We start from the raw sequence: 111,203 nt of genomic DNA, 5'->3' as shown, positions 1-111,203 counted from the left end.
CATCGCCGCCAGGGCGCGGCCCGTGCGGCCCCGGCGCAGCGCCCGGGCCGCGAGAAGCGCGCACGCCAGGAGGACCAGCTCCAGGACGTAGTACTCCCGGTCGCCCTCGAAGCCCGCCGGGCGGCCCAGGGACAGTCCGGACCTGGCGTACGGCTGGTCGAAGACGAAACGGCTCACCCCGACGCCCACCGCGAACGTCGCCAGTGCCAGGGCGAGCCCCCGGCGGCCGATCGCCGGCCAGCCGGTCAGCAGGCCCAGCGGAGCGACCAGGACGACCGCCACCGCGAGCGCGGCCAGCTCCGGCAGCCGGGGCAGGCCGGGGAAGCGGCCGGCGGCCAGCAGCGCCGTGAAGAGGGCGCCCAGACCCGCGTACGCCGCCTGCCCGAGCGAGATCTGTCCGCCCCGGCCGGTGACCACCACCAGCGACAGCAGCACCACACCCAGCGCCGGCACCTGCACCGCCGTGTGCAGATCGCGCCCGGCGAAGCCCAGCGGCAGCAGGAACAGCACCCCGGCCACGATCCACGCGCCCGGCGGAGCGGGCGCCCGCGCGACGGCGGGGCGCGGGAGCGCGTCACGCGCGCCGATCCCGGGCAGCACCAGGGCGGCGACCAGCAGCGCCACGACGAAGAGGTTGGCGCCGACCGCCTGCAGCAACGGCTCGCCCCACCCGGGCGGGTGCAGCCGCGTCAGCTGACTCTGCGCCACCCCGATGCCGAGCGCGACGCCCACCGCCACCGCCGGACCGCGCATCCGCGCGGCGACCGCGACCGCCACCACCTCCATCACGAGCAGCGGCAGACCGTACGGGTCGAGCCGCACGTACGGCGCCAGCAGCACGCCGGTCAGACCGGCCGTGAACGAGCCGAACGCCCAGCCCGCCGCCGCCACCCGGTCCGCGTCCACACCGGCGAGCACGGCCAGCCGGCGGTCGTCCACGACGGCCCGCGCCTCCCGCCCGAACCGCGTCCGGCGGACCACCGCCCCCACCCCGACGGCCAGCACCGCCACCACCGCCAGCTGTCCCCACGGCTCCGCCGGGACCAGCACCGGCGCGTCGTCCCGCGCCCCCTGCCCCCACAGCAGCGCCGCCCCGCCCACCAGCAGCACGAACACCCCGATGGACGCCACCAGCGTCCGCGCCGGATCGCCGCCCCCCACGGACAGCGGCCGGAACACGAGCCGCTCCAGCGCCACCCCGATCCCCGGCGCCACCACCAGCAGCGTCAGCGCGGCGGCCCACCACAGCGGCCAGCCCCGGTCGACCACCAGGCCGCGCAGCACATAGGCGCACACCATCGCGGTCGCGCCGTGCGCGAAGTTCAGCACCCCGGTCGTCCGGTACGTCACGATCAGGCCGATCCCGGTGAGCGCCGCCGCGGCACCCACCGACAGACCGGCCAGCGTGAGGTCGTACGTCAGCGAGGACATCGGCGAGGCTTCAGCCGGTCTCTTCTGCGGGTTCGCAGACCGGACAGGGCCCCAGCTCACCGCTCGCGACCAGCCTCCCGTCCACCGGGACCGCCTCCGCCTTCCCCGCGACCAGCGGACAGTCCGCGCGGTGCCAGAGTGTCCCGCCCGGCACCATCAGCGTCTCCCCGCTGACCGCCACCGGTCCGCCGACCGGCCGGCCCGACTCGTCGGCGTCGGTCGGCTCGGCGGCGACCAGCAGGCCGTACAGCTCCTCCACGCGCGTGGCGGCGACCGTGTTCCGTCCGTGGGCGAGCAGTACCGCCCCGGCGACGATCAGCGCGGCTCCGGGGAGGCTGCAGGAGGCCAGATAGGGCAGCTGCCGTTCGGCGTGGCGCTCGCCCGAGACGCCGTACCAGCCGATGACGCACAGCACCGCGCCGGCGGCGAGCACGGCCCAGCCCGCCCGGAGGACGAGGTGCGCGATCCGCAGTCGGGCTGTCCGCATGGTTTGCACTATGCCCCCTGGGGGCCGACCCTGAAAGCACCGGGCGCGCATGGTCCGGACCGACACCCGATTGGTGAGCCAGATGGTTCTCGGCAGTGGCATCGGGCGGGGGAACACACGGACGGCGGGACGGAGCACGGCGCTGACCGCGGCGCTGTTCCTGGTCCTCGCGCCGGGGCTCGCGGCGTGCGGCGACGGCGGCGGTGGCGGCGACAGCCCGTCCCCCGCCTCGTCGGCGGACGGCACGACGAGCGCACCGGTCAGCGCGCCCGCGGACCCGGGGGCGGCCGAGCGGGAGATCCGGCAGAACTGGGAGAAGTTCTTCGACCCCGGGACCCCGGTGGACGAGAAGAAGAAGCTCCTGCAGAACGGCGAACTGCTGGGCCCGGTGCTCGAGGCGTTCAGCGGTGACAACCGCGTCGGACAGGTCCAGGCGAAGGTCACCGACGTCACGTTCACCTCGCCGACCGAGGCGGACGTGAAGTTCGCGGTCACCCTCAGGGGCGCCACCGCCCTCCCGGACGCCTCCGGAACGTCCGTCGACGACGGCGGCACCTGGAAGGTGTCGGCCAAGTCCCTGTGCGCGCTGGTGCAGCTGAGCGGCGATGGCTCGCCACCGGACGTTCCGGGCTGCTGAGGCCCTCGCCGCGGCCGCGCTCCTCGCCCTGACCGCGGCCTGCGGCAGCCGGCTGCCGGAGAGCGACTTCGAGCACGACGACCGCTCGCCCGCACCCGCCCGGAGCGCCGGCGAGCCGATCCGCGTCGGCATCGTCACCAGCGCCACCGGCCCGGTCGGAGGCAGCGCCCTCACCGGCCCGCGCGACGGCGCGAAGGCCTGGTTCGACCGGCTCAACGCGCGCGGCGGCGTCGACGGCCGGCGCGTCGAGGTACGGCTGTGCGACGACGGCGGCAGCGGCGCCGGCAACAACGAGTGCGTGCACGAGCTGATCGACGAGGAGAAGGTCGTCGCCCTGGTCGCCACCGCCGCCCTGGACTACGCGGGCGCCCCCCGCGTCTCCCGCGCGGGCGTGCCCGACGTCGGCGGCCAGCCCATCGGCGCCGCCTACGACACCTACCCGCACCTCTACGGCATCCACGGCAGCGAGGCGCCCAGGAACGGCACGCCCGGCTGGGACGGCAAGCTGTACGGCGGCACCGAGGTCTACCGCTACTTCAAGCGCGAGCACGGCGCCCGCACCGCCGCCGTCGTCTCCTACAACCAGGCCGCGTCCGCCGCCTACGCGCGGCTCGTCGAACGGGGCCTGAGGACCGAGGGCTACAAGGTGGTCACCGAGCAGGTCGACTTCGCGCTGCCCAACTTCCGCGCGGTGGCCGCTGACCTGAAGCAGCAGGGCGCCGACCTGGTCCTCGACGCCATCGACGGCCACGGCAACGCCCGCCTGTGCCGGGCCATGGACGACGTCGGCGCACAGGTCACCGCCAAGGTCACCCACGTGCAGAACTGGACGTCCACCGTCGCCGAGGAGTACAAGGAGGCCCCGCGCTGCCGCAACGCCCTGTGGGCGACCGGTTCCAGCCGCAACCACGAGGACACCGGCCATCCGGCCGTACGCGCCTTCCGGGACGCCACCGAGGGCCTGGAGACGCACTCCCAGTGGCAGCTGGAGGGCTGGGCCGCCGCCCGCTGGTTCACCGACGCGGCGGAGTCCTGCGCCCGTACCGGCATCACGCGCGCGTGCGTCGACGCCCATGTCGGCCGCGCCCGGGACTACACCGCGGGCGGGCTGCTGCTGCCCGTCTCGTTCCGGCCGTCGCCCGAGCCGCCGGCCGCCGGCCGGACCTGTCTGTCCGTGGCCCGCTGGCGGGACGGCGAGGGCTGGGTGTCGCAGGGCGACATGAACCGCACCTGCTTCACGGTGCCGCGACTGGCCTACGAGCCCTGACGCCTCCCCCTCGGGACGGCGACCGTCCGCGACGGCCGGCGGGCCCGCCCGCGCGGTGGACACCGCGGCACGCCTGCCGCGCCCGGCCGACCGACGCGGTCAGCGCGGCTCGGAGCCGGCCTGCTCGCTCTCCGGCTCGGGCTGGGACGTCACGGCCGCGTACTCCGGATGGTTCATGTCGAACGCCGGCGACTCCGAACGGATCCGGGGCAGCGTCGTGAAGTTGTGCCGGGGCGGCGGACACGAGGTCGCCCACTCCAGGGAGCGCCCGAAGCCCCAGGGGTCGTCGACCTCGACCTTCTCGCCGTACCTGGCGGTCTTCCAGACGTTGTAGAGGAACGGCAGCGTGGACATGCCGAGCAGGAAGGCGCCGACGGTGGAGACGGTGTTCAGCGCGGTGAAGCCGTCCGCCGCCAGATAGTCGGCGTACCGGCGCGGCATGCCCTCGGCGCCCAGCCAGTGCTGCACCAGGAACGTGGTGTGGAAGCCGACGAACAGCGTCCAGAACTGGATCTTGCCGAGCCGTTCGTCGAGCATCTTCCCGGTGAACTTGGGCCACCAGAAGTAGAAGCCGGCGAAGGTCGCGAAGACGACGGTGCCGAAGACCACGTAGTGGAAGTGCGCGACGACGAAGTACGAGTCCGTCACGTGGAAGTCCAGCGGCGGCGACGCCAGCAGCACCCCGGTCAGCCCGCCGAACAGGAACGACACCAGGAACCCGGTCGCCCACAGCATCGGCGTCTCGAAGGAGAGCGACCCCTTGATCATGGTGCCGGTCCAGTTGAAGAACTTCACGCCCGTCGGTACCGCGATCAGGAAGCTCATGAAGGAGAAGAACGGCAGCAGCACCGCGCCGGTGGCGAACATGTGGTGCGCCCACACCACGACGGACAGGCCCGTGATGGCCATGGTGGCGCCGACCAGCGTCAGATAGCCGAACAGCGGCTTGCGGCTGAAGACCGGGATGATCTCCGTGACGATGCCGAAGAACGGCAGCGCGATGATGTAGACCTCGGGATGACCGAAGAACCAGAACAGGTGCTGCCACAGGATCGCCCCGCCGTGGGCGGCCTCGAAGACCTGCGAGCCGAACCGCCGGTCCGCCTCCAGCACCAGCAGCGCCGCCGCGAGCACCGGGAACGCCAGCAGGATCAGGATCGACGTGAACAGCGTGTTCCAGGTGAACAGGGGCATCCGGAACATCGTCATCCCGGGGGCGCGCATCCCGACGATGGTGGCGATGAAGTTGACCGCGCCGAGGATGGTGCCGAAGCCGGACAGCGCGAGGCCCATGATCCACAGGTCCGGGCCCGGGCCGGGGGAGTACTGCATGCTGTTCAGCGGCGCGTAGGCGAACCAGCCGAAGGCCGGCGGACCCCCGGTCACCAGCAGCGAACCGAGCACGATCAGACCGCCGAAGAGGAACAGCCAGTACGAGAACATGTTCAGCCGCGGGAAGGCCACGTCGGGCGCCCCGATCTGCAGCGGCATCAGCTCGTTGGCGAACCCCGCGAAGCTGGGGGTCGCGAACAGCAGCAGCATGATCGTGCCGTGCAGGGTGAACATCTGGTTGAACTGCTGGTTGTCGACGAGCTGCAGCCCGGGCCGGGCCAGTTCGGCGCGCATCAGCAGCGCCATCACGCCGGCGATCAGGAAGAACACGAACGACGTGATCAGGTAGAGGTGGCCGATCTTCTTGTGGTCGGTGGTGGTCAGCCAGTCGATCACCAGCCGCCCGCGCCGCGGCCCGTGCGCCGGCCGCGGCGCCGCCCGGACGGTCTGCGTCCCCATCGCTCGCCCCTTCGCTTTTCGCACGCCGGGCCCGCCGGGAGCCCGCGCCACATGTTCCCCCGGGCCCACGCCATGATGCTCGCCCCTGCCGGTCCCCGACAGAGGGCGTGGCGGATCGTGTGGCGGAAACGCGTATTTTCTGTGCGCGCCGGCCCGCGTGGACGTGCGTGGCGGTGGAAGCGGAAAAGGAATGGGGCCCGGGAGCGCTTCCCCCGGAACTTTCCGCCGGAGTTAATCGAGCCTGTGGTGTGACACGCGGGAATTGAGTTCGAATACCCGCGGAAGGCGTACCCATGCGTCCGTTCGGGTGACGGCCGCCGTCACGGACGTCTGTCGTGATCCTGTGACAGAAGCGTGACAGCCGGGGGATCCGGACCGGTGTTCGGGCCTCCGGCTTCCCCGCTTCCGGGCCAGGGCATAGCGTGGCCGCATGGCACCCATTCCGACACCCTCCGCGGAACCCCACGACAGTCCGGACGCCTACGTCGGCCTCGCGGCGGACCGGGCCGAGCGCCTCGCGCGCGAGCGCGGCTGGTCGACGGTGCGGGCGCTGCCCCCCGGGGCGATCATCACCATGGAGTACCGCACGGGCCGGCTGAACTTCGAGGTGCGGGACGGTCTGGTGGCGCGCGCCTGGAAGGGCTGACACACGGCGACGGCCCCGGTTCCCTCGCCGGGACCGGGGCCGTGGCGTGACGTCCGTCAGGGACGGGTCGCCGACGTCGTACCGCGCGGGTGGCGCTCCGCGTACGGCGGGCGGCGGCTGCCCGCCGGGGTGACCGGGGAACGCTCCGCGCGGGTCGTGTGCGGCCCGGGCGCCAGATAGGCGGGCGACCGGGAGGCCGGACGGCCCGTGGGGACCGGCTCGGGGGCCGTGTCCGCGCGGTCGGTGAACGGCTTGAGCATGACGGGCCGCCCGAGCGGGCCGGCCTCCGCCGTCTCTCCCCGACGGTTCCGCCAGCGGGTGCGCAGGTCGAAGATCCGCGTCTCCGCGCGGGCGATCACCGGCTCGAACCAGGGCAGCGCCAGCAGGATCAGCAGGCCCGCGACCCAGCCCAGGAGCACATCGCTCAGCCAGTGGGTCCCGATGTAGACGGTGGACAGTCCGACACCGAGCGAGGTCACGGCCGACAGGGCGGACAGCCAGCGGCGGGCTCTCGGGGTGGAGGCCAGATAGGCCAGGATTCCCCAGGTCACCACGGCGTTGGCGGTGTGCCCGCTGGGAAATATGTCGCCGCCGAGCCACATCTCGTTCGAGCCGATCTCGGTCGCGTAGTGCGGCCCGAGGCGCCCCATGCCGTACTTCGCGGCACCCACGGTGACATTGAGCAGCAGCAGGGAGACGCCGAGGGCGAGCAGCGGGCGCAGGGTGTGCTGCCGCCAGGAGCGCCAGCCCAGCCAGGCCGCCACCATCACCGCCGTCGGGCCGCGCTGGCCGAGGACCACGTAGTAGTCGACGAAGGCGTGGATCTCGGACCACTGCTGGTAGGGGCGGAAGAACATCACCTGCCAGTCCAGCCGGACCAGCCAGGAGGTGATCAGCACGGCCCACACGATCGCCAGATAGAAGGCCAGGGCGGCGCCGAACAGCACCACCCTGTGCCGGCTCATTCGCGGCACGCCGATGTGAGCCGGTCGTTCCGGCTCACGATCCAGCCTCGCGAACACCCGGTCCAGACGGGTGGGCTTCCGTTCGGTACGCACCCAATCGACGTTACAGCGAGTGAGTGCGGAACCCCGTCGAATCAGCCTCTTTGTGATGACGATGTGATGTGGCATTCCTCTCATGGAGACGTTTATCGCCGGTGAATCCACAAACCCCGGATGCTGCGGACTTCAATTCCTTTGATCATTCCGGAGGAGGGTTTTATCGCGCTTTTGAATTCGTTCACCGGGGGCTGGCGCGGAATTTTCTCGGCGCTCATCCCCGCTCCGGGCGAGTCAGGGGGGACCGGAGCCGTTCAGCCAGAAGGCCCCGTACGCCGCCGAGGCCGCCGCGACCGCCCCCACGATCGGCGCTGACCTGGGCGTACGCAGCCGGGCCAGGGTGAGGGCGAGGGGCAGCAGCAGGGGGAAGGCGGGCAGCAGCAGCCGCGGTTTCGAGCCGAAGTAGCTCGACGCGCCCAGGGCGAGCGCGGTGACGACCCCGGCGTACACCAGCAGGGGGAGCGGCTGGCGCTGCCGCACGCAGACGACGTAGAGCCACACCACGAGGCCGACGCCGGCCACCAGTCCGAGACCCGCCAGGGCGGACGGGAACGACGTGAACATGGCGGCGACGAAGCGGGCGAAGGCGTACCCCCCGTCGAAGCCGTTCCGCCACCCGGCCTGCACGTCGAGATATCCCAGCGGACCGTCGCCGGTCCGGTGGCCGACCCACAGGACGTAACCGGCGGCTCCGAGGGGCGCGAGGAGCGCGCCGAGCACCCGGCGCAGGCGCACGCCGGAGGTGCCCACCGGGTGCGGAGCGCCCTCCGGCGCCGGGACGCGCCGGACGATCGCGGGAGCACCGGCGCGTTCCCCGGCCCGCGCGCCGTCCTCCGGCGCCGCGCTGCGATCCCGCGCGAAAGAGGTGCGGTCCCGGGCGGGGGAGGAGCGGCCTCGCGCGAAGACGTGTCCGTGCGCGCGGGCGCGTTCGCGCAGGAACGAGGAGACGCCCGCCGCCCACACCGCCGCGACCACCGCCAGGCCCACCGGGCGGGTCAGCCCCGCCAGGCCGGCCAGGACGCCCGCGGTCACCCAGCGCCCCGTGAGCACGGCGTACAGCGACCACGCGGCGAGCGCGGTGAACAGGGACTCGCTGTACGCCATCGACTGCACGATCCCGACCGGCAGCACCGCCCACAGCAGTACCGCGCACACCCCGGCCCGGCGCCCGTACACGTGGTCGGCCACCGCGAAGATCCCCCAGGCCGCCGCGAGCGAGGCGAGCAGGCTCACCACGAAGCCCCCGTCGGCGTGCGACAGCGGGGACACCGCCGCCGCCAGCCGTTCCAGCCACGGGAGCAGCGGGAAGAACGCCAGGTCGGAGTGGACGTCACCGCCCGGCAGCCGCACCTCGTAGCCGTACCCGGACTCGGCGACCCTCGTGTACCAGAGCGAGTCCCAGCGGGCGGTCAGCAGGGTGTACGCGTCCTTGCCGCGCGCCCCGCTCCACAGGGCCAGCACGACCAGCCCCAGGACACGCACGGCGGCGTACCCGAGGAGCGCCGGTGCGGCCCGGCGCAGTGCTCCGGGGCGGGCCGGGGCGATGCGGGCGTCGAGATCGTTCACGCGCCCGATTATCGACCCGGCGCGGAACCGGCCGGCTCGGCGGGGCGCGCGACCCCGGCGAGGAAAGTGGTGTATGCCACACCGATCTGCCGGAACAGTGAGAGGCCCGCCACTCGATCCCGGCTCCCACTCGCGTACTCTGACGTGTCACTCGCCGTTCGCTGCGCAGGCCGGAGACCACCGCTCCTCTCCGGCCGAGTCACGGGGGGTCCCGACCCCGTGAGCCCGCCGATCGCGAGGGAACATCTGGGAGGTACGTACATGTCCGGGACGACCACGGCCGCCGTCGCGCTGCGCCGTCGGGCGGCCGGGGCCGGGGCCAACCGCTGGGTGGTGCTCGTCGTCCTCTGCGTCAGCCTGCTGCTGGTCGCCGTCGACGCCACCGTGCTGCACGTCGCGGTCCCCGCCGTCACCGAGGACCTCCGGCCCGGCGCGACGGAGCTGCTCTGGATCGTCGACGCCTACCCCTTGGTCTGCGCCTCGCTGCTCATCCTCTTCGGCACCCTCGGCGACCGGGTCGGCCGCAGACGCGTCCTGCTGCTCGGCTACGCCCTGTTCGGCGTCGCCTCCGGCATGGCGGCCCTGGCGGACAACGCCCAGGTGCTGATCGCGGCGCGGGCGCTGCTCGGTGTCGGCGGCGCGATGATCATGCCGGCGACGCTGTCGATCCTGCGCCAGGTCTTCCCGGACCGGCGCGAGCGTGCCCTGGCCATCGGCGTCTGGAGCGCGGTCGCCGCCGTGGGCGCGGCGGTCGGCCCGCTGCTCGGCGGCTTCCTGCTGGAGCACTTCTGGTGGGGTTCGGTGTTCCTGGTCAACATCCCGCTGATGCTGGTCAGCCTCCCGGTCGGACGGCTCCTGCTGCCCGAGTCGAAGGGCGACGACGACGGCCCCTGGGACGTGGCCGGCGCGCTGACGGCCGCCGCCGGACTGTTCGCGGTGGTCCTCGGCGTGAAGCGGCTCGGCGGCGGTGACCCCGGTGTGTGGACCGTGCTGCCGCTGCTCGCGGGCGCCGGACTGCTCACCGTCTTCGTGCGCCGGCAGCGGCGCCGCGCGCATCCGCTGGTCGACCTGCGGATGTTCGCCCGGCCGGCGTTCAGTACGTCGGTGGGCTGCATCGTGCTGGCGATGCTCGCCCTGGTGGGCCTGGAGCTGATCGCGGCCCAGTACCTCCAGCTCGTGCTCGGGCTCTCCCCGCTGGAGACCGGGCTGCGCCTGCTGCCGCTGACGATCGCGGCGATGGCGGCGGGCCTGGCGGGCGCGCGGATGCTGCGCCGCTTCGGCCCGCGCCGCATGGTCTGCTCCGGCTTCTGCCTGACGGCCGCCGCGGTGGTGCTCCTGACCGCGATGGGCGGGCAGGACGACTGGCCGCTGCTGCTGACCGGTTTCGTGCTGCTCGGCTTCGGCCTGGAGACCACCCTGTTCGGGGCCTACGAGTCGATGCTCAGCGAGGCGCCGCCGGACCGGGCCGGCGGAGCGGCCGCGATCGGCGAGACCTCCTACCAACTGGGCGCGGGCCTGGGCATCGCGCTCCTCGGCAGCGTGATGAACGCGGCCTACGCCCCCGGCCTCACCGGCATACCCGGGGTGCCCGCGGCGGCGTCCTCGGCCGCCTCGCACTCGCTGGGGGAGGCATACGAGATGGCCGACCGGCTCGGCGGACCCGCCGGGAGCGCCCTGCGCCACGCGGCGCGCCACTCCTTCGTGCACGGACTGCACGTGACCCTGCTGGTGAGCGCGGGCCTGCTGCTGCTCGGCGCGGTGATGGCGTCGCGCCTGCCGCGGGGGATGCAGTGCGAGCCGCCGGCCGTTGGGGTGCCCGCGCCGCGGGAGGCCGCGGAGCACCGGGTCTCCGGGCTGAAGGTGTGATCCGTACCCCGCCCCGGCCGGGTGGACGTGCGGGAGACCGCGTCGTAACGTCACCCCGAGCCGTGACCGGCAGCGCTAGTTGATGTCCCGGACCAGCCCCGGAGGATGCCTCATGTCCGCGTCCGTGAAGCCGCCCCCCTTCGACCCCGCCGACCCCCTCGGCCTCGACGACCTGCTGGAGCCGGAGGACCTGGCCGTCCGGGACACCGTGCGCGCCTGGGCCGCCGACCGCGTGCTCCCGTACGTCGCCGACTGGTACGAGAAGGGTGAGCTGCCCGGCATCCGGGAGCTGGCCCGGGAGCTCGGCGGGATCGGCGCGCTCGGCATGTCCCTGGACGGCTACGGCTGCGCGGGCGCGAGCGCCGTCCAGTACGGACTCGCCTGCCTGGAGCTGGAAGCGGCCGACTCCGGGATCAGGTCGCTGGTCTCCGTGCAGGGGTCCCTCGCGATGTACGCCCTCCACCGCTTCGGCAGCGAGGAGCAGAAGCGGCGGTGGCTGCCCCGGATGGCGTCCGGCGAGGTCATCGGCTGCTTCGGGCTCACCGAACCCGACGTCGGCTCCGACCCCGGCTCGATGCGTACGCACGCCAAGAAGGACGGCGCCGACTGGGTGCTCAACGGGCGCAAGATGTGGATCACCAACGGGTCCGTGGCCGGTGTCGCCGTGGTGTGGGCGCGGACCGACGACGGAATCCGCGGCTTCGTGGTGCCCACCGACAGCGCCGGGTTCTCGGCGCCCGAGATCAAGCACAAGTGGTCGCTGCGCGCCTCCGTCACCAGCGAGCTGGTCCTCGACGACGTGCGGCTGCCCGCCGACGCCGTGCTGCCCGGGGCGACCGGCCTGAAGGGCCCGCTCAGCTGTCTGTCGCACGCCCGGTACGGGATCGTCTGGGGCGCGATGGGCGCCGCGCGGAGCTGCTTCGAGGCGGCGGTCGACCACGCGAAGTCGCGGGAGCAGTTCGGGCGGCCCATCGGCGGGTTCCAGCTCACCCAGGCCAAGCTCGCCGACATGGCGGTCGAACTGCACAAGGGGATTCTGCTCGCCCACCACCTGGGGCGGCGCATGGACGCCGGCCGCCTGCGTCCGGAGCAGGTCAGCTTCGGCAAGCTCAACAACGTCCGTGAGGCCATCGACATCTGCCGCACGGCGCGGACGGTCCTCGGCGCCAACGGGATCTCGCTCGAGTACCCGGTGATGCGGCACGCGACCAACCTGGAATCGGTGCTCACCTACGAGGGCACCGTCGAGATGCACCAGCTCGTGCTGGGCAAGGCGCTCACCGGGATCGACGCCTTCCGGTGAGCCTCCGGGGAGGCAGGGCCGGTGTGCGGCCCCGCCTCAGCTCTGGTTGAAGAAGCCGTCCGAACGGTGCGCGGCCGGCTCACCGCTGACGACCTCGGTGTCGGCCGGGCTGAGCAGGAACACCCGGCTGGACACCCGCTCGATGGAACCGCGCAGACCGAAGATCAGGCCCGCGGCGAAGTCGACGACGCGCTTGGCGTCACCGGCGTCCATGGCCGTGAGGTTCATGATGACGGGAACACCCTCGCGGAACAGCTCGCCGATGGCGCGGGCGTCCCGGAAGCTGTCCGGGGTGACCGTGCCGATCCGGCGGCCCCTCTCCTCGGCGACGTCCGCGGCCACCTTGACCCGCGGATCGGTGACCCAGGCCTCGCCGGGCTCGGTCCCGTCGGAGTAGTCGTCGTCGTAGTAACGCTCGTCTTCGTTGTCGTCGACGAGGCCAAGCCAGGCACTCGCCTTGCGTACCGATCCCATGGACGCCTCCTCTCACAGCGGTCTTTCTTGTCTTTCCGCATCCCTATGGTCGTCCATGATGCGGACGTCGCGCCAAGTGGATAGACGCCGCGCGGGGGGTTTGTGACGGTACTGGTGCACAGCTGATCCGTCGAGAGTCCGGGTTTCCCAAGGGTCTTGGCGTAAACGGATGCTGACTGTGAGTGAAATATGATTCTTCCCGGCGTACGGGTGAGGACGGGTGCGTACGGGTGAACAACCGGGTCGATACGATGCCGCCGCTCGACTTCGTACAACTGCACGGGGGAATGTCGTGTTCGGAATGGTCAGGCCGTGTCGGCACCGGCTCGGGGAGAAGCTCACCGCCCAGTGGATGGCCCATCTGTGCGGGCTGTGCCTCGCGTTGCGCGGGGACCACGGGCAGCTCGCGCGGATCGTCACCAACTACGACGGGCTCCTCATATCCGTCCTGACGGAGGCTCAGGCGGAACGCCCGGCCGCGGGACGGCGCACCGCGGGGCCGTGTCCGCTGCGCGGCATGCGCACCGCGTCCGTCGCGCACGGTGAGGGCGCGCGGCTCGCGGCGGCCGTCTCCCTCGTCCTCGCCTCCGCCAAGGTGCGCGACCATGTCGCCGACGGCGACGGGATGCTGGCGCGCAGGCCGGTCGCGCTCGCCGCGCGCCGGATCGCGGCGAGCTGGGACCGGGCGGGGGCGCGGAGCGGTTCGGCCGTCGGGTTCGACACCGCCGTCCTCGTCGACGCCGTGGACCGGCAGACCGGCATCGAGACCCTCGCCGGGCCCGGCACCCCGATCCTCACCGTCACCGAGCCGACCGAGACCGCGACGGCCGCGGCCTTCGCGCACACCGCGGTGCTGGCCGGCCGACCGCACAACGCCGTACCGCTCGCGGAGGCCGGACGCCTCTTCGGGCGCCTCGCGCACCTCCTGGACGCCGTGGAGGACCGGGAGGCCGACGCCGCCTCGGGTGCCTGGAACCCGCTCACGGCCACCGGAACCCCGCTCGAGGAGGCCCGCCGGCTCGCCGACGACGCGGTGCACGGCATCCGGCTCGCCCTGCGCGAGGTGGAGTTCGAGGACGGCGGTCTCGCGCACCGGCTGCTCGTCCATGAATTGCCCAACTCCGTCCGTCGTGCCTTCGGTACGGTCTCCTGTGCCCACGGAACCGGCCCCTACGCGCCGCCCGGTGCTCCCGGTGGCCCGCTGCCTCCCCAGCCGCCGCGCCGCGACCGGCGCGGGCTGCTGGCCGGCTGCGCCGTGTGGCTGGGACTCGCCTGCACCTGCCAGCTGTGCTGCGGCACCTACGAGGACCCCTGGACCCGCGAGTCCAAGCAGGGGCCCTGCGCCAACTGCGACTGCAGCGGGTGCGGCGACTGCTGCAACTGCTGTGAGTGCTGCAACTGCTGCGGTGAGGACGGCTGCTGCGACGGCTGCGACTGCGGCTGCGACTGCTGACGGGGGGGGGGCCGATTATCCGGAGGGGCGAATTCCGGACACCGTGCGGCTGTTCGACCGGTCGTGCTGTGGGTGTGACCACTGGTAACGCGGTCTCGCATCCGGACCAAATCTCCTAGACGGTTCAAAGGTTGACGTCCAAAAGACACCCTTGCGCCGAACGGTCGGTCGGCCGAATACTCGCCCACAGCGCTTGTCAGGGGCACGGCGTGTTCGGAATCCGGGCACCCGGCTCCCTGGCTGCGCCTCACCGGGCCCGCAACCCCACGAGGGCCCCCTACTTCCTTTGTGGAGGAACGAGAAGTGAGGATCAAGCGCACCACCCCCCGCAGCGGCATCTCGAGACGGACTCGGCTGATCGCCATATCCGCCGGACTCGTGGCCGCTGCCGCGATCGTGGTCCCCAGCGCGAACGCGGCCGAGACCCCCACCACCTTCAGCTCCGCCGAGCTCAAGAGCGTCAGCGGCTCGGTGCTGAAGGCCGACGTCCCGGGCACCGCCTGGGCCGTCGACAGCAAGACCAACCGGGTGCTCCTCACCGTCGACAGCACCGTCTCCCAGGCCGAGATCAACAAGATCAAGCAGCAGGCCGGGGACGACGCCGACGCGATCACCGTCAAGCGCACCCCGGGTACGTTCAGCAAGCTCATCCAGGGCGGCGACGCGATCTACTCGAGCAGCGGCCGCTGCTCCCTCGGCTTCAACGTCCGCTCCAGCAGTGGAGTCGACTACTTCCTGACCGCCGGTCACTGCACCGAGGGCGCGGGTACCTGGTACGGCAACTCCAGCCGCACCACGGTGCTCGGTTCGACCGCCGGCACCAGCTTCCCGGGCAACGACTACGGCATCGTCCGGTACACCGGGTCCGTCAGCCGGCCCGGCACCGCGAACGGCGTGGACATCACCCGTGCGGCCACCCCGAGCGTGGGCACCACCGTCATCCGCGACGGTTCCACCACCGGCACCCACAGCGGCCGGGTCACCGCCCTGAACGCCACCGTCAACTACGGCGGCGGTGACGTCGTCTCCGGCCTCATCCAGACCACGGTCTGCGCCGAGCCCGGCGACTCCGGCGGCTCGCTCTACGGCAGCAACGGCACCGCGTACGGTCTGACCTCCGGAGGCAGCGGCAACTGCCGCACCGGCGGCACGACCTTCTTCCAGCCGGTGACGGAGGCCCTGAGCGCCTACGGCGTCACCCTCACCTAGGAACGGACCCCGGGACCGGCCGGCACCACCGGTCCCACGGGTCCACCTCGCAGCCGGCAGCACGACGAGCCCCCGCACGCGACCGCGTGCGGGGGCTCGTCCGCGTCCGGCAGCCCGCACCGCCGGTCCCGGAACCGGTGCAGGAGCAGCGTCCGCCCGTCGCGCCGCTCCGGGAGCAGAGCCATGGGGGGTCGAATTCAAGCCAGGGACGGCTCCCGTGCACCGTGCCGCCGGTTACTCCCTCGTAGTGTTTGCAGTCCGAACCGTCCTGCGTGTCCATGACCTGTCAGGACATAGAGGGCGTCGGGTCGTTGCCGTGCGCGCGTCCTGAAGTCGACCTTGTGTGCCCCCCGCGGGATTCGGAAGAGTGGGCGCCGTTCGACCGGCACGGGCGTGGCTTCTTTCGTGTTCTGCCCCCGTAGCCGTACGCCTTCCGGCCCGGAGAGGTCCCCACAACCTTCCGGGCCGTCCCCCCACAGGAGGACGTGAGTTGAAGCACCGACGCATACCCGGGCGACGTGCGGTCATGGCGGGTGCGGGCATCGCCGCACTGACCGCCGGCGCGGTCACCTTCCAGACTGCGAACGCCAGCGAGGTCCCGGCGGACTCCGCGCCCCGGACCCTCTCGGCCGGAGCGGCCGGAAAGCTCGCCTCGACGCTCGCCCGGGACCTGGGCGCCGACGCGGCGGGAACGTACTACGACGCGAAGAGCAAGTCCCTCGTGGTGAACGTGCTCGACGAGGCGGCGGCCGAGACCGTCGAGTCGGCCGGCGCCAGGGCGAGGGTCGTGGCGAACTCCCTCGCCGAACTGAGGAGCGCGCGCACCACCCTCGAGCGGGACGCCGCCGTCCCGGGCACCGCCTGGGTGACAGACCCGGCCGCCAACAAGGTCGTCGTCACCGCGGACCGCACGGTCTCCGAGGCCGAGTGGGCCGAGCTGGCGAAGGTCGTCGACGGGCTGGGCGCCAAGGCCGAACTGCGGCGCACCAAGGGCGAGTACAAACCCTTCGTGGCGGGCGGCGACGCCATCACCGGCAACGGCGGACGCTGCTCGCTCGGCTTCAACGTGACCAAGGGCGGCGAGCCGCACTTCCTCACCGCCGGGCACTGCACCGAGGGGGTCTCCACCTGGTCGGACTCCTCGGGCGACGTGATCGGCGAGAACGCGGCGTCCAGCTTCCCCGGCGACGACTACGGCCTGGTCAAGTACACCGCCGACGTCGCCCACCCGAGCGAGGTGAACCTCTACGACGGCTCCACGCAGGCGATCTCCGGCGCCGCCGAGGCCACCGTCGGCATGCGGGTCACCCGCAGCGGCTCCACGACCCAGGTGCACTCGGGCACGGTCACCGGTCTGGACGCCACCGTGAACTACGGCAACGGCGACATCGTCAACGGTCTGATCCAGACCACGGTCTGCGCCGAGCCCGGCGACAGCGGCGGCTCGCTCTTCTCGGGCAGCAGCGCGGTCGGCCTCACCTCCGGCGGCAGCGGCGACTGCACCTCGGGCGGTACGACCTTCTTCCAGCCGGTGACGGAGGCCCTCTCGGCCACCGGCACCCGGATCGGCTGAACCCCGCCCCTGCGACGGCCCGCCCCTCCGCACGGAGGGGCGGGCCGTTCTCAGCCGGCCCACGGCGGCACCACGCGCGTGCCGTCGGCCAGGGTCGCCTCCAGGCCGTGGGACGTGGTGACCCAGGAGACGGCGACCTCGGCGGTCGGGTTCTCGACGGCGAGGGTCGCGCCGGGGTTGACGATCACCGTGTCGCCGGCGGTGACCCGGTGAGCGGTGCCGTCGAGGGTGATCAGCAGTTCTCCGGCGAGCAGATGGAAGATCTCCTCCCGGCTGACGGTGTGCGCGGGCGCCCTGGTCCCGGCGGGGATCTCGCCCCGCCAGGCGCACAGCTCCCTGCTGCCGCTCGAGGGGCCGGCGTACGAGAGGAAACGGGTGCCGTGCATCTCGTGGACGACGGCGTCGGACGGGCGGACGACGGGCATGACGGTCTCCTTAAGTGGTCAAGTGACTTGACCATATGGTCAAGCCACTTGATTGTTTCGTCAAGGTGCTTGAATCTCCTCGTGCAGAACTCCGAGGCCGCCGCCCTGTCCGCCGCCCTGCTCGCCGCCGCCGGCGAGCTCACCCGGCGCATCCATGACGGGGTGGTCGCCCGCGGCTTCGAGGGGGTGCGGCCCGCGCACGGTTTCGCCTTCGCCCGGCTCGCCCCGGACGGCGCGACGGTCACCGACCTCGCGGTCCACCTCGGGGTGACCAAGCAGGCCGCGAGCCAGCTCGTCGACGAGCTGGTGCGCAAGGGGTACGCCGAGCGGCGCCCGCACCCGGGGGACGCGCGGGCCCGGCTGGTCGTGCTGACCGAGGCGGGGTGGGCCTGCACCCGGGCGGCCGACGAGGCGGCGGCGGAGGCCGTACGGGCCTGGGGTGAGGTGCTGGGGGAGGCGGAGGTGCGCGAGCTGGCGCGAAAGCTGCTGCGCGTCGCGCCCGACGGGCCGGTCCGTCCCGTCTGGTGACGTCCCGTCAGGTGCGGGCGCGGTGCTGCCGGGTGGCGCCGGAAGTTCTTGCCGGCGCGTAACTTCCCGGCTTTTCTACTCGCCCGTGACTTGACGGGTGAACAGCATTCTCGTGATCCGGATCGCGGGGCGCAAGGACCCCGCCCTTCCCCCCGTACCGCAAGGAGATCACGCGATGCTGCCCCGGAAACGAGTGATTCGACCGGGGCGTCTTCCATGAGGTGGCCAACGCCCTCGACCCGGCCCGCGCCACGCCCACGACCTGTGCCTCCGCGTTCGGCCGACACGTGTCCACGCGGGTGCGCGCAGCGGGGCCCCGTCCGGCCTGAGCCGCCGGACAGGGCCCCGGGTCACCTTCAGCGGCCGTGCCGCCCGGTCGCCGTGCGCCGCCGCGCGGAGGCGAACAGCGCCGCCGAGCCGAGTGCCAGCGCCGCGGCGCCGCCGATCATCAGGTACGGGGTGTTGCCGTCGCCGCCGGTCTCCGCGAGGTCCTGCGACGACCCCGCCGCCTTCACCTGGTTGCCGGTGGTGCCGTCGTCGGCGGCCTCCGGGGCGGTGCCGTCGTCCGCCGCGGCCGGCTCCGCCGAGGTGCGGGGGTCGTCGTCGCCGTGCCCGTGGTTCTCGATGGTCGACTTGTCGGCACCGGCCTCGATCTGCTCCTCGGAGGGGGCGGAGGCGGTCGGCGCCGGGGCGGCCTCCTCCGGGGTGTCGCCCGGTCCGGCGGCCTCATCGCCGCTGCCGGCCCCGTTCCCGCCCGTCTGGTCCCCGCCCGTCCGGTCCCCGCCCGTCTGGGACCCGCCGAACGTGACGTCCGAGCAGGAGTAGAACGCCTCCGGGCTGTCCGACCGCTGCCAGACCGCGTACAGCAGCTGTGCGCCGGAGCGCTCGGGGAGGGTGCCGGCGAAGGTGTAGAAGCCGCCCGAGGCGGCCGGGTCGGTGGAGGTCGCCACCGGATTCGCCAGGTCCAGGTCGTCCCAGGCCAGCGGCTGCGACGGGTCGTAGCCGGGCTTGGTGATGTACACCTTGAAGGTCCCCTTGTGCGGGGCGGTCACGCGGTACTTGAAGGTGTGCGGGCCGCTGCTCACGCTCGTCGCCGGCCAGTCGGCGCGGGCCAGGTCGAGCCCCTTGAACGCCTCGTTGCCGGCGCTGCACAGCTTGCCGTCGGGGATGAGCTCCTGGTGGCGTCCGCCGGCGTCGCCGATGCGGATGCCGTTCCAGTCGTACAGCGCCTGGGTGCCGCCGGCCGCGACCGCCGCCTTGCACGCCGCCGACGTCGGGCTCTCCGGGCCCTCGGCGTAGCACTGCGAGACCCGGCTGACCGGGTCGCCCATCGAGCCGTGCGCGGACGCCGGCGCGGCGGACAGCCCGGTCAGGGCGAGCGGAACGAGACCGACGGCGGTGGCGACAGCGGCCTTGCGGCGTGCGGGCATGGGGCAGCAACTCCTCGACAGCGATCACTGGATCGGGCAGGGGTGGTGAATCCCGTGGGGGTGGCTCAGAAACTAGCCCCTTGAACCGGCGAAATCGCCTGTCGAAGGCCGCGGGGAGGGATCCTTATGGCCGCGTTAAGGGAGTGCTCAGGCTGGGATCAGGTAGGTGCCCGGATCGGGCGGGTGCCCGGACGGTCAGCCGTCGGGCCACCAGGTGCGGGCGATGTCCTCGCGGACCTCGGGCCGTCCCGCGGGACGCTCGTCGGCCTCCTCGCGGATCCGGCGGACGTCCGTCTTCCCCGGGGGCTTCCGCACGGTGACACGGCGCATGGCTGCCTCCTTCGGGGTCCACCGGGTTCCGTGCTCCCACGGAGGCGGACCTTTCGGGGGAGAGTTCCTCACCGGTCCCGTTCTGTCTGTGGCCGCTGTCACGGATCGGTGGTCAGTGGTGGGTGTCACCCCGGGGCCGTGACGACCCACGAAGGCGACGGCACGGACACGGACGGTGCCGACCGGGACGCGCGGGCCGCCGCGTTCGACGAGGAGCCGGACCACGGGCGGCGCGGCTGCGGCGCCGGCAGCCTGCCCCTCCTCGCGGCCGGGCGGGGACACCGGGTGACCGGCGTCGGCCGGTCCCCGGCGATGGCGGCGCTCGCCCGGGAGAAGCCCGCCGGGCGCGACGCCGTGTTCCTCCTCGGCGACGCGACGGCACCGCCGGCCGGCGTGGAGCGCTACGACGCCGTCCTGGTCAGGAGCGGGCGCCGCGGCACCGGTGGGACCTGCCGCGTCCGGGAGGCCGCCTCGTGCCGGCCGAGGGAGGGCGTGTGGAGCCCGGCCGGCCCACCGCCCTCCTGGCCCCGCCCGGCGGGCGGGTGGACGTGGACGGCGAGCGGTACGCGGTGGTCCCGGACCGATCCGGCGCCCTCAGGCGAGCAGCGCGCCGAACCCGCCCTCGCGGGCCCGGGCGTCCAGCTCGTCGAGGGCGGCCACCGCGGCGGCCGCCGCCTCGGGATCCGTGGTGAGCAGGCCGCTCGCCGCGAACTCGTCCTCGTCCAGCCGCCGTACGTCCGTGCCGTCCGCGGAGACCCACAGGTCCAGGTCGAGGTCCTCGACCACCAGCCGGCCGCCGGAGAGCTCGGCCGGCCGGGTGATGTCGCAGTAATGGCCCTTGAGGGCGCCGCCGGCGGTGCGGACCTCCTTCACCGAGTACCACCGGTCGCGCCAGTAGTGCTCCGTGAACACGTCACCGGGTTCGAAGCGGACGAAGCCGAAGTCGCGCACGCCGTCACCCGCCCAGGGGGCGCGCACGGTGACGCGGGTGCCGTCGTCGGCGAGCAGTTCGGCCTGATAGCGGATCTTCATCCGTCCCGCCTTGACGAGGACGACCTCCACCCGCGTCGGCCCGTCAGCCGAGTGCGCGGACATACCGCACCTCCGTTCCGCAGATCTCGTACCCGAACCACGTGTTGATCGCGATCATCGGTCCGTTCCCGGTGTCGTTGCCCGTGAACGCCTCCGTGTACCCGGCCGCGCGGGCGCGGTGCAGGGAGTCGTTCTTGGCGAGCTTGGCCAGCCCCCGGCCCCGGTGGGCGCGGGCGGTGCCGGTCATGACCGTGGCGTACCGGGTGCCGCCGTCCGTGCGGGCCGCGGAGAACGCGGCGGGACGGCCGTCGACCAGCGCCACCGTGGTCAGCCCGGGACTGAACAGGGGGTGCCGCCAGGTCTCCTCGAGCCAGGCCTCGTAGTCCGTGAACTCGGTGTCCACGTCGCTCGGTTCGTCCGCCGTGGTCTCCGCGTCCAGCTCGAACAACGGGCGCGGGTCGCCGGCGAAGTCCGAGCCCGGGCGCAGCTCCACGCCCGGCGGCGGGTCCTGCGGCGGGGGGAGGGCGCCGTTCGCCAGGTCCAGGCGGAGGAAGTGGGCGGAGCGGCTCGCCCGGTAACCGTGCGCCTCCGCGAAGGCGCGGTTGCCCGGCTCGTCCAGCACCCAGGCGAACAGCCTGGTCGCCCCGTGCGCGGCCAGGTGCTCCTCGGCCGCGCGCACGAGCAGCGACCCGGCGCCCCGGCGGGTGTGCCCGGGGTGCACGTACACGTTGACGTTGCCCTGGCCGGGCTCGGGGCTCTCGTGGGTCAGGTGCACCTGTGCCGTGCCGATCACCTCGCCGTCGGCCACGGCGACCAGGGGACGGTAGTGGGCGTCGGGGTGCAGACGGGTCAGGTCGTGGGCCAGGGACTCCGGGGTGACGAGAATGAACGGCAGCGCGGCGTGCCGGACGCGGGCGAAACCCTCGAGGTCGGCGCGGGCGTCGGGGCGGAGATCGCGGACGGTCACTGTCATGGAGGCGCACGTTACGGGGGAGGCGCCCGGGGCGCCTCCCCTTTTCCGCCGGGGTGCGCGACAATCGGGCCGTGACCTTGAGGATCCGGATCGACGACGGCGCGCCCCCGTACGAGCAGGTGCGGGCGCAGATCTCCGAGCAGGCGCGGTCGGGGGTGCTGCCCGTGGGGTACAGGCTGCCGACGGTGCGGGGGCTGGCCGAGACGCTCGGGCTCGCCGCGAACACGGTGGCCAAGGCGTACCGGGCGCTGGAGGCGGACGGGGTGATCGAGACGCGGGGACGCAACGGGACGCTGATCGCCGCGGCGGGTGCGGCGGCGGAGCGGGAGCTGGCGTCCGCGGCGCAGGACTTCGCCGCCAGGGCGCGGCGGCTGGGGCGCGGTGAGGAGGAGGCGCTGGCCGCCGTGCGGGACGCGCTGCGTGCGGCTTACGGGGCGTGAGCGCCGTGGCGGCGGGGGTTCGACGCCGGGCGCGGGTGCGCCGCGGCCGGTCGCGCCCGTGCCCCCGGGGGGCACCGTGCCCCGTGCCTACAGGTACAGGCCCGCGTCCGCGTCGCCCCGCGGTTCCGGGAGGGACGTCGGGGAGGTGCCCCGGCGCAGGGCGTACAGCTCGGCCAGGGTCGCGCCTTCGCGGCCGACGCCCTCCTCGGTGCCCAGCCAGTTCGCCGCCTCCGCGCGGGTCAGCCGGCCCACCTCGATCCGGGCGAGACAGCGGCCGGGGCGGACCACGGCCGGGTGCAGGCGCTCCAGGTCCTCGTTGGTGGTGACGCCCACCAGGACGTTGCGGCCCTGGCCGAGCAGACCGTCCGTCAGGTTCAGCAGCCGGGACAGCGCCTGGCCTGCGGTGTGCTTGGCCTCGCCCCGGATCAGCTCGTCGCAGTCCTCCAGGAGCAGCAGCCGCCAGCGGCCCTTGCCCGTCGCGTCCTCCTCGCCGATCGCGATGTCCATCAGATAACCGACGTCACCGAAGAGCCGTTCGGGGTCCAGCACGCAGTCCACCTGGCACCAGTCCCGCCAGGACCGGGCCAGCGTGCGCAGCGCGGAGGTCTTGCCGGTGCCCGGCGGGCCGTGCAGCAGGAGCAGCCGGCCCGAGATGTCCTCGGGGGTGGTCTTCATCAGGCGGTCCATCGCGTCCGCCACCGGCGCCGTGTAGTTGGGGCGGACCTCCTCCCAGGTGCCCGCCGAGATCTGCCGGGTGGTGCGGTGCGGGCCGCGCCGCGGGGAGACGTACCAGAAGCCCATGGTGACGTTCTCCGGTTGCGGTTCGGGCTCGTCCGCCGCGCCGTCGGTGACCTCGTCCAGGACCTTCGCGGCGAGGTCGGCGCTGGTCGCGGTGACCGTGACGTCGGCCCCCCGGTTCCAGCGGGAGACCAGCAGCGTCCAGCCCTCGCCCTCGGCCAGGGTGGCGCTGCGGTCGTCGTCCCTGGCGATCCGCAGCACCCGCGCGTTCGCGGGCAGCAGGGTCGCGCCGGAGCGTACGCGGTCGATGTTGACGGCGTGCGAGTACGGCTGCTCGCCCGTCGCGAAGCGACCGAGGAACAGCGCGTCGACGACGTCGGACGGGGAGTCGCTGTCGTCGACGTTGAGCCGGATCGGCAGTGCGTCGTGCGGTTGCGCGGACATGCCGCCATGATCGGGCACACGGGCGCCGCGTGCACCCGGTTTCCGGGGTGCACGCGGATGGTCGCCCACGCTTCAGTCCGGCGGCCGGCGGATCAGCCCCCGTGCCCGCCGGGTCCGGCGCACCATCGCGTACCCCTTGGTCAGCGCGCGGTCCCGGGCGAAGGCGCGCGCGACGCCCCGCCCCTCCACCAGCCGTTCGAACTCGGCGGTGTCCGTCGACCGTCGCACCGTCACGCGCCGCAGGGCGTACGGCCCCTGGGCACGGCGGGCGAGACCGTTGCCGACGGCGAGCGCCTGGGCGTACCCCGTCTCGCGCACCGCCCGGCGCACCCGGCGACTGGAGTAGCCGTAGGGATACGCGAACGAGGCGGGTACGGAGCCCAGCTGGTCCGAGACGATCTCCTTGCACAGGACCAGCTCGGAGCGCAGCCGGTGGTCGTCGAGCTGGTCGAGCTGCGGATGGCTGTGGCTGTGCCCGCCGATCTCGACGCCGGCGCCGGCCAGTTCGCGCACCTGGTCCCAGTCGAGCATGGTGTCCGGACCGCCGCCGGTGTCGTACGGCCCCCGCAGCCAGCCGGTGGAGACGAACAGGGTGGCCGGGAAGCCGTGCTCGGCGAGCACGGGCAGCGCGTGCCGGTGCACGCCCTCGTAGCCGTCGTCGAACGTGACGAGGACCGGCCGGGCGGGCAGCGGGCGGCCCGAGCGCCAGTGCGCGGCCAGTTCCGCTGTGGTGACGGGGGTGAGGCCCCGGTCCGCGAGCACCGCCATCTGCTCGGCGAACGCCTCCGGGGACACGGACAGGGCGCGGGTCGCCTCGCCGGGGTCGTCCGCGACCGCGTGGTACATCAGGATCGGCACGCGTACGTCAGTCACGGCCGTCCTCCCCGATGCCCACCACGGAGAACGTGACCCCGCCCCGCCGGGCCCGCACGCTCCCCACCAGGTAGCCGCCGGCCGCCGTGAGCGCCCCGGCCACGATCGCCCCCGCGCGCCCCGCACCGCCCGGGCGGGCCAGCAGGGCGTCGCGCAGTCCCCGTGCCACCCCGGCCGGAAGCACCCGTGTGGTGTACCGGCGTTCGGACTCGAGCCCCTTCTCCGCCCCCACGCTGCGGGACACCAGCGCCTTGGACAGCCCCTCGGCGTAGGTCCGTGCGCGGAAGTAGCGGAAGCGCTCCCGGACTTCGGGCACCCGGTGGTGGATCACCGCGCGGTCGTCGATCAGCAGGACCGCGTCGGGGCGGGCGCGGCTGAGGCGGATGCACAGCTCCGTCTCCTCGCCGCCCAGCGGACGCCTGTTCCCGTCGCGTCCGATGCCGGTGGCGAAGCCGCCCGCCGCGTCGAAGGCCTCGCGCCGGAAGGAGGCGTTGCCGCCGAGCACGTTGCGCACCCGCACCCGCCCGCGCGGCAGGCCCCGGTAGGTGCAGCCCACCACCCAGTCGAACTCCTCGGGGAACCAGGCGGGCCGCCGGCCCGACGCCCAGACGGGCTCGGTGCGCCCGCCGACCGCCATCACGCGCGGGTCGTCGTACGCCTCGGCCAAGTGCTTCAGCCAGTCGCGCTCGGCCACCGCGTCGTCGTCGAGGAAGGCGACGACCTCCCCGCGCGAGGCGGCGATCCCGGTGTTGCGGCCGGCGGACAGGCCGCGGGGGCCCGCGTTGGCGAGCACCCGCACGACGGCGCCGCCCGGGGAATCCTCGTACTCCTTGCCCAGGCGGTCCAGGAGATCCTGGTTGTGGTCGACGACCAGCAGGGTCTCCAGGGCCGGCCGTGACTGCGCCCGTACCGAGGCGACCGCCGCGAGGACGTCCTCCCAGCGGTCCTCGGTGTAGGCGCAGATCACGACCGAGACGCCCGGGGCGCCGGGATCGCTCAAGACGCCTTCCCCCGGACCGTGTCGAGCAGCGGCGAGGGGTGCGGACGCCGGCGCAGCGCGCGCCGGTTGGAACGCTCCCCGAGGATCACTCTCAGCACGCGCAGTCCGTCGCGCACGGCCCGCAGATTGCTCGTGCCGTGGATGCGCAGGTACTCGTGGCTGGGGATCTCCTGCACCTTGAGGCCGGCCTTGACGACCCGGATGTTCATCAGGGTCTCGACCTCGAAACCGGTGCAGTCGAGGTCGATCTTGTCCAGGCAGTGCCGCCAGAAGGCGTTGTAGCCGTAGCAGAGGTCGGTGTACCGGGCGCCGAACTTGCGGTTGACGACGGCGCACAGCACCCGGTTGCCCAGCATGCGGATGAACGTCATGTCGTCGGTGCCGCCGCCGTTGGCGAAGCGGGACCCCTTGGCGAAGTCCGCGCCGGAGACCAGCGCGGAGACGTAGCTGACGATCTCGTTGCCGTCCGCCGAGCCGTCCGCGTCGACCATCACGATGATGTCGCCGGTGCAGGCCTCGAAGCCGGAGCGCAGCGCGTCCCCCTTGCCCCTGCCGCTCTGGCCGACGACCTTGACGCCGGGCCACAGGTCGCGGGCCACCTCGACGGTGTCGTCGGTGGAGTTGCCGTCGACCAGGACCACTTCGTGGATCCAGTCGGGAAGCGTCTTGAAGACGTACGGCAGGTTCTGCGCCTCGTTCATGGCCGGTATCACCACGCTCACCGGCGGCGCGATGGCCAGGTGAGAGGAGACGGGCCGGTACGTGCGGGCGGTCGGCGGATCCTGGTCCTCGGTCGCCGGCTGCAGAACGGAACTCATGAGTCTGGTCCCTCTCGTCCGGTGGACCGCCCGCCCCTCGGGCAGCCCGGCTGTTCGTCCGGTTCGAAAGGGGGGTTCTCACCCCACGGCGCGACGGACGGAACCGACGCGCACGCCAGGTGAGCTGGCACATCTGGCCGGCCGCGAAAACGGCAGCCGACCGCGCGGCACGGCCCGGTCACCGCCTGCGGTCGCCGGGCACGGCACCCCCCTACCGCGCCCCGCACCGGTTCGTCGCGGTCCTGAGCCCTCCCCTGGAACCGCTTGCTGACGGACCGGCGCGAGTGAGATGTATGACGGTATTGACGGTTGAACCCGAATGGCAAGACCTGAAGAGGTCGATCACGTTTTCGTTGGTTTGGCCGTTGCGCAAGCCTCTTGCCCGGATGCGTGGATCCGCATGGCCGACTTTGCCCCCCGAAGTGCCGGATGCCGGGCTTCAATGTGGCGCACCCCGTAAGGACCGTCAAGGCCCGAAAGTCCCTGCGGCCAGATTTCGTCCAGGATTGAACAGCAACAGTTTTGGCATGAACACTTCCGGTCAACACGCGTAATTGGTACGACGGTTGCGGCAGAGATCCTGCTAAAGGGAGGTTCCATGAGACGTTCCCGAATTGTCCTCTTCCTCGGCTTCCTCGGCTCGCTGCTCCTCGCCGTCACCACCGCCCTGACCGGGGCCGCGACGGCACAGGCGTCCCAACAGGCCGCCGTGGGCGGCTATGTGGCCCTCGGCGACTCCTACGCCTCCGGCGTCGGAGCCGGCAGTTACCTCTCCGGCAGCGGCGACTGCAAGCGCAGCACGAAGGCCCACCCCTACCTCTGGGCAGCCGCCAACTCACCCTCGTCCTTCGACTTCAAGGCCTGCTCCGGTGCCCGAACGGGTGATGTTCTCTCCGGGCAGCTCGGCACGCTCTCCACCTCGACCGGCCTGGTCTCGATCAGCGTCGGCGGCAACGACGCCGGCTTCGCCGACGTCATGACGACCTGTGTGCTCCAGTCCGACAGCACCTGCCTCTCGCGGATCGCCACCGCGAAGGCGTACGTCGACTCGACGCTGCCCGGCAAGCTCGACGGCGTCTACTCGGCGATCCGCGACCGGGCCCCCAACGCCCGCGTCGTGGTGCTCGGCTACCCCCGGTTCTACAAGCTCGGCACCTCCTGCGTCGGTCTCTCCGAGACCAAGCGGAAGGCGGTCAACGACGCCGCCGACCACCTCGACAACGCCATCGCCCGGCGCGCCGGCGCCCACGGCTTCACCTTCGGCGACGTACGCACCGCCTTCACCGGCCATGAGATCTGCTCCGGCAGCTCCTGGCTGCACAGCGTGGACTGGTTCAACATCGGCAACTCGTACCACCCGACGGCCGCCGGACAGTCCGGCGGTTATCTGCCGGTGCTCGACGCGGTGGCCTGACCCTCAGTGCCCGTCGTCCGAACCGGAAGGAGAGGCGGAGGCCCCGTCCGTCGGGGTCCCCGTCTCGCACGTCACCGAGAACGGCACCGCCGGGAACCGGCACGCGCGCGTGCGCCGCGGCTCCCGCCGTACGTCCGGGGCGCCGCGCCCCCGCCGCGCCCCCGCGAGCGGCGCCGCACTCCGCTGATCGTGCCGTTCGCGACGGCCACCGCCGCGGCGCTCGTCGTCGCCGCGCTCTTCGCCGTTCAGGCGGACGGGACCCGGGAGCGACTGGACGTCGAACGCGACCGGTCACGTGAGATCGCCCACGTTCTCGCCGCCCCGGACGCCCGTGTGAGCAGCGGCCGGGACACGCGGGGCCGCACGATCGGAGTAATCGCTTCCGCATCGACCCGCAGCGCGGTCGTCACCCTCGGCGGACACGGCGACCCCCCGAACGGACGTGTGCGCCAGCTCTGGCGCATGGGCCCGGACGCGCGACCGCGTTCCCCGGGGCTGTTCGAGGGCGGTGCGCCCTTGGCCGTCTCCGGTCTGGACACCGCCGCGGCGTCACTCGCCGTGACCGTCGAACCCGACGGCGGATCACCGCGGCCCACCTCGCGACCCATCGTCCAACTCGCCCTGGAAACGGTCGGATTCGGAGAGTAATCGACGAGTGTTCGTCAACCCCCTTATGGGGAAGGTGGATCCTGTGACCTCGATACACGGGTGCCCGGCCGGGGCGATAGGGTTACCCTGCCCGGGCCGGGTGGACTCGTACGGGTGGGGAGTGACATGGAACAGATAACGGTGCGCAGCAGGGCCAGGGTTCCTGCGATCACGTGCGGTAGCAGCGCGACCAGTTCGCGCCTCGACCGCCATCTCTCGGTTCTCGGGGGACCCGCGGTCCCGCAGCGGGAGACGGCCGAGGCGACGCTGCTGATGCGCGAGCTCATCGCGCGTGACACCGCGCACGACCGCGGCGCCAGGAGCGCGCGGGCCCGGGCGAGCCGCGTCTCGCTCTTCGCCCCGTTGCGTCGACTGCGCCGCTCCCTGTTCGGCAGCCGGTAGCGCCGGCGCCCGGACGGTCCACCACCGTCCCGGCGCGGCGCCCCGCCCCGGCCGTGCTCCCCGGCGGCGCCGGTGGCGTCCTGAGCCCGCTGTGACACCGGCGCCTCCCCGTGTCGGCGCCCCCGTTCCCACCCGGCGGTGCTCCGGGGGCGCGCCGGCCTGGTTCACCCTGGCAGGGACCTGACACGCCGCGCGGCCTCACTCCCTCCCGCGCCCGTACTGCCGTACCGCCAGGGGCACGAACACCACGAGCAGCACCGCGCACCACCCCAGTGATCCCGCGACGGGATGTGCCACCGGCCAGGCCGCCCCGTCGGGCACGGGCGCGTTGCCGAACAGGTCCCGCAGCGCCGTCGCCACCGCGCTGATCGGATTCCACTCCGCGACCGTGCGCAGCCCGTCCGGCAGTCCCGCCGTCGGGACGTACGCGCTGGACAGCAGCGGCAGCAGGAAGGCCGCCCCGCCCAGCTGGCCGGCCGCCTCCTCGTTCCGGGTGAGCAGACCGGGGTGCATCCCGATCCACACGCAGGCGAACCGGAACAGCAGCAGCAGGGCGACGGCGCCCGCGGCGGCGAGCGCGCCGCCCTCCACCCGCCAGCCCACCGCGAGCCCCACCAGCAGGAACGGCACCGTCCCGGCCGCCGTCACCAGCACGTCCGCCGCCGCCTGGCCCACCGGCACGGCCGCCCGGCTCATCGGCAGCGTGCGGAACCGGTCCGTCACCCCCCGGTGGACGTCCTGCGCCACCTCGAACACCGCCTGGTCTGCCTGGACCCGCTCCCCGGGGCCTACGGCACCGAACTGGAGCTGATCGCGATGCTGAACGGCATCGTGACGACCTACGTCGCCAACGAACTGGCCACCGCCGAACGCAGCCGCTCGCTGCCCTGGTCGCAGGAGCAGGAGAACGCGATCCGGATCGCCCATCCGGGCGGCCGGATCGCGACCGGTGAGTACCCGCGGATGGCGGCGGCCTTCGCGGAGGACGCCGGGCCGATCGATCTGGAGGCGGTGTTCGAGCGGGCGCTCGGCCGGATGCCGGACGGCTTCGAACCCCGCGGCTGACCCTCAGATCAGCGCGAGCTGGCCCTCCGGCCCCTCCTCGCGGGCGTCCAGCACCGAGGCGGGGCGGCGTGCGGAGGGGTGGACCGGGAGCACGCCCGCCGTGCGCAGTTCGGCCGACGTGATCGGGTCGGAGACGGGCGCTTTTGTCAACGCCGCCTGCTGCGGGCGCAGTTCGGCCAGCAGGGCGAGGACCGTGATCAGTTCCAGCAGCTCCGAGGTCCAGCTCTGGGGCCAGCGGGCCGGCCGGATCGCGGCCAGGGTGCCCGGCTCGGCCGGCTCCGTGCGGGCCGCGAACCACCGCTCCAGCACCCGGGCCCCGCCGGCCTCGAAGTCCCAGGCCCCGTGCGGCACCGGGGAGATGCGGCCGTCGCCGAGCAGCAGGGCCTCCTCGTCCCGGTCGTAGTCCACGGTCGCCGGCCGGGCGGGCAGCGGGGCGCGCACGTACGGGCGGCGCCCGCCGGGAAGCCGGGGGCGCTCCCCGTCGCGCCGCGCCAGCCACAGCATCCGGCGGCCCACCGCGACGCCCCGCGCCCACACGTCGGCGTCCCCGGTGAGCGGCACCGTGAGTCCGGCGGGCGTGACGCGCGCCGCCGCCATCGCCCAGGCGAGGACGTCCACCGGCGAGGTGTCCCGGCCGAGCCTGGCGGCGAGGTGTGCCGTCAGACCCGGGGCCAGGTTCGGCTCCGCGGCGCCCGGCCGGCGGTACAGCGGGCGGACGCGGCCGGTGCGCAGCAGCGGCAGCAGGGAAGTGGCCAGCAGGGGAGGGCCGGTGAGGTCCCGGACGGTGCCCGCCTCCACGGCGAAGATCTGCCGCTCGTCCGCCACCCGCCACAGCTCCGGCCGGGCCGTGTCGATCAGCCGCTGGTCGGGGATCAGCCACTGCTCGTCGAACGGGCCGTACAACACCCGTACCGGCTCCGGGCACGGGCCCGACGCGCGGGCCAGCTTCTCCGTGCCGCCGCCGCGTCCCGGCAGCTGTCCGACCGCCGTGTACGGGGTCCGGGAACGGGTCGACCCGAACAGTGCCTCGCGGTTTGGTCCCTCGGCCTTCACCAGGGCGTTCCAACGGGCCTTCAGGGACGCCGCGTCGGGGGCCGCCGGCCATCCCCGGCCGAGCCGCGGCGGTGCGACGGACCACGGCATGAGGTCCGCCAGCAGCGGAGCGTCGTCGTGCGTCACGCAGGGCATCGTACGGCTTGCGGGGGCGGCGGATCAGGTGGCGTCCAGCGTCACCGTGAAGGAGAAGCGGTCGCCCCGGTAGTGGATGACGGCCACGTCCAAGGGGCGGCCGTCGCTGTCGTAGGTGACGCCCGTGTAGTGCAGGATCGGGCTGAGCAGCGGGACGTGGAGCAGCCGTGCCGTCTCCGGGTCCGCCAGCCGCGCCTCCACCGTGTCCGTGATGCGGCTGATGTCCGACCCGACGGCGTCCCGCAGCACCTTGGTCATCGGCCACCGCACCAGGTCGTCCAGGTCGATGCGGGCGGCCAGTTCGGGACGGACCCAGTTGCGGGCGTGGTTGGTCGGCTCGCCCGTCTTCTCGTCGCTGCGCAACCGGTGGTAGGCCGCCGCCTCGGACAGGTCGGGGAAGTACTCGGCGATCTCCGTCGGCACCGGCGCCGGACCGTGCTCCAGCAGTTCGGTCGTCATGCCGGACTGCTGGGCCACGATCGCGTCCACCGAGCCCAGCAGCCGCACCGGGGCGCCCCGCCGGGCGCCGGGCTCGATGAACGTGCCGCGCCGGCGGTGGCGGGTGATCAGCCCCTCGTCCTCCAGCTCCTTCAGCGCCTGCCGCATGGTCAGCACGCTCACCCCGTAGTGCCCGGCCAGTTGTTCCTCGGTGGGCAGGCGCAGGGGGTCCTGGGGCGAGCGGCCGAGGATCGAGGCGCGCAGCGACTGCGACACCTGGTACCAGAGCGGCAACTTGCGGTTCAGGACGATCGAATCCGGAGCGAAGGAGGTCACGGGCTATCCGTACCGGTCGGGGAACGTTCAGTGCAACGGCTGGAAGTGACGCTCGAGCCCCTGCCACACGTCGTCGTAGCCCTGTTGCAGGTGGTCCGCCCGCGCCGCGTGGGGGGTCAGCGACACCGGCCAGCGGGTCTCGAACATGAAGGCCAGGCCGTCGTCGATCTTCTGCGGGCGCAGCTCCGCGGCGCTCGCCCGGTCGAACGTCTCCCGGTCGGGGCCGTGCGCCGACATCATGTTGTGCAGCGAGCCCCCGCCCGGCACGAAACCCTCCGCCTTCGCGTCGTAGGCGCCCTCGATCAGGCCCATGTACTCGCTCATCACGTTCCGGTGGAAGTACGGCGGCCGGAAGGTGTCCTCGCCCACCAGCCAACGCGGCGCGAAGACCACGAAGTCCACCCCGGCCAGACCCGGGGTGTCGCTCGGAGACGTCAGCACCGTGAAGATCGACGGGTCCGGGTGGTCGTACGAGATGGTGCCCATCACATTGAAGCGGCGCAGATCGTAGGCGTAGGGCACATGGTTGCCGTGCCAGGCGACGACATCCAGCGGGGAGTGGTCGTAGGTGGCCGACCACAGGTTGCCGCAGAACTTGTTCACCACCTCCACCGGTCCCTCGACGTCCTCGTACGCGGCGACGGGCGCCCGGAAGTCCCGGGCGTTGGCCAGCCCGTTGGCGCCGATCGGGCCGAGGTCGGGGAGCCGGAACGCCGCCCCGTAGTTCTCGCACACGTAACCGCGGGCGGATTCCTCGAGGAGGTCCACACGGAACCGCACCCCACGAGGGATCAACGCGATGTGTCCCGGCTCCACGTGCAGCAGTCCGAACTCCGTGCGCAGCAGCAGTCCGCCGCGCTCGGGGACGATCAGCAGCTCGCCGTCGGCGTCACTGAAGACGCGGTCCATCGAGGCGGTGGCGTGGTACAGGTGCACGGCCATGCCGGTGCGCTGGGCGGCGTCGCCGTTGCCGCCCAGGGTCCACAGTCCGGCCAGGAAGTCGGTGCCCCCGGCGGGCTCCGGCAGCGGGTCCCAGCGCAGCCGGTTGGGGTCGGGCACGGTCTGGGTGAAGGGCGCGGTGCGCAGCGAGCCGTTGCCCGTGCGGGTGAACGCCGGGTGGGCGGCCGACGGGCGGATCCGGTACAGCCAGGAGCGGCGGTTCTCCGCGCGGGGCTCGGTGAACGCCGTACCGCTCAGCTGTTCCGCGTACAGCCCGAGCGGTGCGCGCTGCGGCGCGTTGCGGCCCTCGGGCAGGGCGCCCGGGACCGCCTCGGAGCTGTGCTCGTTGCCGAAACCGGAGAGGTGTTCCAGCCCTTCGGCGATCTTGCGTGCTTCCCCACGCTCGAATGCGCTCGCGCGGGTGGTACCCCCATCGCTCATGCCCGGTGCTCCCTTGCGGTCGGATTCCTATGCGACACCGTAGGATTGCGATTTCCGCAGCGCAAGGGGGCGCGCGGTCCCCGCCCCCCACCGCCCTCCTCCTCTCGACGGAGGACGTGGAACCCGACTTCAGGTGGATCCGCCGGGTCGCACCCGTGTTCTACGCTCCCGGTCATGTCGTGGACGCGGAGACTGATCACCGCGCTCGCGGTCTGTGTCGCACTCCTGGCCGGATCCGCGGGCTGCGCCCCGGGCGACGCCCGGGAGCGGGACGGAAGGCCGCCCTCGCCGGCCGGTGAGCTCCTGGACGAGCGGGACGAGGAGGGCCGCCCCTACCGCGAGGTGGGCGAGGAGGACGCGCCCGCCGTCGGTGTCGAGGTCACCCCCGACAGCGACGGCGGCTGGGGCGTGCGGCTGGCCGTGCGCAACTTCCGCTTCTCGCCGGACGGCGCCGGCGGGCGCGCGGTGGCCGGCCGCGGCCTGGCGCACCTCGAACTGAACGGCCGCCGCGTCGCCCTGCTGCGCACCCCCGAGTACCACCTCCCCGGCCACTCCGTCCCGCGCGGCACGCACCGCGTCACCGTCCGCCTGTACGCCGACGACGGCTCGGTGTGGGCCGTGAACGGCGAGCCCGTGGAGGGCACGGCCGACATCACGGTCTCGGACCGGGAGCCGGACGGCGGGCCGAGCGCGGCGGCGCCCCCGGGACAGGCGCGCGGAACGGACGGGCGGGAGCGCGGCGGAGGGCGAGGTTCACCGGGCGGGGGCGAGCGGGCATGATGAGCCCCGTGCCCCACGCGACATCGCTCCGTCGAGCGCCGGTGCAGCGGCGCAGCGCCGAGCGGCTGGCCAGGATCCTCGACGCCTGCGCCGCGCTCCTCGACGAGGTCGGCTACGACGACCTCAGCACCCGTGCCGTCGCCCAGCGCGCCGGCGTGCCCATCGGCTCCGTCTACCGCTTCTTCGGCAACAAGCGCCAGATGGCCGACGCGCTGGCCCAGCGCAATCTGGAGCGCTTCACGGAGCGGGTCACCGAACGCCTCGGGGTCACCGGGGACCGGGGCTGGCGGCACGCCGTGGACGTGGTGCTCGACGAGTACCTCGACATGAAGCGCACCGCTCCCGGCTTCTCCCTCGTCGACTTCGGCAACCAGATACCCGTCGGCGCCCGCCGCGCCGAGCCCAACCACCGCGTCGCCGACCGCCTCGCCGACCTGCTCTCCGGCTACCTCGGCCGCGAGGCCGACGACGACCTGCGCCGCACCGTCCTCGTCGCCGTCGAGACCGCCGACGCCCTCGTCCACCTGGCGTTCCGGATGACGCCCGAGGGGGACGAGAAGGTCATCGGCCAGTTGCGGGAGATGCTGCGCGCCCATCTGGCCCGGACGCTGGACTGAGCCGCCCCCGGCGACCCCTCCCCTCCGGGCATACCGGTCGGTATGCTCGGCCCGTCCGCGCGTCACCGCAGTCGCCGTACCCGGGAGGCCCCGTGCCCCGCACCGCCCTTCGTGTCTGTCCCTTGTGCGAGGCCACCTGCGGCCTGACGCTCACCATCGAGGGCGGCCGGGTCACCGGCGCCCGCGGTGACCGGGACGACGTGTTCAGCAAGGGCTTTCTCTGCCCCAAGGGCGCCGCCTTCGGAGCCGTCGACTCCGACCCCGACCGGCTGCGCACCCCGCTCGTCCGCGTCGACGGGGAGCTGCGCGAGGCCACCTGGACGGAGGCGTTCGACGCCGTGGCCGCCGGGATACGGCCCGTCGTCGAGCGGTACGGACCGCACGCCGTCGGCATCGTCCTGGGCAACCCCAACGTCCACACCGTGGCCGGCGCCCTCTATCCGCCCGTCCTCATCGCCGGGCTCGGCACCCGCAGCCTGTTCACCGCCTCCACGGTCGACCAGATGCCCAAGCACGTCTCCAGCGGGCTGCTCTTCGGCGACGCGAACGCCATCCCCGTGCCCGACCTCGACCGCACCGACCACCTGCTGCTGATCGGCGCCAACCCCCTGGAGTCCAACGGCAGCCTGTGCACCGCCCCCGACTTCCCCGGCCGGCTCAAGGCCCTCAGGGCCCGCGGCGGCACCCTCACCGTCATCGACCCGCGCCGCACCCGCACCGCCCGCCTCGCCGACCGGCACCTCGCCGTCCGCCCCGGCACCGACGCGCTGCTCCTCGCGGCGATGGCGCACACCCTGTTCGACGAGGGCCTCGTCGACCTCGGCGAGCGGGCGCCGCACGTCCAAGGGCTCGACGAACTCGCCGCCGCGCTGCGGGACTTCACGCCCGAAGCGGTCTCCGGCGCCTGCGACGTCGACGCGGAGACCCTCCGCACCCTCGCCCGGGAACTCGCCGCCGCCCCCACCGCCGCCGTCTACGGCCGCATCGGCAGCTGCACCGTCCCGCACGGCACCCTCGCCAGCTGGCTCGTCGACGTCCTCAACACCCTCACCGGCAACCTCGACCGGCCCGGCGGCGTCCTCTTCCCGCAGGCCGCCACCGACAAGACCCCGCGCCCCGCCGGACCCGGCCGCGGCTTCGTCCTCGGACGCTGGCACTCCCGGGTGAGCCGGCACCCCGAGGCCAAGGGCGAACTGCCGCTGTCCGCCCTCGCCGAGGAGATCGACACCCCCGCCGGCGAGGGCGAGCCGGTACGGGCCCTCATCGCCGTCGCCGCCAACCCGGTGCTCTCCGCCCCGGACGGCGACCGGCTCGACAAGGCGCTCGGCTCGCTCGACTTCATGGTGAGCGTCGATCCGTACCTCAACGAGACCTCACTCCACGCCGACGTCGTCCTGCCGCCGCCCCCGCCCGCGCAGAGCCCGCACCACGACTTCGCCTTCAACACCCTCGCCGTGCGCAACCAGGTCCGTTACACCCGCCCCGCCGTCCCCCTGGAGCCCGGCCGCATGGCCGAGACCGAGATCCTGGCCCGGCTCGTCCTCGCCGTGACCGGCATGCACGGCGCCGACCCCGGCGCCGTGGACGCCATGGTGATCGACCGGACCCTCGCCAAGGCGGTCCGGGAACCGCACTCCCCGGTCCACGGCCGCGACCCGGAGGAGCTGGCCGGCCTGCTCACCGGTGAGAACGGCCCCGAGCGGCGCCTCGACATGATGCTGCGCCTCGGCCCCTACGGCGACGGCTTCGGCTCCGACCCGGACGGGCTCACCCTGGAGAAGCTGCTCGCCCACCCGCACGGCATCGACCTCGGTCCCCTGCGCCCCAGGCTGCCCCAGCCGCTGAAGACCCGCAGCGGCAAGGTCGAACTGCTGCCGGACCCGATCGCCGCCGACCTCCCGCGCCTGCGCGCCGCCCTGGACGAACGCCCCGCCGGACTCGTCCTCGTCGGCCGTCGCCACCTGCGCTCCAACAACAGCTGGATGCACAACGTGCCCGCCCTCACCGGCGGTTCCAACCGCTGCACCCTGCACCTCCACCCCGAGGACGCCGAACGCCTCGGCGTACGGGACGGACAGCCGGTGCGGATCAAGGGCGCCGGGGGAGAGGTGACCGCCCCCGCCGAGGTCACCGACGGCGTGCGCCCGGGGGTCGTGAGCCTGCCGCACGGCTGGGGCCACGACCGGCCCGGCACCCGCATCCGGCACGCCGCCGCCGACCCCGGCGCCAACGTCAACCAGCTCCTCGACGGCAGCCTCCTCGACCCGCTGTCGGGCAACGCCGTCCTCAACGGCGTCCCCGTCGAGGTGGCCCCGTCGGCCGCCGTGACCAAAACGTTCGGCGCTCTGACCTGAGCAAAGCCGTGACCTGGGGTTTCGCGCTTATTGCTCGCGGGTGGACGTCTTGTTAACGGCGCTTCACGGAACCTAACGTCGACGCACCGCCGGCCCTGGTGGGAGTTCAAGGGCGAACGTTAGGTGTCCACTCATGCTGACCATCCTCGGCTTCACCATGATCGCGACCTTCCTGGTCCTGATCATGCTGAAGAAGATGTCGCCGATCGCGGCGCTCGTGCTGATCCCCGCGCTGTTCTGCGTGTTCGTCGGCAAGGGGGCCCACCTCGGCGACTACGTCATCGACGGCGTGTCCAGCCTCGCGCCCACCGCGGCGATGCTCATGTTCGCGATCGTCTACTTCGGCGTGATGATCGACGTCGGACTCTTCGACCCGATCGTCCGCGGCATCCTCCGGTTCTGCAAGGCGGACCCGATGCGGATCGTCGTCGGCACCGCGCTGCTCGCCGCGATCGTGTCGCTGGACGGCGACGGCTCCACCACCTTCATGATCACCGTCTCGGCGATGTACCCGCTGTACAAGCGCCTGAAGATGAGCCTGGTCGTGATGACCGGTGTCGCCGCCATGGCCAACGGCGTGATGAACACCCTCCCCTGGGGCGGCCCGACGGCCCGCGCGGCGACCGCGCTCAAGCTCGACGCCAGCGACATCTTCGTCCCGATGATCCCCGCGCTGCTGGTCGGCCTGCTGGGCGTCGTCGTCCTCGCGTACGTGCTCGGGCTGCGCGAGCGCAGGCGGCTGGGCGTGCTGACGCTGGACGAGGCGCTGGTGAAGGAGGAGGCCGAGGAGACGGCGACCGTGCTGGTCGGCGCGGGTTCCGCCGGCGGATCCGGCAAGGGCGCCCGGCCCGCCGGCGGCTTTGGTGCCGGTCCGGACACCGACGAGCGGGACGACGACTTCCAGGGCCTCGACCCGAACCGCTCCACCCTGCGCCCCAGGCTGTACTGGTTCAACGCGCTGCTCACGGTCGGCCTGCTCACCGCCATGATCATGGAGCTGCTGCCGATCCCGGTGCTGTTCCTGCTCGGCGCCGCCCTCGCGCTCTCCGTCAACTTCCCGCACATCCCCGACCAGAAGGCCCGCCTCGCGGCCCACGCCGACAACGTCCTCAACGTCTCCGGCATGGTCTTCGCCGCCGCGGTCTTCACCGGCGTCCTCCAGGGCACCGGCATGGTCGACCACATGGCCGAGTGGATGGTGGACGTCATCCCCGAGGGCATGGGCCCGCACATGGCGCTGGTCACCGGCCTGCTGAGCCTTCCGCTGACCTACTTCATGTCCAACGACGGCTTCTACTTCGGCGTCCTGCCCGTCCTCGCCGAAGCCGGCGCCGCGCACGGCGTCTCCCCGCTGGAGATGGCCCGCGCCTCCCTCGTCGGCCAGCCGCTGCACATGTCCAGCCCGCTCGTCCCCGCGGTGTACGTCCTGGTCGGCATGGCCAGGGTCGAGTTCGGCGACCACACCCGGTTCGTGGTGAAGTGGGCGGCCATGATCTGCCTGCTGATCCTCGCGGCCGGAATCCTGTTCGGCACCATCTGAGCCGGACACCCGGATCACCCTCAGGAAGGACCCGATCATGGCGCCCGGTGGGAACCGCGGCTGGCTGCTCCGCCTCGTCATCGCCTTCGGCTTCGCGCAGGGGGCGGTGTCGATGGCCCGGCCCGCCGTCTCCTACCGGGCGCTGGCACTGGGCGCGGACGAGCGGGCGGTCGGTGTGATCGCGGGCGTGTACGCGCTGCTGCCGCTGTTCGCCGCCGTACCGCTCGGCCGGCGCACCGACCACGGCCGCTGCGCGCCCCTGCTCCCGGTCGGCGTGGTGCTCATCTCCGGCGGCTGCGCGCTGAGCGGCCTGGCCGGCTCACTGTGGACGATGGCCCTGTGGAGCGGGGTGATGGGCCTCGGTCACCTCTGCTTCGTCATCGGCGCGCAGTCCCTCGTCGCCCGCCAGTCCGCGCCGCACGAACAGGACCGCAACTTCGGCCACTTCACCATCGGCGCCTCGCTCGGCCAGCTGGTCGGTCCCATCGCGGCGGGCGCGCTGATCGGCGCGGACATGGCCCGGACCAGCGCGCTCGCCCTGCTGGTGGCGGGAGCGGGCGGAGCCGTCGCGCTCACCTCGCTGTGGCGCATCGAGCGGCCCGGGGATCCGAAGTCCCGTGCGCGACAGGGCGCACGGGTGCCGGTACGGGGCATCCTGCGGGCCCGGGGCGTCCCCGCGGGCATCCTCATCAGCCTGGCCGTGCTGTCCGCGACCGACATCCTCACGGCCTACCTCCCGGTGGTCGGCGAGCACCGGGGCATCGACCCGGCCGTCATCGGCCTGCTGCTCAGCCTCCGCGCGGCGGCCACCATCGCCTGCCGGCTGGTCCTCACCCCGCTGCTGCGCCTGCTCGGCCGAACGGCGCTGCTGACGGTGACCTGCCTGCTGGCGGCGCTGCTGTGCGCGGGCGTCGCGCTGCCGCTGCCGGTCTGGGCGCTGGCCCTGGTCCTGGCGGTCCTCGGCTTCTGCCTGGGCGTCGGTCAGCCGCTGTCCATGACGACGGTCGTCCAGGCCGCCCCCGCCGAGGCCCGCTCCACCGCCCTCGCCCTGCGCCTCACCGGCAACCGCCTGGGCCAGGTCGCCGCGCCCGCGGCGGCGGGGCTGATCGCGGGGGTCGCGGGGGTGGCGGCGCCGTTCGTGATGCTGGGCGCGCTGCTGTTCCTGTCCTCGGGGGTCGCCCTGCGGACCCCGGCCGGGCCGGAGGAGGGGGACGGCGCCCGGAGGGGGCCGCGGGAGGGGGGCGGGGGGAGGGTGCGGGCGCGTCGGCAGGTGAAGTGAGCGGTGCGGGTGCTGGGCGGGGGTGGGCCGCGCGGCCCGGCGTTTGCGGGGTGCCCCCACCGCCCTGGGGCGTCTCCCTGGCCCTTGAGGCACTGGGGGTGGCACGACTGCCCGCGGTCGGCGTGGTGGTGCGTGCGTAGTGGGAGGATGGCGTGCTCACGTACGAAGTACGGGCCGTGCCACGGGAGTCGGGCCGTGCCCATGAGGGGGACCGCATGCTCCTGATCGTCCTGTCCGGTGTTCTCGTCCTCGCCGTCGGAGGATGCGTCTGCGTCGTCTGGGCGGCACGGGGCGGTCCGCGCTGGGCGCGCGGAGCGGCGAAGGCGACCCTGGCGGCGGGCGAGCTGCTCCGGTCGGGCCGTTCGAACGGCCGCTCGGGAAGCGGCGACGACGGGGGCGACGACTGACGGGAGCACCGGGCACCCCGGTGAATCCGGACGTCCGCTTTCTCACCTGCTGGACCGGGGCGCCCTGATCCCGCCCGGCATCTTCCCCCGGCTGCTACTTTCCGTTAGCTTCCGTGACTCACGCGCCCCGTGCGGCCCGCACGGGGCGTTCCGAACGCGGAGCACCAGCGCCCTGATCCGCCCCGGGGGCACCCTCATGACACGCGCCATCTCCCTGCACGACGTGAGCAAGGCATACACGCGAGACGTCCGCGTGGTGGACCGGCTGTCGCTGGACATCGCGCCCGGTGAGTTCCTCGTCCTGCTCGGCCCCTCCGGCTGCGGCAAGTCCACCGTGCTCCGGATGATCGCCGGACTGGAGGACATCGACGAGGGCCGGCTGTTCCTCGACGGCGAGTACGGCAACGAACTGCCGCCCTCCGAACGGGACATGGCGATGGTGTTCCAGAACTTCGCCCTGTACCCGAGCATGACCAGTCGCGACAACATCGGCTTCCCGCTGCGCATCGAGTCCCCCGGCGCCGACCCGGCCCCGCGGGTGGACGCCACCGCCCGCATGCTCGGCATCGAGGACCTCCTCGACCGCTTCCCCGCCCAGCTCTCCGGCGGTGAACGCCAGCGCGTCGCCATGGGCCGGGCCATCGCCCGCCACCCCTCCGCCTTCCTGATGGACGAGCCGCTGTCCAACCTCGACGCCAAGCTCCGCAACCGGCTGCGCGCCGAGATCTCCCAGCTCACCCGGGAGCTGGGCGTCACCACCGTCTACGTCACCCACGACCAGTCCGAGGCCATGTCACTCGGCGACCGCGTCGCCGTCCTGCGCGGCGGCGTCCTCCAGCAGGTCGGCACCCCGCGCACCGTGTACTCCCTGCCGGGCAACGTCTTCGTCGCCGCGTTCATCGGCACCCCGCGCATCAATCTGCTGCGCGGTCTGGTGCGCGCCCCGCTCGACGGGGCGATGACCATCAGCCTCGGCAAACAGTTCCTGCGGCTGCCCGAACCGCTCTCCCTGGACCACCAGTTGCTGCGGGTGCAGCAGGGCCGCGAGGTCATCGTGGGCCTGCGCTCGGAGGCCGTGCGGATCGCCAAGCCGTCCGCCGCGCGGACCGGCGAGGTGGCGCTCACCGGCCTGGTGGAGCACCTGGAGTTCCAGGGCCACGAGGTCCTCGTGCACTTCGACACCGGTTCCCGCCCCGCCGTCGTCCCCGACCTGGAGGCCCCGCGCCCGCGGCCCGAGCGCCCGGCCCGGCGCCGCCGCCGCGAGGGCACGGTCCTGCACCGGCTGCGGGAACGGGCCGGGGCGCTGCGCGCCGGCCCCGTGGCGACGCTCGACCGTTCCGAGCAGCCGGCCCCGGCCTCCGCCGAGCCCCGCGCCCCCGGCGACCTCATCGTCCGCACCACCCCCGACATCCGCCTCCGGCACGGCATGCAGGTACCGCTCCTGGTCGACCTCGCCCACCTCTTCGTCTTCGACCGGCAGGGCGAGCGGATCTGTCCGAATCCGGCACGGCTGCCCGATCTGGAGGAATGACACGGCCGTACGGAGACCTCTGGCGCGGGAAAACTAACACCGCTAGTTTAGGGTCTCGACGAACTGAGCGGTCGGACACCGACACCCCGCCCCGGAGGAAGCGCGATGAAGGCACACGACGGCATGTACATCGACGGCGCCTGGCGCCCCGCCGCCGGCCCGGACGTGATCGAGGTGGTGAACCCGGCCGACGAACAGGTGATCGCCACCGTCCCCGCGGGCACGGTGGAGGACGTCGACGCCGCCGTGCGCGCCGCCCGCGCCGCCCTCCCCGCCTGGGCCGCCACCCCGCCCGCCGAGCGCGCCGCCCGCCTGGCCGCGCTGAGGGACGTGCTCGTGGCCCGGCGGGACGAGATCGCCGGGACGGTGACCGCCGAACTCGGTTCGCCCCTGAAGCTCTCGCAGGCCGTCCACGCGGGCGTGCCGATCGCCGTGGCCGGCTCGTACGCCGAGCTGGCGGCGACGTACGCCTTCGAGGAGAAGGTGGGCAACTCGACGGTCCTCCACGAGCCCGTCGGCGTGGTCGGCGCGATCACCCCCTGGAACTACCCGCTCCACCAGATCGTCGCCAAGGCCGCCCCCGCCCTCGCGGCCGGCTGCACCGTCGTCGTCAAGCCCGCCGAGGACACCCCGCTGGTCGCCCGGCTGTTCGCGCAGGCCGTGCACGAGTCCGGGATCCCGGCGGGCGTGTTCAACCTCGTCACCGGCCTCGGCCCGGTGGCCGGGCAGGCCCTCGTCGAGCACCCCGGCGTCGACCTGGTCTCCTTCACCGGTTCCACCGCCGTCGGCCGCCGCATCGGCGCGATCGCGACCGGCATGGTGAAGAAGGTCGCCCTCGAACTCGGCGGCAAGTCCGCCAACGTCATCCTGCCCGGCGCCGACCTGGCCCGCGCGGTCAACGTCGGCGTCGCCAACGTCATGTCCAACTCCGGCCAGACCTGCAGCGCCTGGACCCGCATGCTGGTCCACCAGGACCATTACGACGAGGCCGTGGAACTCGCCGCGGCCGCCGCCGCGAAGTACGGCGACCGCATCGGCCCGCTCGTCAACGCCGCGCAGCGGGAACGCGTACGCGGTTACATCGAGAAGGGTGTCGCCGAGGGCGCCCGGCTGGTCGCGGGCGGCCCCGACTCCCCGCACGAGAAGGGCTACCACGTCAGCCCCACGGTCTTCGCCGACGTCACCCCGGAGATGACCATCGCCCAGGAGGAGATCTTCGGCCCCGTCCTGTCGATCCTGCGCTACACGGACGAGGAGGACGCCCTGCGCATCGCCAACGGCACCGTCTACGGCCTGGCCGGTGCGGTCTGGGCCGGTGACGAGGCGGAGGCGGTGGCCTTCGCCCGCCGCATGGAGACCGGCCAGGTCGACATCAACGGCGGGCGCTTCAACCCGCTGGCCCCCTTCGGCGGTCACAAGCAGTCCGGTGTGGGCCGCGAACTCGGCGCCCACGGCCTGACCGAGTACCTCCAGACCAAGTCCCTCCAGTTCTAGGGGAGTCGTATCCGCCATGGCCGTACGTGCCGCCGTTCTGCCCGCCGTCGGTGCTCCTCTGGAGATCACCGGGATCGACCTGCCCGAACCCGGCCCCGGCCGGGTCCGCGTCCGGCTCGCCGCCGCCGGGGTCTGCCACTCCGACCTGTCCCTGTCCGACGGCACCATGCGCCTGCCCGTCCCGGCCGTCCTCGGCCACGAGGGCGCCGGCACGGTCGTCGCCGTCGGCGAGGGAGTCACCCACGTCGCGCCCGGTGACGGCGTGGTCCTCAACTGGGCGCCCTCCTGCGGCACCTGTCCCGCCTGCGCGCGCGGCGAGGTCTGGCTGTGCGCGGGCGCCCTGGCCGGCGCCGCCGAGGTGCACGCCCGCCGCGCCGACGACGGCACCGACCTGTACCCGGGGCTGAACGTCGCCGCGTTCGCCGAGGAGACGGTGGTGCCCGCCTCCTGCGTGCTGCCCGCCCCGGACGGCGTCCCGCTCACCGACGCCGCGCTGCTGGGCTGCGCGGTGCTCACCGGCTACGGCGCCGTCCACCACTCCGCGAAGGTGCGCCGAGGGGAGACGGTCGCGGTGTTCGGCGTCGGGGGAGTGGGCCTCGCGGCGCTCCAGTCGGCCCGGATCGCGGGCGCGTCCACGATCGTCGCGGTCGACGTCTCCCCGGAGAAGGAGGAACTCGCCCGTGCCGCGGGGGCCACCGACTACCTCGTGGCCTCCGACACCACCGCCCGGCGGATCCGCGCCCTCACCGGCAAGGAGGGCGTGGACGTGGCCGTGGAGTGCGTCGGCCGCGCGACCACCATCCGCACCGCCTGGGAGTCCACCCGGCGCGGCGGACGCACCACGGTCGTCGGCATCGGCGGCAAGGACCAGCGGGTCACCTTCAACGCCCTGGAGATCTTCCACTGGGGCCGCACCCTCTCCGGCTGCGTCTACGGCGACTCCGACCCGGCCCGCGACCTCCCGGTCCTCGCCGGACACGTCCGGGCCGGCCGCCTCGACCTCGGCGCCCTGGTCACCGGGCACATCGCCCTGGACGGCATCCCGGCCGCCTTCGACAACATGCTGGCCGGCAAGGGCGGGCGGGCGCTGGTGGTGTTCTAGCGCGGTTCGCGGGCGGCCTCCTCCCGGGGAGCCGGGACCGCGGCCGCCCGCGAACGGGACCGGGACACCGCCACGCCCGCGAGGCACAGCGCGCCGCCCACCAGGGTGAGCGGGCCCGGCACCTCGCCGAGCGCCAGCCACGACATCAGCACGACCAGCGCGGGCACCGCGTACGTGGTCGCGCCCATCCGGCTCGCGGTCGTGCGGGCCAGGGCGTAGGCCCAGGTGGTGAAGGCGAGGGCGGTCGGGAAGACGCCCAGGTAGACCATGTTGAGCGTGGCGGTGACCGGCGCGTCGGTGGCCTCCCGCACGAGCTGCCCGGCGAACGGCAGACAGGCCACCGCCCCCACCAGACACCCGTACGCCGTCACCTGCAACGGGCTCGCCGCGCCCAGCGCCGGCTTCTGCGCGACCACCCCGGCCGCGTACGCCACGGCCGCCAGCAGGCACAGCACCACGCCGAGCACCGAGGACCCGCCCTCGCCGGACATCGACAGCCCCACGGTCACCGCACCGGCGAACGACACGGCCATCCCCGCCAGCAGCCTCGGCGGCACCGAGTCCCCGAGCAGGCGGGCGCCGAGCAGGGCGATGAGGACCGGCCCGATGTTCACCACCAGCGCGGCCGTGCCGGCGTCCACCTGCTGCTCGCCCCAGTTGAGGGCCACCATGTAGAACCCGAACCAGAGCACCCCCGAGAGCAGGATCCCCCGCCGGGCCGGCCGCGGCGGGAGCCCCTCCCGCCGCAGCAGGCAGAACACGCCCAGCGTCAGCGCCCCGGCCAGCAGTCGGCCGAGCGCGAGCGCCCCCGGCGAGTACGCGGTCCCCGCACTGCGGATGGACACGAAGGCGGATGCCCACAGCACGACGGTGACACCGGCGGCACAGGCCGCGAGCATCCGGTCGCAACGGGGGGTGGGGACGTGCATCATGCTCCCGGGGCCAGGAGGGACAGGGTGGGACGCTCGCGGATTTCGGACGGGGGCCCGCCGGTCAGCGGAGGGCTTCCGTGCCGATCCCCAGCAGCTCGGACAGCGCACGTTCGCCCGTCTCCGTCACCTTCACCGCCCGCTCGGAGCCGATGCGCACGCACCACCCCGTCTCCAGGGCGTGCCGGCACAGGGCGGCGCCCGCCACTCCGGCGAGATGGGGGCGGCGCTCCGTCCAGTCCAGGCAGGCGCGGGCCAGCGGGCGCCGTCCGCGGCGGTCGAGGCCGATCCCCGCCGCACCGAACCAGCGCAGTCCCGCGTCGGTGAGCGCGAACCCGGTCTCCTGGACCAGCAGGCCCCGCGCGGTGAAGGCGTCCGCGACGGCGATGCCGAGCCGCCCGGCGAGATGGTCGTAGCAGGTGCGGCCACGAGCCATGGCGGCCCCGGCGCCCGCCTGCCGCAGCGTGCGCGGGCGTTCGGCGGCACCCGGGGCCACCTGCGCGGCCAGGTCCTCCACCAGCTGCGCGACCCGCGCGTCGGCCAGCCGTACGTACCGGTGCCGCCCCTGCCGCTCCTCGGACAGCAGCCCGCCCGCGACCAGTTTGCCCAGGTGCTCGCTCAGCGTGGAGGCGGCGACGCCGGCGTGCCGGGCCAGCTCGCCCGCGGTCCAGGCCCGCCCGTCCAGCAGGGCCAGCAGACACGCGGCCCGCGTCTCGTCGGCGGCCAGCGCGGCGAGCCGCGCGAGAGCGGCCGCCCGGGGGTCCTTGGTGGTCATGCCCCCCAGCATGGGGCACGGACACTTCGGCTCCCACCGAAACGTCCGGCCCCCGGAGGGGCGCGGGACCGTGCCGCGGACGACGGACGGCACGGCGCCGCACTCCCGGCACGGCGCCGCACTCCCGGCACGGCGCCGCACTCCCCGGCACGGCGCCGTACTCCCGGCACAACGGCTCAGGCGCCGGCCCGCACCTGCCCGTACTGCAGGACCAGCCCGTCCAGGAGAGCGGCCAGTCCCGCCTCGAAGGCCCGCTCGTCGACCTTCTCCTGCTGCTCGGCGAGCAGATGGGCCTGCCCGAGGTGCGGGTAGTCGGCGGGGTCGTAGGCGCTGGCGTCGTCCACGAAGCCGCCCGCGAAGGAGCCGAGCGCGGAACCCATGATGAAGTACCGCATCAGCGCGCCGATGGAGGTGGCCTGCGCGGGCGGCCAGCCGGCCTCGACCATCGCGCCGTAGACCGCGTCGGCCAGCCGCAGCGCCGCCGGACGGCGGCCCGGACCGCGGGCCAGGACCGGGACGATGTTCGGGTGGTCGCGCAGCGCGGCCCGGTAGGAGACCGCCCAGTCGTGCAGTGCGGTCCGCCAGTCCCGGCCGTCCTCGAACATCGACAGGTCGACCAGCGCGCTCACCGAGTCGGCCACCGCCTCCAGGATCTCGTCCTTGGTGCGGAAGTGGTTGTAGAGCGAGGGGCCGCTCACCCCCAGTTCCGCGGCGAGCCGGCGCGTGGAGACGGCCGCGAGGCCCTCCGCGTCCACCAGCGCACGGGCCGCACCGACGATCCGGTCGGTGCTGAGCAAGGGCTTGCGCGGTCGGGCCATGGCGCACATAGTAGGACCGCGACAGGAAACTAGCAGTGCTAATTTAAAGGTGCACGGTCTTTCGGATGTGCACGGCAAGCGGATCCCCCATGGAGTGACTCGGTATGAACCTGGAGCTCGACGAGGAGCAGGAGGCCGTCCGCCGGCTCGCCCGGGACTTCGTGGAGCGCGAGGTCGTGCCCCACGCCACCGCCTGGGACCGTGCCGAGGAGGTCGACCGCGGCATCGTGAAGAAGCTCGGCGAGGTCGGCTTCCTGGGGCTGACGATCGACGAGGAGTACGGCGGCAGCGGCGGCGACCACCTCGCGTACTGCCTGGTCACCGAGGAACTGGGCCGCGGCGACTCGTCCGTGCGCGGCATCGTCTCCGTCTCCCTCGGCCTGGTCGCCAAGACGATCGCCGCCTGGGGGAGCGAGGAGCAGAAACGCGCCTGGCTGCCGGGCCTCACCTCCGGGGAGCGCGTCGGCTGCTTCGGCCTCACCGAGCCGGGCACCGGCTCCGACGCAGGGAACCTCACCACCCGCGCGGTGCGCGACGGCGACGTGTACGTCGTCAACGGCGCCAAGATGTTCATCACCAACGGCACCTGGGCCGACGTCGTCCTGCTCTTCGCCCGCTCCACCGACGCCCCCGGACACAAGGGCGTCTCCGCCTTCCTCGTCCCCGCCGACACCCCCGGCCTGACCCGCCGCGCCGTCCACGGCAAGCTCGGCCTGCGCGGCCAGGCCACCGCCGAACTGGTCCTCGAGGATGTGCGCGTGCCCGCCTCCGCGATGCTGGGCGAGGAGGGCAAGGGCTTCTCGGTCGCCATGTCCGCCCTCGCCAAGGGCCGGATGTCGGTCGCGGCCGGCTGCGTCGGCATAGCGCAGGCCGCCCTGGAGGCGGCCGTGCGGTACGCGGGGGAGCGGGAGCAGTTCGGGAAGGTCATCGCCCGGCATCAGCTCGTCCAGGAGCTGATCAGCGACATCGCCGTGGACGTCGACGCGGCCCGGCTGCTCACCTGGCGGGTGGCCGACCTGGTCGACCGGGGCCGGCCCTTCGCCGTCGAGTCCTCCAAGGCCAAGCTCTTCGCCTCGGAGGCGGCCGTCCGCGCCGCCAACAACGCCCTGCAGGTCTTCGGCGGCTACGGCTACATCGACGAGTACCCGGCTGGCAAACTCCTGCGCGACGCGCGCGTGATGACCCTCTACGAGGGCACCAGCCAGATCCAGAAGCTGGTCATCGGACGTGCGCTGACCGGGGTTTCGGCGTTCTGAGTACGCCCTGAGTACCTGAGCGGATGTGGCCGCGGACACACCCGCCGATGCTTGTCCCCATGAGCGACACACCGGTCAAGCAGCAGAGCACGGCCGCCTTCTACGGCCAGGCCGTCGCGTCCTTCGGAGTGGCCATGGGCGCCACCGCGGTCGGCATCTTCAACCTCGACACCGACGCCTGGGTCCGCGCCTTCCTGGGTATCGCCGTTCTGTACCTCGTCACCTCCGCCTTCACCCTGGCCAAGGTCATCCGTGACCGCCAGGAGGCCGGGCAGATCGTCAACCGGGTCGACCAGGCCCGTCTGGAGAAGCTGCTCGCCGAGCACGACCCGCTGCAGAAGCTGTGACGACGGGCACGCTAAGCGAGCGCTCACCCTTGCCGGTATGGTGTTGTCCCTGCCAGCGAATGAGGTGAGCGATGAGTACGGCGGAGGAGACGGCCGGAGCCGAGGCGCAACCGTGGGGTGAGGTCACGCCCGACGCGGCCCGGCGGCTGCTGCTCGCCGCCGTGGAGGCGTTCGCGGAGCGCGGTTACCACGCCACGACGACCCGCGACATCGCGAGCCGCGCCGGGATGAGCCCGGCCGCGCTCTACATCCACTACAAGACCAAGGAAGAGCTGCTCCACCGCATCAGCAGGATCGGCCACGAGAAGGCCGTCGCGATCCTGCGCACGGCGGCCCGCGCCGAGGGCGCCCCGAGCCGGCGGCTCGCCGAGGCGGTCAGCTCCTTCGTCCGCTGGCACGCGGGGGGCCGCACCACCGCCAGGGTCGTGCAGTACGAGCTCGACTCGCTCGGTCCCGAGGCCCGCGCCGAGATCCTCGCACTGCGCCGACAGGTCGACGCCGAGGTGCGCGGGATCATCGAGGAGGGCGTGCGTTCCGGCGAGTTCGACGTCATCGACGTCCAGGGCACCACGCTCGCCGTGCTCTCCCTGTGCATCGACGTGGCCCGCTGGTTCAACGTCGACGGCCCCCGCACCCCCGAGGAGGTCGGCGCGCTCTACGCCGACCTCGTGCTCCGGATGGTCGGGGCCGGGGAGGCCGGTCCCGCTCAGAGGTAGTAGCGGGCCACCGACTCGGCCACGCACACCGGCTTGTCGCCGCCCTCGCGCTCCACGGTGAACGTCGTGGCCACCTGGACGCCGCCCGGCACCTCGTCGACGGAGGTGATCGTCGCGGTGGCGCGCACCCGCGAGCCGACCGGGACCGGGGCGGGGAAGCGCACCTTGTCGGTGCCGTAGTTGACGCCCATCCTCACGCCCTCGACGGAGATCAGCTGCGGGCCGAACAGCGGCAGCAGCGACAGCGTCAGGTAGCCGTGCGCGATGGTCGTCCCGAACGGTCCCGCCGCGGCCTTCTCCGGGTCGACGTGGATCCACTGGTGGTCCCCGGTGGCCTCGGCGAACAGGTCGATCCGCTTCTGGTCGACCTCCAGCCAGTCGGTGTACCCCAGCTGCTCGCCCACCGCCGCCTTCAGGTCGTCGACGGACGTGAAGATCCTCGGCTCTGCCATGTCCCGGCCTCTCGCGTCACGTAGTAGCAGCGCACCGGCGTGCGCATGCCTAAGCAACTGCTTAGCATGGTGCGCGGGGCGGTCCCTGTCAACGACGGCCGTCCGCCGGACGGGTGGGTAGGGTTCGGGGGTGCCCCAGCTTCCCGAGAAGATCCACGAGCTCACGGTCGGCCAGCTCTCCGCGCGCAGCGGCGCCGCCGTCTCGGCCCTGCACTTCTACGAGTCCAAGGGCCTGATCGGCAGCCGTCGCACCTCGGGCAACCAGCGCCGCTACAGCCGTGACACCCTGCGCCGGGTCGCCTTCATACGGGCCGCCCAGCGCGTCGGCATCCCGCTCGCCACGATCCGCGGGGCGCTCGCCGAACTGCCCGAGGAACGCACGCCCACCCGCGACGACTGGGCGCGCCTGTCCGAGGCGTGGCGCTCGGAGCTGGACGAACGCATCAAGCAGCTCAACCGGCTGCGCGACCACCTCACGGACTGCATCGGCTGCGGCTGCCTCTCGCTGGAGAGCTGCGTCCTGTCCAACCCGGACGACGTCTTCGGCGACCGCCTGACGGGCTCCCGCCTGCTGGCGGAACCCGGCGGCACGCGCCGTGGCGACCGACCGGAGGGCAAGCGGTGAGTCCGGCCGCACTCCCGTGAGCGCGGGTCGTCGCGCCTCCCCCGCTCGAGCGCGGCCGGGAGCGGGAGGCGCCCTGTGGGCGCCGGCGAGCGGATCGTGCCGCCCTGGGCGCTCCCCGGAGTCAGGGGGCGCGGCATCCCCTGCGCGCCCCCTGTCCCCGTCGCTCCCCGCCTCTCAGGCCGGCACCAGCAGCCTCGCCCTGCGGGCGTCCGCCAGGGCCTGAGAGGTGAGCACGGGGCGCGGCACCAGGATTCCGCAGTCCGTGCAGACCGGGCCCGTCGACGGCTCGTGGTCCAGGTCGAAGCGCCACACGAGCCGTTCCCCCCGGCACACGGGGCAGGCCGTACCCGGCTCGCGCTCCAGCGCGGTTATCAGCCGCCGCAGCACCTCGGCCAGCGGCTCGCGCGGATGCACCCGTGGATCGTCGCACCAGGCCACGCCGAAACCGCCCCAGGTCAGCCGGTGCCAGTCGTCCACGCTGCCGGGCCTGCGCAGCCCGTCGTGCTTCTCCTTCCTGCGGCGCTCGGCGAACTCCACCTCATAGGCCAGCCAGACCGCCCGGGCCTCCTCCAGCTCCTCCAGCGCGGCCACGAGCCGCGCCGGGTCGACGGAGCGGTCCTCGGGATCGAACCCGGCCCGCGAGCACAGATGGTCCCAGGTCGCCCTGTGCCCGTAGGGAGCGAATCGCTCGAGGCACTTGCGCAGCGAATAGCGCCGCAGTGCCAGATCGCACCGCGGATCTCGGACCTGTCTCGCCAGACTCCGGAAACCGGCCATCGTCCTGCACCTCCGTCACACCTGCACCTGTAATCCGGTCACTTCGGCGTCGTCGAACGGACGTCGCCGAATAGACGTGTCGACACGCGAATCGGCTCCATCCCCTTTCGACGGCCCCCTCAGCCGGCCGCAAGGGCTCGCGGTCAACTCCCGTGATCCCTGCTTCAGTTGTGGCCATCCACGGGGGTACCGGCGGTAACCCGCTCCGTGTCCTCCCCGTGGGGAGAAGTCCCTCCTCGACAGTCTGAGAACTCCCGGCGGCTTCCACGGGTTCCTGAAGACACCGCCGGTATGCACGACCGACGCAAAACGGCGGCGGGCCGCCGCCCGCCGCCGTCCCGCACCACCCGCTCTCAGCGGTAGAGCAGGTACCCCCGCCGCGTCCTTCGGAACCTCGCCAGCTCCTCCTGCCAGCCGGCCACCACCTCGTCCGTGTCCGCGCCAGCGTCGATCATGGTGCGCACGCGTGCGGAGCCGGTGAGCTTGTCGATCCAGTGGTCCGGGCGCCAGGCGAAGCCGCTCCACGATCGCTTGGCGGTGATCAGCAGCCCGATCCCGGTCCGCACCGGATCGAACGCCTCCCGGTCGTGCACGTGCACCTGGACGCCCCCGACGGTCCTCCCCTGGAACTTGGAGAACGCCGGCGCGAAGTACGCCTCCCGGAAGCGGACGCCCGCGAGCCCCAGCGCGTTCGCCGCCTCCGCCCAGCGCCCGTCGATCCCCTCCGCACCCAGCAGCTCGAACGGCCGGGTGGTCCCGCGCCCCTCCGACAGGTTCGTCCCCTCGAACAGGCACGTCCCCGGATACGCCAGCGCCGTCTTTGGCGTCGGCATGTTCGGGCTCGGCGGCACCCACGGCAGTCCCGAGGCGTCGTAGAAGTCCGACCGCCGCCAGCCCGACATCGTCACGGTCTCCAGCGGCACCGGCGTCGTCAGGAACTCCCCGTTGAACAGCAGCGCCAGCTCCGCCACCGTCATCCCGTGCGCCTGGGAGATCGGCTGCCGGCCGACGAACGTCGCGAACTCCTCGTGCAGCACCGGGCCCAGCGCGGCCCGCCCGGTCACCGGGTTCGGCCGGTCGAGGACGACGAACCGCCTGCCCGCGAGCGCGGCCGCCTCCATGCAGTCGAACAGGGTCCAGATGTACGTGTAGAACCGCGCGCCGACGTCCTGGATGTCGAAGACGACCGTGTCCGCACCGGACGCCGTGAAGACGTCGGCGAGTGCCTGACCGCTCTTCAGGTACGTGTCGTAGACGGGCAGACCGGTCGCCGGGTCGTCGTGGCGGCCCTCCGAGCCGCCCGCCTGGGCGGTGCCCCGGAAGCCGTGCTCGGGTCCGAAGACGGCGGTCAGGTCCACCCGGTCGTCGGCGTGCATCACGTCGACGATGTGGCGTGCGTCCCGGGTGACGCCCGTCGGGTTGGTGACCACGCCCACGCGCCGGCCGTCGAGCGGGGCGTAGCCGTCCGCGGCGAGCCGTTCGAACCCGGTGCGCAGCCGTCGGCCACCCCCGTGCGCCGGTCCGGAAGCGGCGGCGGCCGGCGCGGCGGAGGCCGCGACCGCGGCCGTGGTGGCGAGCAGGCTCCGTCTGGACAGCTTCATGCGGTGACCTCCGTGATCGCGGCGGGTGTCATGCCCACGCACGCTAGCGCGCCCGGCCGTCCCGCGTGGCGAACCGGACCGGCCCCGCGCGGAACGCCCCTTCCACCGGGCATACCGACCGGTTAGTCTGACGCCGGTAGCCGCTGGGAGCCGCGTCGAAGGAGACCGATGGTGCAAGCCGGGCAGGGTGCGAAGGTGGTCGTCACGGGAGCCGGTGGCGGCATCGGGGCGGCGCTCGCCCGCCGCTTCGCCGACCGGGGGGCGCGGGTCGTCGTCAACGACCTGGACCCCGGCCGCGCGAAGGCCGTCGCCGAGGAGATCGGCGGCTTGGCCGTTCCCGGCGACGCCTCCTCGATCGTCGCCGAGGCCCGTGACGCGCTCGGCGGCACGGTCGACGTGTACTGCGCCAACGCGGGCGTCGGCCGCGACGGCGGGGAGCCCGGGGAGCCGCTCGACGAGCAGGGCTGGGCGCTCTCCTGGGACGTCAACGTCATGGCGCACGTCCGCGCGGCGCACGCGCTGCTCCCGGACTGGCTGGAGCGCGGCAGCGGACGCTTCGTCTCCACCGTCTCCGCCGCCGGACTGCTCACCATGATCGGCACCGCCCCCTACAGCGTCACCAAGCACGGCGCCTACGCCTTCGCCGAGTGGCTGTCACTGACGTACCGCCACCGCGGGGTGAAGGTCCACGCGATCTGCCCGCAGGGCGTGCGCACCGACATGCTCGACGCCAGCGGCAGCGCGGGCGACCTGGTCCTCAAGCCGACCGCGATCGAACCGGAGGACGTGGCCGACGCCCTCTTCCGCGGCATGGAGGAGGACCGCTTCCTGATCCTCCCGCACCCGGAGGTCGCCGAGTACTACCAGGCCCGCGCCGCCGACCCCGACCGCTGGATCTCCGGCATGAACCGTATCCAGCAGCACTGGGAGGCCACCCGGTGACCGCCTCCGGCCACGCCGCCGAGCCCCGGCCGGCCCTCCTCGCCGACGCCCGGCGCGCCCCCGTGGAGCCCTCCGGCCCCCTGGCGCACGCCCTGCGCCGCGCGCGGCCGGGGCGCGGCGGGGCGGACCCGGCCGCACTCGCCGCGCCCCGCGAGGAGAGACTGGCCGCCTGCGCGTGTCCGCGCCGGGTGGAGATCCTGCCGGACCCGCCGAAGACGGCCAGTGGGAAGATCCTCCGGCGGGAACCGCGTTCCCCGGCCCACGAGAACTAGCAGCGACAAGGAAGGCGGGTGGCGGCAGTGCCCAGGACGACGGACGGTGACGGAGTTCCTGTGCCTCAGCGGCTCCTGGCCGCCGCCACCCGGCTCTTCGCCGAGCGGGGCTACGACCGCACCTCGGTGCAGGAGATCGTCGAGGCGGCCGGCGTCACCAAGGGGGCGCTCTACCACTACTTCGGTTCCAAGGACGACCTGCTGCACGAGGTGTACGCGCGCGTGCTGCGCCTCCAGCAGGAACGCCTGGACCGCTTCGCGGACGCCGACGAGCCGGTCGAGAAGCGGCTGCGCGACGCGGCGGCCGACGTGGTCGTCACCACGATCGAGAACCTCGACGACGCGTCGATCTTCTTCCGTTCCATGCACCACCTCGGCCCGGAGAAGAACAAGCAGGTGCGCGCCGAGCGCCGCCGCTACCACGAACGCTTCCGCGCGCTGATCGAGGAGGGCCAGCGGGAGGGCGTCTTCTCCACGGCGACCCCGGCCGACCTGGTGGTCGACTACCACTTCGGCTCCGTGCACCACCTGTCGACCTGGTACCGCCCCGACGGCCCGCTCGGCCCGCAGGAGGTCGCCGACCACCTGGCGGACCTGCTGCTGCGGGCCCTGCGCCCCTGAGCCGCCCCGCCCCCTCCACGGTCCGCGGCCCGCCGGCGCCGGCGGGCCGCGGACCGCTGCGGGCTCACAGGTGCTTCTTCAGCTCCCGGCGCGCCAGCGACCGCTGGTGCACCTCGTCCGGGCCGTCGGCGATCATCAGCGTGCGGGCGCCGGCGTACAGCTCGGCCAGCGGGAAGTCCTGGCTGACCCCGCCCGCGCCGTACAGCTGGATCGCGCGGTCGAGGATGCCGACGACCGTGCGCGGGGTGGCGATCTTGATGGCCTGGATCTCCGTGTGGGCGCCCCGGTTGCCGACGGTGTCCATCATCCAGGCCGTCTTCAGCACCAGCAGCCGCAGCTGTTCGACCGCCACGCGCGCGTCGGCGATCCAGTTCTGCACCACGCCCTGCCGCGCCAGCGCCTTGCCGAAGGCGTCACGCGACACCGCCCGCCGGCACATCAGCTCGATGGCCCGCTCCGCCATGCCGATCAGCCGCATGCAGTGGTGGATCCGGCCCGGGCCGAGCCGGGCCTGCGCGATGGCGAAACCGCCGCCCTCCTCGCCGATCAGGTTCGACACCGGCACGCGCGCGTGGTCGAAGACCACCTCGGCGTGCCCGCCGTGGTAGTGGTCCTCGTAGCCGAACACCCGCATGGCGCGCTCGATCGTGACGCCCGGGGTGTCACGCGGGACCAGCACCATGGACTGCTGACGGCGGATGTCCGCCCCGTCCGGCTCGGTCTTGCCCATCACGATGAAGACGGCGCAGTCCGGGTGCATCGCCCCGGAGATGTACCACTTGCGGCCGGTGACGACGTACTCGTCGCCGTCCCGCTCGATGCGGGTGGTGATGTTGGTGGCGTCCGAGGAGGCCACCTCCGGCTCGGTCATCGCGAACGCCGAGCGGATCTCACCGGCCAGCAGCGGCTGGAGCCACTGCTTGCGCTGCGCCTCGTCGCCGAACTGCGCCAGCACCTCCATGTTCCCGGTGTCGGGCGCCGCGCAGTTGGTGACGGTCGGCGCGAGCTGCGGGGAGCGGCCCATGATCTCGGCGAGCGGGGCGTACTGGAGGTTCGTCAGACCGGCGCCGTACTCGGAGTCGGGCAGGAACAGGTTCCACAGCCCCTGCCGGCGGGCCTCGGCCTTCAGTTCCTCCACCACGGGGACGTTCTCCCACGGCGAGTCCAGCCCGGCACGCTGCTCGTGGACGACCGCTTCGGCCGGGTAGACGTACTCGTCCATGAAGGCGAGCAGCTTGGCGCGCAGCTCCTCGGTGCGCGCGTCGAACGCGAAGTCCATGGTTCCTCAGCCTTCCTGAAGGGTGGTCAGACCGTGCCGGACGAAGACCGGGACCAGATCGCCGATGCGGTCGAAGCCGCGGCCCACCGTCTGGCCCAGCGTGTAGCGGTAGTGGATGCCCTCCAGGATCACGGCGAGCTTGAACCAGGCGAACGCCGTGTACCAGGACACCGCGGAGACGTCGCGCCCCGACCGTGCGGCGTACCGCTCGATCAGCTCGGCGGGCAGGGGGTGCCCGGGCGCCTCGGCGGTCGTGGAGACGGGGGAGTCCGGCATGCCCAGGGGGCTGCTGTACATCACCAGCAGTCCCAGGTCCGTCAGCGGGTCGCCGAGCGTGGACATCTCCCAGTCGAGGACGGCCTTGATCGCGTCGTCCTCCCCGATCAGCACGTTGTCGAGGCGGTAGTCGCCGTGCACCACGGCGGGCGCGGGGGAGACGGGCAGTTCGCGCCCGAGCGCCGCGTGCAGCTCGTCGATGCCGGCCAGCTCCCGGTTGCGGGAGGCGTCCAGCTGCTTGCCCCAGCGCCGCAGCTGCCGGTCCAGGAACCCCTCGGGCCGGCCGAAGTCCGCGAGACCCACCTCGCCGGGTTCCACCGCGTGCAGCTCGACCAGCGTGTCCACCAGGTTCAGCACCGCGTCCCGGGTGCGCCCGGCGCCGAGCGGGGCGAGCTGGCCGGCCGTCCGGTACGGGGTGCCCTCGACGAAGTCCATGACGTAGAACGGCGCCCCGAGCACCTCCTCGTCCTCGCACAGCAGCACGGTGCGCGGCACCGGCACGGCGGTCGGGTGCAGCGCGCTGATCACCCGGTGCTCGCGCCTCATGTCGTGCGCGGTGGCCAGGACGTGGCCGAGCGGGGGACGCCGTACGACCCACCGGGAGCTGTCGTCGGAGACCATGTACGTGAGGTTCGACCTGCCGCCCTCGATCAGCCGGCCGGCGAGCGGGCCGTTCACCAGGCCGGGCCGCTCCCGTTCGAGCAGGCCGCGCAGCCGGTCGAGATCGAGTCCGGGCGGGTGGTCGGTGCTCATCGTCGCTCCTCCGGGCGGGAAACAGTACCCGCCTTATGATGCCGACCGGTCGGTATGCCGTCCAGAGCGGCGGCCGAACGTGATCGGGGCCACGGCGGGCGCGCCCTGCCCGCGAGCGTCCGGCCGCCACGCGAATGGCGCACACCAAGCCGTTCGGCTTGCACGGCGCGCACGGACACCGGAGGGTCGGACCCATGAAGGCGATCAGCTACTCCCGGTACGGCGGCCCCGAAGTGCTCGGCCTCGGAGAGGTCGACGACCCCAGGGTCGGCCCCGACTCGGTCCTGGTGAAGGTGCGGGCGGCGGCCGTCAACCCGGTCGACTGGAAGTGCCGCGAGGGCCATCTCGACCCGGTCCTCCAGCCGGTGTTCCCGGTCGTCCCCGGCTGGGACGTCTCGGGCGTGGTCGTCCAGCCGGGTCCCGCCGTACCGGAGTTCGCCGTCGGCGACGAGGTCATCGGCTACGTGCGCCAGGACGTCCTCGCGCACGGCACCTTCGCCGAGTACGTGGCCGCCCCGGTGCGCGCCCTCGCGCGCAAGCCGCGCGCCCTGTCCTTCGAGGAGGCGGCCGGTCTCCCGCTCGCGGGGCTCACCGCCCACCAGGTGCTGCACCGCGTCCTCGAGGTCAAGCGGGGCGAGACCGTCCTGGTGCACGCCGCGGCCGGCGGCGTCGGATCCATCGCCGTCCAGCTCGCCGCCCACCTCGGCGCCCGGGTCATCGGCACGGCGAGCGAGCGCAACCACGACTTCGTGCGCGGGCTGGGCGGGGAGCCGGTGAGCTACGGCGAGGGCCTGGCCGAGCGGGTGCGGGGGCTGGCGCCCGAGGGCGTGGACGCGGTGTTCGACACGGTGGGCGGCGACGCCCTCAAGGCCTCCGCCAACCTGCTGGCGCCCGAGGGCCGCCTGGCCTCGATCGTCGACCCCGAGGTGGTGAGCTACGGCGGCCGCTACTGGTTCGTCCGTCCCGACCCCCAGGACCTCCGGTACCTCTCCGACCTGGCGGACCAGGGCACGGTCACCGTCCACGTCTCGGAAACCTTCCCCCTGGAACGAGCGGCGGACGCCCACCGCCTGAACCAGGAGGGGCGCACCCGGGGCAAGATCGTGGTGACGGTGAGCTGACTCGGCCCGTCCGGCTCGACCAACCCGTCCGGCACCCCGCAGCCCGTCCGGCGTTCGAGGACAAGGGGGTCCGGGGCGCGGCCCCGGGGACGGGAAGGGAAGGGGCGGCGGGGGCGAGGAACCACTGAGCCCCCGCCCCGCCTCACCCCGACCCGACAAGCACCGCCCCGCACCCGGCCATGGCCACCGTGCAGACCACCACGACCGCCGCACACGGCGAACCAAGCGCCCCCGGCGCACCCACGACCGCCAGCCCCCGGATCCGCCGGTGGGCGATCCACAGAAACCCCAGCCAACAGGCACAGCACAGCGCGCACGCCACCACCCCGGCCCCCGACACCCCACCCGTCAGCGCCGTCCTCACGGCCAGCACGGCCGCGACCGTGGCCGACAGCGTCGTACGCCGCCACGCGAGCCGGGTCCGCTCGGGCTGCAGCCCCGGATCCCGCTCCGCGGCCCGAGCCGCCGCCCCGCTCACCCGTCCCACCCGAAGAGCACCACGGCGACCATCGCCACGGCCACCACCGCCACCACGAGGCTCAGCAGCGCCGGGAACCGCGACACCGGCAGGTCCTCCCCCCGCCGCATCGCCCGCTCGCACCGCACCCAGTGGTTGACCGCCCGCAACGCGCACAGCGCCCCCGCGGCCAGCAGCGCCAGGGCCAGCCCGACCCGCCACCCCCAGCGCAGATCCGGCAGGAACTGGTCCACGGCGAACCCGCCCCCGATCAACGCGAGCGCGGTGCGCAGCCACGCGAGGAACGTCCGCTCGTTCGCCAGCGAGAACCGGTAGTCGGGCGTGTCGCCCTCCCGCCGCACCTCGCCGGGCGCGAACCACAACCGGGCGTTCCGCACAAAGTCGATCACGCGGGCGACCCTACCGGGGCCGCCCCCGCGGCGGGCCGGCGGCCGGGGACGGAGCCCCGCTCAGCCCTCGGGCCGCCCCGACGGATCCGACCGCCCGGCCCGTCCCGACCGGTACGCCTTGAGCCGCCCGTACGCCGCCGGCCCCTCCGGGGTCCACTCCCACTGCCCGAGCCGCCGCTCCAGCTCCGCCTCCGGCAGGAAGTCCCCCAGGCCACCTCCTCCGCCTGCGGCCGTACGGGCCGGTCGCAGCGCACCTCGTACACCGCCGACCACCAGCTGTGGCCGGCCCCGTCGTCGTACAGGAACGTGAAGAGGCGCCCGGGACGCGGCAGTCCGCGCACGCCCAGTTCCTCCTCGGCCTCGCGCAGCGCGGCCTCGTCGTAGCTCTCGCCCGCGCCGACCACCCCGCCGACGAACATGTCGTACAGGGAGGGGAAGACCTGCTTGGCCGCGGTGCGGCGGTGGACGAAGACCCGCCCCCCGGCGTCCCGGAGGAGGACGAGGGCGCAGCGGTGGCGCAGCCCTCGCGCGTAGGCCTCCCCACGCGGGGACCGCCCGACCACCCGGTCGTTCCCGTCGAGGATGTCGATGATCTCCTCAGCGCTCATGCGGCCATCCGAGCAGCGGCCGGACCCGCCCGGCCGCTCGCCCCGCCAGGGCGGCCTTCCGGCCCCGGCCGCCACAAGTGGCGTGTTTGTGACCGCAGTTGACGCGAGTAACGCAGGGGACGCCCTTGACGTGATCCGTTGGCGGGCGGTTTGCTGTGCGTGACCGGCCCATGGCGTTCGGCAGCCGACCACTGCCGTACCGACCACCCGCCGCGAGCCGGCGACCACACGAAGAGCGCGTGAGGAAGTCCCGCGGTGCCCCCACCCCCGCCTCCCCTCGGCCGTGCCCGCAGACGGGCGGCACAGGCCTTCGACGAGGCCCTCGACGACGCCGAACTCGTCGCCGCGCGGACCGCGCTGGCCCAGGGCCGGTGGCAGAACACCCGCTCGCTGCTGGTCCGCACGGGGGAGGACTGGGACCGCCGGGGCCACCGCGTCACGGTGCTCGCCCGGGAGTCGTACTGCGCCGCCTGGGCCCGCGAGTGGCTGCTCGCCGAACCCGACTCCGGTGACGCGTCCGTGCTGTTCGCCCTGGCCCAGGTGCGGCGCGCGCTGCACGGCAGGGAGAAACCGGCCCGTGCCCGCGAGGCCTGCCACCGGGCGGCGGAGCTCGTGCCCGCCGACCCCACACCCTGGCTCGGACTGCTCCTGCTGGAGTGCGTCCAGGGGGCCGAGGGGGACGTGGTCCGGCTCTTCGAGCGGATCCGCACCCGGTACGCGGACCACCACCACGCCCACCACCTGCTGGTCGCCTGGCTCGCCGAGCGCCGCGTGGAGGCGGGCCCGGACCCGCTGCACGAGGTGTACGACTTCGCCAACTGGGCCGCCGAACAGGCGCCCGCCGACTCGCCGCTGGCGATCCTGCCGGTCATCGCGCACGCCGAGCGCTACCGCGCCCTGGCCGCCGCCGGACACGAACCCGCCGACCCGGTCGCCTCCGGGCACTGGGTCGGCCGTCGCGCCCGGCAGGTGATGAAGGCCGCCTTCGACTGGTGGCTGGAGTGGGAGCACGAAGGTCACCCGCGCCGCCTGGTCGACCTCAACTTCCTCGCCCACGCCAAGGTCTGCGAGGGCCGGGGCGCCGAGGCGGCCGCCCTCTTCCACCGCATCGGCGACCACGCCACGCCCGCCCCCTGGTCGTACCCCGGCCGTGACGCCCTGACCGCCTTCCGCACCGCCCGCGCCGCAGCCCTGGGCACGGCCTGACCCGAGTCCTCACCCCCGCCCGCCGCAACCACCACCGACCCAAGGACGGTTTCGAGATGACGACGGACAGCACGAGCACGAGCAGAGCGTCCGCCGAGGGCATCAGCACCTTCAAGGGGCAGGAGCGCGCCCTGCGCGCCGACCGCCTCGGTACGGGGGGCCTGCTGCTCTCCGTCCTCGCCGCGACCGCCCCCCTCATGGTGGTCGCGGGTGTCATGCCCACCACATTCGCGGTGATGGGCATCGTCGGCCAGCCGCTGCTCTTCGTGGCCCTCGGCGTCGTACTGGTCCTCTTCAGCCTCGGCTACGCCGAGATGAGCCGGCACGTCCACAACGCCGGCGCCTTCTACGCCTACATCTCCCGCGGACTCGGCGGCACCGCCGGAGCGGGCGCCGCGCTCGTCGCGCTCGTCGCCTACAACTCCCTCCAGGTCGGCATCTACGGCATCTTCGGCTTCGAGGTCTCCGGCCTCCTCGCCACCTACGCCGACCTCGAGGTCGCCTGGTGGATACCGGCGCTGGTGGCCGTGCTCGCCGTCGGCGCGCTGGGCTGGCTGAAGATCGACGTCAACGCGCGCCTGCTCGGCGTGCTGCTGGTCATCGAGGTGCTGCTGGTCGTCGTCTTCGACATAGCCGCCGTCGCCGACCCCGGAAAGGAGGGCCTGTCGCTGCACGCCTTCAACCCGGACACGCTCACCGGCGCCGGCGTCGGCACCGCCCTGTGCTTCTGCATCGCCGCCTTCCTCGGCTTCGAACAGGCCCCCGTCTACGCCGAGGAGACCAGCAGGCCGCACGAGGTCGTGCCGCGCGTGATGTTCCTCGCGGTCACCGGCGTCGCCGTCTTCTTCGCCCTCAGCAGCTGGGCGCTCACCGTCGCCACCGGCCCCTCCGGGATCGTCGGCGCCTCCCAGGAGCAGAGCGCGGGACTGCTGTTCTTCCTCACCGAGGACCGGCTCGGCTCCACCTTCACCGACGTCCTGCACGTCCTGTTCGTGACCGGCATGTTCGCGGCCATGCTCAGCTTCCACAACGTCGTCGCCCGGTACGCCTTCGCCATGGGCCGCGAGGGCCTGCTGCCCGCCGCCTTCGGCCGCACCACCGGCACCAGCGGCGCCCCCGGCACCGGCTCCCTGCTCCAGACCGTCATCGCCGCCGTGCTCGTCCTCGCCTTCGCGCTCACCGACGACAAGCCGACCGGCGACCCGACCGCACCGGTCCTGCACCTGTTCACCTGGGGCGGCAACGTCGGCGCGCTCGGCGTGATCGTGCTGATGGCCATCGCCTCCCTGTCCGTCGTCGTCTTCTTCGTCCGGCGCGGCGCCGCGGGCGCGCAGAGCCGACGGCTGGTCACCTCCGCGCTGGCGGGCGTCGCCCTGGCCGTCATCGCGGGTTACACGGTCAAGGACTTCGACGTCCTGGTCGGCGCCGGACCCGGCTCCGCGCTGAGCTGGATCCTGCCCGGCATCATCGGGCTCGCCCTGGTCGCCGGCCTGGTCCAGGGCGCCGTCCTGCGCGCCCGCGCCCCCGAGAAGCACGCCCGCATCGGACTCGGCAACGAGGCGTTCCAGCTGGAGAAGGAGGCCGAGCGCACTCCGTAGGGCGCTGTCGCGCCCCTGGGACGCGCACGGGCCCCGGCACCTCGTCGAGGTGCCGGGGCCCGTGGCCGGCGCGCCGGAAAGCGGCCGCTAGATGATCAGCGACAGCAGCAGCACCAGGGCGCCGGCGACCACCGAGATGATCGTCTCCATGATCGACCAGGTCTTGATCGTCTGCCCGACGTCCAGCCCGAAGTACTCCTTCACCAGCCAGAAACCGGCGTCGTTGACGTGGCTGAAGAACAGCGAACCGGCACCGATCGCCAGCACCAGCAGGGCCGCGTGCGTGGTCGACATGTCGGCTGCCAGCGGGGCCACCAAACCGGCCGCCGAGACGGTCGCCACCGTCGCCGAACCGGTCGCCAGCCGGATCGCCACCGCGATCAGCCAGGCCAGCAGCAGCGCCGGGATCGACCAGTCCTCGGAGATCTCCAGGATCATCCGGCCCACACCGGTGTCGATCAGCGTCTGCTTGAAACCGCCGCCCGCGCCGACGATCAGCAGGATGCCCGCGATCGGCGCGAGACTCTTCTCGACCAAGTGCTGCATCCGCTCCTTGCTGAACCCGGCGGGCATACCGAGGGTGAAGATGCCGACCAGCACGGCCGCGAGCAGGGCGATCAGCGGGGAGCCGATCACGTCGAACACGCGCTGGACGGAGTTCTCGGGGTCGTCGACGACGATGTCGACCAGTGCCTTGGCCAGCATCAGCACGACCGGCAGCAGGATCGTGGCCAGCGTCGCGCCGAAGCTCGGACGCTTCTCCAGGTCCTCGGAGGGCCGCTGCGGGATCATCCGTTCGGGGGCGGGGACGTCCACCCAGCGGGCGGCGTACTTCGAGAACAGCGGACCGGCGATGACGACCGTCGGTATCGCGACGAGCACGCCCAGCGCCAGCGTCACACCGAGGTTGGCGTCGACGGCGTCGATCGCGACCAGCGGGCCGGGGTGCGGCGGCACCAGACCGTGCATCACGGACAGACCGGCGAGCGCCGGGATGCCGATGCGCATCAGGGAGTAGTTGCCGCGCTTGGCGACCATCAGCACCACCGGGATCAGCAGCACCACGCCGACCTCGAAGAACAGCGGCAGACCGATCACCGAGGCGATCAGCACCATCGCCCACGGCATGGAACGGCCGCTCGCCTTCGCGAGGATGGTGTCGACGATCTGGTCGGCACCGCCGGAGTCGGCGAGCATCTTGCCGAGGATCGCGCCGAGGGCGATCAGCACGCCCACGCCGGCGACGGTGGAGCCGAGTCCGGCACTGAAGCTGGTGATGACCTTGTCGAGCGGCGCGCCGGCGAAGGCGCCGAGCGCCAGTGTCCCGATGGTCAGCGACAGGAAGGCGTGCAGCTTGAACTTGGTGATGAGCAGGACGATGACGGCGATGCCCAGCAGCACGGCGATGCCCAGCTGGGCGTGGCCGGCCGAGGTGATCGACTCGGGTGCGTCCGCTGCCAGCATCTCAACGCTGAGTCTGGTCACGGTGGTTCCTTGCGTGTACAGGGGAGCGGGGGAGGGACCGGGGAGGTGGGGCGCCCCGGGAACCGGGGGTCCGGCCGGGGACCTACGGGGTGGGTTCGGGAAGGGCGTCCAGGGCGGTGGCCGCCCGTCCGCTGATCTCCTCGGGGCTGCCCGTCACGTCCACGGCGACTCCGGCCTCGTCCGGTTCCAGCGGCTGGAGCGTGGCGAACTGGGAGTCGAGCAGCGCCGTGGGCATGAAGTGGCCCTGCCGGTGCGACATCCGGTCCTCGATGAGCGCGCGGTCACCGGTGAGGTGCACGAAGACCACGCCGGGCGCGGCGGCCCGCAGCCGGTCGCGGTAGGACCGCTTCAGCGCGGAGCAGCTGACCACCCCGCCGAGACCGGCCCGGCCGTGGGCCCAGTCGCCGATGGCGTCGAGCCAGGGCCACCGGTCGTCGTCGGTGAGCGGGGTACCGGCCGACATCTTGGCGATGTTGGCGGGCGGGTGGAAATCGTCGCCCTCGGCGTACGGGACGCCGAACCGGGCCGCGAGCAGGGGACCGATGGTGGTCTTCCCGGTGCCCGCGACGCCCATGACCACGACGACATGGGGGGTGTTCATCGCTGCCTCGCTGTCTGATGTCTTCGTCGACACGTGATGTCGACGCAACTGAAGCTCATTAGGTACGACGAATTCAAGAGGCTGTGACATATAAGTCTGACTTTTTGTTCCCGTGATCCGCCCCGTACTCTGAGTGCATGAGCACCACGGGCCGGGGGCTGCACGGCCGCGTACTGGACACCCTGGGCCCCGAGATCACCGCGGGCGAGTACCCGCCCGGCAGTGTTCTGCGCACCGACGAACTCGCGCAGCGTTTCGACGTGTCGCGTTCCGTGATGCGTGAGGCCGTCCGCGTCCTGGAGTCCATGCACCTGGTCGAGTCCCGGCGCCGCGTGGGCGTGACGGTCCTGCCGGCCCACGAGTGGAACGTGTACGACCCCCAGGTCATCCGCTGGCGCCTGGCCGGCACGGACCGCCCCCGCCAGCTGCGCTCCCTCACGGTGCTGCGCTCGGCGATCGAGCCGGTCGCGGCGGGCCTGGCCGCCCGCAACGCCACCCCCGAGCAGTGCGCCGAACTGACCGAGTGCGCCCTCGGCATGGTCGCCAACTCCAGCGGTCACCGGCTGGAGGGATACCTCTTCCACGACGTGGCGTTCCACCGTGTGATCCTGACCGCCTCCGGCAACGAGATGTTCGCCCGCCTCGGCGACGTCGTGGCCGAGGTGCTGTCCGGCCGTACCCACCACGAGGTGATGTTCGAGGACCCCGACCCGGCCGCCGTCACCCTGCACGTCCAGCTCGCGGAGGCGGTCCGCGAACGCGACGCCGCCCGCGCGGAGAAGCTGACCCGCGAGATCACCGAGGGCGCCCTCCAGGAACTGGACATCCTGGCGCCCTGAGCGCGCCGCCCCCGGACGGCGCGAGGCCCCGGCGCACCGGGGCGTCCGCCTCCGTCCGGCCGGCCCGTCGGCCGGGGAAGCGCCCGGCGCGAGGGTGCCGCCGCGCGCCGGTCAGGCGTCGAAACGCTCGCGTGCCCGCTCGATGTGGCCGAGGTGCTCGTGGGTCCAGCCGCATAGCGCGTCGACCGTGACGCGCAGGGCCCGGCCCGGCCCGGTGAGGGTGTACTCGACCCGCGGCGGCACGGTGGGGTGCACCTTCCGCTCGACCAGGCCGTTGCGCTCCAGCATGCGCAGGTTCTGGGTGAGCATCTTGTGGCTGACGCCCTCGACCTCGTCGCGCACCTCGCTGAAGCGCAGGGTGCGCTCGCCGAGCGCCTCGATGATCAGGAGCGCCCACTTGTTGGCGACGTCCGAGAAGATCTCCCGCGCCAGGGAGTCCGCGCGCCTGAGATCGGCGTCCTCGGGCAGGCCCTTGAGCAGATGCTTGGTCACCATCAGGTTCCTCAGTCACCGAAAAGTGCGTTCTTCCAGGTCGGCGGTCACTCTCCTACAGTTTCCGAGTAACCACAAGAGAGCGAACGGAAGGGCTATTCCCATGGCCACCAGTGATGTCTTCTCCTTCGAGGTGCCGGCCGAGAGCGACTTCGGCTACGCGCAGGCGATCAGGTCGGGCGAGCTGATCCACGTCTCCGGACAGCTCGCGTTCGACGAGGCGGGCGAGTTCCTCCACGCGGGCGACTTCGCCGCGCAGCTCGAGCGGACCCACGCCAACATGGACAGGGTCCTGGACCACTACGGCGCCACCCGGAACCAGATCGTCTCGCAGACCCTGTACGTGGTGGACCTGCGGCGCAACGCCGCGGCGGCGGCAAAGGGCAACCTCGCGTACTTCGGCGGCCACCGTCCGGCCAGCACGGTCCTGGGCGTCACCGAACTGACCCTGCCCGGCCAGGTCGTCGAGATCGGTTTCGTCATCGACACGAAGCTGCCCGCCTGAGGCACGCTCCCCACGCACCCCACCGTCCGGCCGGAGCGGGTCCACCGCCTCGCGCCCGCTCTCCCGCACCGCGGACGCGCACAGGCCGGTGGAGAGGGGGACGGCCGTCGGAACGCCGGTGGGCTTCGCCGGCACCACGCCCTGATCCCGGCGCCGGGACTGATCCCGGCGCCGGGACGACCGATTCGCCTCCGGCCTCAGCTCGGGAAGTCCCCGTCGACGTACACCCAGGCCCCGTCGACCCGCTCGAAGCGACTGCGCTCGTGCAGCGAGCCGCCGCGGTAGGAAGCCCGGAACGTCACCGTCCCGGCGGCATGGAAGGCGGACCCGCCGTCGGTGTCCAGGATCTCCAGCCCGGTCCACCGCATCCCGGGGTCGAGGTCGACCCGCTCCGGCCGCGTCCGCGGATGCCAGGTCCGCAGCAGGTACGCGCCGTCCCGCCGTACGAACGCGCAGTACCGCGACCGCATCAGCCGCTCGGCGGTCGGTGCGGCGGCTGCCCCGGTGTGGAACCGGCCGCAGCACGCCTCGTACGCCTCGGGGAGCCCGCAGGGGCAGGAAGGTGTGGTCATGGTCGGCCTCCGCGGCAACGCCCGAGGGCCGCGACCTCGTGGTCGCGGCCCTCGCGCTTCTTGTGTCCGAGGGGGGACTTGAACCCCCACGCCCGATAAAGGGCACTAGCACCTCAAGCTAGCGCGTCTGCCATTCCGCCACCCGGACAAGGTGTCTGTCGCGCGGGTTTCCCCCCGCGGCGACGTCGTAAACATTACCAGGTGTTCCGGGCGGCCGATCACACCCGCCCGGCCGCGCGTCGTGTGAACGGCGGATGACAGGCCGGACCGGGCCGGGTCTTGGGGCGCGCCCGCGGGGGAGAGAGGATGAGGACGACCCACCAGCGCGAACACCAGCAGCGGGAGGAAGCACGTGAGCGGGACGGACACGGCCAGGAGCGTCACCGGTGAGGACGAGGTCGTGGACCTCTGCCGCGAGCTGATCCGGATCGACACCAGCAACTACGGCGACCACTCGGGCCCCGGCGAGCGCAAGGCGGCGGAGTACGTCGCCGAGAAGCTCGCCGAGGTGGGCCTGGAACCGCAGATCTTCGAGTCGCACCCGGGGCGCGCCTCCACGGTGGCCCGGATCGAGGGCGAGGACCCGTCCCGGCCCGCGCTGCTCATCCACGGCCACACCGACGTCGTACCGGCCAACGCCGACGACTGGACCCACCACCCCTTCTCCGGCGAGATCGCCGACGGATGCGTGTGGGGGCGCGGGGCCGTCGACATGAAGGACATGGACGCGATGACCCTCGCGGTCGTCCGCGACCGGCTGCGCAGCGGCCGCAAGCCGCCCCGGGACGTCGTGCTGGCGTTCCTCGCCGACGAGGAGGCCGGCGGCACCTACGGCGCCCGTCACCTGGTCGACAACCACCCGGACCTCTTCGAGGGCGTCACCGAGGCGATCAGCGAGGTGGGCGGGTTCTCGTTCACCGTCAGCGAGCAGCGCCGCCTGTACCTGATCCAGACGGCCGAGAAGGGCATGCACTGGATGAAGCTGACCGTGGCCGGCACCGCCGGGCACGGGTCGATGATCCACCGCGACAACGCCATCACCGAGCTGTCGGAGGCCGTCGCGCGCCTCGGCCGGCACACGTTCCCCGTCCGCGTCACGAAGACGACCCGGGCCTTCCTCGACGAACTGGGCGACGCCCTCGGGACCGAGCTCGACCCGGAGGACATGGAGGGGACCCTCGCCAGGCTCGGCGGCATCGCCAAGCTCATCGGCGCGACGCTGAGCAACACCGCCAATCCCACCCAGCTGGGCGCGGGCTACAAGGTCAACGTCATCCCGGGCGAGGCGACCGCACACGTGGACGGCCGGTTCCTGCCCGGACACGAGGAGGAGTTCCTCGCCGACCTCGACCGGATCCTCGGTCCGAAGGTGCGGCGCGAGGACGTCCACTCCGACAAGGCCGTCGAGACGACGTTCGACGGAGCCCTCGTGGACGCGATGCAGTCCGCGCTGGTGGCCGAGGACCCGGCCGCCAAGGCCATCCCGTACATGCTCTCCGGCGGGACGGACGCCAAGTCCTTCGACGACCTCGGTATCCGGGGCTTCGGCTTCGCGCCGCTGAAGCTGCCCCCGGAGCTGGACTTCGCCGGCATGTTCCACGGGGTCGACGAGCGGGTGCCGGTGGACGGTCTGAAGTTCGGCGTGCGGGTGCTCGACCGCTTCCTCGACGCGAGCTGAGACGGCTACCCGATGACCTCAATAATCGCCCAGACGTGCGGAGTTGACTGAGAAGAGTGAATGCGACGATAAGCTCGTAGCCTCATTACTCCGTCCTCGTTAGCCGTGATGTGATCCGCGACTTTGGATCGCTTTGCCAACAAGGAGGAATAATGCTCAAGAAGGTCGTCGCCGTCGCGGCTGCCACCGGTGGTCTGGTTCTCGCGGGCGCGGGCATGGCCGCCGCCGACTCCGGTGCCCAGGGTGCCGCCGTGCACTCCCCGGGTGTCCTTTCCGGCAACGTCGTGCAGGCCCCGATCCACGTCCCCGTGAACGTCTGCGGCAACACGATCTCCGTGATCGGTCTGCTGAACCCCGCCTTCGGCAACACCTGCGTCAACGCGTGACGTTGCGTCTCGCCCTCTAGGGCACGCCCGCTGAGGGCTTGAGCCCGTCGGCCCCGGAGCGCGCGCCATGCGCTCCGGGGCCGGCCGCTCCCATCGAACGTCAAAGCACCGGGAATCCCGCGGAACGCCGATTCCCGGCACCAGGTCGAAGACAGGGATTTCAGCAATGCGACAGGTCACCCGCAAGGGCCTGATGACGATGGCGGCGGCCACGGGCGTTCTCGCCGCCGCGAGCGGGGCCGCACACGCCGACTCCGGCGCGGCGGGCCACGCCGCCGGTTCGCCCGGTGTGGGCTCCGGGAACACGGTGCAGGCGCCGGTGCACGTGCCGGTGAACGTCTGCGGCAACACGGTCGACGTCGTCGGCCTCCTCAACCCGTCCGTGGGGAACTCCTGTGCCGACCAGGGCGGCTCCTCCCCGGGCGGACACGGCGGCTCGCACGCCGACGGACACACCGAGGGCTCGCCCGGTGTGGGCTCCGGGAACACGGTGCAGGCGCCGGTGCACGTGCCGGTGAACGTCTGCGGCAACACGGTCGACGTCGGCGGCGTCCTCAATCCGTCCGTGGGGAACTCCTGTGCCGACCAGGGCGGCTCCTCCCCGGGCGGACACGGCGGCTCGAACGCCGACGGACACACCGAGGGCTCGCCCGGCGTGGGCTCCGGCAACCACATCCAGATCCCGGTCCACGTCCCGGTGAACGTCTGCGGCAACAGCGTCGACATCCTCGGCGCCGGCAACGCCACCGGGGGCGGCGACTGCGCGAACGGCGGCTCGGACCGCGACACCCCGGGACAGCCCGGCCACCCGGGCGACCCCGGCAGCCCCGAGCACCCCGGTGACGAGCCGGGCACCCCGGACCGCCCGTCGTCCGGCGACCCGCGGGGCGTCCACCCCCTCACCCAGCCCCGGCACGCCGCGCAACTCGCGCAGACCGGCAGCGAGCTGCCGATGGGCCTCGTCCTGCCCGTCGGCGCGGGCGCGCTGCTCGCCGGCGCGGTCCTCTACCGCAAGGCACGGGCCGCCGCGTGACACCGGACACACGGAGCGGACCCCGCGACCGCGGGGTCCGCTCCGTGTGTGATTCCGGTCGGGTGTCGAAGATCACCAGGTGGCGCGCACCTGGCGGATGATCCGCCTCCGCAACCGCACCCGGCGGCTGCCGTCACGCATCAGCGTCAGGCGGTACAACTCCCAGTGACCGTACTCTGCATGGTCCGTCAGCAGACGTGCCGTCTCGTTGCGGGAGACCCCGCGCGGTACGTGCACGTCGACAAATTCGTATTCCGGCATCGCATCTATTGTGCGGTGCGGGCCCCGGTACGGATAGCGTCTGCACTATGTCTGATGCTGCGCAGCCCACCGCCGCCGAGGTACGCGCCGCCGCCGAGGCGGTGAAGACCGCGCTCGACCGCCACCTGGCCGCGGTCGAACGCCGGTCGGGGGAGGACGACCCGGCAGTCTACGAGGCGTTCAACCAGCTGGCCGCGGCCGCGGAGACGTACGACGAACTGCTCTACGACCGTTACGACGAGGTCACCCCCTTCGAGATCCCCGGCACGGAGGACACGCCGCCGTACACCGGCCCCGAGGAACCGGCCGCGCTCAGCGTGCTGATCCGCCGCGACTACGCCGTCGTGGAACCCCAGCGGCTGCGTGCGCACGCCCAGCGGATCGAGGCGGCGGACGACGAGAGCGCGGAGGCGTCGGGCACCGTCCACGGCGCGCTCGGCCTGCTGTTCGGCGAGTTCGAGCCGGACGAGATCGCCTCCCGGCACAGAGAGTTCGGGCTGGAGGAAGGAGACTCCACGCTCTGGGTGACGGCGTCGGACGACCCCGCGGAACCCGGCGAGTGGCTGGAGGCGCCGTTCGAGCAGGCGGACCCGCAGCGGGTGGTGTGCCGCTTCGACGTCAGCGCGGTCTTCGACGACGAAGAGGGCCTCGAGGACGAGGACGTCCTGGAGGACGAGCTGGACCCGAGCCCGGACGCGGACGAGGACCTGGAACCCCTCGACGCGGACCGCTGACCGCACCCGCCCCGCAGGGCGGCGGCACCCCGGTGCCGCCGCCCTGCGCACGGGCTCGGCTCAGCCCTCCGCCACCGGAACCTGCGGGGCCAGCAGCACCGGCAACCGGGTGGTCCGCGGCTTCGCCGCCACCTCGGCCACGGCGCGCGGCAGCGCTTGCTCCGCACCGTGCACCACGGACAGATGCCGGTCGGCCCGGCTGAAGGCCGTGTACACCCAGGGCCGGCTCAGCGCCTGTACGGCGTCACCGGGCAGCACCACGACCACCGCGGGCCACCGGCAGCCCACCGCCTGGTGGGCGGTCAGCGCCCACCCGTGCCGCACAGACGACTCCACCCGCTCCCTGGGCACGACGACCTCCTCGCCGCCGCACTCCAGGTGCAGCCCCTCGCCGTCGGCCCGCACCACACGGCCCGGCAGCGTACGCCCCGGAACGGGTGAGTAGGCGACCCGGTCACCCGGATCGAACCCGCCGAAGCGCCCCGGCCCCGGATTCAGCCGCTCCTTCAGCGCGGCGTTCAGCACCCGCGTGCCCACCGCGCCCCCGTGCCCCGGGGTGATCACCTGGGTCTCCTCGACCGGCACCCCGATGGCGCGCGGCACCGAGTCCACCACCAGCTGCACGGTCCGGTGCACGGCCTCTCCCGCGTCCCGCACCGGCACGATCACGACCTCCTTGCCGGGCGCCGCCACCTGGTTCAGCTCGCCGGCCCCGACACCCGAGACCAGCTCGCCCAACGGGCCGGGATCCGGCCGCCGCGAAGCGATCTGCGGGCAGATCCGCGCCGCCAGCAGATCCGCGAACACCCGCCCGGGCCCCGCCGACCACAGCACTCCCGGATCACCGGCCAGTACCAGCCGCGCCCCGTCCGGCAGCGACTCCGTCACCAGCGCGGCGGTCTCGACGTCCAGCTGCGGGGCGTCGAGCACCACCAGCAGGTCCACGTCCAGCGCCCCGTCGGCGTCCCGCCCGGGCCCCTCGGCGCCGGACAGCAGTCCCGTGACGGTGGCGACCCCGGTCCCCTCGACCAGTCCCGCGAACCGGGCGCGCCCGACCGGACCGTGGGCGGCGGCCCAGACCCGCAGCCCCAGCCCCCGCGCGGCGCGCACCAGGGCCGCCGGCTCGGCCAGCGAGGCCTCCCCACCGGTGTGCAGCACCAGCCCGTGCCCGGCGACCGCCCGGATCAGCTCACCCGCGGAACCCTCCGCCGAGGCGGCCGCACGCTCCCACTCCTCACCCGCACCGACCTGCCCGGTCACGGAGTTGACCAGACGGGCCAATCCGTCGGCCAGACTCTCCTCGGCCAGCGCGCACCGCTCCAGCCCCACCAGCACCCGCACCGGCCGCTCCCCGTCCTCCCCGGCTTCGCCGACGGCGTCCTGGAAGACGAGCACGTCCCCTTCCGCGATGGCGTTCCGCACGGCCTCCTCGGCCTCGGGCACTCCCTGCCGCTCCAGCGCGGCGACCAGCGCGGCCATGTCCAGCACGGTGTGTCCGGCCAGCGCGGCCTGCTCCAGCAGCCACACGGTGACCGCCCGTCCCCGCCGCTCGTCCTCCGGCCCGGCCCCGGCGCCGAGCAACGCCCGGGCGAACCCGTCCGCCTGCTCGGGCCGCACCCCGGGGACCCGCAGCAGCTGCCAGGGATCGGCGCGCAGCACGTCGGCGCCCCCGTCCCCGAGCACGCCGGCGGCCGGTACGGCGAGCCCCTCCGGCGCACCCCCCTGGACCAGCACTCCCCGCACGTCCTCGACGGTGCCGGCGGCGGGAACCACCGGCCCCGGAGCCACGGCCGGAGCCTGGCGCACGGGCTCGGGACCGGGGCGCCGCGGCGCGGGCGCGGCCTCCGCGAAGACGGTGGCGGCCGGCTTCTCCCCGCTCTCCACGGCCCGCACGGCGGCCAGCAGATCCGCGGCCGTGCCGCTCAGTTTGCCCCCGGCCTCGACCGGCCCCCGCCGCTCCGCCTTCCGCCGCTCGATCCGCTCCCGCTCCACGCGCTGCGCGGCCAGCTCGGCCTCGGCCTCGGACACCTGCGCGCCCTCGGCCTCGGCGGACACCTGCGCGCCCTCGGCGGACGTCCCCGGCTCCTCGGCGTCCTCCGCGGTCTCGGGCGGCTCCGTGCTCACAGCGTGCTCCAGTCGTGATCGGGATAGCGGTGCACGGGCGCCGACACGTCGTCGAGAGCCCGGCAGATCTCGTCAGGAAGACTAAGGGCCTCCACTGACAACGCCGCCGTGAGCTGCTGCGCGGTGCGCGCGCCGACGATGGGGGCGGCCACACCGGGCCGGTCACGGACCCATGCGAGGGCCACCTGCAGCGCGGTCACGGCGAGCCCGTCCGCCGCCGTGGTCACGGCGTCCACGATGCGGCTCGCCGTGTCGTCGAGGTACGGCGCGACGAACGGGGCGAGGTGCTCCGAGGCGCCCCGGGAATCCGCCGGGGCGGCGTCGTTGCGGTACTTGCCGGTGAGCACGCCCCGGCCGAGAGGCGAGGACGGCAGCAGCCCGATCCCCAGGTCGAGGGCGGCGGGAAGAACCTCGCGCTCCACGCCCCGCTGGAGCAGCGAGTACTCCATCTGGGTGCTCGCCAGCCGGGTCCGCGTCCCCGGCGCGGCGAGCTGCCAGGTCGCCGCCTTGGCCAGCTGCCAGCCGCAGAAGTCGGAGACGCCGGCGTAGCGCACGCGCCCGCTGGAGACGGCGGTGTCGAGCGCGGCGAGCGTCTCGTCCAGCGGGGTGTCGGGGTCGTAGGCGTGGACGTGCCACACGTCGACGTAGTCGGTGCCGAGGCGGGCGAGCGAGGCGTCCAGGGCGGAGAGCAGATGGCCGCGCGAGCCGTCGACCCGGCGGTCCGGGTCGGCCACGCTCCCGGCCTTCGTCGAGATGACGAGGTCCCGGCGGGGCACGAGCCCGTCCATCAGCCTGCCGAGCAGGTACTCGGACTCTCCGTCGCCGTACACGTCGGCGGTGTCGACGAGGGTCCCGCCGGCTTCCCAGAAGGTCTTCAAGAGGTCCGCGGCGTCGTGCTCGTCGGTGTCCCGACCCCAGGTCAGGGTCCCGAGCCCGATCCGGGACACACGCAGGCCGGTACGGCCGAGATGCCTCTGCTCCATGAACGCCGAGATTACTGGCCGGAGCCTTGGGCGTGGGGACCTGTGGACAAGGGATTTCCGGCCGTCCCGGCGCTGACGGGATGCCTCCCCCGGGGGGTGCCCCAGCGCCCTGGGGACACCTCTCGGGCCCCTGAGGCACCGGGGGAGGCACGGACCCGCCCGCGGAGCGCGGGGACGACGACAGGTGGCCGCGTACGGCGGGAAGGGGACGGACACCCCGACGCGGCCCCGCCCCACCCGCCCACCGCAGGCGCCACCCGAGCCCCCACCGGACCGGATCCCGCGCCGCGGGCGTCCCACAGGACCGCCGGAGGTATAAGGTCTCCGCACAAACGACGTTACTCATCGGTAAGGGGAGAGCCGCCATGCAGCTAGGGATCAACCTCGGCTACTGGGGTGCCGGAATGGACGCGGACAACCTCGCCGTGGCCCAGGAGGCGGACCGCCTCGGCTACGCCGTCTGCTGGGCCGCGGAGGCCTACGGCTCCGACGCCGCCACCGTCCTCACCTGGGTCGCCGCCCAGACCCACCGCATCGACGTCGGCTCGGCCATCTTCCAGATCCCCGCCCGCCAGCCCGCCATGACGGCGATGACGGCGGCCACCCTGGACTCCCTCTCCCAGGGCCGCTTCCGCCTCGGCCTCGGCGTCTCCGGTCCCCAGGTCTCCGAGGGCTGGTACGGCGTCAAGTTCGACAAGCCCCTCGCCCGCACCCGCGAGTACGTCGAGATCGTCCGCAAGGCCATGACCCGCGAACGCCTCTCCTACGAGGGCGAGCACTGGACCCTGCCCCTCCCCGGCGGCCCCGGCAAGCCCATCAAGCTCACCGTGCACCCCCAGCGCGAGCACATCCCCCTCTACATCGCCGCCATCGGCCCGAAGAACCTCGAACAGACCGGCGAGATCGCCGACGGCGCCCTGCTGATCTTCCCCTCCGCCGACCACCTCGAGGACACCGCCGTCAAGCACCTCCGCGCCGGCCGCGAGAAGGCCGGCAGGACCCTCGACGGTTTCGACATCTGCCCCACCGTCCCCCTCGCCGTGGGCGACGACAAGGACGTCACCGCCCTCGCCGACACCTTCCGCCCCTACACCGCGCTGTACGTCGGCGGCATGGGCAGCCGCGAGCAGAACTTCTACAACCAGCTCGCCCGGCGCATGGGCTACGAGCGCGAGGCGGCCGAGATCCAGGACAAGTACCTCGCCGGCGACAAGCAGGGCGCGGCGGCGGCCGTCCCGCACGACCTGATCGACAGGACGACCCTCCTCGGCTCGGTCGACCGCATCGCCGACCGGATGAAGGCCTACGCCGCCGCCGGGGTCACCACCCTCACCCTCGCCCCGGCCGGCTTCACACTCGACGAGCGCCTCGCCTCGCTCCGCGCCGGCAGCGAGGCCCTGGAACGCGCGGGCCTCGCGTAGGTCTCACGGCCGTGGTGGGGGCTCGGGGGGCCGCCCCGCCACGGCCGTCACCCACCACAACGCCCGTCGACCCACCCGGTTACGCTCCCGTGCCCCCGACCCCGTACTCCCTTCGGCGGAGTCGCCCGGCGCACCTGTTGCCGCCCCCCGCCCCGCGCACTTGACTCGTTCTTCGCGGGACCGCGGACCTGCGGAGAGGTGGCCCACCATGCTTTCGGCCAAGAGTCTGTTCCAGGAGATCCTCGACAACGACGAGTCCTTCGCCCTGTTCTGTTCCATCGCCGCGAGCGGCGAGTCGCAGGGCGGCTGGGAGAACGCCCGTATCGCCGCGCTGGTCCCCGAGCCCCAGCGCGAACTCGCCCCCAAGATCGCCAGGCACGGCGCCGACGAGGACAAGCACGGCCGCATCTTCCACGCCCTGATGAAGAAGCGCGGCCTGAAACCCGTCCCGGTCCCCCCGGAGACCGACTACACCATGCTCCTGGAGAACAACGGCATCGGCCTGGCCCACGGCCGGCTCAGGCGCGACGAGCCGCTCACCGTCCAGGACGTCGTCACCTACCTCGCCCACAGCAGGGTCACCGAACAGCGCGCCTCCGAGCAGATGAACCAGCTCCGCAAGCACTTCGCCGACCACCCCGACCTCGGCCGCGCGGTCAGGATGATCTCCGACGACGAGGACAACCACCTCGCCTACTGCCACGAGGAACTGCTGCGCTTCGCGTACGCCGGACACGGCCGCGCCATCCAGCGCACGCTGCGCGCGTGCGCGCTCGCGGAGATCCGCGTCTACCGGGACGTCAGCCTGGCGGTGATGGCCCACATGGGCCGCATCCTCGGCTGGCCCGGGCCCAAGGCGGCGGTCCTCGCGGCGGGCATCCGCGCGGTGTACGCGTACGAGCGCCTGGGCGGTTGGCGCCGCATGGTCTCCCTCAGGACGCCCGACCGCCGCGACGCGCTCGGCGGCCCGGCGAACCCGGAACCGGAGTTCGCATGACCGCGCACGGATACCGGGCCCGGCCGCTCACATCCACCCCCGCCGCTTGAACAGGCGGAACAACAGCACCTCCAGCACACCCATCACCAGGATCACCACCGGATACGACCACTCCCAGCGCAGCTCCGGCATGTGCTCGAAGTTCATCCCGTAGATCCCCGCGAGCATCGTGGGGATCGCGGCCATGGCCGCCCACGCGGAGATCTTCCGCATGTCGTCGTTCTGCCGCACGCTGATCTGCGCCAGATGCGCCGAGAGGACGTCCGAGACCAGCCGGTCCAGCCCCTCCACGGACTCGTTCACCCGGGTGAGGTGGTCGTGCACGTCACGGAAGAAGGGCCGCGCCCTGTCCTCCACGAACGGCGCCCCCGCCCCGTACGTGCCCACCCCCGCCAGCCGCGTCATCGGCATCGCCAGCGGCCCGGTCGCCCGCCGGAACTCCAGGATCTGCCGCTTGAAGTTGTAGATCCTGGACGCGGTGTGCCGCGAACCCCCGCTGTCGGGGGTGAAGACCTCCGCCTCCAGTTCCTCCAGGTCGGTCTGCAGCTCGGTCGCCACGACCAGGTAGTGGTCGACGACGGCGTCGGCGATCGCGTACAGCACCGACGTGGGCCCCTCGCCCAGCAGTTCGGGTTCCCGCTCCAGCCGCTTGCGCACGGCTCCCAGCGGAGTCCCCTCCCCGTGCCGGACGGTCACCACGAACGCGTCCCCGAGGAAGATCATGACCTCACCGGAGGAGACGGTGTCGCTCCGCGGCTCGTACACGATCGGTTTCAGCACCACGAAGAGCGAGTCGTCGTACACCTCCAGCTTGGGCCGCTGATGGGCCTTGAGGGCGTCCTCGACCGCCAGCGGATGCAGGCTGAACTCCTGCGCGACCAGGTCGAACTCGTCCGCCGTCGGTTCGTGCAGTCCGATCCAGACGAACCCCCCGGCCGACCGGGCCTCGTCCAGCGCGTCGGAGAAGTCGTGGGGCCCCTCCGACCGCCGCCCCTCCCGGTAGATGGCACAGTCGACGATCACGAAACGTCTTCTCCCTTCCCGCGACGGACACACCACGCACGCGTACGCCTACCCTGGGCCGCATGCCCACATTGCTCCTGGTCCGGCACGGACGTTCCACCGCCAACACCGAGGGACTGCTCGCCGGCTGGACGCCCGGCGTCGCCCTCGACGACCGCGGCGCCGCCCAGGCCGCCGCACTGCCCGGACGGCTCGCCGAGCTGCCGCTGGCCGAGATCGTCAGCAGCCCGCTCCAGCGCTGCCAGGAGACCCTGCGGCCGCTGCTGGAGGCCCGCCCCGGCCTCACCCCGCACACCGACGACCGCATCGGCGAGTGCCACTACGGCGACTGGTCGGGCCGCAAACTCTCCGAGCTCAAGGGCGAGCCCCTGATGGAGGTGGTGCAGGCGCACCCGTCGGCGGCGGCCTTCCCCGGCGGGGAGTCCATGCGCGCGATGCAGACGCGCGCCGCCGAGGCGGTGCGCGAGTGGAACGCGCGCGTGGAGCGCGACCACGGCGCCGACGCCGTGTACCTCATGTGCTCGCACGGCGACATCATCAAGTCTCTCGTCGCGGACGCACTCGGACTTCATCTCGACCTCTTCCAGCGGATTTCCGTTGAACCGTGTTCCATCACCGCGATCCGCTACACACGGTTGCGGCCCTTTCTCGTCCGCCTCGGCGACACCGGCGACTTCGCGTCCCTGGCGCCGCGGGAGGAGCCGCCGGCCGGTGACGCCACGGTCGGGGGCGGCGCGGGCGCACCGTGATCGCCGGGCGCAGTAGGGTGAAGCGGTCGCAGCAGTGCGTCCCCGTTTCGACCAGCCGCCCGTTCCCCACGCCCACCACGACTCTCAATGGAGACAGGACGTGTCCCGTCAGGTGTTCCTCTACGACCAACCGGAACGTTTCGTGGCCGGTACGGTCGGGCTGCCAGGGCGCCGTACGTTCTTCCTCCAGGCCTCCGCCGGCTCCCGGGTGACCAGCGTGGCCCTGGAGAAGACCCAGGTCGCGGCGCTCGCCGAACGAATGGACGAACTGCTCGACGAGGTCGTGCGCCGCAGCGGCGGCAGCGCCGCGGTGCCCGCGATGACGCCGGCCGAGATCGCCGACAGCGCCCCGCTGGACACCCCCGTGGAGGAGGAGTTCCGCGTCGGCACCATGGCGCTCGCCTGGGACGGCGAGGAGCAGCGCATGATCGTCGAGGCGCAGGCGCTCGTCGAACTGGACGCCGACTCCGAGGAGGACCTCGCCGAGGCCGAGGAGCGGCTGCTCCAGGACGAGGAGAACGGGCCCCCGATGCTCCGCGTCCGGCTCACCGGCGCGCAGGCCCGGGCCTTCGCCAAGCGCGCCCTCGACGTCGTCAACGCCGGGCGGCCGCCGTGCCCGCTGTGCAGCCTCCCGCTCGACCCGGAAGGACACGTATGTCCGCGCCAGAACGGATACCGCCGCGGAGCGTGACGGCCGCCGACCCGGCCGCCGCGGTACTGCTCGCCGAGGGCGAGCTGACCGTGCGCGGACGCATCCGTGAGGCGTCGAACGCGGCGCTGTACTGCACCGTGACGCACGAGGGCAGGGAAGCCGCGTGCGTCTACAAGCCGGTCGCCGGGGAGCGGCCCCTGTGGGACTTCCCCGACGGCACGCTCGCCGGGCGCGAGGTCGCCGCCCACGCGGTCTCCGAGGCGACCGGCTGGGGCCTGGTCCCGCCCACCGTGCTCCGCGACGGCCCCTACGGCGAGGGCATGTGCCAGCTGTGGATCGAGACGGCGCCCGGTGCGGAGCTCCTCGCCCTGGTCGACGGCGAGGAACCGGAGCCGGGCTGGAAGGCGGTCGGCTTCGCCGAGGTCGGCGAGGGCCGCACCGCGCTGCTGGTGCACGCCGACGACGAGCGGCTGCGCCGGCTCGCGGTCCTCGACGCGGTGATCAACAACGCCGACCGCAAGGGCGGGCACCTGCTGCCCACCGCGGAGGGCCTGCTGTACGGCATCGACCACGGGGTCACCTTCAACGCCGAGAACAAGCTCCGCACCCTGCTGTGGGGCTGGGCGGGCGAGCCCCTGACCGCGGAGGCGCTGGACGTCCTCGAGGGCCTCAGAACGGCCCTCACCGACACCGGCGCCCTCACCGCCGCCCTGACCCCCCTCCTCACCCGCGCGGAGATCGACGCCACCCGCGCACGCGTCGAGACCCTCCTCACCACCGGCACCCACCCGCAGCCGGGCGGCGACTGGCCGGCCATCCCCTGGCCCCCGGTCTGACGGGACCGTGAGCACGCCGGACGGCGCGGCGCAAGAGAGCCTTCCCGGCCATCCGGCCTGCTCCCGTTCGTTTTCCGAACCGCGGTCCGGTTAGGCTCATGGCATGCATGCCTGGCCCGCTTCCGAGGTCCCCGTCCTGCCCGGCAAGGGCCGCGACCTGAGGATCCACGACACCGCGACCGGGGGCCTGGTCACCTCCGACCCCGGTCCCGTCGCCCGCATCTACGTCTGCGGCATCACCCCCTACGACGCCACCCACATCGGACACGCGGCGACCTACAACGCGTTCGACCTCGTGCAGCGGGTGTGGCTCGACACCAAGCGGCAGGTTCACTACGTCCAGAACGTCACCGACGTCGACGACCCGCTGCTGGAGCGGGCCGAGCGGGACGGCGTCGACTGGACCGCGCTCGCCGAGCGCGAGACCGCGCTGTTCCGCGAGGACATGACGGCCCTGCGGATGCTGCCCCCACGGCAGTACGTGGGCGCCGTGGAGGCGATACCCGGCATCGTCCCGCTCGTCGAACGGCTGCGCGAGCTCGGCGCGACCTACGAGATCGACGGCGACATCTACTTCTCCGTCGAGTCCGACCCGCACTTCGGCCGGGTCTCGAACCTCGACGCCGCGGCCATGCGGCTGCTGTCCGCCGAACGCGGCGGCGACCCGGACCGGCCGGGCAAGAAGAACCCCGTCGATCCGATGCTCTGGATGGCCGCACGCGAGGGCGAGCCGAGCTGGGACGGCGGCTCGCTCGGTCGGGGCCGCCCCGGCTGGCACATCGAGTGCGTGGCCATCGCCCTCGACCACCTCGGCATGGGCTTCGACGTCCAGGGCGGCGGGTCCGACCTGGTCTTCCCGCACCACGAGATGGGCGCCTCGCACGCCCAGGCGCTCACCGGCGAGTTCCCCATGGCCAAGGCGTACGTCCACGCCGGCATGGTCGCCCTGCACGGCGAGAAGATGTCCAAGTCCAAGGGCAACCTGGTCTTCGTGTCCCGGTTGCGGCGCGACGGGGTGGACCCGGCGGCGATCCGGCTGGCGCTGCTCGCCCACCACTACCGCGCCGACTGGGAGTGGACCGACCAGGTCCTCCAGGACGCCGTGACCCGCCTCGGCCACTGGCGTGCCGCGGTCTCCCGCCCCGACGGCCCGCCCGCCGAGGCACTGGTCGAGGAGATCCGCGAGGCCCTGGCCAACGACCTCGACGCCCCGGCCGCGCTGGCCGCCGTCGACCGCTGGACCGTCCTCCAGGAGGAGAGCGGCGGCACGGACACCGGCGCGCCCGGTGTCGTCTCCCGCGCGGTGGACGCGCTGCTCGGCGTGGCGCTGTAACCGGACACGACGACGAAGGGGCGCCCCGTGGCGGACGGGGCGCCCCTTCGTCAGTCCTCCGACGACTCGTCGCCGCCGGAGCCCGGCTCCGGGCCCGGATCGGAGCCCGTCTCCGGCTTCGGCGGCTTCGGCGGGCGGGTGCGCCCGCCCGGGCCCTCCCGCCGGTACGACGTCCCGTCCGAGCCGTCGGCCGTGGCGTGTCCGCCGGGCGGGCCCGACGCCCCGTCACGGCGCCGCAGATAGCGCTCGAACTCGCGGGCGATCGCCTCGCCCGACGCCTCCGGCAGCTCGGCGGTGTCCCGGGCCTCCTCCAGCGTCTGGACGTACTCGGCCACCTCGCTGTCCTCCGCGGCCAGCTGGTCCACGCCCACCTGCCAGGCGCGCGCGTCCTCGGGCAGCTCGCCCAGCGGGATCCGCACGTCGAGCAGGTCCTCCAAGCGGTTGAGGAGGGCCAGCGTGGCCTTCGGGTTGGGCGGCTGCGAGACGTAGTGCGGGACCGCCGCCCACAGCGACACCGCGGGCACACCCGCATGCGTGCACGCCTCCTGGAGGATGCCGACGATGCCCGTGGGGCCCTCGTACTTGGTCTCCTCCAGATCCATGCGGCGGGCCAGGTCCGGGTCGGACGTGGTCCCGCTGACCGGGACCGGCCGGGTGTGCGGGGTGTCACCGAGCAGCGCGCCCAGCACGACCACCAGCTCCACGCCGAGTTCGTGCGCGAACCCGAGGATCTCGTTGCAGAACGAACGCCATCGCATGGACGGCTCGATGCCGCGGACCAGCACCAGGTCGCGCGGCTTCTCGCCGCCGACCCGGACCACCGACAACCGGGTGGTCGGCCAGGTGACCTTGCGGACCCCGCCGTCCATGAACACCGTGGGGCGGTTCACCTGGAAGTCGTAGTAGTCCTCGGCGTCCAGCGCCGCGAACACCTCGCCCTTCCACTCCCGGTCCAGGTGCGCGACCGCGGTGGAGGCGGCGTCACCGGCATCGTTCCAGCCCTCGAACGCGGCCACCATGACCGGGTCGACCAGCTCGGGAACCCCCTCGAGCTCGATCACCCAGCGCCTCCTTCCGACGTGCCCTCGCGTACGCCCCAACCTTACGGCGTGCCCGGGAGAGCGCCCGCAGTCCCCTTCACAAGGGGAGTGCCCCCATCACTGCCCCGCCGCACCCCCGGGAACACCCCTCACAGCGTGGACCGCAACCACTGCTCCACGCTCGCGATGTGCACCGTCGACCAGGACCGTGCCGCCTCCGCGTCCCGGTCCCGCAGGGCGGCGAGGATGGCCCGGTGCTCGCGCAGGGTGCGGCCGACCGCGTCCTTCTGGGTGAGCCCGCGCCAGATCCGGGCCCGGGTGGTGGGACCGGACAGGCCGTCGAGCAGGGAGCACAGCACGGAGTTGCCGGAGCCGCGCACGATGCCCCGGTGGAACTCCAGGTCGGCGGCGACCAGGTCCTCCACCGACGGCTCGTCGCCGAGCCTGTCCAACTGCTCCGCCAGCGCGTCCAGTTGTTTCTCGTCGATCCGGGTGGCCGCGAGGGCCGTCGCGGCCGGCTCCAGGATGCGGCGTACCGCCAGGAACTCCAGGACCGTGTCGTCGCGGTGGAAGTCGACGACGAAGCTCAGCGCCTCCAGCAGGAGTTGAGGGTCGAGACTGGTGACGTAGGTGCCGTCGCCCTGCCGTACGTCCAGGATGCGGATCAGCGACAGGGCGCGCACCGCCTCGCGCAGCGAGTTGCGGGACAGCCCCAGCTCGGCCGCGAGCTCGCTCTCCTTGGGCAGCCGGGCGCCGGGACGCAGCGCGCCCGAGACGATCATTCCCTTGATCTTCTCGATCGCCTCGTCGGTCACTGCCATACCGCGCCTCCCTGCGGACCAGACATCCGATGTATCCAGCCCATTATGTACGGGTCAGGGGGCGACTCCGTCGGCGCGGAGTCGCCCCCTGACCCGTATCCCGGCTCCCGTGCGCGGGAGCCGGGGGAGTACCGGTCACTTCTTGTCGAGCAGCTCCTGGACGTTCGCGCGGACCTCGTCCGTGGCCAGGCCCCGGATCGTCAGGGTGGTGCGGCGGCGCAGCACGTCGTCCGCGGTCTCGGCCCACTCGTGGTCACGGGCCCAGACGACCTGTGCCCAGATCTCCGGGGCGTCCGGGTGGACGCGCCGGGCGAGGGCCGGGTCGTCGTTGGCCAGTCGGGCGATGTCGAAGGCCAGCGAACCGTAGTGGGTGGCCAGGTGCCGGGCGGTGTCCGCCGCCATGCGCGGGCCGGGCGCCGGGCTGTCGACCAGCAGCCGGTGGGCCACCGCGCGGGGGTTGGCCACGCCCGGCAGCGGCAGCTTCTTCGGCAGCGAGGCGACCGGCTCGAAGTCGTCGCCCAGCGGGTGACCGGGCAGTTCCTGGAGCTTGCGCATCACCGTACGGCCGATGTGGCGGAAGGTGGTCCACTTGCCGCCCGCGACGGACAGCATCCCGCCCCGGCCCTCGGTGACGACCGTCTCCCGCTTGGCCTTGGCCGTGTCCCCGGGACCGCCGGGCAGCACCCGCAGGCCCGCGAAGGCGTAGGTGATCAGGTCCCGGTCGAGCTGCTGGTCGCGGATGGAGAACGCGGCCTCGTCGAGTATCTGCGCGGTGTCCTTCTCGGTGACCGCGACGTCCGCCGGGTCGCCCTCGAACTCCTCGTCGGTGGTGCCGAGCAGCAGCATGTCCTCCCAGGGGAGGGCGAAGGTGATCCGGTACTTGTCGATCGGCGTGGCCAGCGCGGCCTTCCACGGGGAGGTCCGCTTCAGGACCAGGTGCGCGCCCTTCGACAGCCGGATGGACGGCGCGGCGCCCGGGTCCTCCATGCGGCGCAGGTGGTCGACCCACGGGCCGGTCGCGTTCAGCACCAGGCGGGCGTCGACGCCGAACTCTTCGCCCGAGATGCGGTCGCGCAGCTCGGCGCCGGTGACCCGGCCCCGGGTGAAGCGCAGACCCGTCACCTCGGCGTGGTTGAGGACGACCGCGCCGGACTCGGCCGCCGCGCGGACCGTCATCAGCGCCATGCGCGCGTCGTTCATCTGGTCGTCGCCGTACACGGCCACGGCCTTGAGGTTGTCGGTGCGCAGCTCCGGCACGTCCTGCGCGGCCTTGGCCGGCGAGAGCAGGTGCCCGACGCCGTCGCCGAAGGCGGACAGCGCCGAGTACGCGAAGACACCGGCGCCGAGCTTCGCCGCGCCGTGCGGCCCGCCCTTGTACACGGGGAGGTAGAACGTGAGCGGGTTCGCCAGGTGGGGGGCCACCTGACGGGAGACCGCACGGCGCTCGAAGTGGTTCTCCGCCACCAGCTTCACCGCACCGGTCTGCAGGTAGCGCAGACCGCCGTGGAGCAGCTTGGAGGAGGCGGAGGAGGTGGCGCCGGCGAAGTCACCGGCGTCCACCAGAGCCACCCTGAGGCCGGACTGCGCGGCGTGCCAGGCGGTGGAGATGCCCAGGATGCCGCCGCCGATCACGAGAAGGTCGTACGACGCCTTGGAGAGCTGCTCCCGGGTCTCGGCGCGGCTCGGGTTCGAGCCGGACGCCGGGTGCGTCCCCAGGGCAGGCACGGACTGCAGGGCGGACTGGCTGGTCATGGCGGTTCCTACTCCTCGTTCTCGAGCCAGCCCATGGTCCGCTCGACGGCCTTGAGCCAGCTCTTGTACTCACGGTCGCGGGTCTCCGCGTCCATGCGGGGGGTCCACTCGGCGGCCCGCCGCCAGTTGGCGCGCAGGTCGTCGGTGCTGTTCCAGAAGCCGACGGCGAGGCCGGCGGCGTAGGCGGCGCCGAGGCAGGTGGTCTCGGCGACCATCGGACGCACCACGGGGGCGTCCAGGAAGTCCGAGAGCGTCTGCATCAGCAGGTTGTTGGAGGTCATGCCGCCGTCGACCTTGAGGGCGGCCAGCTCCACGCCGGAGTCCTTCGTCATGGCGTCCGCGATCTCCCGCGTCTGCCAGGCGGTGGCCTCCAGCACGGCGCGCGCGAGGTGCGCCTTGGTGACGTACCGGGTGAGACCGGCGATCACACCGCGGGCGTCGGAGCGCCAGTACGGGGCGAACAGGCCGGAGAAGGCCGGCACGAAGTAGGCGCCGCCGTTGTCCTCGACGGAGAGCGCGAGGGTCTCGATCTCGGCGGCGGTTGAGATCAGGCCCATCTGGTCGCGCATCCACTGCACCAGCGAGCCGGTGACGGCGATCGAGCCCTCCAGGGCGTAGACCGGCTTCTGGTCGCCGATCCGGTAGCCGACCGTGGTCAGCAGGCCGCTGTAGGAGTTGATGATCTTGTCGCCGGTGTTCATCACCATGAAGGTGCCGGTGCCGTACGTCGACTTGGTCTCGCCCTCGGCGAAGCAGGTCTGGCCGAACAGGGCCGCCTGCTGGTCGCCCAGCGCGGAGGCGACCGGGATGCCGCCGAGCAGCTCGCCCAGCCTGCCGCCCTTGATCTCGCCGTAGACCTCGGCGGAGGAGCGGATCTCGGGCAGCATCGCGGTGGGGACGCCGATGGACTCGGCGATCCTCTCGTCCCACTGCATGGTGTGCAGGTTCATCAGCATCGTGCGGGACGCGTTGGTGACGTCGGTGACGTGGCGGCCGCCGTCCGTGCCGCCGGTCAGGTTCCAGATGACCCAGGTGTCCATGGTGCCGAAGAGGATGTCGCCCGCCTCGGCGCGCTCCTTGAGGCCGTCGACGTTGTCGAGCAGCCAGCGGGCCTTGGGGCCGGCGAAGTAGGAGGCCAGGGGAAGGCCGGTCTCACGGCGGAAGCGGTCCTGGCCGACGTTGCGGCCGAGCTCGCGGCAGAGGGCGTCGGTGCGGGTGTCCTGCCAGACGATGGCGTTGTGGACCGGCTCACCGGTGTTCCTGTCCCACAGCACGGTGGTCTCGCGCTGGTTGGTGATGCCGATGGCCTTGATGTCGTCGCGGGTGATGCCGGCCTTCTCGATCGCTCCGGCGACGACCTCCTGGACGTTGGTCCAGATCTCGGTGGCGTCGTGCTCGACCCAGCCCGGCTTGGGGAAGATCTGCTCGTGCTCCTTCTGGTCGACGGAGACGATGCGCCCGTCGCGGTCGAAGACGATGCAGCGGGAGGAGGTGGTGCCCTGGTCGATGGCGGCGATGAACGGGCCGGCGGTGTGGGCGTCGGTCACTGTGTGCTCCTGGGAGTTCCTTGGTTACGGGGCAGTACGTACAGCGCTGTCACAAGATGCGGGGCCTACGCGAAGGCGACGTTGTAGAGGCCGGCCGCGAGGGCGCCGCCGATCAGCGGACCGACCACCGGGACCCAGGCGTAGGACCAGTCGGAGCCGCCCTTGTTGGGCAGCGGCAGCAGGGCGTGCACGATGCGCGGACCGAGGTCGCGGGCCGGGTTGATGGCGTACCCGGTCGGGCCGCCCAGCGACAGGCCGATCGAGACGACGACGAGCGCCGTGATCAGACCGCCCAGCACGCCCAGGCCGTTGCCCGCGTCGTTCAGGCCCTGGGTGAGGATGGCGAGCAGCAGCACGAAGGTGCCGACGATCTCCGTGGCGAGGTTCTGCACCGTGTGCCGGATCTCCGGGCCGGTGGAGAAGACGCCGAGCACCGGGCCCGCGCCCTTCTCCTGCGCCTCGACCGCCTTGGCGGTGGTGGCCTGCGCGCCCGGACCGCCGACGATCTCCCCGTCGGTGAGGTGGGCCAGGAACTGGCCGTAGTAGGCCACCCAGACCAGGGTCGCACCGATCATCGCGCCGAGGAACTCTCCGGCGAAGTAGACGGGGACGTTGCCCCAGCCGCCGTCCTTGATGGCGAGCGCCACGGTGACGGCCGGGTTGAGGTGGGCGCCGGAGAGCGGTCCGGCGATGTACACCGCCGTCATGACGGCGAAGCCCCACCCGAAGGCGATGGCGAGCCAGCCGGCGTTGCGGGCCTTGGAGGCCTTCAGCGTCACGGCGGCACAGACGCCGCCGCCGAGCAGGATGAGTATGGCGGTACCGATGGTCTCGCCGATGAAGATGTCGGAGCTGGACACCCGCGACTCCTTTGTCCTTCGTCCAGGGAAGCCGACCCCCGGGTCCCACCGGGGATTGGCGCCCTCAGGGGTGAGAGCGATGCCGGCCCTTGGCGTTGTCACACTCTAACTCGTATTGCCGGTAGGTGTTCGACAATGCCGACCGATGGACGGGAGTCTTTCCCGACGTCTCGCGGGCGTCAAGAGTTTGGTTGTCGAAAACGCGATCGTTATGGAGCGTCCCGAGTTGTCGATCTTCGCGGCGGTTGCGTCGGCTCGCGCCCGGTATGCCCGCCCGGGGGACGACGGGGGACCGGGGCGCCGTGCGGCGTCCCGGTCGCCTCCGCGTCCCGCTCAGAACCGCCCGGCGCCCAGGTCCCGCGACACCGCGCGGGCGCAGTCCCGCACCGCCGCGATCAGTTCGGGCCGCAGCTCGCCGTTCCGGCGCAGCCGCTCCACCGCCCCCGTGATGCCCACCGCGCCCACCGGCATGCGCCGCCGGTCGTGGATGGGGGCGGCGACGGCGGCGACGCCCTCCCAGGTCTCCTCCACGTCCGCCGCGTAGCCGCGCGCGCGGGTGAGGTCGAGGATGTGCTCGAAGCCGTCCGGGTCGCACACCGTGCGGTCGGTGAAGGCCTTGCGGTCGGACTCCAGGGCCTCGCTGTGGGCCACCGGGTCGTAGGCCGACAGCACCTTGCCCAGGGCCGTGGAGTGCAGCGGCTGCATGGCCCCTATCTCCAGCACCTGCCGGCTGTCGTCCGGCCGGAAGACGTGGTGCACGATCAGCACGCCCTGCTGGTGCAGCACGCCGAGGTAGACGCTCTCGCCGCTGGAGCGGGCCAGGTCGTCCGTCCACACCAGGGCGCGCGCCCGCAGTTCGTGCACGTCGAGGTAGGTGGTGCCCAGGCGCAGCAGCTCGGCGCCCAGCTGGTAGCGCCCGGAGGCGTCGTCCTGCTCGACGAACCCCTCCTGCTGGAGCGTGCGCAGGATGCCGTGGGCGGTGCCCTTGGCGAGGCCCAGCGACGAGGCGATGTCCGAGAGGCCGAGCCGTCGCTCGCCGCCCGCGAGCAGCCGCAGCATCGCCGCCGCCCGTTCGAGCGACTGGATGTTCCGTGCCATCGCCGTACTGCCTCCGTCCCCTTCGGCCGTCCACCCGCGACGCGCCGCTGCCGCTGTTCGGCAATGCCGAACACTACCGGTCGATGCCGACCTCTCGCCAATGGTCGGTCGTGATCGGTTCCGCCACTCGTGCTCCGTGCGTCGGATCTCGGCCATCATCGTCCGCCTCGTGGACGCCCTGAACATCGGAGAACGGTCCCGGATACCCTGGCGAGGTGCGCCCAGCCGGGGACGCTCCGTGAGGGGATTCCCGGGCAGCCGCAAAGCCGACAGCCGTCGCACCCAGAGGGAGCCCCTTTCATGGCCTCGTTGCCGCAGACCCCTTCCGCCGACAGCCGGACCCGTGTGTCCGCCCTCCGCGAGGCGCTCGCCACCCGGGTGGTGGTCGCCGACGGAGCCATGGGCACCATGCTCCAGGCCCAGGACCCCACGCTCGAGGACTTCCAGAACCTCGAGGGCTGCAACGAGATCCTGAACCTGACGCGTCCGGACATCGTCCGTTCGGTCCACTCCGAGTACTTCGACGCCGGAGTCGACTGCGTGGAGACGAACACCTTCGGCGCCAACCTCACCGCCCTCGGCGAGTACGACATCCCGGAGCGCGTCGCCGAGCTGTCCGAGGCGGGCGCCCGCATCGCCCGCGAGGCCGCCGACGAGCACGCCGCGCGGGACGGCCGCACCCGCTGGGTGCTCGGCTCGATGGGCCCCGGCACCAAGCTGCCCACCCTCGGCCACACCACCTTCACCGCCATCCGGGACGCCTACCAGCAGAACGCCGAGGGCCTGCTCGCGGGCGGTGCGGACGCGCTGCTGGTGGAGACGACCCAGGACCTGCTGCAGACCAAGGCCTCCGTGATCGCCGCCCGCCGCGCGATGGAGACCGCCGGGTTCGAGGTCCCGCTGATCGTCTCGGTCACGGTCGAGACCACCGGCACCATGCTGCTCGGTTCCGAGATCGGCGCCGCGCTCACCGCGCTGGAACCGCTGGGCATCGACATGATCGGCCTGAACTGCGCCACCGGCCCGGCCGAGATGAGCGAGCACCTGCGCCACCTGGCCCGCCACTCCCGCGTCCGGCTGTCCTGCATGCCCAACGCCGGCCTGCCGGAGCTCACCAAGGACGGCGCCCGTTACCCGCTCTCCCCCGGAGAGCTGGCGGACGCCCAGGAGAACTTCGTACGCGACTACGGCCTGTCCCTGGTGGGCGGCTGCTGCGGCACCACGCCCGAGCACCTCCGGCAGCTCGTGGAGCGCGTGCGCGACCTCGCCCCGGCCGAGCGCGACCCGCGCCCGGAGCCCGGCGCGGCCTCCCTCTACCAGAGCGTCCCCTTCCGCCAGGACACCTCCTACCTGGCGATCGGCGAGCGGACGAACGCCAACGGATCGAAGAAGTTCCGCGAGGCGATGCTCGAGGGCCGCTGGGACGACTGCGTGGAGATGGCCCGCGAGCAGATCCGCGAAGGCGCGCACATGCTGGACCTGTGCGTGGACTACGTGGGCCGCGACGGCGTCGCCGACATGGAGGAACTGGCCGGACGCTTCGCCACCGCGTCCACCCTGCCCGTCGTCCTCGACTCCACCGAGGTCGACGTCATCCGGGCCGGGCTGGAGAAGCTCGGCGGCCGTGCGGTGATCAATTCGGTGAACTACGAGGACGGCGACGGGCCCGAGTCGCGGTTCGCCAAGGTCACGCGGCTGGCGCAGGAGCACGGCGCCGCGCTGATCGCGCTCACCATCGACGAGGAGGGCCAGGCCCGCACCGCCGAGAAGAAGGTGGAGATCGCCGAGCGGCTGATCGACGACCTGACCGGCAACTGGGGCATCCGCGAGGAGGACATCCTCGTCGACTGTCTGACCTTCACCATCTGCACCGGCCAGGAGGAGTCCCGCAAGGACGGCCTGGCCACCATCGAGGGCATCCGCGAGCTGAAGAAGCGCCACCCCAAGGTGCAGACCACCCTCGGCCTGTCGAACATCTCCTTCGGCCTCAACCCGGCCGCCCGCATCCTGCTGAACTCGGTCTTCCTCGACGAGTGCGTCAAGGCCGGACTGGACTCGGCGATCGTCCACGCGTCGAAGATCCTGCCCATCGCCCGCTTCAGCGAGGAAGAGGTCCAAACGGCCCTGGACCTGATCCACGACCGTCGCGCCGAGGGCTACGACCCGCTCCAGAGGCTCATGCAGCTCTTCGAGGGCGCCACCGCCAAGTCCCTCAAGGCGGGCAAGGCCGAGGAACTCGCCGCGCTGCCCCTGGAGGAGCGCCTCAAGCGCCGCATCATCGACGGCGAGCGAGGCGGCCTGGAGGCCGACCTGGACGAGGCCCTCAAGACCCGCAAGGCCCTCGACATCGTCAACGACACCCTCCTGGACGGCATGAAGGTGGTCGGTGAGCTGTTCGGCTCCGGCCAGATGCAGCTGCCGTTCGTGCTCCAGTCCGCCGAGGTGATGAAGAACGCCGTCGCGTACCTCGAGCCGCACATGGAGAAAGTCGCAGACGGTGAAGACGCTGTGGGCAAGGGCACCATCGTGCTGGCCACCGTGCGCGGCGACGTGCACGACATCGGCAAGAACCTGGTCGACATCATCCTGTCGAACAACGGCTACAACGTCGTCAACCTGGGCATCAAGCAGCCGGTCTCCGCGATCCTGGACGCCGCCGACGAACACAAGGCCGACGTCATCGGCATGTCCGGGCTGCTGGTGAAGTCGACGGTGATCATGAAGGAGAACCTGGAGGAACTCAACCAGCGCGGCCTGGCCGCCGACTACCCCGTCATCCTCGGCGGTGCCGCCCTCACCCGCGCCTACGTCGAGCAGGACCTCCACGAGATCTACCAGGGCGAGGTCCGCTACGCCCGCGACGCCTTCGAGGGCCTGCGCCTGATGGACGCCCTCATCGGCATCAAGCGCGGAGTGCCCGGCGCGCGGCTGCCGGAACTGAGGCAGCGCCGGGTCCGCGCGGCCACCGTGGAGATCGAGGAGCGGCCCGAGGAGGGGCACGTCCGCTCCGACGTCGCCACCGACAACCCGGTTCCCGCCCCGCCCTTCTGGGGCACGCGCGTGATCAAGGGCATCCAGCTCAAGGAGTACGCGAGCTGGCTCGACGAGGGCGCCCTCTTCAAGGGCCAGTGGGGCCTGAAGCAGGCCCGCACCGGCGACGGGCCGACCTACGAGGAGCTGGCCGAGACCGAGGGGCGGCCCAGGCTGCGCGGACTGCTCGACCGGCTCCAGACGGAGAACCTGCTGGAGGCGGCCGTGGTCTACGGCTACTTCCCGTGCGTCTCCAAGGACGACGACCTGATCATCCTGGACGAGCAGGGCAACGAGCGCACCCGCTTCACCTTCCCGCGCCAGCGCCGCGGCCGCCGGCTGTGCCTGGCCGACTTCTTCCGCCCGGAGGAGTCCGGCGAGACCGACGTGGTCGGCCTCCAGGTGGTCACCGTCGGATCGAGGATCGGCGAGGAGACCGCCCGGATGTTCGAGGCCAACGCCTACCGCGACTACCTGGAGCTGCACGGGCTCTCCGTGCAGCTGGCGGAGGCCCTCGCCGAGTACTGGCACGCGCGCGTGCGTTCCGAGCTCGGCTTCGCGGGCGAGGACCCGGCCGCGATGGAGGACATGTTCGCCCTGAAGTACCGGGGCGCCCGCTTCTCCCTCGGCTACGGCGCCTGCCCCGACCTGGAGGACCGCGCCAAGATCGCCGCCCTGCTCGAACCCGAGCGGATCGGCGTGCAGCTCTCCGAGGAGTTCCAGCTGCACCCCGAGCAGTCCACGGACGCCATCGTCATCCACCACCCGGAGGCCAAGTACTTCAACGCCCGCTGAGGCTCCACCGGTCACACCGGGCGTTCGCGTCCCGCACGACGTACACTTGTCGGTCCACCCCAGGCCGGTTCCCCCGTGGGAACCGGCCTGGTCGTCCCTGCGAAGGAGGTACGTGGATGACCAGTACGGTCCCCGCGCTCGGAACCCGGACGGCCGAGGGTTCGGCCCTGCAGGCCGTGTTCCTCGACATGGACGGCACCCTGGTGGACACCGAGGGTTTCTGGTGGGACGTCGAGAAGGAGGTCTTCGCCTCCCTCGGCCACACCCTCGACGAGTCCTGGCGCCATGTCGTGGTCGGCGGCCCCATGACCCGCAGCGCGGGGTTCCTCATCGAGGCCACCGGCGCCGACATCGGCCTCCCCGAGCTGACGGTGCTGCTCAACGACGGCTTCGAGGACCGTATCGACCACGCCCTGCCGCTGATGCCGGGCGCCGCGCGACTGCTCGCCGAGCTGTCCGAGCACGAGATCCCCACCGCGCTCGTCTCCGCTTCCCACCGGCGCATCATCGACCGGGTGCTGGACAGGCTGGGCCACCGGCACTTCGCGCTGTCGATCGCCGGTGACGAGGTACCGCGCACCAAGCCGCACCCCGACCCGTACCTCGCGGCCGCCGCCGGCCTCGGCGTGGACCCCGTGCGGTGCGCCGTCGTCGAGGACACCGTGACCGGTGTCGCCGCCGCCGAGGCGGCGGGCTGCCAGGTCGTCGCGGTGCCCTCGGTGGGCCCGATCGCCCCGGCCGCCCGGCGGACGGTCGTCCCCTCCCTGGAAGCCGTGGACCTGACATTCCTGCGCGGTGTGATGACGGAAATGCGCTAGGCGTTCACCCAGTGCAGCGGCGTTACCGCCGGAATTCCCGCCGCCCGGCTCCGGAGGTGCCGGGCGCATGCGTCCGGGCTAATTCGGCCCGCTTGCCGGTGGCCGAATTCCGGTTCCGTCCAGCCCGTTTTCACATGTGAGCTTCGCCACATGAAGGGGGGTCGACAACGATGTCCGCCTCTGCCTTCCGCACCATTCCGTAGGTCATCGGCGCGCCCTTGTGTCCCGATTCATGAGAAGGTGCACCAATCCTTCCCCGGGTGCCTTTACCGGTGCGTTCACACCTGGTTCCACTCCGTGATGTGCCCTCAACTCCGGCGGCCGTGAACCCTCCTGCGGGCGCGGACTAATGTCATCGCGAGAACCTCGCCCCCATCCCTGTGATCCGCTGCAACAACCCCGCATGCCGGATACACGGAGTCGACAGTCCTGGAGAAACTCGAGCATGAACCGCAAGACTTTGGTGCTGGCGGCCGCGATGGGCCTGCTCGCGCCGGTGCTCGCCGCCTGCGGCGACACCGAGGGCGGGAGCGGAGACGGCGAAGCGATCGTCGTGGGCACCACGGACCGGTTCACCGCATCCAAGGAGGACGGCCCCGCGCCCCTCGATCCGGCCTGGGCCTATGACGTCGGTACCTGGAACATCCTGCGGCAGACCGTGCAGACCCTGATGGTCCAGCCCCGGGGCGACGGCGAGCCGGTGCCCGAGGCCGCCGAGTCGTGCGGATTCACCGACGCCGGCAACGAGCGCTACAGCTGCACCCTGCGGGACGGGCTGAAGTTCTCCAACGGCGACGCGATCACCGCGGAGGACGTGAAGTTCTCCATCGAGCGCGCCATCTCCCTCGAGGGCGACAGTGGTGTGTTCGCGCTGCTGTCCACCGTCGACACCGTCGAGACGCAGGGCGACCGCGAGGTGATCTTCCACCTCAAGAGCGCCGACGCCACCTTCCCGTACAAGCTGTCCACCCCGGTCGCGGGCATCGTCAACCCGGACGACTACGACAAGGGCAAGCTGCGCGAGGGCTTCGAGATCGACGGCTCCGGTCCGTACACCTTCGAGGGCAAGGTCGAGGGCGACACGCTGGTCAGCGCCACCTTCACCAAGAACCCCTCCTACAAGGGCGCGCTGGAGGTGAACAACGACAAGGTCGAGATGCTCTCCTACGACAGTGCCGACGCCATGGGCGAGGCGCTGGAGAAGGGCGAGATCGACATGGCGACCCGCACCATGTCGCCCGAGCAGATCCAGGAGCTCAGCAACAACACCGACGACGAGATCGAGGTGGTCGAGTCGCCCGGTCTGGAGATCCGCTACCTGGCGTTCAACACCGAGGCCCCCACCGTGAAGGACAAGGCCGTCCGCAAGGCGATGGCCCAGGTCATCAACCGCGGCGAGCTGGTCGGCAACGTCTACGGCTCGCAGGCCGAGCCGCTGTTCTCGCTGGTCCCCGCGGGCGTCACCGGTCACACCAACGCGTTCTTCAACCTGTACGGCGACCCGAGCGTGGCCGAGGCCCGCAAGCTGCTGGAGGATGCCGGCGTCAGCACCCCGGTGAAGCTGACGCTGCACTACACGCACGACCACTACGGCCCCGCCGCCAAGACGGAGTTCGAGCAGCTGAGCAAGCAGCTCAACGACAGCGGTCTGTTCGAGACCGACATCAAGAGCGAGACCTGGAGCAAGTTCAAGACCGCCGCCCAGAACGAGAAGTACGACGTCTACGGCATGGGCTGGTTCCCCGACTACCCGGACGCCGACGCCTTCACCGCCCCCTTCCTCGACGAGGACAACTTCCTCAGCTCGCCCTACGCCAACTCCAAGATCATCAAGGAGCTGATCCCCGAGTCGCGCCGCCAGGCCGACCGGCTGTCCGCCTCCGACAGCCTCGCGGAGATCCAGAACATCGTCGCCGACGAGGTCCCGGTGCTCCCGCTGTGGCAGGGCAAGCAGTACGTCGCCGCCCGCGACGGCGTCACCGGCACCGCCTACGCGCTCAACTCCTCCTCGTCCCTCCAGCTGTGGGAGCTCGCGCGCGGCGTCACCGAGTGACGGAACCGCACGAACCCGGACCGGTGACACGGTCCGGGCAGCAAGAACGACAAGACACAGCACGTGAATCCGCGTGACCCGTGGCCAGTCCTGCCCATCGTGGCGGGGCTGGCCTCCGGCCTGTTGACCGGCTGTGGCACCGAGAGCGGTGACACCGGGGCCGAGGGCTCCGACATCGTGGTGGGAATGTCCGACGACGTCCTGTCCACCGACCCCGCCTCCGGCTACGACCCCGCCTCCTGGCTGTTGTTCAACAACGTCTTCCAGTCGCTGCTCAGCTTTCCCGGGGGAGCCACCGAGCCGCAGCCGGACGCCGCCGAGAGCTGCGGCTTCACGGACGCCGGAACCACCGTCTACCGCTGCACGCTGCGGGACGGACTGAAGTTCGGCAACGGGCCCCGCTCACCTCGAAGGACGTGAAGTTCTCCTTCGACCGCATGACGAGGATCAACGACCCCGACGGGCCCGCGGTCATGTTCCCCACGCTGGGAGAGGTCCGCACCCCCGACGAGAAGACGGTCGTCTTCGGGCTCAACACACCCGACGCCACCTTCCCCGGCAAGATCGCGTCCGGCGCCGGTTCCATCGTCGACCACCGCGAGTACGACGCCGACGGACTGCGCGGGGACGGCAAGGCGGTCGGCTCCGGTCCGTACCGGCTGGACTCGTTCGCCAACGACCGCGCCGTCTTCTCCGTCAACGAGCACTACGGGGGCGCCGCCGGGACCAAGAACTCCGGTGTGACCCTGGAGTTCTTCCACGGCGACCAGAACGCCCTGAAGAAGGCCGTGCAGGACGCCGAGGTCGACGTCGCCTACCGCGGCCTCACCGCCGAGGCCATCAACGACATCGAGCGGGCCGACGACGGAACCGGCGGCACCGAGGTCGTCGAGGGCGGCAGCGCCGAGGTCCAGCACCTGGTTTTCCACATGGACGGCCCGGTTGCCGGAAGGCTCGGCGTGCGCCGGGCCATCGCCCACCTGATCGACCGTGACGCCCTCGTCCGGGACGTCCACCAGGGCACGGCCAGCCCGCTGTACTCGATCGTCCCGGTCGGCATCGCCGGCCACAACACCGCCTTCTTCGACACCTACGGCGCCCGCCCCTCCAGGGCAGAGGCCGCCGCGGCGCTGGAGGAGGAGGGCATCACCGGCAAGGTGAAGCTGACCCTGTGGTCCACCCCGTCCCGCTACGGCCCGGCCACCGGCCAGGAGCTGAAGGCGATCGCCGGACAGCTCAACGCCAGCGGACTCTTCGACGCCGACGTCGAGTCCGTCCCCTTCGCCCAGTACGAGAAGGACATCGCGGCCGGCAAGTACGGCGTCCACGTCAAGGGCTGGGTGCCCGACTACCCGGACCCCGACAACTTCACCGGGCCCTTCTTCGGCGAGGGCAACGTGCTGGACAACAACTACGACGCCGGCCCGATCACCGAGTCGCTCCTCCCGCGCACGGCCGCCCGGAGCGACCGCTCCGCCACCGACGAGGACTTCGGCCGGATCCAGGACATCGTCGCCGAGGACGTCCCCGTCCTCCCGGTCCGGCAGGCCAAGCAGTACGCGGTCGTCCACGACGGCGTGTACGGCCTGGAGCACTGCCTCGACGCCTCGACCGTGTTCCGGTTCTGGGAACTGAGCAAGAGCTGACGCCCCGTCGGCACGACGGGGGCGCCCCCCCTGTCGAGGAGGGCGCCCCCGTCGTACCGCGACTGCCGCACTACTGCGCGCCGGGGCGCACCAGCCCGCTCTCGTAGGCGTACACCGCCGCCTGCACCCGGTCGCGCAGCCCCAGCTTGGTCAGGACATGGCCGACGTGCGTCTTGACGGTGGTCTCGCTGACGAACAGATCGGCGGCGATCTCCGCGTTGGACAGCCCGCGCGCCACCAGCTTCAGCACCTCGACCTCACGCTCGGTCAGCGTGTGCAGCGTGTCCGGCACCGGCTCGTCACCGGACGGCAGATGCGTGGCGTACTTGTCCAGCAGCCGGCGCGTGATGCTCGGCGCGAGCATCGCCTCCCCGGCGGCCACCACACGGATCGCCTGCACCAGCTCGCCTGCCGGGGCGTCCTTCAGCAGGAAGCCGCTGGCCCCCGCCCTCAGGGCCTCCACCACGTACTCGTCGAGATCGAACGTCGTCAGCACCAGCACCTTCGCCGGCCCGTCCCGCTCGGGCCCGGTGATCTGCCGGGTCGCCTCCACCCCGTCCATCCGCGGCATGCGGATGTCCATCAGCACCACATCGGGCTGCAGCGCCCGCACCTGGTCCAGGGCCTGGAGGCCGTCCCCGGCCTCGCCGACGACCGCGATGTCCTGCTCGGCCTCCAGGATCATCCGGAACCCGGTACGCAGCAACGGCTGGTCGTCGACCAGTAGGACGCGGATGGCCACGTAAGTCTCCTTCGCTAGTCCGGCCCCATTCTGCCCTGTTGGGCCCCGTCGGACTCGGGCGCCCTCACCGGGAGGGGGTAGGGCGGGGGGGTGCCGCCGAACTCCGGGCAGTGCGCCTGGTGGTCGCACCAGCCGCACAGCTTCGTGGGCCGCGGACGCCAGACACCCGTCTCGGTCGCCAGCCGGATCGCGTCCCACAGCGCGAGCAGCTTGCGCTCCACCCGCTCCAGATCCGCGAGCACGGGGTCGTAGGTCAGCACGTCACCGCTGCCGAGGTACACCAGCTGGAGCCGGCGCGGGATCACCTTCTTCAGCCGCCACACCACCAGGGCGTAGAACTTCATCTGGAACAGCGCGCCCTCGGCGTACTCCGGCCGTGGCGCCTTGCCCGTCTTGTAGTCGACGATCCGCACCTCGCCGGTGGGCGCGACGTCCACCCGGTCGATGATGCCGCGCAGTCTCAGCCCGGAGTCCAGCTCCGCCTCGACGAACAGCTCCCGCTCGGCGGGCTCCAGCCGGCTCGGATCCTCCAGCGAGAACCACCGCTCGACCAGTCTCTCCGCCTCCGCCAGCCAGCGAGCCAGCCGCTCGCCCTCCGGATCGTCGGCGAACAGCTCCACGACCTCCGGCCGCGTCTCGCGCAGCAGCTCCCACTGACCCGGGACCAGCGACTTCGCCCGGGGCGCGGTGCGATCGGCGGCCGGGACGTCGAAGAGGCGCTCCAGCACCGCGTGCACCAGCGTGCCCCTGGTCGCCGCCTCGCTCGGCTTCTCGGGCAACCGGTCGATGACCCGGAACCGGTACAGCAGGGGGCACTGCATGAAGTCGCTCGCACGCGAGGGGGACAGCGACGCAGGCGGTACGGCGGCCGTGTCCGCTCGTACGTCCACGGTGCCCGGGCCGCCGCCGGCCCGCTCCTCGCCCTCGGTGATGGTCTCCATGCCACAGACCTTACGGCCCGCCACCGACAGAGCGTGCGCCGCCGGCGGAACGGGGGGCCCGGGAGGGCGCCGTCGTCCACGGCGGCCGGCGCGTCCACACCCCGCACCCCTCCGGGGGCGGACCCCCGACCGGTCGTGGGCGCCGCGCGTGACGGCGGAGAGGGAAGGGGAAGGAGAGGAGGAGACAGGGTGCCGGGGCCGAACACGCGGCGCGGGACGCATACCATCGACACGAGACCCTCCCGCCCGGCAGGCGCGGGAGACGCAGCGAACGAGGGGACACCGGTGGACGCAAGCGGCGGGCGCGGACAGCCGCGACCCGGCAACGACCAGTCGCCCGACCACACGGGCCCCCAGCCCCCGACCACCCCCGCGCCCGCCCACCCCACCGACGGCCCCGCGGCCGAGCCCGCCGCCGACAGCACCCGCAGCGGCTCCCGGACACCGGACGCCGGGCCCGGCGAGCCCTCCGCCCCCGCGGGCGGGCCGGACACCGGCCACGGCACGGGACGGCCGCCGGCCCGCTCCGGCGCCGGCCGGACGTCGCCGCCGCAGCGGCCGCAGGAGAAGCAGCGGGGCGGACTGCTGATGGGGCGCCCGTTCGGAGTGCCCGTGTACGTGGCGCCCAGCTGGTTCCTCGTCGCCATCCTCATCACCTGGGTGTTCGGCGGACAGATCGACCGGGTGCTGCCCGAGCTCGGCGCCGCCAGCTACCTCGTCTCCCTGTTCTTCGCGGTCGCCTTCTACGCCTCCGTACTCGTCCACGAGCTCGCCCACACCCTCGCCGCCCTCCGCTTCAAACTCCCGGTGCGCCGCATCCAGCTCCAGTTCTTCGGCGGCGTCTCCGAGATCGAGAAGGAGGCCGAGACGCCCGGCCGCGAATTCGTGCTGGCCTTCGTCGGCCCCCTGCTCTCCCTCGTCCTGTCCGGCCTCTTCTACCTCGCGCTGCTGGCCGTCGACCCCAGCAGTGTCCCCGGCGTCCTGCTGGCCGGCCTGATGATCTCCAACCTCATCGTGGCCGTCTTCAACCTCCTGCCCGGCCTCCCCCTGGACGGCGGCCGCATGCTCCGCGCCGTCGTCTGGGCGATCAGCGGCAAACCCATGACCGGCACCGTCGCCGCCGCCTGGGTCGGCCGCGCCCTCGCCGTGGCCGTGCTGATCGGCCTCCCGCTGCTCACCCAGTCCGGCGCCCTCGGCTCCGACGCCGTGGACAACGTGGGCATGGACACCGTCCTGGACGCCCTGCTCGCCGCCATCCTCGCCGCGATCATCTGGACCGGCGCCGGCAACAGCCTGCGCATGGCCCGGCTGCGCGAACACCTCCCCGAGCTGCGCGCCCGCAACCTCACCCGCCGCGCGGTGCCCGTCGAGACCGACACGCCCCTCTCCGAGGCCCTGCGCCGCGCCAACGCCGCCGGCGCCCGCGCCCTGGTCGTCGTCGACCCCGACGGCGCCCCCCTCTCCCTGGTCCGCGAGGCCGCCATCGTCGGCGTACCCGAACACCGCCGCCCCTGGGTACCGGTCGGCACCCTCGCCCAGGACCTCACCGACGGCATGCACGTCTCCGCCGAGCTCGCCGGGGAAGACCTCCTGGACGCGCTGCGCGCCACCCCGGCCACCGAGTACCTCGTGGTCGAGGACACCGGCGAGATCTACGGCGTCCTGTCCGCGGCCGACGTCGAGCGCGCCTTCGTGAAGGCGATGGCGCGGCCCAGCTGAACCCACCCGCCCGCACCGGCGGTGGTCGGCGCCCCCTCCCGGGACGGGTAGGCTGTTCACATGTCCGAACCGACCGGTGCCGCCCGCAGGCGCGGGCCCTTCAAGGTCGGGGACCAGGTTCAGCTGACCGACCCCAAGGGCCGCCACTACACGTTCACGCTCGAGGCCGGGAAGAACTTCCACACCCACAAGGGTTCCTTCCCCCACGACGAGCTGATCGGCGCTCCCGAGGGCAGCGTTGTCCGCACCACCGGGAACGTCGCCTACCTCGCGCTGCGCCCCCTGCTCCCCGACTACGTCCTGTCCATGCCCCGCGGGGCAGCCGTCGTCTACCCGAAGGACGCGGGGCAGATCCTCGCCTTCGCCGACATCTTCCCCGGCGCGCGCGTCGTCGAGGCCGGCGTCGGCTCCGGCTCGCTCAGCAGTTTCCTGCTGCGCGCCATCGGCGACCAGGGCATGCTGCACTCCTACGAGCGCCGCGAGGACTTCGCCGACATCGCCCGGCAGAACGTCGAGCGGTACTTCGGCGGCCCGCACCCCGCCTGGCAGCTCACCGTCGGCGACCTCCAGGACAACCTCTCCGACACCGACGTCGACCGTGTCATCCTCGACATGCTCGCCCCCTGGGAGTGCCTGGAGGCCGTCTCCAAGGCACTCGTCCCCGGCGGCATCCTGTGCTGTTACGTCGCCACCACCACCCAGCTCGCCCGGACGGTCGAGTCCATCCGCGAGATCGGCTGCTTCAACGAGCCGACCTCCTGGGAGACGATGATCCGCAACTGGCACATCGAGGGCCTGGCCGTCCGCCCCGACCACCGGATGATCGGCCACACCGGCTTCCTGCTCACCGCCCGCCGCCTCGCCGACGGCGTCGAGCCGCCCATGCGCCGCCGCCGCCCCGCCAAGGGCGCCTACGGCGAGGACTACGCAGGCCCCAACGCCGACGGAGGCGCCGCCCGCTGAGGCGGCCCGCCACCCCACAACGGACAGGCGTCGTGGCGTAGTTCCCGGCAACCGCCGGGAACTACGCCACGACGCCTCCACGTTGACGCGACGACCCGGCCGACGGCACGGAGCGCGGAACCGTTTCCGCGGACTGGGCCGCAGTGGGAGTGAGTCCGCTCGGCCGCACGCCCCGAACGGCTGTGGGCGCTCCCCGCTGCCTTGAGGGCCTGGGAGGCACCCCCAGGGCCCCGGCGTACTCGACCCGGGGCGGGGGGCACGCATCCTGTCCGTGGCCCGGTCCCGGGAGGCGGCTGAGGGACACCGCCCTGCGCGACCCGGCCAGATGGGTACGGCCAGAGGCGACGGAGAGGCCCCGGGCCGTCACTCCGGTGGATCGAGGGTCCGCACCCGGCGTCCCGGATCGCACGACCACCGTAGCCCGCACGGCCCAAAACGCCGCAAGCCCGGCAGCCGGCCACCGCATGATCAAGTCGAACCGTCCCTGTGCACACCTCTCGGTGAGCAGCCCGCAACCCCTCCGGATTCCCCCGCACCGGAACCGCACGCCCCCCGCCGTTCCCCCGTCCTGTGACGTGTGGCACGATGCTGGCCACCCCCACCGGCACAGCCCTCACAGGAGACCCTCCTCGTGCAGCCTTCCGCCGTCCCGGAACTCGCCCACACGCGCACCCGGCCCATTCACTGGGTCGCCACCGCCACGGCTCTCGCCGGTGTCGTGGCCCTCTCCCCGGTCCTGGGCCCCGACGCCGCCACCGCGGCGCCGCCCCCCGGGCCGCACACGAAGAGCGCCCCGGCGCGCGTCGCCCCGCCCGATCCCGCGGCCGCCGAGTTCCCCCTCCGCTGCGGCCGGGTGAAGGCCGTGGTGAAGAAGAAGGCGTCCGGCGACCTCGACGGCGACGGACACCCGGAGACGGTGGCCGTGGTCCACTGCGACGCCCCGATGGGCACCCCGCCCGACGGCGTGTACGTCCTCACCCGGACCGCCGACAGCGCCGAACCACGTGTGGTGGCCACCCTCGTGGACCCCGGGGACCGCACCAACGTCGACGACTTCGCCGTGCGTGACGGCGAGGTCACCGCCGTACTCCTCGGCTACTCCTCCGCCGACGTGCCCAGTTGCTGCCCCGATGTGCGCGAGAGCGTGAAGTGGCGGTGGGAGAACGGCGCGTTCGTGCGGTCCGCCCCGTCCGGCGCCAGGAGCGTGTGACCCGCGCGTGGGCGTACGGCGGAGCCGGCACACCTCCGGGTGAGGAATCAGGCGGACGTGACGCGCCGTGTCGCACCGATCACCCGGCGTCCGGCCCGTACACCTCGACACCGTCCGAAACCCGACGGACGTGGATGCACTCGCCCGGACACTCCTTCGCCGAGTCGACCACGTCCGTGAGCAGCGGCAGCGGCACGGGCGTGGTCGCCCCCGCGTCCTGCAGCAACTCGTCCTGCGGACTCTTCACATAGGCCAGACCGTCGATGTCCAGCTCGAACACCTCGGGCGCGTACTGGGCGCAGATGCCGTCGCCGGTACACAGGTCCTGGTCGATCCAGACCTCCAGGGCCTCGCCACCGACTCCGGCCTCCTGCTGCACGCTCATGTCTCCTGCCGTTTCCTGCGTCGAACCGAACGGGAATCCGGCCAGCTCTGACGGGTGTTGAACACTTCGACCCTACCTTCGCCTGGGTTCCAATCATCTTCGGTGGGTATTCCCCTGGCGTGAGGGAGAGCGCAAGGGTGAAGATCGGACACACCCCGACTGTCTTTGTGATCTAGGGGTTTCAATCGACACCCGCCCAGGTAGGGTCTGGAAGCGTCCAGCTCCCCTTGGAGGAGGTGAGGACCGTGGCAGCCCACGACGACGACATGAACCGCGGCATCCGCCCAGGACGCGGGTCCGACGACCCGGCCGGGCAGATTGCCTATCTCGAGCAGGAGATCGCCGTCCTGCGACGCAAGCTCGCCGACTCTCCGCGACACACGAGGATTCTCGAAGAGCGGATCGTCGAGCTGCAGACCAATCTGGCCGGCGTGTCCGCCCAGAACGAACGACTCGCCGGCACGCTCCGCGAGGCCCGAGACCAGATCGTGGCCCTCAAGGAGGAGGTCGACCGGCTCGCACAGCCCCCGGCCGGCTTCGGCGTCTTCCTCACGGCGAACGAGGACGGCACGGCCGACATCTTCACCGGCGGCCGCAAGCTGCGGGTGAACGTCAGTCCGAGCGTCGAGCTCGACGAGCTCCGGCGCGGCCAGGAAGTGATGCTCAACGAAGCGCTCAACGTGGTCGAGGCCATGGAGTTCGAGCGCGTCGGCGACATCGTCACCCTCAAGGAGATCCTCGAGGACGGCGAGCGGGCCCTGGTGCTCGGGCACACCGACGAGGAACGGGTGGTGCGGCTCGCCGAGCCGCTGCTGGACGTCACCATCCGCCCCGGCGACGCCCTGCTCATGGAGCCCCGCTCCGGATACGTCTACGAGGTCGTCCCCAAGAGCGAGGTCGAGGAACTCGTCCTCGAGGAAGTCCCCGACATCGGCTACGAGCAGATCGGCGGCCTCGGCGGCCAGATCGAGGCCATCCGCGACGCGGTCGAGCTGCCCTATCTCTACCCGGACCTGTTCAAGGAGCACGAACTGCGTCCGCCCAAGGGCGTGCTGCTCTACGGGCCCCCCGGATGCGGCAAGACGCTCATCGCCAAGGCCGTCGCCAACTCGCTGGCCAAGAAGGTCGCCGAGGTCACCGGCCAGGCCGCAGGCAAGAGCTTCTTCCTCAACATCAAGGGCCCCGAGCTGCTGAACAAGTACGTCGGCGAGACCGAGCGGCAGATCCGCCTGGTCTTCCAGCGGGCCCGGGAGAAGGCCAGCGAGGGCACCCCCGTCATCGTCTTCTTCGACGAGATGGAATCCCTCTTCCGCACCCGCGGCTCCGGCGTCAGCTCGGACGTGGAGAACACCATCGTCCCGCAGCTGCTCGCCGAGATCGACGGCGTGGAAGGCCTGCAGAACGTGGTCGTGATCGGCGCCTCCAACCGCGAGGACATGATCGACCCCGCCATCCTGCGGCCCGGCCGGCTGGACGTGAAGATCAAGATCGAGCGTCCGGACGCCGAGGCGGCCCAGGACATCTTCGGCAAGTACCTCACCGAACGCCTTCCGCTGCACGGTGACGACCTCGCCGAGCACGGCGGCGACAAGGCCATGACGGTCCAGAGCATGATCCAGACCGCCGTGGAACAGATGTACGCCGAATCCGAGGAGAACCGCTTCCTGGAAGTCACCTACGCCAACGGCGACAAGGAAGTCCTCTACTTCAAGGACTTCAATTCCGGCGCCATGATCGAGAACATCGTGGGCCGCGCCAAGAAGATGGCGATCAAGGACTTCCTCGAGAAGAACCAGAAGGGACTCCGCGTCTCCCACCTGCTCCAGGCCTGCGTGGACGAGTTCAAGGAGAACGAGGACCTGCCCAACACCACCAACCCGGACGACTGGGCCCGCATCTCCGGGAAGAAGGGCGAGCGGATCGTCTACATCCGCACCCTCATCACCGGAAAGCAGGGCGCGGACACCGGACGCTCCATCGACACGGTGGCGAACACCGGTCAGTACCTGTAAAAGCCAGGGCGGCTGCGGGTGCCCTCGACGGGTACCCGCAGCCGACCGCTTTTCGGGCCACGGCTGGAGCACAGCAATGACGCAAATGATCTCCCCACCAGCACAAAGGCGTTCTAGGCTCTTCCGTACCGCCGAATCGCGCAGTGCGGGGACGGGCACCGCACACGCACCGGAGCGCCGGCGGTACAGCAGCGCCCCCGACCGGGGACGCCGCCGGGCAAGGAGGGCCGCATGACCGTACGGCGAGTAATGGGCATCGAGACGGAGTACGGCATCTCCGTCCCCGGCCACCCCAACGCCAATGCCATGCTCACCTCGTCCCAGATCGTGAACGCCTACGCGGCGGCGATGCACCGGGCCCGCCGGGCCCGCTGGGACTTCGAGGAGGAGAACCCGCTGCGGGACGCGCGGGGCTTCGACCTCGCCCGCGAGGCCGCCGACGCCACCCAGCTCACCGACGAGGACATCGGCCTGGCCAACGTCATCCTCACCAACGGCGCACGGCTCTACGTGGACCACGCCCATCCGGAGTACAGCGCCCCCGAGGTCACCAACCCGCGCGACGCCGTCCTCTGGGACAAGGCCGGTGAGCGGATCATGGCCGAGGCGGCGGAACGCGCCGGCCAGCTCCCCGGCGCCCAGCCGATCCACCTGTACAAGAACAACACCGACAACAAGGGCGCCTCCTACGGCACGCACGAGAACTACCTGATGAAGCGGGAGACCCCCTTCTCGGACATCGTGCGCCACCTCACCCCGTTCTTCGTCTCCCGTCAGGTCTTCACCGGCGCCGGCCGTGTCGGCATCGGCCAGGACGGCCACGAGCACGGCTTCCAGCTCAGTCAGCGGGCGGACTACTTCGAGGTCGAGGTGGGGCTGGAGACGACCCTGAAGCGCCCGATCATCAACACCCGGGACGAGCCGCACGCCGACGCGGAGAAGTACCGCCGGCTGCACGTGATCATCGGTGACGCGAACCTGTCCGAGATCTCGACGTACCTGAAACTGGGTACGACGGCGCTGGTCCTGTCCATGATCGAGGACGGGTTCATCGCGGTGGACCTGGCGGTGGACCAGCCGGTACGCACCCTGCACCAGATCTCGCACGATCCGGCCCTGAAGCGGCTCGTCACGCTGCGCAGCGGGCGCACGCTGACCGCCGTGCAGCTCCAGATGGAGTACTTCGAGCTGTCCCGCAAGTACGTCGAGGAGCGGTTCGGGGCGGACGCCGACGACCAGACCAGGGACGTCCTCGCCCGCTGGGAGGACACGCTCACACGGCTGGAGAACGACCCGATGAGCCTGGCCGGCGAGCTGGACTGGGTCGCCAAGCGGGAGCTCATGGAGGGTTACCGGCGCAGGGACGGCCTGGACTGGGACGCCGCCCGGCTGCACCTGGTGGACCTGCAGTACGCCGACGTACGCCCTGAGAAGGGCCTCTACAACCGTCTGGTGGCCCGGGGACGGATGAAGCGGCTGCTGGACGAGGGAGAGGTCGAGCGGGCCCGTACGAAGCCTCCGGAGGACACTCGCGCGTACTTCCGCGGGCGGTGTCTGGAGCAGTACGCGGACGACGTGGCGGCGGCCTCCTGGGACTCGGTGATCTTCGATCTGCCGGGCCGGGACTCGCTGCAGCGGGTCCCAACCCTGGAACCGCTTCGCGGAACGCGTAATCACGTCAAGGAGCTCCTGGACCGCTGCCGTACGGCGGAAGACCTGGTCAGGGTGCTGTCGGGAAACTGAGCGGGTACCGGGGCGCCCGGAAGGGCCGGCCGGACAGGGTGGAAAACGCCGGGTCCGGGAATCATCGAGGTGGTCCCCGTAGGTTGGAGCAACCACGGGGGCATCGTCGGACCCGGAGAGTAGGGTCTGATCTTGACCGAGCAAGCGTGTCGGGCGAACCGAGCGGGGTGAGGGTGATGGCGACCAAGGACACCGGCGGCGGACAGCAGAAGGCCACCCGGTCCACGGAGGAGGTCGAGGAGCAGGCGGCGGAAGCGCAGGCTTCGGAGGACCTCAAGGAGCGTCAGGAAAAGCTGAGCGAGGACGTGGACGACGTCCTGGACGAGATCGACGACGTGCTCGAGGCCAACGCCGAGGATTTCGTCCGAAGCTTTGTTCAAAAGGGTGGTCAGTAATCTACATACGTGAACGACGCCGAAAAGTGTTCGCGGTGCCGAGAGGAACAGCCGCGGGCGGCGTTCGCTGACGACAGGTCCATGCGCGACGGCCTTCGGGCGTACTGCCGGGAGTGCTCGGCCGAGCACTCCCGGCAGCGCCGGGAGGCGAAGGGGCGGACGGTTCGCAGGAAGGTGTTCGTTCCGCCGGGGGCAAGCATCGTCGTGGCTGCGACGAGGTGAAGCCCCGCAGTGAGCGCACCGCAGGAGCAGCGCCGCGGACGGGCCGGCGAGCCGATGCAGGGCGGCCGATGGTCCGGCAGGCCGCCTCCGTCGCAAGTGCGGTCTCACTCCAGTCGAGTTGGACGCGATGACCGCGGAGCGGCAAGGCATTCGTTGTACATGCCTTGCCGCCCCGGCCAAGCATGTGGATCACTGCCACGAGACGGGTAGGGTCCGTGGCGTACTGTGCTTCAGCCGCAACGCGGCGCTGGGGCAGTTCAAGGATCGGCCCGATGCCATAAGGCGGGCTGCCGCATACGTGGAAGGAATCGCGTGGAAGCCAACACTCGTAGCACCGGGCGTCTACCGGCTGCCTTCCTGACGCCAGGCTCTTCCTCCTTCATGGACTTCCTCTCCGAGCACCAGCCGGAGCTGTTGCCGGGCAAGAGGTCGTTGCCGCCCGTGAAGGGCGTGATCGAAGCCCCGCACGGGACGACGATCGTGGCCGTCACGTTTCCGGGCGGCGTGGTTCTCGCCGGTGACCGGCGGGCCACCATGGGGAACGTCATCGCGCAGCGGGACATCGAGAAGGTGTTCCCGGCCGATGAGTACTCGGCGGTGGGGATCGCCGGTACGGCGGGGCTGGCCGTGGAGATGGTGAAGCTGTTCCAGCTGGAGCTGGAGCACTTCGAGAAGGTCGAGGGCGCACAGCTGTCGCTGGAGGGCAAGGCGAACCGGCTGTCGACGATGATCCGTTCGAATTTGGGCATGGCCATGCAGGGACTGGCCGTGGTCCCGCTGTTCGCCGGGTACGACGTGGACCGGGAGAAGGGACGGATCTTCTCCTACGACGTCACGGGCGGGCGTTCGGAGGAGCACGGGTACGCCGCGACGGGTTCCGGGTCGATCTTCGCGCGCGGTGCGATGAAGAAGCTGTTCCGGGACGACCTGAGCGAGGCCGAGGCCACCACGCTGGTGGTGCAGGCGCTGTACGACGCGGCAGACGACGACTCGGCGACCGGTGGTCCCGATGTCGCCCGCCGGATCTATCCGATCGTCACCGTGATCACCGACGACGGCTTCCGCCGGCTCACCGAGGACGAGGCGTCCGACATCGCCCGGTCGGTGCTGGAGCGGCGGCTGGAGCAGCCGGACGGGCCGCGGGCCTCGCTGCTGTAGGCGCCGGCGGGTTTGTTCGGTTGTTTGGTGGTCCAGTGACTTCGACAGAAAGGGACGGATAACCGGTGTCGACGCCGTTCTATGTCTCACCCCAGCAGGCGATGGCGGACCGGGCGGAGTACGCCCGCAAGGGCATCGCCCGTGGCCGCAGCCTTGTCGTGCTGCAGTACGCCGACGGGATCGTGTTCGTCGGTGAGAACCCGTCCCGTGCGCTGCACAAGTTCAGCGAGATCTACGACCGGATCGGGTTCGCCGCGGCCGGCAAGTACAACGAGTACGAGAATCTGCGGATCGGGGGCGTGCGGTACGCCGATCTGCGGGGTTACACCTACGACCGGGACGACGTGACGGCCCGGGGCCTGGCGAACGTGTACGCGCAGACGCTGGGGACGATCTTCTCGAGCGTGGGGGAGAAGCCGTACGAGGTGGAGCTGGTGGTGGCCGAGGTCGGGGAGACCGCGGAGGGCGACCAGATCTACCGGCTGCCGCACGACGGGTCCATCGTGGACGAGCACGGCTCGGTGGCGGTGGGGGGCAACGCGGAGCAGATCAGCGGATACCTGGATCAGCGGCACCGGGACGGGATGACGCTGGCGGAGGCGCTGAAGCTGGCGGTGCAGTCGCTGTCCCGCGACACCAACGGCAGTGAGCGGGAGATTCCCGCGGAGCGGCTGGAGGTGGCGGTGCTGGACCGTACGCGCCCGCAGAAGCGGAAGTTCAAGCGGATCGGAGGGCGTCAGCTGTCCCGTCTGCTGGAGGCCGGTGGCGCGGAGACGGCCTCCGAGGCGGAGGCCGACTCCGGCGGAGACGTCGAGTAGCACGGCTGAGTGTGTCTGCGGCGCGGCCTTGGGTCCGGCGGGACCTGGGGCGGCGCCTGCGGCCGGTGGGTCGGACGGGGTGTCCGTCCTCGGGCCGGCGCGGATCACGTCCCTCGGGAAGGCGAGGGCGCGGACGCGCCGGCCGCTGCGGGCGGCGCCCCGCCCCGACCCCTTCCCGCCGCGCGCGGCCCCCTGCCGTCGTTCCCGCGTTCCGCGGGCAAGTCGTGCCTCCCCCAGTGCCTCGAGGGCCTGGGAGGCGCTCCCGTTCGAGCGGAGCCGGGAGTGGGGGAGGGCGGGCGCTGAGGGCACCCCCCAGGGGAGGAGCCCCGTGGGCGCCGGGCCGCGTGAACACCCCCGGCCCGCGGCGGCGGGGGCATCTCGCAAGGCGCCGGGCTGCAAAGGCGCCCTGACCCGTTCCGGCGCACCCGTCGGGCGCCGGGCCGCGAGGGGCCCACCCCCGGCCGGCCGCAAGCCGTCAGCGCGGGGATCGCGCCGGGGCCGTGGAGCCTCGTACCACCAGTTCGACCGGGATGTCGCCCGCCGAGGGCACGCGGCCTTCCAGGACCGCCAGCAGCGCCTGCATCCCCCGCTCCCCGAACAGCTCCGCGTCCAGCCGGACGGTCGTCAGTTCCGGATCGATCGCCGCCGCCAGCGCCAGGTCGTCCACCCCGGTGACGGACAGCTCCTCGGGGATCCGCAGCCCCAGTCGCCGCGCCGCCTTGTAGGTGCCGGCCGCCAGCTGGTCGTCGTCACAGATCACGGCAGTCGGACGGGGCGTCGGCGCCCCGGAGAGCGCGGCCCGGGCCGAGGCCTCCGCGCCCTTGATCGAGATGGGCGCCCGCGCCGTGCGCAACGACGTGCCCGGAACCTCCCGCAGCCGTGCCGCCAGTTCCCGCGCGCGCACCTCGAAGGTCCAGGACGCCACGTCCGCCGCCAGGTGGAGGAAGTGCCGGTGGCCCAGGCCGAGCAGGTGGTCCGTGACCTGGCGGACACCGTCGGCGATGTCGAGGTTGACCGTGGCCGCGCCCACACTGCCCCCGGGGTCGCTGTCCAGCATCACCAGCGGCAGCTGGTCGCCGCGGATCGCGGTGAGGGCCTCCGCGGCCATGGAGGAGGCGATGACGCCGTCCAGGGCGGCCTGTGCGGACGCGAAGGGGTCGCGGGCGGGGCCGATGCCCTCGGGGGAGGGGTAGAGGACCACGCCGAAGCCGTGCCGGGAGGCGACCCGGGCGGCCCCGGTGTAGACGCCGGCGAAGAACTCCGTGGTGAGGGCGGGGACGACCAGGAGGACCGTGCGGGTGCGGCCCAGGCGGAGGTTGCGGGCGGCCAGGTTGGGGCGGTAGCCCAGGGTGCGCGCGGCCTCGCGGACGCGCTCGGCCGTGGTCTCGGAGACCCGGCCGCGCCACTTGTCGCCGAGGACCAGGGAGACCGCGGCCTGCGAGACGCCGGCGGCCCGGGCGACGTCCCGGCTGGTGGGGCGGGTGCCGGCTCGGGGCATCGTCGGGCCGCTCCTTCGTCTGGACTGGTGAACAGCGGCCATGGTACGTATGGAGACCTTCGTTATACGTAAAACTTCCAGTGGAGGGGCCGGGATGACCACGGGATACCTGGAGATCCTCCGGGCGCGGCACGCCGCCCGGCTGCTCGTGGGCACGCTCGTGGGACGGCTGCCCAACGCGACCGCCGCCATCGCGATCGTGCTGTTCGTACGCGCGGAGGGCGGTACGTACAGCCTGGCCGGCGCCCTGGCGGCGGTGTACGGCGTGGCCAATGCCGTGGGGCAGCCGGTGCTGGGACGGCTGGTGGATCTGCGCGGGCAGCCGCGGGTGCAGTTGCCGGCCGCCGTGCTGTCGGCGCTGGCGATGGCGTTGTTCGCCTTCACGGGGACCGGGTCGCTCGCGGTGGCCTACGGCGCGGTGGCCGCCGCGGGGCTCTTCACCCCGCCCCTGGAGGGCGGGCTGCGTGCCCTGTGGTCGTCCGTGCTGCCCGAGGAGGGCCATGTCCACCGGGCGTACGCCATGGACGCCGTGGCCCAGGAGGTCATGTTCACCGTCGGGCCGCTGCTGGTGACGGTGTGCGCCTCGTTGTGGTCGGCGCAGGCCGCGCTGCTCGTGCTGAACGTCATCGGTGTGCTGGGCGCCCTCTCCGTGGCCGTCTCGCCGCCCTCGCGCGCCTGGCGGTCGGCGCCGCGCGAGGCGCACTGGCTGGGCGCGCTGCGCTCGCCGGGGCTGCTCGCGCTGCTGGGCGCCTTCCTGGCCGTGGGAATGGCGCTGGGGTCCATCACCGTGGCGGCCGTGACGTACGCGGACGAGCACGGCGGGGACCATGTGTACGGCTGGCTGATGGCGGGGATCGGGCTGGGCGCCCTGATCGGCGGGGCGGTGTACGGCGCGCGGCAGTGGAGCGGTGAGCCCGCGCGGCGACTGCGGGTGCTGGTGGCCCTGCTGGCGGTGTGTTACCTGCCGCTGATGCTGATGCCGGATGCGGTGGTCATGACGTTGCTCACCGTGGTCGCCGGTCTCTTCCTCGCCCCGGCCATCGCCTGTGCCTTCGTGCTGGTCGACCGGCACGCGCCGCGCGGCACGGTCACGGAGGCGTTCTCCTGGCTGGTGACCACCTTCACCGTCGGCGCGTCGGTCGGAACGGGCCTCACCGGCCCGGTCGTCGAGGCGGGCGGGGCGCTGTGGGGGTTCGCCGTGCCGGGGGCCGCGGGCGGCGTGTCGCTGCTGGTTTTGATCGCCACAGGACGGGTACTGGCAGTTCCCGCCGGGAAGGCGGTGGTCGCGGCCCGTTCGGAAAATGATCCAAATCGTGCCGTCGAACCTCGTTTCAGGTCGGGGGATCGGGCGTAATGTTCCCTCATGGACCGCCGCATTTTCGGGCTGGAGAACGAGTACGGCGTCACGTGCACGTTCAGGGGACAGCGCCGCCTGTCGCCTGACGAGGTGGCGCGGTACCTCTTCCGCCGTGTCGTGTCATGGGGCCGCAGCAGCAATGTCTTTCTGCGGAACGGCGCCCGCCTCTATCTCGACGTGGGATCACATCCGGAATACGCAACGCCGGAGTGTGACAACGTGACCGAGCTGGTCACCCACGACAAGGCCGGCGAGCGCATTCTCGAA

The 111,203-nt window shown here is 72.4% G+C and carries 104 protein-coding genes, 1 tRNA gene and 6 pseudogenes (2 of these 111 cut by a window edge); 62 read left to right on the top strand and 49 right to left on the bottom strand.

Annotated elements, in window-relative coordinates:
* Both ACZ8ZB_RS07455 and ACZ8ZB_RS07450 read right to left on the bottom strand, forming a co-directional pair.
* On the bottom strand, positions 1–1,431 hold the 5' end (the start) of the coding sequence (locus ACZ8ZB_RS07455; protein WP_470736902.1) for an ABC transporter permease subunit. It extends 1,680 nt beyond the left edge of the window; only the first 1,431 of its 3,111 coding nucleotides appear in the window; its start codon is at positions 1,429–1,431; its stop codon lies beyond the left edge, outside the window.
* A 10-nt stretch (positions 1,432–1,441) separates the two neighbouring features.
* The gene (locus ACZ8ZB_RS07450) at positions 1,442–1,918 is read right to left on the bottom strand and encodes a hypothetical protein (protein WP_470736901.1); all 477 of its coding nucleotides are present in this window, start codon (positions 1,916–1,918) and stop codon (positions 1,442–1,444) included.
* An 82-nt stretch (positions 1,919–2,000) separates the two neighbouring features.
* Here ACZ8ZB_RS07450 and ACZ8ZB_RS07445 point away from each other — a divergent pair, with 82 nt between their 5' ends.
* Together ACZ8ZB_RS07445 and ACZ8ZB_RS07440 are read left to right on the top strand one after the other, a co-directional pair.
* Entirely contained in the window at positions 2,001–2,555 is a 555-nt protein-coding gene (locus tag ACZ8ZB_RS07445) for an MTB12 C-terminal domain-containing protein (protein ID WP_470741439.1), read from the top strand.
* A complete protein-coding gene (locus tag ACZ8ZB_RS07440; RefSeq protein WP_470736900.1) occupies positions 2,524–3,822 on the top strand; it encodes an ABC transporter substrate-binding protein in 1,299 nt (432 codons plus the stop codon). The genes ACZ8ZB_RS07445 and ACZ8ZB_RS07440 overlap by 32 nt, the downstream gene beginning before the upstream one ends.
* A 99-nt stretch (positions 3,823–3,921) precedes the next feature.
* On the opposite strand, the gene ctaD is transcribed toward ACZ8ZB_RS07440, so the two are convergent.
* Positions 3,922–5,613 (bottom strand): aa3-type cytochrome oxidase subunit I, encoded by a 1,692-nt coding sequence (gene ctaD, locus ACZ8ZB_RS07435; protein WP_470736899.1) that lies wholly within the window; start codon positions 5,611–5,613, stop codon positions 3,922–3,924.
* A gap of 430 nt (positions 5,614–6,043) precedes the next feature.
* On the opposite strand from ctaD, the gene ACZ8ZB_RS07430 reads away from it, so the two are divergent.
* Entirely contained in the window at positions 6,044–6,259 is a 216-nt protein-coding gene (locus ACZ8ZB_RS07430; RefSeq protein WP_470736898.1) for an I78 family peptidase inhibitor, read from the top strand.
* A 56-nt stretch (positions 6,260–6,315) separates the two neighbouring features.
* Here the strand turns inward: ACZ8ZB_RS07430 and ACZ8ZB_RS07425 are convergent, their stop codons facing one another.
* Both ACZ8ZB_RS07425 and ACZ8ZB_RS07420 read right to left on the bottom strand, forming a co-directional pair.
* Positions 6,316–7,317 (bottom strand): phosphatase PAP2 family protein, encoded by a 1,002-nt coding sequence (locus tag ACZ8ZB_RS07425; protein WP_470736897.1) that lies wholly within the window; start codon positions 7,315–7,317, stop codon positions 6,316–6,318.
* A gap of 237 nt (positions 7,318–7,554) precedes the next feature.
* Positions 7,555–8,886, bottom strand: a complete 1,332-nt coding sequence (locus ACZ8ZB_RS07420; RefSeq protein ID WP_470736896.1) for a glycosyltransferase family 39 protein — start codon at positions 8,884–8,886, stop codon at positions 7,555–7,557.
* Positions 8,887–9,147: 261 nt separating this feature from the next.
* Between ACZ8ZB_RS07420 and ACZ8ZB_RS07415 the strand changes: the two genes are divergently transcribed.
* Both ACZ8ZB_RS07415 and ACZ8ZB_RS07410 read left to right on the top strand, forming a co-directional pair.
* On the top strand, positions 9,148–10,752 hold the full coding sequence (locus ACZ8ZB_RS07415; RefSeq protein ID WP_470736895.1) for an MFS transporter: 1,605 nt from the start codon (positions 9,148–9,150) through the stop codon (positions 10,750–10,752).
* Between the two features lie 112 nt (positions 10,753–10,864).
* Positions 10,865–12,055 (top strand): acyl-CoA dehydrogenase family protein, encoded by a 1,191-nt coding sequence (locus ACZ8ZB_RS07410; RefSeq protein ID WP_470736894.1) that lies wholly within the window; start codon positions 10,865–10,867, stop codon positions 12,053–12,055.
* A 36-nt stretch (positions 12,056–12,091) separates the two neighbouring features.
* Here ACZ8ZB_RS07410 and ACZ8ZB_RS07405 read toward each other — a convergent pair whose 3' ends face one another.
* The gene (locus tag ACZ8ZB_RS07405; RefSeq protein ID WP_470736893.1) at positions 12,092–12,529 is read right to left on the bottom strand and encodes a cell division protein SepF; all 438 of its coding nucleotides are present in this window, start codon (positions 12,527–12,529) and stop codon (positions 12,092–12,094) included.
* A gap of 301 nt (positions 12,530–12,830) precedes the next feature.
* On the opposite strand from ACZ8ZB_RS07405, the gene ACZ8ZB_RS07400 reads away from it, so the two are divergent.
* The 3 genes from ACZ8ZB_RS07400 to ACZ8ZB_RS07390 all read left to right on the top strand — a co-directional run bounded on the left by ACZ8ZB_RS07400 (position 12,831) and on the right by ACZ8ZB_RS07390 (position 16,764).
* Positions 12,831–13,982: a DUF5685 family protein gene (locus ACZ8ZB_RS07400; protein ID WP_470736892.1), complete on the top strand. Its 1,152-nt coding sequence runs from the start codon at positions 12,831–12,833 to the stop codon at positions 13,980–13,982.
* Between the two features lie 303 nt (positions 13,983–14,285).
* Positions 14,286–15,191: a S1 family peptidase gene (locus ACZ8ZB_RS07395; RefSeq protein WP_470736891.1), complete on the top strand. Its 906-nt coding sequence runs from the start codon at positions 14,286–14,288 to the stop codon at positions 15,189–15,191.
* Between the two features lie 490 nt (positions 15,192–15,681).
* The gene (locus ACZ8ZB_RS07390; protein WP_470736890.1) at positions 15,682–16,764 is read left to right on the top strand and encodes a S1 family peptidase; all 1,083 of its coding nucleotides are present in this window, start codon (positions 15,682–15,684) and stop codon (positions 16,762–16,764) included.
* 50 nt (positions 16,765–16,814) lie between these two features.
* Here ACZ8ZB_RS07390 and ACZ8ZB_RS07385 read toward each other — a convergent pair whose 3' ends face one another.
* Positions 16,815–17,189, bottom strand: coding sequence for a cupin domain-containing protein (locus ACZ8ZB_RS07385; RefSeq protein ID WP_470736889.1), 375 nt, complete (start codon positions 17,187–17,189; stop codon positions 16,815–16,817).
* A gap of 81 nt (positions 17,190–17,270) precedes the next feature.
* On the opposite strand from ACZ8ZB_RS07385, the gene ACZ8ZB_RS07380 reads away from it, so the two are divergent.
* The gene (locus ACZ8ZB_RS07380; RefSeq protein WP_470736888.1) at positions 17,271–17,717 is read left to right on the top strand and encodes a MarR family winged helix-turn-helix transcriptional regulator; all 447 of its coding nucleotides are present in this window, start codon (positions 17,271–17,273) and stop codon (positions 17,715–17,717) included.
* A 356-nt stretch (positions 17,718–18,073) separates the two neighbouring features.
* Here ACZ8ZB_RS07380 and ACZ8ZB_RS07375 read toward each other — a convergent pair whose 3' ends face one another.
* Entirely contained in the window at positions 18,074–19,147 is a 1,074-nt protein-coding gene (locus ACZ8ZB_RS07375; protein ID WP_470736887.1) for a lytic polysaccharide monooxygenase auxiliary activity family 9 protein, read from the bottom strand.
* 195 nt (positions 19,148–19,342) lie between these two features.
* The gene (locus ACZ8ZB_RS07370) at positions 19,343–19,477 is read right to left on the bottom strand and encodes a hypothetical protein (protein WP_470736886.1); all 135 of its coding nucleotides are present in this window, start codon (positions 19,475–19,477) and stop codon (positions 19,343–19,345) included.
* Positions 19,478–19,615: 138 nt separating this feature from the next.
* Here ACZ8ZB_RS07370 and ACZ8ZB_RS07365 point away from each other — a divergent pair.
* A pseudogene (locus tag ACZ8ZB_RS07365) lies at positions 19,616–20,052 on the top strand (class I SAM-dependent methyltransferase); the annotation flags it as partial.
* A 19-nt stretch (positions 20,053–20,071) separates the two neighbouring features.
* On the opposite strand, the gene ACZ8ZB_RS07360 reads toward ACZ8ZB_RS07365, so the two are convergent.
* Together ACZ8ZB_RS07360 and ACZ8ZB_RS07355 are read right to left on the bottom strand one after the other, a co-directional pair.
* Positions 20,072–20,572: a ribonuclease FAU-1 family protein gene (locus ACZ8ZB_RS07360; RefSeq protein ID WP_470736885.1), complete on the bottom strand. Its 501-nt coding sequence runs from the start codon at positions 20,570–20,572 to the stop codon at positions 20,072–20,074.
* Positions 20,553–21,482 (bottom strand): GNAT family N-acetyltransferase, encoded by a 930-nt coding sequence (locus ACZ8ZB_RS07355; protein WP_470736884.1) that lies wholly within the window; start codon positions 21,480–21,482, stop codon positions 20,553–20,555. Before ACZ8ZB_RS07355 ends, ACZ8ZB_RS07360 begins: the two co-directional genes overlap by 20 nt.
* Before the next feature lie 71 nt (positions 21,483–21,553).
* On the opposite strand from ACZ8ZB_RS07355, the gene ACZ8ZB_RS07350 reads away from it, so the two are divergent.
* A complete protein-coding gene (locus ACZ8ZB_RS07350; protein ID WP_470736883.1) occupies positions 21,554–21,922 on the top strand; it encodes a GntR family transcriptional regulator in 369 nt (122 codons plus the stop codon).
* A gap of 87 nt (positions 21,923–22,009) precedes the next feature.
* Here ACZ8ZB_RS07350 and ACZ8ZB_RS07345 read toward each other — a convergent pair whose 3' ends face one another.
* From ACZ8ZB_RS07345 to ACZ8ZB_RS07330, 4 genes are all read right to left on the bottom strand, one after another.
* Entirely contained in the window at positions 22,010–23,104 is a 1,095-nt protein-coding gene (locus tag ACZ8ZB_RS07345; protein ID WP_470736882.1) for a DUF5925 domain-containing protein, read from the bottom strand.
* A gap of 72 nt (positions 23,105–23,176) precedes the next feature.
* On the bottom strand, positions 23,177–23,977 hold the full coding sequence (locus tag ACZ8ZB_RS07340; protein WP_470736881.1) for a polysaccharide deacetylase family protein: 801 nt from the start codon (positions 23,975–23,977) through the stop codon (positions 23,177–23,179).
* Positions 23,970–24,977 carry a glycosyltransferase family 2 protein gene (locus ACZ8ZB_RS07335; RefSeq protein WP_470736880.1) on the bottom strand — a complete coding sequence of 336 codons (1,008 nt, stop codon included), beginning with the start codon at positions 24,975–24,977 and terminating at the stop codon, positions 23,970–23,972. The genes ACZ8ZB_RS07340 and ACZ8ZB_RS07335 overlap by 8 nt, the downstream gene beginning before the upstream one ends.
* On the bottom strand, positions 24,974–25,795 hold the full coding sequence (locus tag ACZ8ZB_RS07330; protein WP_470736879.1) for a glycosyltransferase family 2 protein: 822 nt from the start codon (positions 25,793–25,795) through the stop codon (positions 24,974–24,976). The genes ACZ8ZB_RS07335 and ACZ8ZB_RS07330 overlap by 4 nt, the downstream gene beginning before the upstream one ends.
* 598 nt (positions 25,796–26,393) lie before the next feature.
* On the opposite strand from ACZ8ZB_RS07330, the gene ACZ8ZB_RS07325 reads away from it, so the two are divergent.
* The 3 genes and pseudogenes from ACZ8ZB_RS07325 (at position 26,394) to ACZ8ZB_RS07315 (ending at position 28,259) form a co-directional block, all read left to right on the top strand.
* Entirely contained in the window at positions 26,394–27,209 is an 816-nt protein-coding gene (locus ACZ8ZB_RS07325) for an SGNH/GDSL hydrolase family protein (protein WP_470736878.1), read from the top strand.
* 90 nt (positions 27,210–27,299) lie between these two features.
* Positions 27,300–27,857 (top strand): annotated as a pseudogene (locus ACZ8ZB_RS07320) (anti-sigma factor); the annotation flags it as partial.
* A gap of 126 nt (positions 27,858–27,983) precedes the next feature.
* Positions 27,984–28,259: a hypothetical protein gene (locus tag ACZ8ZB_RS07315; RefSeq protein ID WP_030825701.1), complete on the top strand. Its 276-nt coding sequence runs from the start codon at positions 27,984–27,986 to the stop codon at positions 28,257–28,259.
* A gap of 198 nt (positions 28,260–28,457) precedes the next feature.
* Here ACZ8ZB_RS07315 and ACZ8ZB_RS07310 read toward each other — a convergent pair.
* Positions 28,458–29,015, bottom strand: a pseudogene (locus ACZ8ZB_RS07310) (ABC transporter permease); the annotation flags it as partial.
* Between ACZ8ZB_RS07310 and ACZ8ZB_RS07305 the strand changes: the two are divergent.
* Positions 28,923–29,324 (top strand): annotated as a pseudogene (locus ACZ8ZB_RS07305) (TetR/AcrR family transcriptional regulator); the annotation flags it as partial. The pseudogenes ACZ8ZB_RS07310 and ACZ8ZB_RS07305 overlap by 93 nt on opposite strands.
* Before the next feature lie 3 nt (positions 29,325–29,327).
* Here the strand turns inward: ACZ8ZB_RS07305 and ACZ8ZB_RS07300 are convergent.
* Genes ACZ8ZB_RS07300 through hmgA form a run of 3 tightly spaced genes read right to left on the bottom strand, consistent with a single transcriptional unit; the run spans position 29,328 to position 32,666 of the window.
* A complete protein-coding gene (locus ACZ8ZB_RS07300) occupies positions 29,328–30,512 on the bottom strand; it encodes a type ISP restriction/modification enzyme (RefSeq protein ID WP_470736877.1) in 1,185 nt (394 codons plus the stop codon).
* Between the two features lie 24 nt (positions 30,513–30,536).
* Complete coding sequence (locus ACZ8ZB_RS07295) at positions 30,537–31,286, bottom strand: GntR family transcriptional regulator (RefSeq protein ID WP_470736876.1); 750 nt, start codon at positions 31,284–31,286, stop codon at positions 30,537–30,539.
* Between the two features lie 27 nt (positions 31,287–31,313).
* Positions 31,314–32,666: a homogentisate 1,2-dioxygenase gene (hmgA, locus tag ACZ8ZB_RS07290; RefSeq protein WP_470736875.1), complete on the bottom strand. Its 1,353-nt coding sequence runs from the start codon at positions 32,664–32,666 to the stop codon at positions 31,314–31,316.
* Between the two features lie 174 nt (positions 32,667–32,840).
* On the opposite strand from hmgA, the gene ACZ8ZB_RS07285 reads away from it, so the two are divergent.
* The 9 genes from ACZ8ZB_RS07285 (at position 32,841) to ACZ8ZB_RS07245 (ending at position 43,770) form a co-directional block, all read left to right on the top strand.
* Positions 32,841–33,446 carry a hypothetical protein gene (locus ACZ8ZB_RS07285; RefSeq protein ID WP_470736874.1) on the top strand — a complete coding sequence of 202 codons (606 nt, stop codon included), beginning with the start codon at positions 32,841–32,843 and terminating at the stop codon, positions 33,444–33,446.
* Positions 33,446–34,063 (top strand): TetR/AcrR family transcriptional regulator, encoded by a 618-nt coding sequence (locus ACZ8ZB_RS07280; RefSeq protein ID WP_470741438.1) that lies wholly within the window; start codon positions 33,446–33,448, stop codon positions 34,061–34,063. The genes ACZ8ZB_RS07285 and ACZ8ZB_RS07280 overlap by 1 nt, the downstream gene beginning before the upstream one ends.
* A gap of 92 nt (positions 34,064–34,155) precedes the next feature.
* Complete coding sequence (locus ACZ8ZB_RS07275; protein WP_470736873.1) at positions 34,156–36,417, top strand: molybdopterin oxidoreductase family protein; 2,262 nt, start codon at positions 34,156–34,158, stop codon at positions 36,415–36,417.
* Between the two features lie 133 nt (positions 36,418–36,550).
* The gene (locus tag ACZ8ZB_RS07270; protein ID WP_470736872.1) at positions 36,551–37,957 is read left to right on the top strand and encodes a CitMHS family transporter; all 1,407 of its coding nucleotides are present in this window, start codon (positions 36,551–36,553) and stop codon (positions 37,955–37,957) included.
* Positions 37,958–37,994: 37 nt separating this feature from the next.
* On the top strand, positions 37,995–39,236 hold the full coding sequence (locus tag ACZ8ZB_RS07265) for an MFS transporter (RefSeq protein ID WP_470736871.1): 1,242 nt from the start codon (positions 37,995–37,997) through the stop codon (positions 39,234–39,236).
* 152 nt (positions 39,237–39,388) lie between these two features.
* Positions 39,389–39,643, top strand: coding sequence for a hypothetical protein (locus ACZ8ZB_RS07260; protein ID WP_470736870.1), 255 nt, complete (start codon positions 39,389–39,391; stop codon positions 39,641–39,643).
* A gap of 196 nt (positions 39,644–39,839) precedes the next feature.
* Positions 39,840–41,174, top strand: a complete 1,335-nt coding sequence (locus tag ACZ8ZB_RS07255; RefSeq protein ID WP_470736869.1) for an ABC transporter ATP-binding protein — start codon at positions 39,840–39,842, stop codon at positions 41,172–41,174.
* A gap of 105 nt (positions 41,175–41,279) precedes the next feature.
* Positions 41,280–42,668: an aldehyde dehydrogenase family protein gene (locus ACZ8ZB_RS07250; RefSeq protein ID WP_470736868.1), complete on the top strand. Its 1,389-nt coding sequence runs from the start codon at positions 41,280–41,282 to the stop codon at positions 42,666–42,668.
* A gap of 16 nt (positions 42,669–42,684) precedes the next feature.
* Entirely contained in the window at positions 42,685–43,770 is a 1,086-nt protein-coding gene (locus ACZ8ZB_RS07245) for a Zn-dependent alcohol dehydrogenase (RefSeq protein WP_470736867.1), read from the top strand.
* On the opposite strand, the gene ACZ8ZB_RS07240 is transcribed toward ACZ8ZB_RS07245, so the two are convergent.
* The 3 genes from ACZ8ZB_RS07240 to ACZ8ZB_RS07230 form a co-directional block, all read right to left on the bottom strand.
* Positions 43,767–44,699 carry a DMT family transporter gene (locus ACZ8ZB_RS07240; protein ID WP_470741437.1) on the bottom strand — a complete coding sequence of 311 codons (933 nt, stop codon included), beginning with the start codon at positions 44,697–44,699 and terminating at the stop codon, positions 43,767–43,769. The two genes, ACZ8ZB_RS07245 and ACZ8ZB_RS07240, sit on opposite strands and share 4 nt — an antisense overlap.
* Before the next feature lie 64 nt (positions 44,700–44,763).
* Entirely contained in the window at positions 44,764–45,486 is a 723-nt protein-coding gene (locus tag ACZ8ZB_RS07235; RefSeq protein WP_470736866.1) for an ArsR/SmtB family transcription factor, read from the bottom strand.
* 164 nt (positions 45,487–45,650) lie between these two features.
* Positions 45,651–46,301, bottom strand: a complete 651-nt coding sequence (locus tag ACZ8ZB_RS07230) for a TetR/AcrR family transcriptional regulator (protein WP_470736865.1) — start codon at positions 46,299–46,301, stop codon at positions 45,651–45,653.
* A gap of 95 nt (positions 46,302–46,396) precedes the next feature.
* On the opposite strand from ACZ8ZB_RS07230, the gene ACZ8ZB_RS07225 reads away from it, so the two are divergent.
* The 3 genes from ACZ8ZB_RS07225 to ACZ8ZB_RS07215 all read left to right on the top strand — a co-directional run bounded on the left by ACZ8ZB_RS07225 (position 46,397) and on the right by ACZ8ZB_RS07215 (position 48,611).
* Positions 46,397–47,548 (top strand): acyl-CoA dehydrogenase family protein, encoded by a 1,152-nt coding sequence (locus ACZ8ZB_RS07225; protein ID WP_470736864.1) that lies wholly within the window; start codon positions 46,397–46,399, stop codon positions 47,546–47,548.
* 59 nt (positions 47,549–47,607) lie between these two features.
* On the top strand, positions 47,608–47,895 hold the full coding sequence (locus ACZ8ZB_RS07220; protein WP_217130360.1) for a YiaA/YiaB family inner membrane protein: 288 nt from the start codon (positions 47,608–47,610) through the stop codon (positions 47,893–47,895).
* A gap of 71 nt (positions 47,896–47,966) precedes the next feature.
* Positions 47,967–48,611 carry a TetR/AcrR family transcriptional regulator gene (locus ACZ8ZB_RS07215; protein WP_470736863.1) on the top strand — a complete coding sequence of 215 codons (645 nt, stop codon included), beginning with the start codon at positions 47,967–47,969 and terminating at the stop codon, positions 48,609–48,611.
* Here ACZ8ZB_RS07215 and ACZ8ZB_RS07210 read toward each other — a convergent pair.
* Positions 48,602–49,063 carry a MaoC family dehydratase gene (locus tag ACZ8ZB_RS07210; protein WP_470736862.1) on the bottom strand — a complete coding sequence of 154 codons (462 nt, stop codon included), beginning with the start codon at positions 49,061–49,063 and terminating at the stop codon, positions 48,602–48,604. The genes ACZ8ZB_RS07215 and ACZ8ZB_RS07210 overlap by 10 nt on opposite strands.
* A gap of 130 nt (positions 49,064–49,193) precedes the next feature.
* Here ACZ8ZB_RS07210 and soxR point away from each other — a divergent pair, with 130 nt between their 5' ends.
* On the top strand, positions 49,194–49,688 hold the full coding sequence (gene soxR / locus ACZ8ZB_RS07205; RefSeq protein ID WP_470736861.1) for a redox-sensitive transcriptional activator SoxR: 495 nt from the start codon (positions 49,194–49,196) through the stop codon (positions 49,686–49,688).
* A 174-nt stretch (positions 49,689–49,862) separates the two neighbouring features.
* On the opposite strand, the gene ACZ8ZB_RS07200 is transcribed toward soxR, so the two are convergent.
* On the bottom strand, positions 49,863–50,465 hold the full coding sequence (locus ACZ8ZB_RS07200) for a hypothetical protein (protein WP_470736860.1): 603 nt from the start codon (positions 50,463–50,465) through the stop codon (positions 49,863–49,865).
* Between the two features lie 353 nt (positions 50,466–50,818).
* Positions 50,819–52,066 carry an exo-beta-N-acetylmuramidase NamZ family protein gene (locus ACZ8ZB_RS07195; RefSeq protein ID WP_470736859.1) on the bottom strand — a complete coding sequence of 416 codons (1,248 nt, stop codon included), beginning with the start codon at positions 52,064–52,066 and terminating at the stop codon, positions 50,819–50,821.
* Positions 52,067–52,234: 168 nt separating this feature from the next.
* Between ACZ8ZB_RS07195 and ACZ8ZB_RS07190 the strand changes: the two genes are divergently transcribed.
* Genes ACZ8ZB_RS07190 through ACZ8ZB_RS07180 form a run of 3 tightly spaced genes read left to right on the top strand, consistent with a single transcriptional unit; the run spans position 52,235 to position 53,901 of the window.
* The gene (locus ACZ8ZB_RS07190; protein ID WP_470736858.1) at positions 52,235–53,008 is read left to right on the top strand and encodes an SDR family oxidoreductase; all 774 of its coding nucleotides are present in this window, start codon (positions 52,235–52,237) and stop codon (positions 53,006–53,008) included.
* Positions 53,005–53,280, top strand: a complete 276-nt coding sequence (locus tag ACZ8ZB_RS07185; RefSeq protein ID WP_470741658.1) for a hypothetical protein — start codon at positions 53,005–53,007, stop codon at positions 53,278–53,280. The genes ACZ8ZB_RS07190 and ACZ8ZB_RS07185 overlap by 4 nt, the downstream gene beginning before the upstream one ends.
* Before the next feature lie 27 nt (positions 53,281–53,307).
* The gene (locus ACZ8ZB_RS07180) at positions 53,308–53,901 is read left to right on the top strand and encodes a TetR/AcrR family transcriptional regulator (RefSeq protein ID WP_470741436.1); all 594 of its coding nucleotides are present in this window, start codon (positions 53,308–53,310) and stop codon (positions 53,899–53,901) included.
* Between the two features lie 64 nt (positions 53,902–53,965).
* On the opposite strand, the gene ACZ8ZB_RS07175 is transcribed toward ACZ8ZB_RS07180, so the two are convergent.
* A complete protein-coding gene (locus tag ACZ8ZB_RS07175; RefSeq protein ID WP_470736857.1) occupies positions 53,966–55,180 on the bottom strand; it encodes an acyl-CoA dehydrogenase family protein in 1,215 nt (404 codons plus the stop codon).
* Between the two features lie 6 nt (positions 55,181–55,186).
* The gene (locus ACZ8ZB_RS07170; protein ID WP_470736856.1) at positions 55,187–56,209 is read right to left on the bottom strand and encodes a phosphotransferase family protein; all 1,023 of its coding nucleotides are present in this window, start codon (positions 56,207–56,209) and stop codon (positions 55,187–55,189) included.
* A gap of 194 nt (positions 56,210–56,403) precedes the next feature.
* Here ACZ8ZB_RS07170 and ACZ8ZB_RS07165 point away from each other — a divergent pair, with 194 nt between their 5' ends.
* A complete protein-coding gene (locus ACZ8ZB_RS07165; protein WP_470736855.1) occupies positions 56,404–57,330 on the top strand; it encodes an NADP-dependent oxidoreductase in 927 nt (308 codons plus the stop codon).
* 142 nt (positions 57,331–57,472) lie between these two features.
* Here the strand turns inward: ACZ8ZB_RS07165 and ACZ8ZB_RS07160 are convergent, their stop codons facing one another.
* The 3 genes and pseudogenes from ACZ8ZB_RS07160 to ACZ8ZB_RS07150 form a co-directional block, all read right to left on the bottom strand.
* Positions 57,473–57,808 carry a DUF202 domain-containing protein gene (locus ACZ8ZB_RS07160; protein ID WP_470741435.1) on the bottom strand — a complete coding sequence of 112 codons (336 nt, stop codon included), beginning with the start codon at positions 57,806–57,808 and terminating at the stop codon, positions 57,473–57,475.
* Positions 57,805–58,197 carry a YidH family protein gene (locus ACZ8ZB_RS07155; protein ID WP_470736854.1) on the bottom strand — a complete coding sequence of 131 codons (393 nt, stop codon included), beginning with the start codon at positions 58,195–58,197 and terminating at the stop codon, positions 57,805–57,807. The genes ACZ8ZB_RS07160 and ACZ8ZB_RS07155 overlap by 4 nt, the downstream gene beginning before the upstream one ends.
* A 60-nt stretch (positions 58,198–58,257) precedes the next feature.
* A pseudogene (locus tag ACZ8ZB_RS07150) lies at positions 58,258–58,805 on the bottom strand (NUDIX domain-containing protein).
* 255 nt (positions 58,806–59,060) lie between these two features.
* On the opposite strand from ACZ8ZB_RS07150, the gene ACZ8ZB_RS07145 reads away from it, so the two are divergent.
* Entirely contained in the window at positions 59,061–60,011 is a 951-nt protein-coding gene (locus tag ACZ8ZB_RS07145) for a hypothetical protein (RefSeq protein WP_470736853.1), read from the top strand.
* A 56-nt stretch (positions 60,012–60,067) separates the two neighbouring features.
* Positions 60,068–61,609, top strand: coding sequence for an APC family permease (locus ACZ8ZB_RS07140; RefSeq protein ID WP_470736852.1), 1,542 nt, complete (start codon positions 60,068–60,070; stop codon positions 61,607–61,609).
* An 87-nt stretch (positions 61,610–61,696) separates the two neighbouring features.
* Here the strand turns inward: ACZ8ZB_RS07140 and ACZ8ZB_RS07135 are convergent, their stop codons facing one another.
* On the bottom strand, positions 61,697–63,094 hold the full coding sequence (locus tag ACZ8ZB_RS07135; RefSeq protein WP_470736851.1) for a GntT/GntP/DsdX family permease: 1,398 nt from the start codon (positions 63,092–63,094) through the stop codon (positions 61,697–61,699).
* A gap of 82 nt (positions 63,095–63,176) precedes the next feature.
* Positions 63,177–63,695, bottom strand: coding sequence for a gluconokinase (locus ACZ8ZB_RS07130; RefSeq protein ID WP_470736850.1), 519 nt, complete (start codon positions 63,693–63,695; stop codon positions 63,177–63,179).
* Positions 63,696–63,832: 137 nt separating this feature from the next.
* On the opposite strand from ACZ8ZB_RS07130, the gene ACZ8ZB_RS07125 reads away from it, so the two are divergent.
* Positions 63,833–64,534 (top strand): FadR/GntR family transcriptional regulator, encoded by a 702-nt coding sequence (locus ACZ8ZB_RS07125; RefSeq protein WP_470736849.1) that lies wholly within the window; start codon positions 63,833–63,835, stop codon positions 64,532–64,534.
* 111 nt (positions 64,535–64,645) lie between these two features.
* Here ACZ8ZB_RS07125 and ACZ8ZB_RS07120 read toward each other — a convergent pair whose 3' ends face one another.
* A complete protein-coding gene (locus tag ACZ8ZB_RS07120; protein WP_470736848.1) occupies positions 64,646–65,029 on the bottom strand; it encodes a winged helix-turn-helix transcriptional regulator in 384 nt (127 codons plus the stop codon).
* A gap of 100 nt (positions 65,030–65,129) precedes the next feature.
* Between ACZ8ZB_RS07120 and ACZ8ZB_RS07115 the strand changes: the two genes are divergently transcribed.
* On the top strand, positions 65,130–65,531 hold the full coding sequence (locus ACZ8ZB_RS07115; RefSeq protein ID WP_470736847.1) for a RidA family protein: 402 nt from the start codon (positions 65,130–65,132) through the stop codon (positions 65,529–65,531).
* Between the two features lie 197 nt (positions 65,532–65,728).
* On the opposite strand, the gene ACZ8ZB_RS07110 is transcribed toward ACZ8ZB_RS07115, so the two are convergent.
* Both ACZ8ZB_RS07110 and ACZ8ZB_RS07105 read right to left on the bottom strand, forming a co-directional pair.
* Entirely contained in the window at positions 65,729–66,103 is a 375-nt protein-coding gene (locus tag ACZ8ZB_RS07110; RefSeq protein WP_470736846.1) for a YchJ family protein, read from the bottom strand.
* Positions 66,104–66,166: 63 nt separating this feature from the next.
* Positions 66,167–66,251: transfer RNA gene (locus tag ACZ8ZB_RS07105), tRNA-Leu, on the bottom strand.
* A gap of 204 nt (positions 66,252–66,455) precedes the next feature.
* Here ACZ8ZB_RS07105 and ACZ8ZB_RS07100 point away from each other — a divergent pair.
* The 3 genes from ACZ8ZB_RS07100 (at position 66,456) to ACZ8ZB_RS07090 (ending at position 69,200) form a co-directional block, all read left to right on the top strand.
* Positions 66,456–67,781, top strand: a complete 1,326-nt coding sequence (locus ACZ8ZB_RS07100; protein WP_470736845.1) for a M20/M25/M40 family metallo-hydrolase — start codon at positions 66,456–66,458, stop codon at positions 67,779–67,781.
* Between the two features lie 152 nt (positions 67,782–67,933).
* On the top strand, positions 67,934–68,167 hold the full coding sequence (chpH, locus tag ACZ8ZB_RS07095; protein ID WP_470736844.1) for a chaplin ChpH: 234 nt from the start codon (positions 67,934–67,936) through the stop codon (positions 68,165–68,167).
* Positions 68,168–68,333: 166 nt separating this feature from the next.
* Positions 68,334–69,200, top strand: a complete 867-nt coding sequence (locus tag ACZ8ZB_RS07090; protein ID WP_470736843.1) for a chaplin — start codon at positions 68,334–68,336, stop codon at positions 69,198–69,200.
* 72 nt (positions 69,201–69,272) lie between these two features.
* On the opposite strand, the gene ACZ8ZB_RS07085 is transcribed toward ACZ8ZB_RS07090, so the two are convergent.
* The gene (locus ACZ8ZB_RS07085) at positions 69,273–69,461 is read right to left on the bottom strand and encodes a DUF5703 family protein (RefSeq protein WP_030825834.1); all 189 of its coding nucleotides are present in this window, start codon (positions 69,459–69,461) and stop codon (positions 69,273–69,275) included.
* A 47-nt stretch (positions 69,462–69,508) separates the two neighbouring features.
* On the opposite strand from ACZ8ZB_RS07085, the gene ACZ8ZB_RS07080 reads away from it, so the two are divergent.
* The gene (locus tag ACZ8ZB_RS07080; protein WP_470736842.1) at positions 69,509–70,195 is read left to right on the top strand and encodes a hypothetical protein; all 687 of its coding nucleotides are present in this window, start codon (positions 69,509–69,511) and stop codon (positions 70,193–70,195) included.
* A gap of 60 nt (positions 70,196–70,255) precedes the next feature.
* On the opposite strand, the gene ACZ8ZB_RS07075 is transcribed toward ACZ8ZB_RS07080, so the two are convergent.
* The gene (locus ACZ8ZB_RS07075; RefSeq protein WP_470736841.1) at positions 70,256–72,319 is read right to left on the bottom strand and encodes a helix-hairpin-helix domain-containing protein; all 2,064 of its coding nucleotides are present in this window, start codon (positions 72,317–72,319) and stop codon (positions 70,256–70,258) included.
* Positions 72,316–73,302, bottom strand: a complete 987-nt coding sequence (locus ACZ8ZB_RS07070; protein ID WP_470736840.1) for an aldo/keto reductase — start codon at positions 73,300–73,302, stop codon at positions 72,316–72,318. The genes ACZ8ZB_RS07075 and ACZ8ZB_RS07070 overlap by 4 nt, the downstream gene beginning before the upstream one ends.
* Positions 73,303–73,667: 365 nt before the next feature.
* Between ACZ8ZB_RS07070 and ACZ8ZB_RS07065 the strand changes: the two genes are divergently transcribed.
* Together ACZ8ZB_RS07065 and ACZ8ZB_RS07060 are read left to right on the top strand one after the other, a co-directional pair.
* Complete coding sequence (locus ACZ8ZB_RS07065; RefSeq protein WP_470736839.1) at positions 73,668–74,723, top strand: LLM class F420-dependent oxidoreductase; 1,056 nt, start codon at positions 73,668–73,670, stop codon at positions 74,721–74,723.
* A gap of 208 nt (positions 74,724–74,931) precedes the next feature.
* Positions 74,932–75,720, top strand: a complete 789-nt coding sequence (locus ACZ8ZB_RS07060) for a ferritin-like domain-containing protein (protein ID WP_470736838.1) — start codon at positions 74,932–74,934, stop codon at positions 75,718–75,720.
* Between the two features lie 27 nt (positions 75,721–75,747).
* Here ACZ8ZB_RS07060 and corA read toward each other — a convergent pair whose 3' ends face one another.
* The gene (corA, locus tag ACZ8ZB_RS07055) at positions 75,748–76,743 is read right to left on the bottom strand and encodes a magnesium/cobalt transporter CorA (protein WP_470736837.1); all 996 of its coding nucleotides are present in this window, start codon (positions 76,741–76,743) and stop codon (positions 75,748–75,750) included.
* A 62-nt stretch (positions 76,744–76,805) separates the two neighbouring features.
* Here corA and ACZ8ZB_RS07050 point away from each other — a divergent pair, with 62 nt between their 5' ends.
* From ACZ8ZB_RS07050 to mshC, 4 genes are all read left to right on the top strand, one after another.
* Positions 76,806–77,492 carry a histidine phosphatase family protein gene (locus tag ACZ8ZB_RS07050; RefSeq protein WP_470736836.1) on the top strand — a complete coding sequence of 229 codons (687 nt, stop codon included), beginning with the start codon at positions 76,806–76,808 and terminating at the stop codon, positions 77,490–77,492.
* Between the two features lie 100 nt (positions 77,493–77,592).
* Positions 77,593–78,183 carry a DUF3090 domain-containing protein gene (locus ACZ8ZB_RS07045; RefSeq protein WP_371237361.1) on the top strand — a complete coding sequence of 197 codons (591 nt, stop codon included), beginning with the start codon at positions 77,593–77,595 and terminating at the stop codon, positions 78,181–78,183.
* Positions 78,147–78,980 carry an SCO1664 family protein gene (locus tag ACZ8ZB_RS07040; RefSeq protein ID WP_470736835.1) on the top strand — a complete coding sequence of 278 codons (834 nt, stop codon included), beginning with the start codon at positions 78,147–78,149 and terminating at the stop codon, positions 78,978–78,980. Before ACZ8ZB_RS07045 ends, ACZ8ZB_RS07040 begins: the two co-directional genes overlap by 37 nt.
* Before the next feature lie 103 nt (positions 78,981–79,083).
* A complete protein-coding gene (gene mshC, locus ACZ8ZB_RS07035; protein WP_470736834.1) occupies positions 79,084–80,313 on the top strand; it encodes a cysteine--1-D-myo-inosityl 2-amino-2-deoxy-alpha-D-glucopyranoside ligase in 1,230 nt (409 codons plus the stop codon).
* A gap of 50 nt (positions 80,314–80,363) precedes the next feature.
* On the opposite strand, the gene ACZ8ZB_RS07030 is transcribed toward mshC, so the two are convergent.
* From ACZ8ZB_RS07030 to ACZ8ZB_RS07005, 6 genes are all read right to left on the bottom strand, one after another.
* The gene (locus tag ACZ8ZB_RS07030) at positions 80,364–81,374 is read right to left on the bottom strand and encodes a PAC2 family protein (RefSeq protein ID WP_470736833.1); all 1,011 of its coding nucleotides are present in this window, start codon (positions 81,372–81,374) and stop codon (positions 80,364–80,366) included.
* 128 nt (positions 81,375–81,502) lie between these two features.
* Complete coding sequence (locus ACZ8ZB_RS07025) at positions 81,503–82,174, bottom strand: FadR/GntR family transcriptional regulator (protein ID WP_470736832.1); 672 nt, start codon at positions 82,172–82,174, stop codon at positions 81,503–81,505.
* Positions 82,175–82,309: 135 nt separating this feature from the next.
* Positions 82,310–83,926: a glycerol-3-phosphate dehydrogenase/oxidase gene (locus ACZ8ZB_RS07020; RefSeq protein ID WP_470736831.1), complete on the bottom strand. Its 1,617-nt coding sequence runs from the start codon at positions 83,924–83,926 to the stop codon at positions 82,310–82,312.
* A gap of 8 nt (positions 83,927–83,934) precedes the next feature.
* On the bottom strand, positions 83,935–85,473 hold the full coding sequence (glpK, locus tag ACZ8ZB_RS07015; protein ID WP_470736830.1) for a glycerol kinase GlpK: 1,539 nt from the start codon (positions 85,471–85,473) through the stop codon (positions 83,935–83,937).
* Positions 85,474–85,538: 65 nt separating this feature from the next.
* Positions 85,539–86,333 carry an MIP/aquaporin family protein gene (locus ACZ8ZB_RS07010; protein WP_470736829.1) on the bottom strand — a complete coding sequence of 265 codons (795 nt, stop codon included), beginning with the start codon at positions 86,331–86,333 and terminating at the stop codon, positions 85,539–85,541.
* A gap of 333 nt (positions 86,334–86,666) precedes the next feature.
* Positions 86,667–87,431, bottom strand: coding sequence for an IclR family transcriptional regulator (locus ACZ8ZB_RS07005; RefSeq protein WP_470736828.1), 765 nt, complete (start codon positions 87,429–87,431; stop codon positions 86,667–86,669).
* A 300-nt stretch (positions 87,432–87,731) separates the two neighbouring features.
* Between ACZ8ZB_RS07005 and metH the strand changes: the two genes are divergently transcribed.
* From metH to ACZ8ZB_RS06985, 4 genes and pseudogenes are all read left to right on the top strand, one after another.
* Positions 87,732–91,256 carry a methionine synthase gene (gene metH / locus ACZ8ZB_RS07000; RefSeq protein WP_470736827.1) on the top strand — a complete coding sequence of 1,175 codons (3,525 nt, stop codon included), beginning with the start codon at positions 87,732–87,734 and terminating at the stop codon, positions 91,254–91,256.
* Between the two features lie 116 nt (positions 91,257–91,372).
* Entirely contained in the window at positions 91,373–92,074 is a 702-nt protein-coding gene (locus tag ACZ8ZB_RS06995) for an HAD family hydrolase (RefSeq protein ID WP_470736826.1), read from the top strand.
* A 445-nt stretch (positions 92,075–92,519) separates the two neighbouring features.
* Positions 92,520–94,127 carry an ABC transporter substrate-binding protein gene (locus ACZ8ZB_RS06990; RefSeq protein WP_470736825.1) on the top strand — a complete coding sequence of 536 codons (1,608 nt, stop codon included), beginning with the start codon at positions 92,520–92,522 and terminating at the stop codon, positions 94,125–94,127.
* Positions 94,128–94,190: 63 nt separating this feature from the next.
* Positions 94,191–95,773: pseudogene (locus ACZ8ZB_RS06985) on the top strand (ABC transporter substrate-binding protein).
* A 70-nt stretch (positions 95,774–95,843) separates the two neighbouring features.
* On the opposite strand, the gene ACZ8ZB_RS06980 reads toward ACZ8ZB_RS06985, so the two are convergent.
* Both ACZ8ZB_RS06980 and ACZ8ZB_RS06975 read right to left on the bottom strand, forming a co-directional pair.
* Positions 95,844–96,515: a response regulator transcription factor gene (locus tag ACZ8ZB_RS06980; RefSeq protein WP_345586784.1), complete on the bottom strand. Its 672-nt coding sequence runs from the start codon at positions 96,513–96,515 to the stop codon at positions 95,844–95,846.
* A 14-nt stretch (positions 96,516–96,529) separates the two neighbouring features.
* On the bottom strand, positions 96,530–97,456 hold the full coding sequence (locus ACZ8ZB_RS06975) for a RecB family exonuclease (protein WP_470736824.1): 927 nt from the start codon (positions 97,454–97,456) through the stop codon (positions 96,530–96,532).
* A 285-nt stretch (positions 97,457–97,741) separates the two neighbouring features.
* On the opposite strand from ACZ8ZB_RS06975, the gene ACZ8ZB_RS06970 reads away from it, so the two are divergent.
* From ACZ8ZB_RS06970 to ACZ8ZB_RS06960, 3 genes are all read left to right on the top strand, one after another.
* Positions 97,742–99,175: a site-2 protease family protein gene (locus tag ACZ8ZB_RS06970; RefSeq protein ID WP_470736823.1), complete on the top strand. Its 1,434-nt coding sequence runs from the start codon at positions 97,742–97,744 to the stop codon at positions 99,173–99,175.
* Between the two features lie 60 nt (positions 99,176–99,235).
* Positions 99,236–100,138 carry a tRNA (adenine-N1)-methyltransferase gene (locus tag ACZ8ZB_RS06965; RefSeq protein ID WP_073933638.1) on the top strand — a complete coding sequence of 301 codons (903 nt, stop codon included), beginning with the start codon at positions 99,236–99,238 and terminating at the stop codon, positions 100,136–100,138.
* A 631-nt stretch (positions 100,139–100,769) separates the two neighbouring features.
* The gene (locus ACZ8ZB_RS06960; RefSeq protein WP_470736822.1) at positions 100,770–101,348 is read left to right on the top strand and encodes a hypothetical protein; all 579 of its coding nucleotides are present in this window, start codon (positions 100,770–100,772) and stop codon (positions 101,346–101,348) included.
* A 79-nt stretch (positions 101,349–101,427) separates the two neighbouring features.
* Here the strand turns inward: ACZ8ZB_RS06960 and ACZ8ZB_RS06955 are convergent, their stop codons facing one another.
* Positions 101,428–101,733 carry a ferredoxin gene (locus ACZ8ZB_RS06955; protein WP_470736821.1) on the bottom strand — a complete coding sequence of 102 codons (306 nt, stop codon included), beginning with the start codon at positions 101,731–101,733 and terminating at the stop codon, positions 101,428–101,430.
* Positions 101,734–101,978: 245 nt separating this feature from the next.
* Between ACZ8ZB_RS06955 and arc the strand changes: the two genes are divergently transcribed.
* From arc to prcA, 7 genes are all read left to right on the top strand, one after another.
* A complete protein-coding gene (gene arc / locus ACZ8ZB_RS06950; protein ID WP_381231291.1) occupies positions 101,979–103,745 on the top strand; it encodes a proteasome ATPase in 1,767 nt (588 codons plus the stop codon).
* Between the two features lie 231 nt (positions 103,746–103,976).
* Positions 103,977–105,488, top strand: coding sequence for a depupylase/deamidase Dop (dop, locus tag ACZ8ZB_RS06945; RefSeq protein ID WP_470736820.1), 1,512 nt, complete (start codon positions 103,977–103,979; stop codon positions 105,486–105,488).
* A 176-nt stretch (positions 105,489–105,664) separates the two neighbouring features.
* Positions 105,665–105,883 carry a ubiquitin-like protein Pup gene (locus ACZ8ZB_RS06940; RefSeq protein WP_217130297.1) on the top strand — a complete coding sequence of 73 codons (219 nt, stop codon included), beginning with the start codon at positions 105,665–105,667 and terminating at the stop codon, positions 105,881–105,883.
* Positions 105,884–105,892: 9 nt separating this feature from the next.
* A complete protein-coding gene (locus tag ACZ8ZB_RS06935) occupies positions 105,893–106,105 on the top strand; it encodes a hypothetical protein (protein WP_470736819.1) in 213 nt (70 codons plus the stop codon).
* A 127-nt stretch (positions 106,106–106,232) separates the two neighbouring features.
* Positions 106,233–106,466 (top strand): endonuclease domain-containing protein, encoded by a 234-nt coding sequence (locus ACZ8ZB_RS06930; RefSeq protein WP_470736818.1) that lies wholly within the window; start codon positions 106,233–106,235, stop codon positions 106,464–106,466.
* Positions 106,418–107,263: a proteasome subunit beta gene (gene prcB / locus ACZ8ZB_RS06925; RefSeq protein ID WP_470736817.1), complete on the top strand. Its 846-nt coding sequence runs from the start codon at positions 106,418–106,420 to the stop codon at positions 107,261–107,263. Before ACZ8ZB_RS06930 ends, prcB begins: the two co-directional genes overlap by 49 nt.
* A 65-nt stretch (positions 107,264–107,328) precedes the next feature.
* Entirely contained in the window at positions 107,329–108,081 is a 753-nt protein-coding gene (gene prcA, locus ACZ8ZB_RS06920; RefSeq protein ID WP_030825917.1) for a proteasome subunit alpha, read from the top strand.
* A 475-nt stretch (positions 108,082–108,556) separates the two neighbouring features.
* Here the strand turns inward: prcA and ACZ8ZB_RS06915 are convergent, their stop codons facing one another.
* Positions 108,557–109,579, bottom strand: a complete 1,023-nt coding sequence (locus tag ACZ8ZB_RS06915) for a LacI family DNA-binding transcriptional regulator (protein ID WP_470736816.1) — start codon at positions 109,577–109,579, stop codon at positions 108,557–108,559.
* A gap of 94 nt (positions 109,580–109,673) precedes the next feature.
* On the opposite strand from ACZ8ZB_RS06915, the gene ACZ8ZB_RS06910 reads away from it, so the two are divergent.
* Together ACZ8ZB_RS06910 and pafA are read left to right on the top strand one after the other, a co-directional pair.
* A complete protein-coding gene (locus tag ACZ8ZB_RS06910; protein WP_470736815.1) occupies positions 109,674–110,933 on the top strand; it encodes an MFS transporter in 1,260 nt (419 codons plus the stop codon).
* Positions 110,934–110,942: 9 nt separating this feature from the next.
* Positions 110,943–111,203: the beginning of a Pup--protein ligase gene (gene pafA, locus ACZ8ZB_RS06905; protein ID WP_142196373.1), read on the top strand. It continues 1,101 nt past the right edge of the window; only the first 261 of its 1,362 coding nucleotides appear in the window; its start codon is at positions 110,943–110,945; its stop codon lies off the right edge, out of view.

This window comes from Streptomyces sp. 12E (assembly GCF_055633275.1).
This window is presented reverse-complemented; position numbering and strand designations above follow the sequence as displayed.

Excerpts from the sequence above, each read along its gene's own strand:
- ACZ8ZB_RS07345 (WP_470736882.1), bottom strand. The coding sequence starts at position 23,104 with ATGTCCGCGCAACCGCACGACGCACTGCCGATCCGGCTCAACGTCGAC.
- ACZ8ZB_RS07450 (WP_470736901.1), bottom strand. The coding sequence starts at position 1,918 with ATGCGGACAGCCCGACTGCGGATCGCGCACCTCGTCCTCCGGGCGGGC.
- ACZ8ZB_RS07315 (WP_030825701.1), top strand. The coding sequence starts at position 27,984 with ATGGAACAGATAACGGTGCGCAGCAGGGCCAGGGTTCCTGCGATCACG.
- ACZ8ZB_RS07200 (WP_470736860.1), bottom strand. The coding sequence starts at position 50,465 with ATGGCCGGTTTCCGGAGTCTGGCGAGACAGGTCCGAGATCCGCGGTGC.
- ACZ8ZB_RS07175 (WP_470736857.1), bottom strand. The coding sequence starts at position 55,180 with ATGGACTTCGCGTTCGACGCGCGCACCGAGGAGCTGCGCGCCAAGCTG.
- ACZ8ZB_RS07230 (WP_470736865.1), bottom strand. The coding sequence starts at position 46,301 with ATGTGCGCCATGGCCCGACCGCGCAAGCCCTTGCTCAGCACCGACCGG.
- ACZ8ZB_RS07140 (WP_470736852.1), top strand. The coding sequence starts at position 60,068 with ATGACGACGGACAGCACGAGCACGAGCAGAGCGTCCGCCGAGGGCATC.
- ACZ8ZB_RS07235 (WP_470736866.1), bottom strand. The coding sequence starts at position 45,486 with ATGCTGGGGGGCATGACCACCAAGGACCCCCGGGCGGCCGCTCTCGCG.
- ACZ8ZB_RS07130 (WP_470736850.1), bottom strand. The coding sequence starts at position 63,695 with ATGAACACCCCCCATGTCGTCGTGGTCATGGGCGTCGCGGGCACCGGG.
- ACZ8ZB_RS06930 (WP_470736818.1), top strand. The coding sequence starts at position 106,233 with ATGACCGCGGAGCGGCAAGGCATTCGTTGTACATGCCTTGCCGCCCCG.
- ACZ8ZB_RS07280 (WP_470741438.1), top strand. The coding sequence starts at position 33,446 with ATGAGCCCCGTGCCCCACGCGACATCGCTCCGTCGAGCGCCGGTGCAG.
- ACZ8ZB_RS06975 (WP_470736824.1), bottom strand. The coding sequence starts at position 97,456 with ATGGAGACCATCACCGAGGGCGAGGAGCGGGCCGGCGGCGGCCCGGGC.
- dop (WP_470736820.1), top strand. The coding sequence starts at position 103,977 with ATGACCGTACGGCGAGTAATGGGCATCGAGACGGAGTACGGCATCTCC.
- ACZ8ZB_RS07040 (WP_470736835.1), top strand. The coding sequence starts at position 78,147 with ATGTCCGCGCCAGAACGGATACCGCCGCGGAGCGTGACGGCCGCCGAC.
- ACZ8ZB_RS06915 (WP_470736816.1), bottom strand. The coding sequence starts at position 109,579 with ATGCCCCGAGCCGGCACCCGCCCCACCAGCCGGGACGTCGCCCGGGCC.
- ACZ8ZB_RS07255 (WP_470736869.1), top strand. The coding sequence starts at position 39,840 with ATGACACGCGCCATCTCCCTGCACGACGTGAGCAAGGCATACACGCGA.
- ACZ8ZB_RS07125 (WP_470736849.1), top strand. The coding sequence starts at position 63,833 with ATGAGCACCACGGGCCGGGGGCTGCACGGCCGCGTACTGGACACCCTG.
- ACZ8ZB_RS07215 (WP_470736863.1), top strand. The coding sequence starts at position 47,967 with ATGAGTACGGCGGAGGAGACGGCCGGAGCCGAGGCGCAACCGTGGGGT.
- ACZ8ZB_RS07405 (WP_470736893.1), bottom strand. The coding sequence starts at position 12,529 with ATGGGATCGGTACGCAAGGCGAGTGCCTGGCTTGGCCTCGTCGACGAC.
- ACZ8ZB_RS07050 (WP_470736836.1), top strand. The coding sequence starts at position 76,806 with ATGCCCACATTGCTCCTGGTCCGGCACGGACGTTCCACCGCCAACACC.
- ACZ8ZB_RS07090 (WP_470736843.1), top strand. The coding sequence starts at position 68,334 with ATGCGACAGGTCACCCGCAAGGGCCTGATGACGATGGCGGCGGCCACG.
- ACZ8ZB_RS07270 (WP_470736872.1), top strand. The coding sequence starts at position 36,551 with ATGCTGACCATCCTCGGCTTCACCATGATCGCGACCTTCCTGGTCCTG.
- ACZ8ZB_RS07250 (WP_470736868.1), top strand. The coding sequence starts at position 41,280 with ATGAAGGCACACGACGGCATGTACATCGACGGCGCCTGGCGCCCCGCC.
- ACZ8ZB_RS07440 (WP_470736900.1), top strand. The coding sequence starts at position 2,524 with ATGGCTCGCCACCGGACGTTCCGGGCTGCTGAGGCCCTCGCCGCGGCC.
- ACZ8ZB_RS07120 (WP_470736848.1), bottom strand. The coding sequence starts at position 65,029 with ATGGTGACCAAGCATCTGCTCAAGGGCCTGCCCGAGGACGCCGATCTC.
- ACZ8ZB_RS07060 (WP_470736838.1), top strand. The coding sequence starts at position 74,932 with ATGCTTTCGGCCAAGAGTCTGTTCCAGGAGATCCTCGACAACGACGAG.
- ACZ8ZB_RS07210 (WP_470736862.1), bottom strand. The coding sequence starts at position 49,063 with ATGGCAGAGCCGAGGATCTTCACGTCCGTCGACGACCTGAAGGCGGCG.
- metH (WP_470736827.1), top strand. The coding sequence starts at position 87,732 with ATGGCCTCGTTGCCGCAGACCCCTTCCGCCGACAGCCGGACCCGTGTG.
- ACZ8ZB_RS07375 (WP_470736887.1), bottom strand. The coding sequence starts at position 19,147 with ATGCCCGCACGCCGCAAGGCCGCTGTCGCCACCGCCGTCGGTCTCGTT.
- ACZ8ZB_RS07110 (WP_470736846.1), bottom strand. The coding sequence starts at position 66,103 with ATGACCACACCTTCCTGCCCCTGCGGGCTCCCCGAGGCGTACGAGGCG.
- ACZ8ZB_RS07445 (WP_470741439.1), top strand. The coding sequence starts at position 2,001 with ATGGTTCTCGGCAGTGGCATCGGGCGGGGGAACACACGGACGGCGGGA.
- ACZ8ZB_RS07025 (WP_470736832.1), bottom strand. The coding sequence starts at position 82,174 with ATGGCAGTGACCGACGAGGCGATCGAGAAGATCAAGGGAATGATCGTC.
- ACZ8ZB_RS06910 (WP_470736815.1), top strand. The coding sequence starts at position 109,674 with ATGACCACGGGATACCTGGAGATCCTCCGGGCGCGGCACGCCGCCCGG.
- ACZ8ZB_RS07285 (WP_470736874.1), top strand. The coding sequence starts at position 32,841 with ATGTCGTGGACGCGGAGACTGATCACCGCGCTCGCGGTCTGTGTCGCA.
- ACZ8ZB_RS07325 (WP_470736878.1), top strand. The coding sequence starts at position 26,394 with ATGAGACGTTCCCGAATTGTCCTCTTCCTCGGCTTCCTCGGCTCGCTG.
- ACZ8ZB_RS06940 (WP_217130297.1), top strand. The coding sequence starts at position 105,665 with ATGGCGACCAAGGACACCGGCGGCGGACAGCAGAAGGCCACCCGGTCC.
- ACZ8ZB_RS07085 (WP_030825834.1), bottom strand. The coding sequence starts at position 69,461 with ATGCCGGAATACGAATTTGTCGACGTGCACGTACCGCGCGGGGTCTCC.
- ACZ8ZB_RS07005 (WP_470736828.1), bottom strand. The coding sequence starts at position 87,431 with ATGGCACGGAACATCCAGTCGCTCGAACGGGCGGCGGCGATGCTGCGG.
- ACZ8ZB_RS07245 (WP_470736867.1), top strand. The coding sequence starts at position 42,685 with ATGGCCGTACGTGCCGCCGTTCTGCCCGCCGTCGGTGCTCCTCTGGAG.
- ACZ8ZB_RS07355 (WP_470736884.1), bottom strand. The coding sequence starts at position 21,482 with ATGACAGTGACCGTCCGCGATCTCCGCCCCGACGCCCGCGCCGACCTC.
- ACZ8ZB_RS07225 (WP_470736864.1), top strand. The coding sequence starts at position 46,397 with ATGAACCTGGAGCTCGACGAGGAGCAGGAGGCCGTCCGCCGGCTCGCC.
- ACZ8ZB_RS06965 (WP_073933638.1), top strand. The coding sequence starts at position 99,236 with ATGTCCGAACCGACCGGTGCCGCCCGCAGGCGCGGGCCCTTCAAGGTC.
- ACZ8ZB_RS07220 (WP_217130360.1), top strand. The coding sequence starts at position 47,608 with ATGAGCGACACACCGGTCAAGCAGCAGAGCACGGCCGCCTTCTACGGC.
- mshC (WP_470736834.1), top strand. The coding sequence starts at position 79,084 with ATGCATGCCTGGCCCGCTTCCGAGGTCCCCGTCCTGCCCGGCAAGGGC.
- ACZ8ZB_RS07165 (WP_470736855.1), top strand. The coding sequence starts at position 56,404 with ATGAAGGCGATCAGCTACTCCCGGTACGGCGGCCCCGAAGTGCTCGGC.
- ACZ8ZB_RS07170 (WP_470736856.1), bottom strand. The coding sequence starts at position 56,209 with ATGAGCACCGACCACCCGCCCGGACTCGATCTCGACCGGCTGCGCGGC.
- ACZ8ZB_RS07300 (WP_470736877.1), bottom strand. The coding sequence starts at position 30,512 with ATGCCCTGCGTGACGCACGACGACGCTCCGCTGCTGGCGGACCTCATG.
- ACZ8ZB_RS07330 (WP_470736879.1), bottom strand. The coding sequence starts at position 25,795 with ATGAGTTCCGTTCTGCAGCCGGCGACCGAGGACCAGGATCCGCCGACC.
- chpH (WP_470736844.1), top strand. The coding sequence starts at position 67,934 with ATGCTCAAGAAGGTCGTCGCCGTCGCGGCTGCCACCGGTGGTCTGGTT.
- ACZ8ZB_RS07415 (WP_470736895.1), top strand. The coding sequence starts at position 9,148 with ATGTCCGGGACGACCACGGCCGCCGTCGCGCTGCGCCGTCGGGCGGCC.
- ACZ8ZB_RS07370 (WP_470736886.1), bottom strand. The coding sequence starts at position 19,477 with ATGCGCCGTGTCACCGTGCGGAAGCCCCCGGGGAAGACGGACGTCCGC.
- ACZ8ZB_RS07410 (WP_470736894.1), top strand. The coding sequence starts at position 10,865 with ATGTCCGCGTCCGTGAAGCCGCCCCCCTTCGACCCCGCCGACCCCCTC.
- ACZ8ZB_RS07240 (WP_470741437.1), bottom strand. The coding sequence starts at position 44,699 with ATGCACGTCCCCACCCCCCGTTGCGACCGGATGCTCGCGGCCTGTGCC.
- ctaD (WP_470736899.1), bottom strand. The coding sequence starts at position 5,613 with ATGGGGACGCAGACCGTCCGGGCGGCGCCGCGGCCGGCGCACGGGCCG.
- ACZ8ZB_RS07190 (WP_470736858.1), top strand. The coding sequence starts at position 52,235 with ATGGTGCAAGCCGGGCAGGGTGCGAAGGTGGTCGTCACGGGAGCCGGT.
- ACZ8ZB_RS07065 (WP_470736839.1), top strand. The coding sequence starts at position 73,668 with ATGCAGCTAGGGATCAACCTCGGCTACTGGGGTGCCGGAATGGACGCG.
- ACZ8ZB_RS06955 (WP_470736821.1), bottom strand. The coding sequence starts at position 101,733 with ATGAGCGTGCAGCAGGAGGCCGGAGTCGGTGGCGAGGCCCTGGAGGTC.
- ACZ8ZB_RS07385 (WP_470736889.1), bottom strand. The coding sequence starts at position 17,189 with ATGCCCGTCGTCCGCCCGTCCGACGCCGTCGTCCACGAGATGCACGGC.
- ACZ8ZB_RS07115 (WP_470736847.1), top strand. The coding sequence starts at position 65,130 with ATGGCCACCAGTGATGTCTTCTCCTTCGAGGTGCCGGCCGAGAGCGAC.
- ACZ8ZB_RS07400 (WP_470736892.1), top strand. The coding sequence starts at position 12,831 with ATGGTCAGGCCGTGTCGGCACCGGCTCGGGGAGAAGCTCACCGCCCAG.
- ACZ8ZB_RS07070 (WP_470736840.1), bottom strand. The coding sequence starts at position 73,302 with ATGGAGCAGAGGCATCTCGGCCGTACCGGCCTGCGTGTGTCCCGGATC.
- ACZ8ZB_RS06995 (WP_470736826.1), top strand. The coding sequence starts at position 91,373 with ATGACCAGTACGGTCCCCGCGCTCGGAACCCGGACGGCCGAGGGTTCG.
- ACZ8ZB_RS07195 (WP_470736859.1), bottom strand. The coding sequence starts at position 52,066 with ATGAAGCTGTCCAGACGGAGCCTGCTCGCCACCACGGCCGCGGTCGCG.
- ACZ8ZB_RS07265 (WP_470736871.1), top strand. The coding sequence starts at position 37,995 with ATGGCGCCCGGTGGGAACCGCGGCTGGCTGCTCCGCCTCGTCATCGCC.
- hmgA (WP_470736875.1), bottom strand. The coding sequence starts at position 32,666 with ATGAGCGATGGGGGTACCACCCGCGCGAGCGCATTCGAGCGTGGGGAA.
- ACZ8ZB_RS06990 (WP_470736825.1), top strand. The coding sequence starts at position 92,520 with ATGAACCGCAAGACTTTGGTGCTGGCGGCCGCGATGGGCCTGCTCGCG.
- ACZ8ZB_RS07020 (WP_470736831.1), bottom strand. The coding sequence starts at position 83,926 with ATGACCAGCCAGTCCGCCCTGCAGTCCGTGCCTGCCCTGGGGACGCAC.
- ACZ8ZB_RS07360 (WP_470736885.1), bottom strand. The coding sequence starts at position 20,572 with ATGTCCGCGCACTCGGCTGACGGGCCGACGCGGGTGGAGGTCGTCCTC.
- ACZ8ZB_RS07080 (WP_470736842.1), top strand. The coding sequence starts at position 69,509 with ATGTCTGATGCTGCGCAGCCCACCGCCGCCGAGGTACGCGCCGCCGCC.
- ACZ8ZB_RS07430 (WP_470736898.1), top strand. The coding sequence starts at position 6,044 with ATGGCACCCATTCCGACACCCTCCGCGGAACCCCACGACAGTCCGGAC.